108 protein-coding genes (2 of these 108 running past the window's edge) are annotated in these 113970 nt (G+C 63.5%); 41 read left to right on the top strand and 67 right to left on the bottom strand.

The window, feature by feature from the left end; translation table 11 throughout:
• The 11 genes from metK to pyrR all read right to left on the bottom strand — a co-directional run.
• Positions 1 to 459, bottom strand: the 5' end (the start) of a protein-coding gene (gene metK / locus H4V99_RS08080; protein ID WP_280677152.1) for a methionine adenosyltransferase. 735 nt of this gene lie to the left of the window's left edge; only the first 459 of its 1194 coding nucleotides appear in the window; its start codon is at positions 457 to 459; the stop codon falls past the left edge of the window.
• Positions 460 to 537: 78 nt separating this feature from the next.
• The gene (gene coaBC / locus H4V99_RS08075) at positions 538 to 1770 is read right to left on the bottom strand and encodes a bifunctional phosphopantothenoylcysteine decarboxylase/phosphopantothenate--cysteine ligase CoaBC (RefSeq protein WP_280677150.1); all 1233 of its coding nucleotides are present in this window, start codon (positions 1768 to 1770) and stop codon (positions 538 to 540) included.
• 24 nt (positions 1771 to 1794) lie between these two features.
• Positions 1795 to 2052 (bottom strand): DNA-directed RNA polymerase subunit omega, encoded by a 258-nt coding sequence (rpoZ, locus tag H4V99_RS08070; protein WP_280677148.1) that lies wholly within the window; start codon positions 2050 to 2052, stop codon positions 1795 to 1797.
• 111 nt (positions 2053 to 2163) lie between these two features.
• Entirely contained in the window at positions 2164 to 3084 is a 921-nt protein-coding gene (gene gmk / locus H4V99_RS08065) for a guanylate kinase (protein WP_280677147.1), read from the bottom strand.
• Positions 3077 to 3982 carry an orotidine-5'-phosphate decarboxylase gene (gene pyrF, locus H4V99_RS08060; protein ID WP_280677146.1) on the bottom strand — a complete coding sequence of 302 codons (906 nt, stop codon included), beginning with the start codon at positions 3980 to 3982 and terminating at the stop codon, positions 3077 to 3079. Before pyrF ends, gmk begins: the two co-directional genes overlap by 8 nt.
• Positions 3979 to 7266, bottom strand: coding sequence for a carbamoyl-phosphate synthase large subunit (carB, locus tag H4V99_RS08055; protein ID WP_280677145.1), 3288 nt, complete (start codon positions 7264 to 7266; stop codon positions 3979 to 3981). Before carB ends, pyrF begins: the two co-directional genes overlap by 4 nt.
• Positions 7266 to 8450, bottom strand: a complete 1185-nt coding sequence (gene carA, locus H4V99_RS08050) for a glutamine-hydrolyzing carbamoyl-phosphate synthase small subunit (RefSeq protein ID WP_280677143.1) — start codon at positions 8448 to 8450, stop codon at positions 7266 to 7268. Before carA ends, carB begins: the two co-directional genes overlap by 1 nt.
• 4 nt (positions 8451 to 8454) lie before the next feature.
• Complete coding sequence (locus H4V99_RS08045; protein ID WP_280677141.1) at positions 8455 to 9012, bottom strand: hypothetical protein; 558 nt, start codon at positions 9010 to 9012, stop codon at positions 8455 to 8457.
• Positions 9005 to 10366, bottom strand: coding sequence for a dihydroorotase (locus H4V99_RS08040; protein WP_280677140.1), 1362 nt, complete (start codon positions 10364 to 10366; stop codon positions 9005 to 9007). The genes H4V99_RS08045 and H4V99_RS08040 overlap by 8 nt, the downstream gene beginning before the upstream one ends.
• Positions 10363 to 11313, bottom strand: coding sequence for an aspartate carbamoyltransferase catalytic subunit (locus tag H4V99_RS08035; protein WP_280677139.1), 951 nt, complete (start codon positions 11311 to 11313; stop codon positions 10363 to 10365). The genes H4V99_RS08040 and H4V99_RS08035 overlap by 4 nt, the downstream gene beginning before the upstream one ends.
• On the bottom strand, positions 11310 to 11855 hold the full coding sequence (gene pyrR / locus H4V99_RS08030) for a bifunctional pyr operon transcriptional regulator/uracil phosphoribosyltransferase PyrR (RefSeq protein WP_280680033.1): 546 nt from the start codon (positions 11853 to 11855) through the stop codon (positions 11310 to 11312). Before pyrR ends, H4V99_RS08035 begins: the two co-directional genes overlap by 4 nt.
• Positions 11856 to 12017: 162 nt before the next feature.
• On the opposite strand from pyrR, the gene H4V99_RS08025 reads away from it, so the two are divergent.
• Together H4V99_RS08025 and H4V99_RS08020 are read left to right on the top strand one after the other, a co-directional pair.
• Positions 12018 to 12356, top strand: coding sequence for a helix-turn-helix transcriptional regulator (locus tag H4V99_RS08025; RefSeq protein WP_280677137.1), 339 nt, complete (start codon positions 12018 to 12020; stop codon positions 12354 to 12356).
• Positions 12338 to 13168 carry a permease prefix domain 1-containing protein gene (locus H4V99_RS08020; RefSeq protein ID WP_280677135.1) on the top strand — a complete coding sequence of 277 codons (831 nt, stop codon included), beginning with the start codon at positions 12338 to 12340 and terminating at the stop codon, positions 13166 to 13168. Before H4V99_RS08025 ends, H4V99_RS08020 begins: the two co-directional genes overlap by 19 nt.
• A gap of 25 nt (positions 13169 to 13193) precedes the next feature.
• On the opposite strand, the gene H4V99_RS08015 is transcribed toward H4V99_RS08020, so the two are convergent.
• The 6 genes from H4V99_RS08015 to H4V99_RS07990 all read right to left on the bottom strand — a co-directional run bounded on the left by H4V99_RS08015 (position 13194) and on the right by H4V99_RS07990 (position 17918).
• Entirely contained in the window at positions 13194 to 14165 is a 972-nt protein-coding gene (locus tag H4V99_RS08015) for a thioredoxin domain-containing protein (RefSeq protein WP_280677133.1), read from the bottom strand.
• A 39-nt stretch (positions 14166 to 14204) separates the two neighbouring features.
• The gene (gene nusB, locus H4V99_RS08010) at positions 14205 to 14624 is read right to left on the bottom strand and encodes a transcription antitermination factor NusB (RefSeq protein WP_280677131.1); all 420 of its coding nucleotides are present in this window, start codon (positions 14622 to 14624) and stop codon (positions 14205 to 14207) included.
• Positions 14624 to 15184, bottom strand: coding sequence for an elongation factor P (gene efp, locus H4V99_RS08005; protein ID WP_280677129.1), 561 nt, complete (start codon positions 15182 to 15184; stop codon positions 14624 to 14626). Before efp ends, nusB begins: the two co-directional genes overlap by 1 nt.
• Before the next feature lie 135 nt (positions 15185 to 15319).
• Positions 15320 to 15757: a type II 3-dehydroquinate dehydratase gene (locus tag H4V99_RS08000; RefSeq protein WP_280677127.1), complete on the bottom strand. Its 438-nt coding sequence runs from the start codon at positions 15755 to 15757 to the stop codon at positions 15320 to 15322.
• 9 nt (positions 15758 to 15766) lie between these two features.
• A complete protein-coding gene (locus H4V99_RS07995; protein WP_280677125.1) occupies positions 15767 to 16003 on the bottom strand; it encodes a PLDc N-terminal domain-containing protein in 237 nt (78 codons plus the stop codon).
• A 433-nt stretch (positions 16004 to 16436) separates the two neighbouring features.
• Positions 16437 to 17918 (bottom strand): HNH endonuclease signature motif containing protein, encoded by a 1482-nt coding sequence (locus H4V99_RS07990; RefSeq protein WP_280677123.1) that lies wholly within the window; start codon positions 17916 to 17918, stop codon positions 16437 to 16439.
• A gap of 756 nt (positions 17919 to 18674) precedes the next feature.
• Here H4V99_RS07990 and H4V99_RS07985 point away from each other — a divergent pair.
• Together H4V99_RS07985 and H4V99_RS07980 are read left to right on the top strand one after the other, a co-directional pair.
• Positions 18675 to 19037 (top strand): hypothetical protein, encoded by a 363-nt coding sequence (locus H4V99_RS07985; protein WP_280674508.1) that lies wholly within the window; start codon positions 18675 to 18677, stop codon positions 19035 to 19037.
• Positions 19010 to 20050: an IS3 family transposase gene (locus H4V99_RS07980; protein WP_280674510.1), complete on the top strand. Its 1041-nt coding sequence runs from the start codon at positions 19010 to 19012 to the stop codon at positions 20048 to 20050. The genes H4V99_RS07985 and H4V99_RS07980 overlap by 28 nt, the downstream gene beginning before the upstream one ends.
• Before the next feature lie 274 nt (positions 20051 to 20324).
• Here the strand turns inward: H4V99_RS07980 and sufU are convergent, their stop codons facing one another.
• On the bottom strand, positions 20325 to 20807 hold the full coding sequence (gene sufU, locus H4V99_RS07975; protein ID WP_280677121.1) for a Fe-S cluster assembly sulfur transfer protein SufU: 483 nt from the start codon (positions 20805 to 20807) through the stop codon (positions 20325 to 20327).
• On the bottom strand, positions 20804 to 22114 hold the full coding sequence (locus H4V99_RS07970; RefSeq protein ID WP_280677119.1) for a SufS family cysteine desulfurase: 1311 nt from the start codon (positions 22112 to 22114) through the stop codon (positions 20804 to 20806). Before H4V99_RS07970 ends, sufU begins: the two co-directional genes overlap by 4 nt.
• A gap of 106 nt (positions 22115 to 22220) precedes the next feature.
• Here H4V99_RS07970 and clpS point away from each other — a divergent pair, with 106 nt between their 5' ends.
• The 6 genes from clpS (at position 22221) to pucL (ending at position 29460) form a co-directional block, all read left to right on the top strand.
• Positions 22221 to 22505 carry an ATP-dependent Clp protease adapter ClpS gene (gene clpS / locus H4V99_RS07965; RefSeq protein WP_280677108.1) on the top strand — a complete coding sequence of 95 codons (285 nt, stop codon included), beginning with the start codon at positions 22221 to 22223 and terminating at the stop codon, positions 22503 to 22505.
• Positions 22502 to 23071, top strand: coding sequence for a DUF2017 family protein (locus H4V99_RS07960; RefSeq protein WP_280677106.1), 570 nt, complete (start codon positions 22502 to 22504; stop codon positions 23069 to 23071). The genes clpS and H4V99_RS07960 overlap by 4 nt, the downstream gene beginning before the upstream one ends.
• Before the next feature lie 250 nt (positions 23072 to 23321).
• On the top strand, positions 23322 to 24167 hold the full coding sequence (locus H4V99_RS07955; protein WP_280677104.1) for an FAD binding domain-containing protein: 846 nt from the start codon (positions 23322 to 23324) through the stop codon (positions 24165 to 24167).
• Positions 24164 to 26938 (top strand): molybdopterin cofactor-binding domain-containing protein, encoded by a 2775-nt coding sequence (locus H4V99_RS07950; protein ID WP_280677102.1) that lies wholly within the window; start codon positions 24164 to 24166, stop codon positions 26936 to 26938. The genes H4V99_RS07955 and H4V99_RS07950 overlap by 4 nt, the downstream gene beginning before the upstream one ends.
• A 188-nt stretch (positions 26939 to 27126) precedes the next feature.
• On the top strand, positions 27127 to 28515 hold the full coding sequence (allB, locus tag H4V99_RS07945; RefSeq protein WP_280677100.1) for an allantoinase AllB: 1389 nt from the start codon (positions 27127 to 27129) through the stop codon (positions 28513 to 28515).
• A 39-nt stretch (positions 28516 to 28554) separates the two neighbouring features.
• Entirely contained in the window at positions 28555 to 29460 is a 906-nt protein-coding gene (gene pucL / locus H4V99_RS07940; RefSeq protein ID WP_280677098.1) for a factor-independent urate hydroxylase, read from the top strand.
• Positions 29461 to 29487: 27 nt separating this feature from the next.
• Here pucL and uraH read toward each other — a convergent pair whose 3' ends face one another.
• Both uraH and uraD read right to left on the bottom strand, forming a co-directional pair.
• Complete coding sequence (gene uraH / locus H4V99_RS07935) at positions 29488 to 29847, bottom strand: hydroxyisourate hydrolase (protein ID WP_280677096.1); 360 nt, start codon at positions 29845 to 29847, stop codon at positions 29488 to 29490.
• A complete protein-coding gene (gene uraD, locus H4V99_RS07930) occupies positions 29844 to 30335 on the bottom strand; it encodes a 2-oxo-4-hydroxy-4-carboxy-5-ureidoimidazoline decarboxylase (RefSeq protein WP_280677094.1) in 492 nt (163 codons plus the stop codon). The genes uraH and uraD overlap by 4 nt, the downstream gene beginning before the upstream one ends.
• 82 nt (positions 30336 to 30417) lie before the next feature.
• Between uraD and H4V99_RS07925 the strand changes: the two genes are divergently transcribed.
• Positions 30418 to 31041: a nucleotidyltransferase family protein gene (locus tag H4V99_RS07925; RefSeq protein ID WP_280677092.1), complete on the top strand. Its 624-nt coding sequence runs from the start codon at positions 30418 to 30420 to the stop codon at positions 31039 to 31041.
• A gap of 15 nt (positions 31042 to 31056) precedes the next feature.
• On the opposite strand, the gene H4V99_RS07920 is transcribed toward H4V99_RS07925, so the two are convergent.
• The 3 genes from H4V99_RS07920 to H4V99_RS07910 form a co-directional block, all read right to left on the bottom strand.
• Entirely contained in the window at positions 31057 to 32370 is a 1314-nt protein-coding gene (locus H4V99_RS07920) for an allantoate amidohydrolase (protein ID WP_280677090.1), read from the bottom strand.
• The gene (locus H4V99_RS07915) at positions 32367 to 33626 is read right to left on the bottom strand and encodes an alanine--glyoxylate aminotransferase family protein (RefSeq protein WP_280680031.1); all 1260 of its coding nucleotides are present in this window, start codon (positions 33624 to 33626) and stop codon (positions 32367 to 32369) included. The genes H4V99_RS07920 and H4V99_RS07915 overlap by 4 nt, the downstream gene beginning before the upstream one ends.
• A 105-nt stretch (positions 33627 to 33731) precedes the next feature.
• Positions 33732 to 34115 carry a metalloregulator ArsR/SmtB family transcription factor gene (locus H4V99_RS07910; protein WP_280680029.1) on the bottom strand — a complete coding sequence of 128 codons (384 nt, stop codon included), beginning with the start codon at positions 34113 to 34115 and terminating at the stop codon, positions 33732 to 33734.
• A gap of 127 nt (positions 34116 to 34242) precedes the next feature.
• On the opposite strand from H4V99_RS07910, the gene arsB reads away from it, so the two are divergent.
• On the top strand, positions 34243 to 35364 hold the full coding sequence (gene arsB / locus H4V99_RS07905) for an ACR3 family arsenite efflux transporter (RefSeq protein WP_280677088.1): 1122 nt from the start codon (positions 34243 to 34245) through the stop codon (positions 35362 to 35364).
• A gap of 22 nt (positions 35365 to 35386) precedes the next feature.
• Here the strand turns inward: arsB and H4V99_RS07900 are convergent, their stop codons facing one another.
• The 4 genes from H4V99_RS07900 to H4V99_RS07885 form a co-directional block, all read right to left on the bottom strand.
• Positions 35387 to 36643, bottom strand: a complete 1257-nt coding sequence (locus H4V99_RS07900) for an amidase family protein (protein ID WP_280677086.1) — start codon at positions 36641 to 36643, stop codon at positions 35387 to 35389.
• 121 nt (positions 36644 to 36764) lie between these two features.
• Positions 36765 to 38081, bottom strand: a complete 1317-nt coding sequence (locus H4V99_RS07895; protein ID WP_280680027.1) for a glycosyltransferase — start codon at positions 38079 to 38081, stop codon at positions 36765 to 36767.
• Complete coding sequence (locus H4V99_RS07890; RefSeq protein WP_280677084.1) at positions 38078 to 40225, bottom strand: glycosyltransferase; 2148 nt, start codon at positions 40223 to 40225, stop codon at positions 38078 to 38080. The genes H4V99_RS07895 and H4V99_RS07890 overlap by 4 nt, the downstream gene beginning before the upstream one ends.
• Before the next feature lie 328 nt (positions 40226 to 40553).
• On the bottom strand, positions 40554 to 41948 hold the full coding sequence (locus H4V99_RS07885) for an OFA family MFS transporter (RefSeq protein WP_280677082.1): 1395 nt from the start codon (positions 41946 to 41948) through the stop codon (positions 40554 to 40556).
• Between the two features lie 140 nt (positions 41949 to 42088).
• Here H4V99_RS07885 and H4V99_RS07880 point away from each other — a divergent pair, with 140 nt between their 5' ends.
• Positions 42089 to 44401 (top strand): FdhF/YdeP family oxidoreductase, encoded by a 2313-nt coding sequence (locus tag H4V99_RS07880; protein WP_280677080.1) that lies wholly within the window; start codon positions 42089 to 42091, stop codon positions 44399 to 44401.
• Between the two features lie 87 nt (positions 44402 to 44488).
• On the opposite strand, the gene fdhD is transcribed toward H4V99_RS07880, so the two are convergent.
• From fdhD to H4V99_RS07855, 5 genes are all read right to left on the bottom strand, one after another.
• Complete coding sequence (gene fdhD / locus H4V99_RS07875; protein WP_280677078.1) at positions 44489 to 45364, bottom strand: formate dehydrogenase accessory sulfurtransferase FdhD; 876 nt, start codon at positions 45362 to 45364, stop codon at positions 44489 to 44491.
• A gap of 3 nt (positions 45365 to 45367) precedes the next feature.
• Positions 45368 to 46486 carry a GTP 3',8-cyclase MoaA gene (gene moaA, locus H4V99_RS07870; RefSeq protein WP_280677076.1) on the bottom strand — a complete coding sequence of 373 codons (1119 nt, stop codon included), beginning with the start codon at positions 46484 to 46486 and terminating at the stop codon, positions 45368 to 45370.
• 64 nt (positions 46487 to 46550) lie between these two features.
• A complete protein-coding gene (locus H4V99_RS07865; RefSeq protein ID WP_280677074.1) occupies positions 46551 to 47915 on the bottom strand; it encodes a GntP family permease in 1365 nt (454 codons plus the stop codon).
• Between the two features lie 88 nt (positions 47916 to 48003).
• Positions 48004 to 49164 (bottom strand): glycerate kinase, encoded by a 1161-nt coding sequence (locus H4V99_RS07860; protein ID WP_280677072.1) that lies wholly within the window; start codon positions 49162 to 49164, stop codon positions 48004 to 48006.
• A 63-nt stretch (positions 49165 to 49227) separates the two neighbouring features.
• Positions 49228 to 50364, bottom strand: coding sequence for a sugar diacid recognition domain-containing protein (locus H4V99_RS07855; RefSeq protein WP_280677070.1), 1137 nt, complete (start codon positions 50362 to 50364; stop codon positions 49228 to 49230).
• A gap of 169 nt (positions 50365 to 50533) precedes the next feature.
• Here H4V99_RS07855 and H4V99_RS07850 point away from each other — a divergent pair, with 169 nt between their 5' ends.
• Positions 50534 to 50806, top strand: a complete 273-nt coding sequence (locus H4V99_RS07850) for a hypothetical protein (RefSeq protein WP_280677068.1) — start codon at positions 50534 to 50536, stop codon at positions 50804 to 50806.
• Positions 50807 to 50809: 3 nt separating this feature from the next.
• Positions 50810 to 54304, top strand: a complete 3495-nt coding sequence (gene dnaE / locus H4V99_RS07845; RefSeq protein WP_280677067.1) for a DNA polymerase III subunit alpha — start codon at positions 50810 to 50812, stop codon at positions 54302 to 54304.
• A 9-nt stretch (positions 54305 to 54313) separates the two neighbouring features.
• Here the strand turns inward: dnaE and H4V99_RS07840 are convergent, their stop codons facing one another.
• Positions 54314 to 56512, bottom strand: a complete 2199-nt coding sequence (locus H4V99_RS07840) for a transglycosylase domain-containing protein (protein ID WP_280677065.1) — start codon at positions 56510 to 56512, stop codon at positions 54314 to 54316.
• Positions 56513 to 56646: 134 nt separating this feature from the next.
• Here H4V99_RS07840 and H4V99_RS07835 point away from each other — a divergent pair, with 134 nt between their 5' ends.
• Positions 56647 to 57783 carry a YbdK family carboxylate-amine ligase gene (locus H4V99_RS07835; protein WP_280680025.1) on the top strand — a complete coding sequence of 379 codons (1137 nt, stop codon included), beginning with the start codon at positions 56647 to 56649 and terminating at the stop codon, positions 57781 to 57783.
• A gap of 24 nt (positions 57784 to 57807) precedes the next feature.
• Here H4V99_RS07835 and H4V99_RS07830 read toward each other — a convergent pair whose 3' ends face one another.
• A complete protein-coding gene (locus H4V99_RS07830; protein WP_280677063.1) occupies positions 57808 to 59346 on the bottom strand; it encodes an SPFH domain-containing protein in 1539 nt (512 codons plus the stop codon).
• 253 nt (positions 59347 to 59599) lie between these two features.
• Here H4V99_RS07830 and H4V99_RS07825 point away from each other — a divergent pair, with 253 nt between their 5' ends.
• Together H4V99_RS07825 and H4V99_RS07820 are read left to right on the top strand one after the other, a co-directional pair.
• Positions 59600 to 60397, top strand: a complete 798-nt coding sequence (locus H4V99_RS07825; RefSeq protein WP_280677061.1) for a BTAD domain-containing putative transcriptional regulator — start codon at positions 59600 to 59602, stop codon at positions 60395 to 60397.
• A 161-nt stretch (positions 60398 to 60558) separates the two neighbouring features.
• The gene (locus H4V99_RS07820; RefSeq protein WP_280677059.1) at positions 60559 to 61335 is read left to right on the top strand and encodes an enoyl-CoA hydratase; all 777 of its coding nucleotides are present in this window, start codon (positions 60559 to 60561) and stop codon (positions 61333 to 61335) included.
• Positions 61336 to 61341: 6 nt separating this feature from the next.
• Here the strand turns inward: H4V99_RS07820 and H4V99_RS07815 are convergent, their stop codons facing one another.
• Positions 61342 to 61947, bottom strand: a complete 606-nt coding sequence (locus H4V99_RS07815; protein WP_280677057.1) for a hypothetical protein — start codon at positions 61945 to 61947, stop codon at positions 61342 to 61344.
• 76 nt (positions 61948 to 62023) lie between these two features.
• Between H4V99_RS07815 and H4V99_RS07810 the strand changes: the two genes are divergently transcribed.
• Complete coding sequence (locus H4V99_RS07810; RefSeq protein WP_280677055.1) at positions 62024 to 63271, top strand: acyl-CoA dehydrogenase family protein; 1248 nt, start codon at positions 62024 to 62026, stop codon at positions 63269 to 63271.
• 83 nt (positions 63272 to 63354) lie between these two features.
• Complete coding sequence (locus tag H4V99_RS07805; protein WP_280677053.1) at positions 63355 to 64911, top strand: phosphotransferase; 1557 nt, start codon at positions 63355 to 63357, stop codon at positions 64909 to 64911.
• Between the two features lie 22 nt (positions 64912 to 64933).
• Here the strand turns inward: H4V99_RS07805 and H4V99_RS07800 are convergent, their stop codons facing one another.
• The 3 genes from H4V99_RS07800 to H4V99_RS07790 form a co-directional block, all read right to left on the bottom strand.
• Positions 64934 to 65401, bottom strand: a complete 468-nt coding sequence (locus H4V99_RS07800; RefSeq protein ID WP_280677051.1) for a VOC family protein — start codon at positions 65399 to 65401, stop codon at positions 64934 to 64936.
• 107 nt (positions 65402 to 65508) lie between these two features.
• Positions 65509 to 67557 carry a hemopexin repeat-containing protein gene (locus H4V99_RS07795; RefSeq protein ID WP_280677049.1) on the bottom strand — a complete coding sequence of 683 codons (2049 nt, stop codon included), beginning with the start codon at positions 67555 to 67557 and terminating at the stop codon, positions 65509 to 65511.
• A complete protein-coding gene (locus H4V99_RS07790) occupies positions 67550 to 67948 on the bottom strand; it encodes a hypothetical protein (RefSeq protein WP_280677047.1) in 399 nt (132 codons plus the stop codon). The genes H4V99_RS07795 and H4V99_RS07790 overlap by 8 nt, the downstream gene beginning before the upstream one ends.
• A 101-nt stretch (positions 67949 to 68049) precedes the next feature.
• Between H4V99_RS07790 and H4V99_RS07785 the strand changes: the two genes are divergently transcribed.
• Complete coding sequence (locus H4V99_RS07785) at positions 68050 to 68829, top strand: hypothetical protein (protein ID WP_280677045.1); 780 nt, start codon at positions 68050 to 68052, stop codon at positions 68827 to 68829.
• On the opposite strand, the gene H4V99_RS07780 is transcribed toward H4V99_RS07785, so the two are convergent.
• Positions 68818 to 70217, bottom strand: a protein-coding gene (locus H4V99_RS07780) for an IS3 family transposase (RefSeq protein ID WP_280680013.1) whose coding sequence is annotated in 2 segments (ribosomal slippage) — positions 68818 to 69896 and positions 69896 to 70217 — 1401 coding nt in all. Because the reading frame shifts where the segments join, the coding sequence is not laid out codon by codon here. The two genes, H4V99_RS07785 and H4V99_RS07780, sit on opposite strands and share 12 nt — an antisense overlap.
• Before the next feature lie 196 nt (positions 70218 to 70413).
• Between H4V99_RS07780 and H4V99_RS07775 the strand changes: the two genes are divergently transcribed.
• From H4V99_RS07775 to H4V99_RS07750, 6 genes are all read left to right on the top strand, one after another.
• A complete protein-coding gene (locus H4V99_RS07775; protein ID WP_280677043.1) occupies positions 70414 to 71007 on the top strand; it encodes a hypothetical protein in 594 nt (197 codons plus the stop codon).
• Between the two features lie 17 nt (positions 71008 to 71024).
• Positions 71025 to 71375 carry a hypothetical protein gene (locus tag H4V99_RS07770; RefSeq protein ID WP_280677041.1) on the top strand — a complete coding sequence of 117 codons (351 nt, stop codon included), beginning with the start codon at positions 71025 to 71027 and terminating at the stop codon, positions 71373 to 71375.
• Positions 71376 to 71401: 26 nt separating this feature from the next.
• Positions 71402 to 72871, top strand: a complete 1470-nt coding sequence (locus H4V99_RS07765) for a glycosyltransferase family 2 protein (protein ID WP_280677039.1) — start codon at positions 71402 to 71404, stop codon at positions 72869 to 72871.
• Positions 72868 to 73125: a hypothetical protein gene (locus H4V99_RS07760; protein WP_280677038.1), complete on the top strand. Its 258-nt coding sequence runs from the start codon at positions 72868 to 72870 to the stop codon at positions 73123 to 73125. The genes H4V99_RS07765 and H4V99_RS07760 overlap by 4 nt, the downstream gene beginning before the upstream one ends.
• Positions 73126 to 73180: 55 nt before the next feature.
• Entirely contained in the window at positions 73181 to 74041 is an 861-nt protein-coding gene (locus H4V99_RS07755) for a LuxR C-terminal-related transcriptional regulator (RefSeq protein WP_280677037.1), read from the top strand.
• A 119-nt stretch (positions 74042 to 74160) separates the two neighbouring features.
• Positions 74161 to 75486, top strand: a complete 1326-nt coding sequence (locus tag H4V99_RS07750) for an MFS transporter (protein ID WP_280677035.1) — start codon at positions 74161 to 74163, stop codon at positions 75484 to 75486.
• 96 nt (positions 75487 to 75582) lie between these two features.
• Here H4V99_RS07750 and H4V99_RS07745 read toward each other — a convergent pair whose 3' ends face one another.
• The 8 genes from H4V99_RS07745 to H4V99_RS07710 all read right to left on the bottom strand — a co-directional run bounded on the left by H4V99_RS07745 (position 75583) and on the right by H4V99_RS07710 (position 87443).
• On the bottom strand, positions 75583 to 76431 hold the full coding sequence (locus tag H4V99_RS07745; protein ID WP_280677033.1) for an aldo/keto reductase: 849 nt from the start codon (positions 76429 to 76431) through the stop codon (positions 75583 to 75585).
• 35 nt (positions 76432 to 76466) lie between these two features.
• On the bottom strand, positions 76467 to 77393 hold the full coding sequence (locus H4V99_RS07740) for an NADP-dependent oxidoreductase (protein WP_280677031.1): 927 nt from the start codon (positions 77391 to 77393) through the stop codon (positions 76467 to 76469).
• Positions 77394 to 77467: 74 nt separating this feature from the next.
• On the bottom strand, positions 77468 to 79705 hold the full coding sequence (locus H4V99_RS07735) for a UvrD-helicase domain-containing protein (protein ID WP_280677029.1): 2238 nt from the start codon (positions 79703 to 79705) through the stop codon (positions 77468 to 77470).
• 62 nt (positions 79706 to 79767) lie between these two features.
• Positions 79768 to 80745, bottom strand: coding sequence for a magnesium transporter CorA family protein (locus tag H4V99_RS07730; protein WP_280677027.1), 978 nt, complete (start codon positions 80743 to 80745; stop codon positions 79768 to 79770).
• Between the two features lie 36 nt (positions 80746 to 80781).
• Complete coding sequence (locus tag H4V99_RS07725) at positions 80782 to 81789, bottom strand: 2-oxoglutarate and iron-dependent oxygenase domain-containing protein (RefSeq protein WP_280677025.1); 1008 nt, start codon at positions 81787 to 81789, stop codon at positions 80782 to 80784.
• Complete coding sequence (locus H4V99_RS07720; protein ID WP_280677023.1) at positions 81786 to 85196, bottom strand: SbcC/MukB-like Walker B domain-containing protein; 3411 nt, start codon at positions 85194 to 85196, stop codon at positions 81786 to 81788. The genes H4V99_RS07725 and H4V99_RS07720 overlap by 4 nt, the downstream gene beginning before the upstream one ends.
• Positions 85193 to 85936 (bottom strand): DUF4194 domain-containing protein, encoded by a 744-nt coding sequence (locus H4V99_RS07715; RefSeq protein WP_280677020.1) that lies wholly within the window; start codon positions 85934 to 85936, stop codon positions 85193 to 85195. Before H4V99_RS07715 ends, H4V99_RS07720 begins: the two co-directional genes overlap by 4 nt.
• Positions 85929 to 87443 (bottom strand): DUF3375 domain-containing protein, encoded by a 1515-nt coding sequence (locus H4V99_RS07710; RefSeq protein ID WP_280677018.1) that lies wholly within the window; start codon positions 87441 to 87443, stop codon positions 85929 to 85931. The genes H4V99_RS07715 and H4V99_RS07710 overlap by 8 nt, the downstream gene beginning before the upstream one ends.
• Positions 87444 to 87528: 85 nt before the next feature.
• Between H4V99_RS07710 and H4V99_RS07705 the strand changes: the two genes are divergently transcribed.
• Complete coding sequence (locus H4V99_RS07705) at positions 87529 to 88350, top strand: alpha/beta hydrolase (protein WP_280677016.1); 822 nt, start codon at positions 87529 to 87531, stop codon at positions 88348 to 88350.
• 11 nt (positions 88351 to 88361) lie between these two features.
• The gene (locus H4V99_RS07700) at positions 88362 to 88670 is read left to right on the top strand and encodes a hypothetical protein (protein ID WP_280677014.1); all 309 of its coding nucleotides are present in this window, start codon (positions 88362 to 88364) and stop codon (positions 88668 to 88670) included.
• A gap of 40 nt (positions 88671 to 88710) precedes the next feature.
• Here the strand turns inward: H4V99_RS07700 and H4V99_RS07695 are convergent, their stop codons facing one another.
• Positions 88711 to 89238 (bottom strand): hypothetical protein, encoded by a 528-nt coding sequence (locus H4V99_RS07695; RefSeq protein WP_280677012.1) that lies wholly within the window; start codon positions 89236 to 89238, stop codon positions 88711 to 88713.
• Positions 89239 to 89505: 267 nt separating this feature from the next.
• Positions 89506 to 89832, bottom strand: a complete 327-nt coding sequence (locus H4V99_RS07690; protein ID WP_280677010.1) for an antibiotic biosynthesis monooxygenase — start codon at positions 89830 to 89832, stop codon at positions 89506 to 89508.
• A 124-nt stretch (positions 89833 to 89956) separates the two neighbouring features.
• Here H4V99_RS07690 and H4V99_RS07685 point away from each other — a divergent pair, with 124 nt between their 5' ends.
• Positions 89957 to 90577, top strand: a complete 621-nt coding sequence (locus H4V99_RS07685; RefSeq protein WP_280677008.1) for a histidine phosphatase family protein — start codon at positions 89957 to 89959, stop codon at positions 90575 to 90577.
• A gap of 25 nt (positions 90578 to 90602) precedes the next feature.
• On the opposite strand, the gene H4V99_RS07680 is transcribed toward H4V99_RS07685, so the two are convergent.
• On the bottom strand, positions 90603 to 90956 hold the full coding sequence (locus H4V99_RS07680; protein ID WP_280677006.1) for an MmcQ/YjbR family DNA-binding protein: 354 nt from the start codon (positions 90954 to 90956) through the stop codon (positions 90603 to 90605).
• Between the two features lie 30 nt (positions 90957 to 90986).
• Complete coding sequence (locus tag H4V99_RS07675) at positions 90987 to 91985, bottom strand: LLM class flavin-dependent oxidoreductase (protein WP_280677004.1); 999 nt, start codon at positions 91983 to 91985, stop codon at positions 90987 to 90989.
• A gap of 131 nt (positions 91986 to 92116) precedes the next feature.
• Here H4V99_RS07675 and H4V99_RS07670 point away from each other — a divergent pair, with 131 nt between their 5' ends.
• The 5 genes from H4V99_RS07670 (at position 92117) to H4V99_RS07650 (ending at position 96486) form a co-directional block, all read left to right on the top strand.
• A complete protein-coding gene (locus H4V99_RS07670; RefSeq protein ID WP_280677003.1) occupies positions 92117 to 92443 on the top strand; it encodes a PLD nuclease N-terminal domain-containing protein in 327 nt (108 codons plus the stop codon).
• A gap of 99 nt (positions 92444 to 92542) precedes the next feature.
• Positions 92543 to 93040: a 2'-5' RNA ligase family protein gene (locus tag H4V99_RS07665; protein ID WP_280677002.1), complete on the top strand. Its 498-nt coding sequence runs from the start codon at positions 92543 to 92545 to the stop codon at positions 93038 to 93040.
• A 98-nt stretch (positions 93041 to 93138) separates the two neighbouring features.
• Positions 93139 to 94602 carry a cellulose binding domain-containing protein gene (locus tag H4V99_RS07660; protein WP_280677001.1) on the top strand — a complete coding sequence of 488 codons (1464 nt, stop codon included), beginning with the start codon at positions 93139 to 93141 and terminating at the stop codon, positions 94600 to 94602.
• Between the two features lie 100 nt (positions 94603 to 94702).
• Complete coding sequence (locus H4V99_RS07655; RefSeq protein ID WP_280676999.1) at positions 94703 to 95677, top strand: IS481 family transposase; 975 nt, start codon at positions 94703 to 94705, stop codon at positions 95675 to 95677.
• A gap of 146 nt (positions 95678 to 95823) precedes the next feature.
• The gene (locus H4V99_RS07650; protein WP_280676997.1) at positions 95824 to 96486 is read left to right on the top strand and encodes a nucleoside/nucleotide kinase family protein; all 663 of its coding nucleotides are present in this window, start codon (positions 95824 to 95826) and stop codon (positions 96484 to 96486) included.
• A 94-nt stretch (positions 96487 to 96580) separates the two neighbouring features.
• On the opposite strand, the gene H4V99_RS07645 is transcribed toward H4V99_RS07650, so the two are convergent.
• Together H4V99_RS07645 and H4V99_RS07640 are read right to left on the bottom strand one after the other, a co-directional pair.
• Positions 96581 to 96898, bottom strand: coding sequence for a 2TM domain-containing protein (locus H4V99_RS07645; protein ID WP_280676995.1), 318 nt, complete (start codon positions 96896 to 96898; stop codon positions 96581 to 96583).
• Between the two features lie 71 nt (positions 96899 to 96969).
• Entirely contained in the window at positions 96970 to 97500 is a 531-nt protein-coding gene (locus H4V99_RS07640) for a hypothetical protein (protein WP_280676993.1), read from the bottom strand.
• Between the two features lie 87 nt (positions 97501 to 97587).
• Between H4V99_RS07640 and H4V99_RS07635 the strand changes: the two genes are divergently transcribed.
• The gene (locus H4V99_RS07635; protein ID WP_280676991.1) at positions 97588 to 98082 is read left to right on the top strand and encodes a histidine phosphatase family protein; all 495 of its coding nucleotides are present in this window, start codon (positions 97588 to 97590) and stop codon (positions 98080 to 98082) included.
• A gap of 17 nt (positions 98083 to 98099) precedes the next feature.
• On the opposite strand, the gene H4V99_RS07630 is transcribed toward H4V99_RS07635, so the two are convergent.
• From H4V99_RS07630 to H4V99_RS07610, 5 genes are all read right to left on the bottom strand, one after another.
• Positions 98100 to 99788: a long-chain-fatty-acid--CoA ligase gene (locus tag H4V99_RS07630; RefSeq protein WP_280676989.1), complete on the bottom strand. Its 1689-nt coding sequence runs from the start codon at positions 99786 to 99788 to the stop codon at positions 98100 to 98102.
• A gap of 89 nt (positions 99789 to 99877) precedes the next feature.
• Entirely contained in the window at positions 99878 to 101230 is a 1353-nt protein-coding gene (locus tag H4V99_RS07625; protein WP_280676987.1) for an HNH endonuclease signature motif containing protein, read from the bottom strand.
• A gap of 41 nt (positions 101231 to 101271) precedes the next feature.
• Positions 101272 to 101763, bottom strand: a complete 492-nt coding sequence (locus H4V99_RS07620) for a hypothetical protein (protein ID WP_280676985.1) — start codon at positions 101761 to 101763, stop codon at positions 101272 to 101274.
• Positions 101764 to 102079: 316 nt separating this feature from the next.
• Entirely contained in the window at positions 102080 to 102964 is an 885-nt protein-coding gene (locus H4V99_RS07615; RefSeq protein WP_280676983.1) for a VOC family protein, read from the bottom strand.
• A 118-nt stretch (positions 102965 to 103082) separates the two neighbouring features.
• Entirely contained in the window at positions 103083 to 103688 is a 606-nt protein-coding gene (locus H4V99_RS07610) for a DUF1992 domain-containing protein (protein ID WP_280676981.1), read from the bottom strand.
• A gap of 51 nt (positions 103689 to 103739) precedes the next feature.
• Between H4V99_RS07610 and H4V99_RS07605 the strand changes: the two genes are divergently transcribed.
• Positions 103740 to 104222, top strand: a complete 483-nt coding sequence (locus H4V99_RS07605) for a YbaK/EbsC family protein (protein WP_280676979.1) — start codon at positions 103740 to 103742, stop codon at positions 104220 to 104222.
• A gap of 138 nt (positions 104223 to 104360) precedes the next feature.
• Positions 104361 to 106196, top strand: coding sequence for a DEAD/DEAH box helicase (locus H4V99_RS07600; RefSeq protein ID WP_280676977.1), 1836 nt, complete (start codon positions 104361 to 104363; stop codon positions 106194 to 106196).
• 80 nt (positions 106197 to 106276) lie between these two features.
• On the opposite strand, the gene H4V99_RS07595 is transcribed toward H4V99_RS07600, so the two are convergent.
• Both H4V99_RS07595 and H4V99_RS07590 read right to left on the bottom strand, forming a co-directional pair.
• The gene (locus tag H4V99_RS07595; RefSeq protein WP_280676975.1) at positions 106277 to 106750 is read right to left on the bottom strand and encodes a luciferase family protein; all 474 of its coding nucleotides are present in this window, start codon (positions 106748 to 106750) and stop codon (positions 106277 to 106279) included.
• 118 nt (positions 106751 to 106868) lie between these two features.
• Positions 106869 to 107543 (bottom strand): CoA pyrophosphatase, encoded by a 675-nt coding sequence (locus H4V99_RS07590; RefSeq protein WP_280676973.1) that lies wholly within the window; start codon positions 107541 to 107543, stop codon positions 106869 to 106871.
• A gap of 123 nt (positions 107544 to 107666) precedes the next feature.
• Between H4V99_RS07590 and H4V99_RS07585 the strand changes: the two genes are divergently transcribed.
• Positions 107667 to 108227 (top strand): hypothetical protein, encoded by a 561-nt coding sequence (locus H4V99_RS07585; protein ID WP_280676971.1) that lies wholly within the window; start codon positions 107667 to 107669, stop codon positions 108225 to 108227.
• 312 nt (positions 108228 to 108539) lie between these two features.
• Here the strand turns inward: H4V99_RS07585 and arfB are convergent, their stop codons facing one another.
• A complete protein-coding gene (arfB, locus tag H4V99_RS07580; protein ID WP_280676970.1) occupies positions 108540 to 108962 on the bottom strand; it encodes an alternative ribosome rescue aminoacyl-tRNA hydrolase ArfB in 423 nt (140 codons plus the stop codon).
• Between the two features lie 80 nt (positions 108963 to 109042).
• Between arfB and H4V99_RS07575 the strand changes: the two genes are divergently transcribed.
• A complete protein-coding gene (locus tag H4V99_RS07575; protein ID WP_280676969.1) occupies positions 109043 to 109666 on the top strand; it encodes a LysE family transporter in 624 nt (207 codons plus the stop codon).
• On the opposite strand, the gene H4V99_RS07570 is transcribed toward H4V99_RS07575, so the two are convergent.
• Together H4V99_RS07570 and H4V99_RS07565 are read right to left on the bottom strand one after the other, a co-directional pair.
• Positions 109663 to 110133 (bottom strand): GNAT family N-acetyltransferase, encoded by a 471-nt coding sequence (locus tag H4V99_RS07570; RefSeq protein ID WP_280676967.1) that lies wholly within the window; start codon positions 110131 to 110133, stop codon positions 109663 to 109665. The two genes, H4V99_RS07575 and H4V99_RS07570, sit on opposite strands and share 4 nt — an antisense overlap.
• 52 nt (positions 110134 to 110185) lie before the next feature.
• Entirely contained in the window at positions 110186 to 111355 is a 1170-nt protein-coding gene (locus H4V99_RS07565; RefSeq protein ID WP_280676965.1) for a cation:proton antiporter, read from the bottom strand.
• Positions 111356 to 111825: 470 nt separating this feature from the next.
• Here H4V99_RS07565 and msrA point away from each other — a divergent pair, with 470 nt between their 5' ends.
• Positions 111826 to 112347, top strand: coding sequence for a peptide-methionine (S)-S-oxide reductase MsrA (gene msrA / locus H4V99_RS07560; protein ID WP_280676963.1), 522 nt, complete (start codon positions 111826 to 111828; stop codon positions 112345 to 112347).
• Between the two features lie 87 nt (positions 112348 to 112434).
• Here the strand turns inward: msrA and H4V99_RS07555 are convergent, their stop codons facing one another.
• The 3 genes in view from H4V99_RS07555 to H4V99_RS07545 are tightly spaced (at most 39 nt apart) and all read right to left on the bottom strand, a layout consistent with a single transcriptional unit that may run on beyond the window.
• Entirely contained in the window at positions 112435 to 113355 is a 921-nt protein-coding gene (locus H4V99_RS07555) for a pseudouridine synthase (RefSeq protein WP_280676962.1), read from the bottom strand.
• Between the two features lie 38 nt (positions 113356 to 113393).
• Positions 113394 to 113714, bottom strand: a complete 321-nt coding sequence (locus H4V99_RS07550; RefSeq protein WP_280676960.1) for a nucleotide pyrophosphohydrolase — start codon at positions 113712 to 113714, stop codon at positions 113394 to 113396.
• 39 nt (positions 113715 to 113753) lie between these two features.
• Positions 113754 to 113970 carry the 3' end of a hemolysin family protein gene (locus H4V99_RS07545; RefSeq protein WP_280676958.1) on the bottom strand. Its footprint extends 815 nt past the window's final position, so the window shows 217 of its 1032 coding nt (coding positions 816-1032); the start codon falls outside the window, past its right edge; it ends in the stop codon at positions 113754 to 113756.

Below are 113970 nucleotides of genomic sequence, written 5' to 3'. Positions count from 1 at the left end.
TGCGATCCAGATGGGAATCGGCATCAACTCCGGCGTCTCCCGCGTGGCGTAGCCGAACATGATGCCCTGGTCACCCGCGCCCTGACGGTCGTAGTCGTCGAGGCTTGACTGTTCCCGTGTTTCAAAGGCATTGTCGACGCCCTGGGCAATGTCCGGAGACTGTCCCCCGATGGAGATTTCCACACCGCAGGAGCGACCGTCAAACCACACGTCGGAGGAGTCGTACCCGATGTCGGTGATGCATTTGCGCACGATCGAAGGGATCTCGACGTAGGCATCCGTGGTCACCTCGCCGGCAACGTGAACGAGGCCCGTTGTGACGAGTGTTTCGACGGCAACTCGGCTGTGCGGATCTTCGGCAAGAAGAGCATCGAGGATGCTGTCGGAGATCTGGTCACAGATCTTGTCGGGGTGGCCTTCGGTGACCGATTCGGAGGTGAAGAGGCGAAGATCGCTCATCTGGCCCGTCTCTGTAGATGTGTCTGTGGGAAAAGACTGTAAGGAAGTCGGAATTGACTCTGCGCAACCCGTTCGGGTCTAAACGACCACGTCGAGTATGCGGTGGGCCACGGACATCTTGCTGCCTGAGGCCTCACCCACTATATCTCCGAGCCGGTCGAGCAGCAGAACCGTATTACTGTCCGTGGCGAAGCCATCCGACCACCCCACGGTGTTCAGCACGAGATAATCACAGCCCTTGCGCGCAATCTTGTCACGGCCGAGGTTCAGCAACCGATCACGGTCGGCCTCGGTTTCGGCGGCGAAGCCCACGATCACCTGGCCGTCCCGGTTTGTGGCGCTGAGCTCGGCGAGAATGTCGGGGTTTTTGACGAGTTCGAGCGTGAAGGTCTCACCCGTCGACTCTTTTTTGATCTTGCCGGGCTGCACGTTCTGGGGGCGGTAGTCCGCAACAGCGGCGGCCATGATGATCACATCTGCGGTGTCAGCGGCAGCCCGGAGGGCGTCTCGAAGCTCGGCCGTGCTGCTGGCTGACACAACCTCCACGCCGGCTGGCGGGGCCACCTCCAGGTTGCAGGCCACCAGCGTGACCAGTGCACCCCGTGCTCGTGCTGCCTCGGCAAGGGCAACGCCCTGTTTACCACTTGATCTGTTGCCGATGAACCGAACCGGGTCCAGTGGTTCCCGGGTTCCCCCGGCGCTAATCAGGATGCGCCGGTTCAGCAGATCTTGTGTCGGCTCCCCGGACGGCTCCACACCATCGTGCGACTGTGACCGCGCGAGGGCAGCCTCGGCCGCCGCCACGATCGTGTCCGGTTCTTCCATCCGGCCGGCACCAACGTCTTGTCCGGTTAGTCGACCGTAACCAGGACCCACGATGGTGATGCCGCGGCTCCGGAGAGTCGCGATGTTGGCCACGGTGGCCGGATTGTTCCACATCTCCGTGTGCATCGCGGGCGCGATCACGAGCGGTGCCGTGCTGGCCAGAATCGTGTTTCCGAGCAGGTCGTCCGCAAGCCCCGCCGCGAGCTTGGCAATGGTGTTTGCAGTGGCGGGTGCCACCACGATGAGGTCGGCGGACTGGCCGATGGCCACGTGGCGCACCTCGTCCACTCCCTCGTACAGTTCGGAGTACACCGGATGCCGAGAAATGGCCTCGAGGGTGGGTTTACCGATAAACCGGAGCGCTGCTGGCGTGGCGACAACGTGAACGGAGTCGCCGTTTAACACAAAAGCGCGCACGATGTTAACGGCCTTGTAGGCAGCGATGCCGCCGGTGATACCGACGACGATCGTGCGGGCTGTGTTCATCGTGCGCGCGTGTCGCGAGAGTGACTACTCGACGATGGGACGAGAGGTGAGCTTGTCCTCGTTGATCTCGCGAAGAGCAACCGAGAGCGGCTTGTCTTCAACGGTGGAATCAACCAGCGGTCCCACGTTGTCGAAGAGGCTGCCTTCGTGGAGGTCAGCGTAGTAATCGTTGATCTGACGTGCACGCTTGGACGCGAAGATCACGAGGGCGTACTTGGAATCGACCTTGGACAGCAGGTCGTCAATGGGCGGGTCAATGATGCCAGTGGGCTTGTTTGCCATTGGTGTCACACTCCTTTAGAGCAGTTCGAGAACAGGGCTGTTCGAGATAAAACAGTGCGTCTTGACGAGCACGGCCGCATCAGGTGATGCGAAAAAAATATGCAGTGGGCGCTACGACGTTCCTGCCGCAGGGCGTACCTGCATCAAGTCTACGACCTCTCGGGCCGCTTGGGATGCGTCTGCGTTCACGATTCGGTAATCGAACTCGCCCTGAGCCGCCAATTCCAGCTTGGCGGTCTCCAACCGACGTGCCTGTTCTGCTGAATCTTCGGTGCCCCGACCGATGAGTCGACGCACCAGCTCGTCCCAGGTGGGAGGCAGCAGAAAGACCAGTCGTGCTTCCGGCATGGCCCGGCGCACGGCCCGGGCGCCCTGGATATCAATTTCCAGGAGCACGCTGTTACCGGCGGCAATGGCCGCCTCAACGGGTCCGCGCGGAGTTCCATAGCGGTACGCGTTATGCACGGTGGCCCACTCAAGAAGTTCGCCCGACTCGATCATGGTGTCGAAGGCGGCATCCGTTACGAAAAAGTAGCTGACACCCTCCACCTCGCCTGGGCGCGGAGCACGGGTCGTGGCCGACACGGAGAGGTGCACGTCGGGATAGTTTTCCCGAATATGGTTGGCAACTGTTCCCTTGCCCACCGCGGTGGGACCGGCCAGCACAATGAGTCGGGAGTCGGGTTCGCCGTGCCTGACGCTGGGACGGTCGGAGAGAAAGTCGCGCAGACGATCTCGCTGGTGCCGGCCGAGCCCACCGAGCCGTTTTGACGGAGAGATTTCGAGGCGGTGAATGATGCGCTGCATCTTGGTGACACCAATAGACGGAATGCTCACCAGCATTTCGGTCACGCGCAGTCGCCCCTCCACGCCGACGGGGTCTTTCAGAGCGGCCCCGAGAACCTCGAGTGCGGTGCGGTCCCCCGATGCGATCTGGGCCTTCACCTTGGCTCGGGCGCGTCTGGCGGCGACGGCAGCGCGTGACGCGGCGACCCGGTCAACTTCGGGTGGGGTGGGACGGTTTTCAGCCACGGACGGCTCCTACTTCAGTAGCACGGCGCTCGATCGCTGCGGCAAGCCGGTCGGGACCTTGTGAGAGAACACTTCGCGATTCACTTACGATAACCCCTTCGGCGTATTCACCATATATCGAGGTCAGATCCATAATATTCCCTCCCTGGTGTCCAAAACCGGGTGCGAGCACCGGAGTTTGGCGCGTGGGGGGTGCGAGCGCGATATTTATGCCGAAGTTCGCCAGCGTGAGGGTGGCTCCGAGCACGACCCCGATAGAGCCAAAGCCTGCCCCACCTCTCGGATCGTCGGCGTTCAGCTCAGCCACATCCTCTAAGACGGCTCTCGCAACAGTGAGCCCTGCACGCGGCCCGTTGGCCACAACCGCCTGTTGCACCGTTGCCGCCTCGGGGTTGGAGGTCGCCGCGAGCAGGAACAAACCCTTGCCGTGCTCTCGGGCAATGTCAATGGGGCGTTGCAGGGATGCCACGCCCATGTACGGTGCCAGGGTGATGGCATCCACCTCGAGTGGTGCGCCCGGCGTGAGCCAGGCATCCGCGTAGGCTTCGACACTGGTACCGAGGTCACCACGCTTCACGTCGCCGATAACCAGCAGGCCCGCAGCCCGCGCATCCGCCAGCACGCGCTCCAGGGCAACAAAACCCGCAGCGCCGAAGCGTTCGAAGAATGCCACCTGCGGTTTGACGATACCCACGCGGCCGACCGCAGCCGCAACCACCGAACGGCCAAACGTCTCGGCGCCTGCGGCAGAGTCTGTCAGACCCCACTCGGTGAGCAGCCAGCTGTGCGGGTCGATGCCCACGCAGAGCTGCCCACGCGACGCGAAGGCAGCAGCGAGACGCTCGCCGAACGTGGCTCCGGGAATACTGGCTCCGGGAATACTGGAGCCGTGCGTCACAGCAGTGCCGTTCTCGCCACGGAATACTCCTGAAGCGACGTCACCTCAAAGCCGCCGCGAATCGAGTCGATGGAGGCCACAGCGGCGCTCAGTTCCGCAATCGTGGTGAACAGGGGCAGATCACCGGCCACGGCGGCCGCACGGATCTCGTAGCCGTCCGCGCGTGCCGTGCGCCCACCGGGCGTGTTGATGACGATCTGGATCTCTTCCCGGCGAATGAGTTCCACGATCGACACATCATCGTCGGTGGTCTTGTCGCTGTACTTGGTGACCACGCGCGCGCGAATCCCGTTGCGCTGCAGCACTTCGGCGGTTCCCTCGGTCGCGGCGATCTCGTAGCCGAGCTGCTGGAGGCGCAGCATCGGCAAAATGATGGCGCGCTTGTCGCGGTCAGAGACCGACACAAACACTGTTCCGCTCAGCGGGATTCCGCCGTAGGCGGCCAGCTGGCTCTTGGCGAAGGCGCGCGGGAAGTCACGGTCAATTCCCATCACCTCACCGGTTGAGCGCATCTCCGGGCCGAGGATCGAGTCGACGACGTTACCCTCGGGCGTGCGAAAACGGTTGAACGGCAGCACCGCTTCCTTCACGGCAACGGGAGCTTCCATCGGTACGCGCGAGCCGTCAATTTCGGGCAGCTGACCGGAGGCCTTGAGCTCGGCAATTGTTGTTCCCACCATGATGAGCGCGGCAGCCTTTGCCAGGGTGATGCCGAGCGCCTTGGCGACAAAAGGAACGGTGCGGGAGGCCCGCGGGTTGGCCTCGAGCACGTAGAGCACTCCGGCTCCGATGGCGAACTGCACGTTCAGCAGCCCCCGAACGCCGATTCCCTTCGCAATTCCCAGCGTGGCTTCGCGAACCCGGTCAATTTCGGCCCGTCCCAGGGTCACGGGTGGCAGCGTGCAGCTCGAGTCGCCGGAATGAATTCCCGCCTCCTCGATGTGCTCCATCACGCCGCCAATGTAGAGCTCGTGACCGTCGTAGATGGCGTCCACGTCAATTTCGATGGCGTCGTCAAGAAAGCGGTCGACAAGGAGCGGATGCGACGGGCCAATGATTCCCTGACCCTCCATGCGGGCAAAGTAGTCGGCGAGGGACGCGGAGTCGTACACGATCTCCATGCCGCGGCCGCCGAGCACGTAGCTCGGGCGCACCAGAACGGGGTAGCCAATTTCTTCGGCGGCCTTGACCGCTCCGACAAAGTCGGTGGCCACGCCGTTGCGCGGCGCGAGCAGTCCGGCCGCATCGAGAATTCCGGAGAAGAGTCCGCGTTCCTCGGCGAGGTCGATCGCGTCCGGGGTCGTTCCGAGGATCGGAATTCCCTCGGCTTCGAGGCCCTTAGCCAGGCCCAGAGCGGTCTGGCCGCCGAGCTGAACGACAACGCCCACCAGTTCCCCGCTCTGGCTCTCGGCGTGAATGACCTCGAGAACGTCCTCCAGCGTGAGCGGTTCGAAGTACAGACGATCGGAGGTGTCGTAGTCGGTGGACACGGTTTCCGGGTTGCAGTTGATCATGATGGTCTCGTACCCGGCGGCAGAGAGCGCAAAGGATGCGTGCACGCAGGAGTAGTCGAATTCGACGCCCTGACCGATGCGGTTCGGTCCAGACCCCAGGATGACAACCTTTTTGCGGTCGCTCGGGATCACCTCGGTCTCCTGGTCGTAGCTCGAGTAGTGGTACGGCGTGAGGGCGGGGAACTCCCCCGCACAGGTATCCACGGTCTTGAATACCGGACGCAGGCCCAGGATGTGACGCACCTTGCGGACATCCGCTTCGCCAAAGCCGCGAAGCTCGCCTATCTGAGCGTCGGAGAAACCGTGGTCTTTGGCATAGACCAGCACGTCGCGGTCGAGCCGCTCGGCCCGGGCCACGGCGTCGGCCACCTCGTTGATGAGCACGATCTGGTCGAGGAACCACGGGTCGATCTTGGTGGCTTCGAACACCTGCACGATCGTGGCACCCTTACGGAGCGCCTGCTGCACCGTGACAATGCGGCCGTCGGTCGGGATCTCGGCGGCAATGAGCAGCTCCTCCACGGTGCGCGTCTCCACGCCCCAGTGGAACGAGGACCCACGCTTCTCGAGCGACCGCAGAGCCTTCTGCAGGGCGGACGAGAAGTTGCGGCCGATGGCCATTGCCTCACCGACCGACTTCATGGTGGTCGTCAGACGCGGGTCAGCGGCCGGGAACTTCTCGAACGCGAAGCGCGGCACCTTGACGACCACATAGTCGAGGGTGGGCTCGAAGCTCGCCGGGGTCACACCGGTGATGTCGTTCGGAATCTCATCGAGGCGGTAACCAAGGGCAAGTTTGGCCGCGATCTTGGCAATCGGGAATCCCGTGGCCTTACTGGCGAGGGCCGAGGACCGGGACACCCGCGGGTTCATTTCGATGACAATGATGCGGCCGTCGGCCGGGTTGATCGCGAACTGAATGTTGCAGCCACCGGTATCGACACCCACCGCACGGATGATGTCGATGCTGATGTCCCGCAGGTTCTGGTACTCGCGGTCGGTCAGGGTGAGCGCGGGAGCCACGGTGATCGAGTCGCCGGTGTGCACCCCCACCGGGTCCACGTTTTCGATGGAGCAGACCACGACCGTGTTGTCGGCGGTGTCCCGCATCATCTCGAGTTCGTATTCCTTCCACCCGAGAATGGACTCTTCCAGAAGAACCTCGGTGGTGGGGCTGTGGTGCAGGCCATCGCCCACGATGCGGCGCAGTTCCACCTCGGTGTAGGCAAAGCCGCTGCCGAGGCCACCCATGGTGAAGGAGGGTCGCACCACAAGCGGGTAGCCGAGGTCATCGGCGAAGCCCACAGCTTCCTCGACCGTGTGGGCAATGTGCGAGCGGGCAACGTCGGCGCCGGCATCCAGCACGAGCTGCTTGAAGATCTGGCGGTCTTCACCCTTTTGGATGGCCTCGAAGCTGGCACCAATGAGTTCAACGTTGTACTTCTCGAGGATTCCGCGTTCATGCAGCTGGATGGCCGCGTTGAGGGCTGTCTGTCCGCCGAGCGTGGGGAGGATCGCGTCGGGGCGTTCCTTCGCGATGATGGTTTCGAGGATCTCCGGGGTGATGGGCTCGATGTAGGTGGCGTCGGCGAAGTCGGGATCGGTCATGATCGTGGCCGGGTTGGAGTTGACCAGAATGACGCGCACCCCCTCGGCGCGCAGCACGCGGCAGGCCTGGGTGCCCGAGTAGTCGAATTCACAGGCCTGCCCGATGACAATCGGGCCGGATCCAATGACAAGGACGCTGTTGATATCGTCGCGCTTGGGCATTACTTGCCGTCTCCTGCTCCGGCGGCCGCGTTTCGTTCGACCACCACATCCCTGAACCGATCAAAAAGGTAGTTAGCGTCGTGCGGGCCGGCGGCCGCTTCCGGGTGGTACTGCACCGAGAATGCAGCCAGATCGAGGCAGCGGATGCCCTCCACGACCTGGTCATTCAGGCTGTAGTGGCTGACCTCCACGCGACCGAAACCGGTGCGGGACTCGTGCACGCCCTCGATGGGCATGTCCACCGCGAAGCCGTGGTTTTGCGAGGTGATTTCCACCCGGCCGGTGGCCTTGTCGAGCACCGGCTGGTTGATTCCCCGGTGCCCGAACGGCAGCTTGTAGGTGCGAAATCCGAGGGCGCGACCGAGCAGCTGGTTGCCGAAGCAGATGCCGAAGTAGGGCACCCCGGCACGCAGGATCTCCTGCAGCAGTGTGACGTGCGCGTCGGAGGCGGCCGGGTCTCCGGGGCCGTTGGAGAAGAACACCGCGGACGGGTTCAGCGACAGCACGTGCTCGGCGGTGACCGATTGTGGCAGCACCAAAACCTCAAAGCCACGCTCGGCAAGGTGGTTGAGGGTGGACTGCTTGACACCCAGGTCCAGCACCGCCACGGAACCGATCCGCTCGCCGACGGGCGGCACGGAGAAGGGTTCCACGGTGGAGACGGTGTCGGAGAGGTTGCGACCCTTCATGGCCGGGCCGGTGCGCACCCGGTCAAGCTGTTCACCGTCGGACAGCTCCAGCAGGTCGCCGGAGAAGATGCCGGAGCGCATGGCACCGGCGGATCGAATGTGGCGGGTGATCGCTCGGGTGTCGACGCCGGAGATGCCCACGATCCCACCCTCCTCGAGGTCAGCGTCGAGGGTGCGCGTGGCTCGATGGTTGGAGGCGATGCGGGCGGGGTCACGCACCACGAAGCCGGCAACCCAGATACGGCGGGACTCCATGTCCTCGTCGTTGGCGCCCGTGTTGCCGATGTGCGGTGCCGTCATGAGCACGATCTGGCCGGCGTAGGAGGGATCGGTGAGGGTCTCCTGATATCCGGTCATGCCGGTAGAGAAGACGATCTCACCCAGGGTCTGACCCTCGCTCCCGTAGGCACGGCCGGCAAAGCGCTTGCCATCTTCGAGTACGAGAACGGCCGGAGCGGTTCTGTTGATTGCCTTGTAGTCGGCGACTGAGAACACCTAGCTACACCTCACTTTCGTTGCGGTCAGCGGGCCCGGTGGCCTCGGCTGCAATGGAATGGATCGCGTCAACGAGACGGGCGCGATCACTCGGGTCAATAATGCGGAAGAAGCTGTCAACCGATCGGCCGGCTTCGGACGTGCCGTTGGCATTCTGCGTCGGGGCGAGTTGCCAGCCGAGCAGCAGGAGTCCGTCGGTCTCGACCGCACGGTCAATGGCCCACGTGGCCGGGGTCAGCAGCTCGATCGCGCCGGTGGGCACAAACATCGGGCGGGACCCGGTGAGATCAAGCGTGACACCGGCATCCGTCACCGTGATTTCGGCGCGGGCGCGAAAACCCAACCCCGGAATGAACAGACGCTCCAGCGGGGTGTCCCGGGGCGTTGTTGCCACGTAATACCCTCGCGCAACGGCCAGAACGGTCTCGGGACCGGTGGGTACCGGGTAGCCGGCCACAATCTGCGCATCGCGTCTGCTGCGCTTGCGCCAGCTGCGATACATCAGGGTGAACAGGCCGGCGAGAACGACGACGACGATGATGGTGGGAATGGCCCTATCCATGGTGGAGCTCCACATTCTGTGCATGGGCGGCAACCTCGGCGGGGTCGCGCAGTGCACCATCGAGGACCGTGGCACAGCCGCGGTGAAAGGTGGCCTGAATGATGCCGGGAAGCGTCATCGACACGTAGGGCGAGTTCACGCTCATGCCCGACAGGTTGGCACGGGTGAACACTCGGCTGGCCGAGGCGTCGTAGAGGGTGAGGTTGGCCGGGCCGCCCTCCGTGATCGACTGCCCCTGAGAAGCGAGACGACCGATGCGGGCCGGGGTCGCCGACAGCACCCGGGCGATATCGGTCCAGTCCAGCAGCCCGTTTGACACAACGGATGCGTGCACGACCGAGAGCGCAGACTCGAGGCCCACCATGCCGTTGGCTGCGGCGTCCCACTCGCAGTCCTTGGACTCGATCGGGTGTGGTGCGTGGTCGGTGGCAACAATGTCGATGGTGCCGTCGGCGAGGCCCGCACGCAGCGCCTCCACGTCTTCACGGCGGCGCAGCGGCGGGTTCACCTTGAACCGGGCGTCATAACCGACAACAAGGTCTTCGGTGAGCAGCAGGTGGTGCGGGGTCACCTCGGCGGTGACGTTGATGCCGCGGGCTTTGGCCCAGCGGATGACGTCGACGGAACCAGCGGTCGACACGTGACACACGTGCAGACGGGAACCCACGTGCTCGGCCAGGAGAACATCGCGGGCAATGATGGATTCTTCGGCGACGGCCGGCCAGCCGACAAGGCCGAGCTGCCCCGACAGCGCACCCTCGTTCATTTGCGCCTTCTCGGTGAGTCGCGGTTCCTGAGCGTGCTGGGCCACCACGCCATCGAAGGCCTTCACGTACTCGAGAGCGCGGCGCATGAGCAGCGGGTCTGACACGCAGAAGCCGTCGTCGGAGAACACGCGTACCCGGGCACGACTGGCGGCCATGGCGCCGATTTCGGCAAGCTGCGCACCCTTCAGGCCCACGGTGACAGCGCCAATCGGCTGCACCTCCACGTAGCCGGCACGTTCGCCGAGCGCGAGCACCTGCTCCACCACTCCGGCGGTGTCCTGGGCAGGAGACGTATTGGCCATGGCAAAGACGCTGGTGAAGCCACCGCGGGCTGCCGCCTGGCTTCCGGTCAGGACGGTCTCGCTGTGCTCGTAGCCGGGTTCCCGCAAATGAGCATGGAGGTCGACGAGTCCGGGAAGAGCGATCAACCCATCAGCGTCCACCAGGCTGGCTCCGGCGTGGGAGAGGCCTGTTCCGAGCTGCTGAACGCGACCATTCTCGAGAACGATATCGGTGCGCGTGCCGTCTGGAAGCGTCGCTCCCCGAATCAGGTACGTCTGGCTCTTGCTCGACTCAGCGGGCATCATGCATCCTCTCGTTCACCGGACAGCAGCAGGTAGAGCGCGGCCATCCGCACGGAAACGCCATTTGCGACCTGTTCGAGCACGGTGGAATTGACCGAGTCGGCTGCCGCAGATGATATTTCCAGCCCGCGATTCATCGGGCCAGGGTGCATCACAATGCTATCCGGGCCGAGACGATTAAATCGCGCGTTGTCAAGTCCCCAAGCGCGGGAATACTCCCGACTGTTGGGGAAAAAAGCCGCACTCATGCGTTCAGCCTGAATGCGGAGCATCATGACCACGTCGGGGCGGGCGTCGATGGCGGCATCAAGGTCGAAACCCACGGTGGCCGGCCAGCCGGTGGTGTCATTCGGGAGCAGGGTGGGCGGTGCCACGAAGGTAACCTCGGCTCCGAGTGTGGGGAGCAGCCACAGGTTGGAGCGGGCGACGCGTGAGTGCAGTACGTCCCCCACAATCGCGACGCGCACGCCATCGAGCCCCTTCCCCCGGCTTTTGGCACCGTGCAGGCGGCGGCGGATCGTGAACGCATCGAGGAGGGCCTGGGTCGGGTGCTCGTGGGTACCGTCGCCGGCATTGATGATGCCGGCGTCGATCCAACCGCTGGCAGCGAGCACGTGGGGTGCTCCGGATGCCGGGTGGCGAATGACCACGCCATCCGCTCCGATCGCAGCCAGGGTCTGAGCGGTGTCTTTGAGGCTCTCCCCCTTGGACACGCTGGAGCCCTTGGCGCTGAAGTTGATCACATCGGCGCTCAACCGTTTGGCGGCGGCTTCAAAGGAGATGCGGGTGCGGGTCGAGTCCTCAAAAAAGAGGTTGACGACGGTTTTGCCGCGCAGAGTGGGCAGCTTTTTTACTTCGCGCTGGGAGACATCCGCCATATCTTCGGCAATATCAAGGAGCGCGATGGCGCGGTCACGGCTCAGGTCGCGCGTGGAGAGCAGGTGTCTCACTGGTCTCGTCCTCCCTCGATGAACACGAATTCGTCGCCATCGGTTTCTTCGAGGTGCACGTTAATGCGTTCCTCGGTGGAACTCGGCAGGTTGCGACCCACGAAGTCGGCGCGAATGGGAAGCTCGCGGTGGCCACGGTCAACGAGCACGGCGAGGCGAACAATTTGGGGTCGACCGTGGTCCCCCAGCGCATCAAGTGCTGAGCGGATGGTGCGACCCGAGTAGAGCACGTCGTCAACGAGCACCACTGTGGCACCGTCGATGCGTCCAGGAACGAGGGTACGCGACGGGGTGCGCGTGCGCGTGTGGGCCAGGTCGTCACGGTAAAGGGTCACATCGAGGGAACCGGCCCGCACCGGGCCGGCCGCCGGTTCGATCCGGGCAATGATGTCGGCAATGCGTTGCGCGAGCACCACACCTCGGGTGGGGATGCCCAAGATGACGAGGTTGGCTGAACCCCGATTGGACTCCAGAATCTCGTGGGAGATTCGAGTCAACGCGCGGGTGATGTCAGCTTGAGTGAGCACAATGTGTTCCAACAGCCGACCTCCTTCCCCGTCTCACAGGACGGCTGTTAAAGGATGTCAAAATGTGGGGGTAAAACTTGTTCTTTTTTAGAGTAACCGATACTTCGGGCACAGGGCACCGCTTCCTGGACACCGCACCCTAGACACCTAGTAAGACTAGGCGTAGTATCCCTCAGTATGAACAGGGAAGCGCTCAAGGGTCACCTCGACCTGCTGGTCCTGTCCGTTCTGGCCGACGGACCCCTGCACGGCTACGCCGTCATTGAACAGCTGCGCACGCGCAGCGATGACGTGTTCGACCTGGCAGAGGGCACCGTCTATCCCGTCCTGCATCGACTCGAAGTAGCCGGTCTGCTCGAAAGCGAGTGGAGCACGGTCACGGGTCGCAGGCGCCGGTCGTACCGGCTCACCGCGGCCGGACACGCCATGCTCTCGGAGCAGAGCGCGCGCTGGCAGCTCTTTTCGTCAACCATCAATTCCGTTCTGCGGAGCAAGCCGTGGCCGACTACCCTTTGATTTCGAGCTATATCACCGCGTTTGACGCTGTTATCAGCAGTCGAACCGATGCCGCCGATCTGCGTGATGAGGTTCATGATCATCTCCTGACGGCGGTCGAGCGGTGGTGCGCTCGTGGTCTGGACACCGAAACGGCTGAGCGGCGCTCCCTGGATATTTTTGGTGATCCCGCGGTGATCGCGGGGATGATTTCTGCAGTTCCAGTGAAAGGTTCACCGATGAACACCTTCTTTACCCGCGCAGCCGCGTATTTCGGCTTCTCGGCTGCCGCACTCTGGATTGCGGCAGCCGCCGCGCTTCCCTTTGCGATGGATACGGACGGCTGGAGCGCCAGTCAGGGCGCGTATCTCACGGCTTCGGCGCTTGTCGCTGTCGCCATCGCTCTCTCGGGGCTCGTGCTTCTTGCGGTGCATGTGCGCTCTGCGGGCCGGTTCGATGCTTCGGCCACGGTCACGGCAGCGCTGCTCCTCGTGTCGTTCCTCGCCGCGCTCATTTTCGCGTGGTTCTGGGTGGCGTGGCTCGGTCTGCTCCTGGCCGCAACCCTCGTTACCTTCCTGCGACGGTCGAACTCTCACCTCACCCGAGGACTCCCGCGCGTGTTGCTCGTCGTGGTCTGGCCGATTCTCGCTGTGGGTACCCTGGTTCTCGCCAGCGTCGCGGCGCAATGGGACCCGAGAACGTCGGGAACCGTGCAGGCGGTGGCGCTCGCCACACTGTGCCTGACCTATGGACTGGGAATTGCAGCACTCGGCCTGCGCCAACGCGCAGCGTCATCGGCCGGTAGTAATCGGCATCCGCTGATGACCGCGTAGCGCTGTGTGTCTCAGGACTTGTATCTCAGGAGGTGAAGAAGCTTGACACGAACTGGGCGAACTCAACCGGGTCGGTCAGGCTGCCTTCATACAGGGCGCCGTCGACCAACACGGTCGGGGTGCCGGGAATTGACGGGATCTCGGCTCCGTCGATGGGGCCAATGATCGCGGCCTCCGTGTTCACCTGTGACCAGGTGTCATAGGCGCCGCTCGCTAGACAGTCGGCGATGCTCGTGCCGCCCGGCACGAGCGCGACAAGTTCGCTGTCGGAGAGTCCCACGGTGTTTTCCGCTGGTTGGTTGGCGAAGAGCGCCGCCAGGTAGTCCAGGGTGAGGTTCGGGTTGAGCGTGGCGTGGCAGGTGAGAGCTGATGATGCCCGGGTGGAGTAGTTCGTGCCCTGCGACAGGCGATCGAGGAAGGTGAGCGAGTGTAGGCGCAGGGTGATCGCATCATTGTTCGCTCCGAGGGCCAGGCTCGTTCCGTTGGTCTCCTCAAACTGCCGGCAGTACGGGCACATGACGTCAAAGTACACGTCGACCGTGACCGGGCCCGTGCCCACCGTGAGGTACCCCGCGTCAAAGTCCGCAGCGCCCACACGTCCCGTGGGCAGGTCGCTGGAGGGTGCGCTCTGTCCTGGAATATTCGTGGAGCTGGGGCTGGGAGTTGGTGAGCTGGTCGACGTGTCGCCGCCCGCGCCGCCGCCCGCACCGCCGTTCGTCACGGCGGAGAACGCCGCACTCCACGTGGCGGCGAACGCGAGCAGTAGAACGACGACCATCAGGGTGAACATCGTGGTGATAGACCCAATGATGATTCCCGCAAGGGCCAACACTCGCCCCGCTTCACCACGGGCCTTGATCTGAGCCAGGGCGATCAGGCCCGCGATGCCCACGAAAAACGACGACACGATCGAGACGATGGCCAACGTGTTGGTCGTGGGCATCGGACCGAAGGGCTGCTCCGGGTAGACGGGCTGCTCTGGTTCGATGCTGGTCATGAGCGTCCCCTGGTGGTCTCGGTCAGGCGGGTGAACAGGCTACGCGGATGGCGCCGTCTGGGCAATCTTGCCGAGGAGTCCGTTCACAAAGCCCGCCGAGTCATCCGTTGACAATATCTTGGCCGCTTCGACGGCTTCGTCAATGGCAACGGCGTGGGGAACAGCATCGTTGTACAGAATTTCCCAGATACCGATGCGCAGAATGGCGCGGTCAATATTGGGCATTCGGGCCAGCGACCAGCCCTGCGAGTAGGTCTCGATGAGTTCATCGATTTCTTCGCGGTGGTCTACGACACCGTCAACAAGTTCACGGGCGTAGAGCCACGACGCGAGTCGGGCCGGTTCGCTCGCGGCACGCTGAGCCTCGGTCGCGAGCGACTCGGGAATCGTGATCTGACGCACGTCGGCGGCGTAGAGAATATCGATGGCGCGCTTACGTGCCTTGGTGCGGGCGCTCACTAGTTGACGCGGCCCAGGTAATCGCCCGTGCGGGTGTCGACCTTAACCTTGGTGCCCTGCTCGAGGAAGAGGGGAACCTGAATCTGGAATCCGGTCTCAACGGTCGCCGGCTTGGTTCCACCGGTGGAACGGTCACCCTGCAGGCCAGGCTCCGTGTACGTGATTTCAAGCACAACGGATGCCGGCAGCTCCACATAGAGCGGGTTTCCGTTGTGCAGGGCCACGGTCACGGACTGGTTCTCGAGCATGAAGTTGCTGGCCTCACCGACGACGGCGGCGGAGACGTGCAGCTGGTCGTAGTCGGCCACGTCCATGAACACGTAGGACTCGCCATCCGCGTAGAGGTACTGGAAGTCGCGACGGTCAACGTTTTCGGTCTCGATCTTGGCGCCGGCGTTGAAGGTACGGTCAACGGTCTTGCCGGAGACGACGTTCTTGAGCTTGGTGCGAACGAACGCACCACCCTTGCCCGGCTTAACGTGCTGGAACTCGACAACGGCCCAGAGGTTACCGTCAATCTTGAGGACGACGCCGTTCTTAATGTCAGCGGTAGAAGCCATGGAGATGTGTTCCGTTCAATTGTTAAAGTGCATGGTCGATTCGACCTCACAGGAGTCTACGCGACCCGACCGCAGGAGCCAAAGGGAGCGCAGCGGCCGGTTCTGCCGATCGTGCTGCCGATTGTGCTGCCGGGCTCAGATTTTTCGCGTGACGAAGTCCAGTGCGAGCCGGTAGGAGTCGAATCCGAGACCGGCAATCACTCCGGTGGCAATGGCGCTCACGACACTCGTGTGCCGAAACGTTTCTCGGGCGTGCGGGTTGGAAATGTGCACCTCGATCAGTTCCAGACCGGCCTTGGTCACCAGGGCTGCTGCGTCGCGGAGCGCGTAGCTGTAGTGCGTGAACGCGGCCGGATTGATGATCACAGGGAGGCTGTTGTCGACGGCCTCGTAGAGCCAGTGGATGAGTTCGGCCTCGTCATCGGTCTGTCGCAGGTCGATCGTCACTCCGGCCGGGGCCGACGCTGTGAGCAGGGCGCGGAGGTCATCGAGGTTGGCGGAACCGTAGACATCCGGTTCACGACTGCCGAGGCGACCGAGGTTGGGCCCGTTCAAAACCAAAACTGTGCTCATGAGCACAGCCTAAAGGCGCGCGCGGCCTGTGTCCGGACCCCACGCAGAGCGACGCCCGATGACGAACCACGCGAGCACGCCGATAACAGGGGCGATCAGGATGCCGAGAACCCACAACGCACGAGCCGTGGTGGACAGGGTGGCTGCCCGAGAAATCTGCACGATGGTGATAACGAGAAGGACGACACCAATCACAACGACGCCGCTCCAGACGAGGTCAGACGCGGCTGGCAGCAGTGGATTCACGGTGGTTCTCCTTTGCGATAAGCCGGCAACAGCGCTGAGCCGGCTACGCCTCAGCCTACTGATGCCACGTCCGATGCGGCGGGGCTGGTCTGTTCGACCATCCGTTGTCTCGCCCGCTTCGCTGGTCGAGGAGCCGGCCCCCCGAAAGCCACCTCACCAGGTCACGCCCACTTCGCTGGTCGAGGAGCCGGCACGCTTTTCGCCGGCGTCTCGAGACCTCGTAAGCCGTCCCCTTGAGCTGGCCCCGTAAACCACCTCACCAGGTCCCGACCACTCGCAAGCTCGCGCTCAACCAGCAAAATGGGGCTTGCAAGTTCGCGCTCAACCAGCGACAGGGGGCTCGCAGGTTCGCTCCTCGCCTCACCCGCTTCGCTGGTCGAGGAGCCGGCACGCTTTTCGCCGGCGTCTCGAGACCCCGTGAGCCGTCTCGCCATTAGCTATCGGATGCCCACGGCGGATCGGTGCTGGGGGTGTTGGCCCGATGACTGGCGGCCGGTCGCCACGTCTGACCAGGGTCAAAGAGCACCGGTCCCCGGATCCACGGCCTCCCACCCACCATCTTGATCTGCCACCCGGACGTATCAATGGTGTGGTGGTGGTACCAGCAGAGCAAACACCCGTTATCGATGTTGGTGGGGCCGTTGAACTTCCACGGGAAGACGTGATGCACCTCGCACCACGCAGCGGCAATGGTGCAGCCGGGGATAACGCAGCCCCCATCGCGGGCGGCAATGGCCCGGCGCTGTGCCGGGCTGAAGAACCGCTCCTTCTCCCCAAGATGGAGGACTTGTCCGTGGTCGCCGATGATCACTTGCTGATACCCGCCCGCGCACAGTCGCTCCTGCACGGCCTTGAGGCTGATCGGTGCGTCGACGCCGTCGATCCAGCCGACGCCGCGCCCGTTTTTCAGGTCTCGGGCATTCACGTGCACCATCACCGTCGGGGCCGCGCCGCCCATCCGGGGTGTTTTCGGGTCCCGCGCTGTCTTGTCGAAGACGGCACGGAGGATGTCGGCGCATTTCTCCCCGCCGGTGCGGTCATCACAGATGTCTTCGGCACCGGGGATCAGTTCCCCGGCCTCCATCCGGGCCTGATCCTCCGCCGACGGGAACGCCGGTGTCGCATGCGCGCTGATGAACGTCGCAAAGACACCGTTCATCACTCCGCGCAGTTCCGGTGTCACCCCACCCCGCAGCGGATACAACCCGTTCTTGAGTAGTCCGAACCCCACAGTGCTGGTCGCCGCGGTCTGCTCATCACTCGGCGCGGCGCCGTCGGGGTCGAGGATCGCGCCCCACTCGTGCGCCTGTGCGCGAATCAAATCGGCCGAGAAGGCAATTCCTGCTCCGGGGAGTCCCTCGGTCTCGGGGGTGATGGCGCCGGTTGCTGAGGCGACGAGCGCGCGCTCGGCGCGGTCGAGCTCGTCCGGGGCAACCCGTGTTGCAATTTGTTCGAGGGCGGAGACGATCACGTCGGCGGCATCCACGCCGAGGTTCCCTGAGGTGAGTCCTTCAGCGACGGCCGGGTGTCGCACCGGAACCGACTGGCCAAGCAGGCCACTCGTTGCCGCGGCAGTACCGGTGACGATGCCGCCGAGGCGCATCCGCCGTTTCGCTTCGGAGGCGGACACCCGAGTGATGCCGGTGATCAGTTCGTACTTGGTGCGGCATCCGCTCTTCCAGGCGAGGGAGTCGTGGCCGCGGCTGGTTTCGGCACGCATACCCACGTCGGCGGCGGACCAGATCCGGCCGCCATCCACCCGGCGCCCCACCGCCTCCAATGCGCCCATCACACTGAGGGCCGCGTCATCGTCGAGGAGGGTGAAGTGCACTCCATCAAGAGCGTCACCGATCAGGTCACTGGCCTGCTGCAGCAGAGCGACCACCTCGGGACCGGACTTCATCGTCGTGAACATATCCCCATTTTACCCTGAATAGAACAAGAAAGCGAGACTTACTCACGTTTGATCTTGTCGAGTCTCGTAACTATTTCCACGCACAGCATCGGCTCCGACAGCGCCCATGAGCGTCCCCACGCGCCCAGCTGACGCCTGTTCTCACCGCCCACAGACCCTGCCTACCGCCACAATCAGGCCCCCCCACGCTGCCGCCAACGCCCGCACCGCCACCTGGCTCCCCCTCTCGCTGGTCGAGGAGCCGGCACGCTCTTCGCCGGCGTCTCGAGACCCCGTGACCCAGTCCTGCAAACCAGCTCACCAGGTTTCGACTGCTCGCAAGCTCGCGCTCAACCAGCGAAATGGGGCTTGCAAGCTCGCGCTCGACCAGCGAAAGGGTCCGCGCACGAGGTGCGACACCCCACCACCCCGCCGGTCGAGGAGCCGCGCGCCCTTCGCCGGCGTCTCGAGACCTGGTGAGCTAGTACCGCAGGCCAGCTCACCAGATCTCGACCACTCGCAAGCTCGCGCTCGACCAGCGAAAGGGTGGCTGCGCGGGTTTTCGCTGGGCGCTACGGATATGACGGATGGCCGCGCCCCGTATCGGTGGGCGCTACGCCGATTCGTTAGTTGCCATGATGGTCGTGAGACATCGTGGTGACGGACGCTGAATCGGAGCAGGACATGAATGATATGGCGATAGGTCGAACGAGAAATGGTGGGCGGTCGTTTCCGTTGGCGTTTCGGATTGAGTACATACGCCGCTGGGATGAGTGCGTGGAACGAGGCGCGAAGGTGCGGTTACTGCGCGAGTTCGACTTGGCAAAGGGCACGGTGAATCGTTGGCTGAGGGCTCGCGACGATGGAGAATGGACGGCATCGATGGTCGCAACGTCAGAGAGGTCACCACAAAGAATGGACAATCGCGATCGTGCGGAGTTGGCGCGGCTGCGGATGGAAAACGAGGCTTTGAAGAAGAAGGTCGCGCAGTCCGAAGCAGCACAACAAATCTTGGGAAAAGCATTCGAGCTCTTGGACGGGATCACCACCCGCTCGAACGAGGAACAAACACCGATCCCACCAGCGTTGATGAGCGCGGGCGAGTACGCGGCGTGGCTGAAACGAAGCAAGCTGTCCTGACCTTGACGGTCACGGCACTGGCCCAAGAAATGGCGATGCCGATCGTGGACGCATGTCGTCTGGTCGGGATGCCACGGTCAACGTATTACCGGCTCAGCCGTGGCTACCAGCACTACCGCCCCGTGGCTGAGGCGATCCCGCACCGCGAACGCCGGCAACCCGCAGCCTTGGACACGCACGAGCGCGCCACGATACTCTCCGTGCTCTGCGAGCCGAAATATGAAGACAAATCGGTGGTGCAAACGTACTGGCACGCCTTCGACGCCGGGACTCTCGCGTGTTCGCAGCGCACGTTCTACCGGGTCGCCAACGCTCACCGCCTGGTCGGGGATCGTCGACGCACCCGAACCCCGCGCTCCCCGTCACCGCGCACTCCGGCCGTCGCGACGCTCAAGCCCGGGGATTTGTGGTCGTGGGACATCACCGAATTGAACGGACCCAGCTACCACGATCGGTACTACCTTTACCTGATCATTGACGTGTTCTCGCGTTACCCCATTGGCTGGTGCATCGAGACTTACATCTCGAAGAAACGCGCTGTGACACTGTTCACCGACGCGATCGCCACCCACGGCGCCCCCACAGTCGTGCACTCCGACAACGGGTCCTCCATGCGCTCCACAGACCTCATCAACGCCCTCGAGAGCAACGGCATCATCACCTCGTACTCTCGCCCCCGGGTCAGCGACGACAACCCCTTCTCAGAATCACTGTTCAAGACCATCAAGTACGACCCCAGCTCCCCGGACCGATTCGATCACCGCGATCACGCCCGCCAATGGACCAAGGACTTCTTGGACCTGTATGCCACCCAACACCGCCACAGCGGTCTCGGCCGGCACACCCCAGCATCCGTCTTTGACGGCACCGCCCACCTCATCCACGCGCAACGACAACGGGCACTGGACGCCTACTACGCCCAGCACCCCACACGCTTCCGCCAACCACCCACAGCACCACCACTACCCCAACCCACAGGCATCAACACCCACCTACTGTCTCAAGCAGGTTGACAACTACCGGATTACCGTAGCCCCACCCGATATTCGTAGCGGCGACGAGGGAAGCGCGCCCGACCCCGCTGGTCGAGGAGCAGGCACGCCTTTTGCCAGCGTCTCGAACCCGTGAGCCAACTCTGAAAATCGGCTCACCGGGTTTCGACTACTCGCAAGCTCGCGCTCAACCAGCGATAGGGGCTCGCAAGCTCGCGCTCAACCAACGGGGAACTCGTAATCTCGCGCTCAACCAGCGAGAGGGTGTGTGCGCTCTACCAGCGCTCACGCGGAGTCAGGGCCGCGACTCGGCCTCCGCCAGAGCGGCCTCGAAGGCAACCCAGGGCAACATGGCGCACTTGACCCGCGCCGGATAACGCGAGACGCCAGCAAAGGCCGCGGCATCGCCGAGCACCTCTTCGTCGGGTTCGATCTTTCCGCGCGAGCGCAGCATGTCACGGAACGTCTCCAGCAGGGAGCGAGCCTCCATAACGCGAAGACCCCGCAGCGTGTCCGTGAGCACCGAAGCGGATGCGACAGAAATCGAGCACCCCTCGCCTCGCCACACCAGCTCCTCCACTCGTTGCTCGGTACCCACCGCGCCGAGGGTGACGCGCATGGTCACCTCGTCGCCGCAGGACGTGTTCACCTGGTGCGACTCGGCTACCCGCGCAGCTGCCGACGAATCCAGCGGCACGAGCGGCTCCACCGACGAACCGTGCTTCGCCTTCGCATGGTCGAGAATAATGGTCTGGTACAGCTGCTGCAGGTCGCTCACGCAGTCACTCCGAAAAATGGTGCCACTTCACGAAGTGTCGCGAGGAACTCATCCACCTCGTCGGTTGTCGTGTACAGATACGTGCTTGCCCGGGTCGACGCGGTCACGCCCAGACGGCGATGCAGCGGCTGCGTGCAGTGGTGCCCCACGCGCACGGCAATACCCGCGTCGTCGAGGTACTGACCCACATCGTGGGCGTGCACACCGGCCAGGTCGAAACTGGCCAGTCCGAGTCGCTCCACACCGACTCCGGGACCCAGCACACGCACACCCGGAATCTCCCCCAGACCGGCAACGAGACGCTGACCGAGCTCCTTGTCCCAGCCCCCAATTTTGTCCATACCCGTTTCCCGCAGGTAGTCCACAGCCGCGGCGAGCGCGATTGCCTGGGAAATGCGCTGGGTTCCCGCCTCAAAGCGCTGCGGCGGCGCGAGGAATTCGGCTTTCTCCATGCTCACCGTGGTGATCATGGAGCCACCCGTTAGAAACGGCGGCATATCGGCCAGCACGTCGGCCTTGCCGTAGAGCGCCCCGATTCCGGTGGGACCGAGCATCTTGTGGCCGGAGAAGACGACAAAGTCCACGTCGAGGTCAACGACGTTCATGGCAAAGTGCGGCGCGGATTGGCAGGCGTCCAGAAGCACCAGCGCACCCACCCGCCGAGCGAGACGCACGAGTTCGGCCACGGGGTTGATGATCCCCGTCACGTTGGACGCATGGCTGAAGGCCAGCACCCGGGTGTGGGTGCCCACAATCTCCGCCGCCGCAATTAGGTCAAGGGTGCCGTCGTCGAGAATGGGAATGAACCGAAGCGTGGCCCCGGTCCGCAGGGCCAGTTGCTGCCAGGGGATGAGGTTGGCGTGGTGCTCCATCTCGGTAACCACGATCTCGTCGCCGGCGCCGAGCGCGAACCGTTTCGCGGCCCCTCCCCCCAGCCCCAGCGATGCGTTGGAGAACGAGTAGGTCACGAGGTTGATGGCTTCGGTAGCGTTTGATGTCCACACCAGCTCGTCGCTCGATGCGCCAATGAACGCGGCGACCGTCTCGCGGGCGGCTTCAAACACCTCCGTCGCTCCGACAGCGAGGGTGTGCGCCCCCCGGTGCACGGCGGCGTTGCGCTGCTCGTAGTATTCCTGCTCGGCTTCCATCACGCTGATCGGATTCTGCGACGTGGCGCCCGAATCCAGGTAGTTGAGTGGATGCCCATTCACCCGCTGTCCCAGAATGGGGAAGTCGTTACGGATGCGTTCAACCTCGACGGCGGTCAGCGTGGGAGCCGTCACGGTTGGGGAAACGAGAGAGGTCATTCCTCAAGGATATTCCCTTCCGCGGTTTGTGTTTTGCGCCGCGCAGACAGTGACCGCCCCGGTGTGTGGGGTGGAAATCAACCAGAAGCCGTGACACCCTTAGAGCGTGACTGTCACAGACCCACTCCTCGATGTGCGCCCCAACGCGGTCCTCGATCGCCCCTGGGTGACGCTGGTGTGGAACGACCCGGTCAACCTCATGTCCTATGTGTCGTATGTATTCCGCAGCTACTTTGGCGTCACCCCGGAGGAGGCCGAGCGGCTCATGCTGCAGGTTCATCACAACGGCAAGTCCGTCGTCGCCACGGGTAACCGGGAGGCAATGGAACGCCACGTCGAAGCCATGCACGGGTATGGGCTCTGGGCCACGCTCGCCAAGGCAGACTCGTGACGCGCTTCGGCCTCGCGGACTCCGGAGACCTCCTGGGCCGATTCGAGCCGATCGAGGTCGACCTGCTCAAACTGGCGGTGGAACAGCTGGTGGAGATGCTCGAGCGCGCCGGCGAAGACGTGACCGTGGCATCCGCTGACCCCGCGTTACGGCGAATGTTGCCGGATGCCTACCCCGGCGATGACGAGGCAACCCAGGAATTTCGCCGCTTCACGGCGGGCGATCTGATCGAGGCGAAGGTCTTCAACGCCCGCGTCGTGCTCGCCACACTGCGTGCGGCTCTCGTTGATACCCCGGCGGCCCTGGTCGAGGAGACCGCGAAGACCCCGCGAACCCGCCGACAGAAGCCCGTGCCCCGCACGGCGGTCACCCTGGACATCGATCCGGCAGCAGTGCAATCGTGGCTGCGCACCCTGAACGACCTGCGACTCACTCTCGCGGAGCGCCTGATCATGTCCCCCGATGGCCGCATTCAGCTGGAGGGCGAGGAGGAGCCGTTCCTGCGTGAACTGTACGAGTGGCTCGGCATGGTTCAGGAATCCCTCATTTACACCATCGACATTTAGCGGCGACAGACACCCCGCGAGCATATTCACACGGTGTGTGCGCCTCACCCGCACGGGGGACGCCGAGCGTTACGTGAACGCCACACTGTCGCTTAGCATTGAAGGCACAAGTCTGATGTGACCGGAGACTGTTGCCGGGATGGACTTGGTGTCTACCCCGGTGCCCATCGGCGCTCACCGGGTCCGTTCACCGCACCGCGTTCCGGGGGCCGAGCCGTCAGCCGACGGGTCAGCTTCCGTCGGAGGAAACATGGACCTCAACACCGTGACGAGCGTCATCCCCGCCCGACACCGCGACGACCTGCGCGCCCTGGGTGGCGGCGTGGTGCCGCTGGCTGGCGGCTCGGAACTCTATGCCGACCCTCGCATCCACTTGACCGGTCTCGTCGATTTGGCCACCTTCGACTGGCCGGCGCTCACCGTCACGGACGCGGGGCTGGAGATCGCGGCAACGTGCACGTTTGCCGAATTGTCCCGACTGCCCGCCGAAGCGGGGTGGACCGCGCATCCGCTTTTCTACCAGTGCTGCGCCGCCCTGTTCGGGTCCTTCAAGGTGTGGAATGTGGCAACGGTCGGCGGAAACCTCGCCACCGCACTGCCCGCCGGCCCCATGATCACCCTGGCGGTTGCGCTCGATGCCGAGGTGCTCATCTGGCGTGCCGACGGCAGCGACGAGCGGATGCCGGCGGTCGCCTTCGTCACCGGAAACATGTCCACCGTGCTGAACGAGGGCGATGTGCTGCGGTCCATCCACCTGCGGTCCGCGCAGCTCGGGGCGCGCACCGCGTTTCGCAAGATCGCCCTGTCTCCGCTCGGGCGGTCCGGGGCCGTTCTGGCCGGCCGGTTGGATGTCGACGGGACCTTCGTGATCACCGTGACGGGGGGCACGATTCGTCCCGTGCAACTGCGGTACGCGGGCATCCCCCCACAGACACGCCTGCGCAGCGACATTGACGCCATCACCGACTGGTTCACCGACGCCCACGGGGCGGCCGACTGGCGCCAGGCCGTAAGCGGTGTGCTTGCCGAGGAAATCCGTCAGGAACTGAACGAAGACGAAAACCAGAACGAGAACGAGGACGAGGACAACCGATGATCACGGTCAATGGTGAACCCCTGGAGGTCTCCCCCGCGGCAGGCCAGAGCCTCCGTACCCTGCTGCGCGACGCGGGCCATCAGGACGTCAAGAAGGGCTGCGACACGGGCGACTGTGGCGCGTGCTCCGTACTCGTGGACGGCACCCCCATTCATTCCTGCATCTACCCGGCCTTCCGTGCCGAGGGTACGGCCATCACCACGGTGGCGGGCCTCGGCCAGCCGGGCAATCTCGCACCGGTGCAGCAGAAGTTCGTCGACGCCGCGGGGTTCCAGTGCGGTTTCTGCACGGCGGGCATGATCGTGACCGCCTCCACACTCACCGAGCACGACCTGCACGACCTGCCGCGTCTCCTGAAGGGCAACCTGTGCCGCTGCACCGGCTACCGCTCCATCGACGATGCCATCCGCGGCACGCACACACCGAGTGATGGCTCGCCAGCTGTGCGCCCGTCGACCCTCGGCCCCATTGTGCGCACCCGTCCGGCGGCCGACAAACCGGCCGACCCGAGCGGGCGCGTCGGCACGTCACTTCGAGCACCGGCAGCCGAGCGCATCGTCACCGGCCAGGAGTCCTACACGCTGGATGTGCAGGTACCTGGCCTCCTCCACCTGGCCATTCTGGCGAGCCCGCACGCCAGTGCGCGCATTGCAGCTCTGGACACGAGCGCGGCGCTGGCGCTTCCGGGCGTGCACGCGGTGTTGACGCACCTGGATTCTCCCGATGTGCTGTTTTCCACCGCCCGGCACGAGGACCGCCTCGACGATCCCGACGACACGCGAGTCTTCGACACCGTACTGCGCTTTCGCGGGCAGCGCGTGGCCGCCGTCGTGGCCGACTCCATTGCCATTGCCGAGGCCGCCTGCCGTCTCATCACGGTGGAATATGACCACCTTCGTGCCGTCTTCGACCCTGAGGAAGCGCTCGAAGCCGGAGCGGCGCTCGTGCACGGCGACAAGAATGCCCTGATCTCCCGCGTGGCCGATCCGCAGCGCAACCTGGTTGCCGAGATGCACGGTGAGCACGGTGATGTAACGGCCGGCCTCACGGACGCCACCACCGTCGTCTCCGGCCGCTGGCAGACCCAACGCATCGCCCATGTCGCGCTCGAAACGCACGGGACGATCGGCTGGATGGAAAACGACCGTCTGGTGCTCCGCACGAGTTCGCAGGTACCCTTTTTGGTGCGCACCGAGATTTGTCGCCTCTTCGACCTGAGCATCGACGACGTGCGCGTTTTCACCGCCCGCGTGGGAGGCGGCTTCGGTGGAAAGCAGGAGATCCTGACCGAAGACGTCGTGGCCCTGGCCGTTCTGACCACCGGTCGCCCGGTGCAGTACGAATTCACGCGCACCGATGAGTTCACCATCGCACCGGTGCGTCACCCCATCCGTGTGGACGTAACGCTCGGCGCGACCGCCTCCGGTGCACTTACGGCCCTCACCCTGGGCGTCCTGTCCGACACCGGTGCCTACGGCAATCATGGACCCGGCGTCATGTATCACGGCAGCTCCGAGTCGGTTGCGCTGTACCGTGTTCCCAACAAGCGAGTGGATGCCCAGTGCGTCTACACAAATAACCCCCCGTCGGGCGCCTTCCGCGGCTATGGCCTCGGTCAGATGATCTTTGCCGTGGAGAGTGCACTCGACGACCTCGCCCGCGAACTGAAGATCAATCCCTTCGATCTGCGACGCATCAACTCGGTGCTCCCGGGCGATCCGCTGGTGGTCACCCACACCGAGGGACCAGACCTCATTTTTGGCAGCTACGGGCTGGACCAGTGCCTCGATCTCGCCCAGTCAGCGTTGGCCCGAGGCAACAACACCCCGGAGCCACGAGGCGACGAGTGGCGGGTCGGCGAGGGTATGGCCTCGTCCATGATCGCCACGACTCCCCCGCGCGGCCACCGCTGCGAGGCATCCGTCACGCTGGAGAGCACGGGACGCTACACCGTGCGGGTGGGAACCACGGAATTCGGCAACGGCACCACGACGGTGCACACCCAGATCGCCGCCACGGCCCTCGGCACCACACCGGACCAGATCGATGTTCTGCACTCGGACACGGACACCTCCGCCTACGACACCGGTGCCTTTGGCTCGGCCGGAGTGGTGATTGCCGGCAAGGCCATTCTTGGTGCCGCCACCACTCTCGCGCAGCGCCTTACCAGCACGGCCGAGCGGATGCGCGGACGCACCGACACCTGGACGCTCCACAGCGATGGGCTCGCCTCCGGAGACGAGTTCCTGCCCCTGTCCGAGGTTATTGCTGCCGCGGACACTGCTGATCTGACCGCACGCGGGGTCGAAGACGGCAGCCGCCGCTCACTGGCCTTCAACGTGCACGCCTTTCGGGTGGCCGTGAACACCCTCACGGGCGAGATTCGAATTTTGCAGTCCATTCAGGCCGCGGACGCCGGTTTCGTCATCAATCCGGAGCAGACCCGGGGCCAGGTTGAGGGTGGGGTGGCCCAGGCCATCGGCACGGCACTGTTCGAGGAGGTCACCCTCGATGGTGCAGGCACCGTCACCACGCGGGTGCTGCGCAATTACCACATTCCCCAGCTTGTCGACCTTCCCGTGACCGAGGTGTATTTCGCCGAGACCACCGACGACCTCGGCCCCTACGGTGCCAAGTCCATGAGCGAATCGACCTACAACCCGGTTGCGCCGGCGCTGGCGAACGCGGTGCGGGATGCCATCGGTGTGCGGCCCTACGAGCTGCCCATGTCGCGCGACCGAATTTGGCGTCTGCTGCAGCAGCCCCGCTGAGTTCGCGCCGGAGACCAGCGAAAAAGGCGCTGCGTTTCCGGCTCATTTCCCCATTCGCCGCTCGGGTGCTGCCCGATCCGCGCGTGTTTCACACACGTTTCCGCAGGCCCCCATGCGGAGTCCTGCACGTCACTAGTGTGATGACACCGACGCGCTCCCGCGATGTCGCGGGCTGAGGGGAACCCACCATGCGCGATCAACACCTGGTGATTCGCGCCGACGCCGTGCTCACTCCGGAGGGATTCGCCCCCCTCACCGTGCATGTGCACAACGGAGTCATCACGCATCTGGGTCCCCGTGACGCGCCACTGAGTGAGGCGCCGACAGGTACTGCGCCGACAGGTTCCACCCGGGAGATCATCCTCCCGCCGGGCCACGTGCTCCTGCCCGGCATCGTCGACACGCACGTGCATGTGAACGAACCCGGGCGCACCGAGTGGGAGGGCTTTGCGAGTGCCACCGCGGCGGCCGCCGCCGGCGGTGTCACAACCCTGATCGACATGCCGCTCAACAGCATTCCACCGACGGTGACCGTGGCGGCCCTGGAGCTCAAGCGTGCGGCCGCGCAGCCGCAGGCAACCGTGAATGTGGGATTCTGGGGCGGCGTCATACCCGGCACCCTCGGCACCCTCCGCTCGCTGCACGATGCGGGAGTATTCGGCTTCAAGGCTTTTCTCTCCGACTCCGGAGTTGACGAGTTTCCGGCCCTGAGCACCGCCCAGCTGCACGCTGCCGGCGCCGAAATCGCCGAGTTTGACGGCCTCCTGCTCGTGCACGCCGAAGACCCGGCCGTGCTGCTGGCTGCACCCCACGTGAGCGGACCCCGGTACCAGGACTTCGTGGCCGGTCGCCCCGACGCCGCCGAGCACGCAGCCATCGCAACCGTGATCGACGTGGTGCAGCGCACCGGCGTGCGCGCGCACATTCTGCACCTGTCTTCGGCCGCCGCGCTCCCGCAGCTTCGGGAGGCGAAAGCCTGCGGGCTGCCGATCACGGTGGAGACCTGCCCGCACTACCTGAGCTTCACGGCCGAGGAGATTGCTGACGGGCTCACGGCCTTCACCTGCTGCCCACCCATCCGGTCGCGCGCCAACCAGCATCTGCTCTGGCAGGGGCTGGAAGACGGTGTGATCGATTTCATCGCCTCCGACCACTCGCCGGCCACGCTCGACCTCAAACTCGGCCACGGCGGGGACTTTGCCCGCGCCTGGGGCGGAATCTCGGGCCTCCAGGTGAGTCTGCCGGCCGTGTGGACCCGGGCTCGCGAACGCGGCATCGGTCTCGACCAAGTGGTGGAGTGGATGAGTGGAGCCACCGCCCGATTCGCCGGCCTCCCCACCAAGGGGCGCATCCAGGTGGGAGCGGATGCCGACCTCGTCGCCTTTGCGCCGCACGACACGTTTCGGGTTCAGGCAACCGAGCTGCTGCATCGGAACCCCGTCACCGCCTTTGACGGGGTGCTCCTGACCGGGGTGGTGCATGCCACCTGGGTAGCCGGGCGGTCCGTGTTCGAGAGCACCGGCATCCACTCACCCCGGTCAGGAGTACCCCGGTCAGGAGCGCTGCTCACCCGCTAAGCATTCCCCCATCGGCACGGCTCAGGCAAGGAGAACACCATGGCGATCATTCTCGGTTCCAACCGCTACGGCAAGGCGGAGAACCGCATCGTGCGCATCTACCGGGACACTCCCCGGCACGAGATTCATGATGTGAGCGTGTCCACGGCGCTGCGGGGAGACTTTGCCGCCGCTCACCTCGCGGGCGATCAGTCGCAGGTGTTACCCACCGACACGCAAAAGCAGACGGCCTATTCGTTTGCCAAAGAAAAGGGTCTGCTGTCGATTGAGAGCTACGCCCTCACTCTCGCCACCCACTTTGTCGACCACATTGAGCCCGTGCACAGTGCGCGCGTGGAGGTGGAGGAATTCGCCTGGGAGCGCGTGGACCTCGACGGTTCCCCGCACGACCACACGTGGGTGCGTCGGGGGCAGGAAACCCGCACGGCCGCCGTCACCGTGGACGGTATAGGCGATCACCAACGGTGCTGGGTGATTGGCGGACTCAAGGATCTCACCATTTTGAAGTCAACCGGTTCGGAATTCACCGGGTTTATGCAGGACCCCTACACTCTGCTCCAGCCCACGAATGACCGGGTGATGGCCACCTCACTTACCGCCGCCTGGCGTTTCACGGTCACCGACCTGGATTGGGAGGCCACGTACGCCCAGATCACCGGCATTCTCATTTCCCAGTTCGCCCGGGTGCATTCCCTCGCCCTGCAGCAGACGCTCTACGAGATGGGCAAAGCCGTTCTCGAAGAGTGTTCCTTCATCGCGGAGGTGCGGCTCTCCGCACCGAACAAGCACCACTTCCTCTATGACCTCTCACCGTTCGGGGTGGAAAACACGAACGAGGTGTTCCACGCGTCCGACCGTCCCTACGGTCTGATTCAGACGACGGTGCTGCACGACGATGCACCGGATGCCGGCCCCGCGTGGGACTCGTACACCGGCCTCGTGTGAGCCCGGCGCTGGGCCGGGGCTGGGCCCTCAGCTCCCGCGGTAGGTGCTGTACGCGAACGGGCTCAGCAGCAGGGGCACGTGATAATGGGCCTCGGCGTCACGAATCTCGAAGGTGATCTGCACCTGGGGGTAAAAGGTGCTCTCTCCGGCCGCAGCGAACCAGGCACCCGTGTCAAAGCTCAGCCGGAAGCGACCCGGGGCAAGATCGGCGGGGCCGAGGTCGGTGACCCGGCCGTCGGCATCCGTGCGTCCCGTGGCCAGGAGGAGCCAGCCCTCCATCGTGTGCTGCTCGAGCGTGACGGCGAGCCCGGCGGCGGCAGCGCCCCGCACCGTGTCGAGCACGTGGGTTGTGACGCGACTCGGCGACGTGTGAGCGGACGGAGTCACTCCGACGCCCGGGCGGCAAGCCGCGCAAGGCGAAGCAGCGCAATATCACGCAGTTCATTGGCCACGGTGGTGAGTTCGGCGTCGTCGTCCAGCTGCAGTCGCCGATCAAGTTCGTTCAGAATCTCGGTATGGGAGCGTCCCGCGGCACGAATGAGAAAGATCCGGCCAAATCGTTGTTCGTAGGCGCGATTGCCTTCCGCAATGGCCTCGGCGAGCGCCTGATCGTGCGCGCCCAGCGCCTTCTGCTCACCGCGGGAGAACTCGCTGGCCTGCGATGAGCCGGCCGCCTTCTCACCGATGCGGGGATGCCCGGCGAGCGCCTGATCGATTTCGTGCGGGCTGAGCGGCGTCGCCTCCTCCCGGGCGGCGAGCAGCAGGTCGGCGGCGCTCGTGAAGGGCCCACGGGCAATAACACCGTCGATCCACCGCGGAACAGCGAGGCACGATTCGAGCCACTGGCGCAGTTTCTGAGTTTCTACGTTCTTCATACTCTCCCTACAGATCGATCAGTACGGGTCGTGTGCTCGATCAGCCTAGAGCCTCCGCCACGAGGAGACCATACGATGAGGTATGTCCTTCCTGATCGCACCTGTCGCCGGCCTCATTCTCGCTGCCGGTGCGGGCACGCGTTATGGGCAACCCAAAGCTCTCGTCGAGACCGACGGGGTGGGCTGGCTGGCCCACGCCATCGACACGCTCGAGGCCAGCGGATGCTCACCGATCATCGTTGTACTCGGTGCCCACGGACTGGAGGCGGCCGACTCCCTGCCGCCCCGGATACACCAGACGCCCCTGGTGGTGGTTCAGGCCGCCGAGTGGGCCGCCGGGCTCTCGGCGTCTCTTCGGGCCGGGCTGGAGGCGGCAGCCGACCTCACACCCACGCCGGTGGCGCTCGCCGTGGTGCCCGTGGACGTTCCCGACTTGAACTCCGCAACCGTGCGGCGCCTGCTGGGGGCCGACACGGGTGTGACCCCCTGCCCGCCCGCGCACGCCGCCACTCTGCGGCAGGCGCGTTTCGGTGGCCGCCCGGGCCACCCGGTCGTACTCGGCCGGGTGCACTGGGCCCACCTCGCTGCCACCCTCACGGGCGACACCGGTGCCCGCGCCTATCTGAGCGCTCACCGCGCGGAGTCAGTCGAGTGCGGGGACCTCAGCACGGGTGAGGACGTCGACACACCACCCCCACCGCGCTGATCGCGCTCGTGCCGCTCATGCGTGCTGGACGTACTCGGCGGCCAGGGCCAGCACGGCCCCCTCGAGAGCGTCGATGGCTGCGGCCACATCCGCCTCCGTCACCGCCTCGTCGGGATGATGACTCACCCCGTTCGTGCACCGTACAAAGAGCATGCCGATCTCGGTGATGGCCGCCACCGCCATGGCGTCGTGACCGGCCATGGATAGCAGTTCCGGAGCATCCGCTCCCTGGGCTGTACAGCGGATGCCGGCCGCCATCGCCGCCCGCAGTCGCGGGCTACAGTGGGCCGCGGCCGCGGTGTGCGTCTGCACGGTCGTGAACGTGAGCCCTCGGCGCTCGCACGCCGTCCCCAGCGCGGCGGTGATGCGCGCCCAACCCGCGTCCCGCTGCGCGTCGTGCTCGCCGCGAAGGTCGAGGCTGAACTCCACCCGACCGGGGATGACGTTGACCGCGTCAGGAAAGACCTGCAGGTGACCCACGGTGGCGATGAGTCCCGTGGATCGGGCGACGGTTTCGATGGCGAGAATGGCCTCGCTCGCCCCGGCAAGCGCATCACGGCGTGCGTGCCACGGGGTACCTGCGTGACCAGCGTGGCCCTCAATGGTGATCTGGCGTCGAACGGCACCCGCAATTGACGTGACGATGCCGAGAGCGCGGTGGGAGTCGAAGAGAACGGGAGCCTGCTCAATGTGCACCTCCAGATAGCCGAGCAGCTCCGCGGGGCGTCGTGCGGCCGTGTCGAGTGCCGCCGGATCGAGCCCGAAAGCGGTGAACGCCTCCGCCAGGCTCACGCCCTGCGCATCCCGTAGCTTCAGCCACTCCGGTTGCCAGGTACCGTCCAGGGCGCGACTTCCGAGCAGCGTCGTGCCGAAGCGGGTGCCCTCCTCGTCGCCAAAAGCCACCACTTCCAGGGCGAAGGGCAGCTCAGTACCGGAGGCGCCGATGCGCTCGGCGACGGCAATAGCCACCAGCACGCCCAGAATTCCGTCGTACCGGCCAGCCGCGGGAACCGTATCAAGATGAGACCCGAGCAGGAGCGCCGGCAACCCGGCAGTAACACCCTCTCGGCGTGCACACTGGTTACCGGCGGCGTCCTGCCAGGTGTCGAGGCCCGCCTCGGTCATCCACCCAGCGGTGAGGGTATTCACGGCCGTGTGCTCCGGCGACAGGTAGACGCGCTCAATGAGACCGTCGCTGCGTGACGTATGGGTGGCGAGCACATCACAGCGTTCCAGGATGCGGGCCGCCGCGACGGTGCTGCTCGGTGCGCCGGTGCTGCTCGGTGCGCCGGTGCTGCTCGGTGCGCCGGCCTGATGCTCGGTCGTCATGAGGCTGCGAGGCGTGGGCCGGCCACGGCGCTCGCCGCTGACATCGAACCGGTCTCCGGGCTTACTCCGGGCCGGGCGGCATCGTCGTAGCGGTCCAGGGCTGCTCCAACTCCCCCGCCACCGGCAACCCGGGCACCCGAGCGACGCAGCACCTGTTCCAGCACGGCCAGTGTGGTGAGCACCGCGTCTTTCCGGGCGTTGTAGCCCATGGTGCCAATTCGCCACACCTGTCCGTGCAGGGGCCCAAACGACGTTCCAATTTCAATTCCAAAGTCGTTCAGCATCACCCCGCGCACCTCGTCACCATTCACCCCGTCCGGAATCCACACCGCCACAACATTATTCATGCGATGTTCGAGGTCACCGAATACGCTCAGCCCGAGGCCCTGAACGCCCGCCAGCATGGCCGAGCCGTGGAGCCGATGCCGCTCAATCGCGGCCGACATTCCCTCGTCCACGAGGAGGCGGGCACATTCCCGTGCGCCATACAGCGCGGTTGTCGCCTCGGTGTGGTGGTTGAGTCGCCGGGCACCCCCGTAGTCGAAGAGCATCGACAGGTCAAAGTAGTTGGAGCGGATGGGGCGGTGCGCCAGCACATCGCCGGTTTCGCGAATCCCGGCCTCCACGTGGGAGCGAGAGCGGATGACCGCTGCCGCACGGGGCGAGAATGTGGCGGGCGCTGTTCCCGAGGGACCGGCGAGGCATTTTTGGAGGCCGGCCGTCACGGCGTCGAGGCCCCAGGCATCCGCCTGAAAGGCATTACCGCCGAGCGACGCCGTGACGTCGGTGTAAAAGAGAACACCGTGTCGGGAGCAGATATCCCCCAGCTCGGCCAGCGGCTGCATCATGGTGGTGGAGGTGTCGCCGTGCACGACAGCCAGGAGTTGCGGCCGGGTTTCTACGATCGCCTGCTCGATAGCCTCCGCCGTGAACACCTGCCCCCACTCCACGTGACGCACATGCACCTCGGCACCCGCTCGTTCGGCAATCTCGGCCAGCAGAAGCCCGAACCGACCGAAGACGGGAACGAGCACCCGATCGCCGGGCTCGATGAGCGACACCAGCGCGGCCTCGATCCCGGCACGCGAGGTGCCGTCCACGAGAAGTGTGTGCTCATTGCTGGTGTCGAACACGTCACGGTAGAGCGCCTGGGTCTCGTTCATATACTCGGTCATGACCGGGTCGAACTGGCCGAGCAGTTGGGCAGACATGGCCCGCAGAACCCGAGGGTCAGCGTTGATCGGGCCGGGGCCCATCAACAGTCGCGGCGGCGGATTGATCGGAAGAGTGGACACGGTAACGCTCCCTTGGCTCGCAGACACGGTCCCGGTGCGGTGGATTCCGGTGGTCTACGGGTGAGCTTACGGATTGGGCGTTTCAGTCGTGTTTCCGCCAGCTATCGGAGAGGCCGACTCAAGGGAGACGAGCAGCTGCGCAAGGGAATCCAGCGCGCCGTGTACCAGCGTGTAGTACGCCCAGGTGCCACGCTGCTCTCTCTTGAGGATGCCGGCCTCAACAAGAATCTTCAGGTGATGGGACACGGTCGGCTGTCCGAGATCGAGGGGCGCGGTGAGATCGCACACACAGGCCTCGGCGTTCTGATGCCCGGCGATCATGGTGATGAGGCGCAAGCGCGTGGGGTCGGAGATGGCCTTGAACGTGCGCGCCATCTCGCTGGCCCGCTCCGGGGTCAGCACCCGGGTTGCGGCCACTCGGTGAGCGCTCACGTCGATCAGGGGCAGCATCGCGGTTGACGGCACGAGAACATCCTCTCCACAGGTAACGACAGGGTCAGATTGACAAGCATCGATATATTCGTCAGACTTTCAACATCGATGCAATTCGATCTTACCGTGGAGGCGACCGCGCCCAATGATTTCTCCCGCACCATTTCCCGCCGCCACCCGGTCCTCACCGGTCTCCGCGCCCCGACTCGGTCTCACCGACCGTTACCTTCCGGTGTGGATCCTCGCCGCCATGGGCGTCGGCCTCCTCCTCGCCGCATACGTACCCGCTGTGGGCAACGCCCTACACGCGTTCTCGATCGGAACGGTGAGTATTCCCATCGCTCTGGGCCTGCTGGTCATGATGTATCCGGTCCTCGCGAAAGTACGATATTCCGATGCCCGGGCCGTTGCCGGCGACAGGCGCCTGCTGGTGTCCTCTCTGCTGCTCAACTGGATCCTCGGGCCGGCACTCATGTTCGTCCTCGCCTGGATCTTCCTCCCGGATCTGCCGGAGTACCGCACCGGACTCATCATTGTGGGCCTCGCCCGCTGCATCGCCATGGTGCTCATCTGGAATGATCTGGCCTGTGGTGACCGAGAGGCAGCCGCGTTCCTCGTGGCCGTGAACTCCGTTTTTCAGGTCATTGCCTTTGGAGCCCTCGGCTGGTTCTATCTGCAGATCCTGCCCGGCTGGTTGGGACTTCCCACCACGAGCGCAGACTTTTCTTTCTGGGCCATCACCGTGAGCGTTCTTGTCTTTCTGGGGATTCCGCTGGTTGCGGGCTACCTGTCGCGTCGAATTGGAGAAGCACGCCGCGGCCGCGACTGGTACGAGGCGAAATTTCTCCCCCGCGTGGGACCGTTCGCTCTCTACGGGCTGCTCTTCACCATCGTGCTGCTCTTTGCCCTGCAGGGTGAGCAGGTCTTAGCCGCCCCACTCGACGTGCTCCGCATTGCGCTCCCCATGCTCGTCTACTTCGCCGTGATGTTTCTTCTCGGGTTTGGTGTGGGCAAGCTGGCGGGTCTGCCCTATGAGCGAACGACCACGCTGGCGTTCACGGCCACCGGCAACAACTTTGAACTGGCCATCGCCGTGGCGATCGGTACGTTTGGGGCCACGAGCGGGCAGGCACTGGCCGGAATCGTGGGACCACTCATCGAAGTGCCCGCCCTCATTGCCCTTGTCTATGTGGCCCTGTGGCTGCGTCCCCGCCTCTTTCCCGCCCAGCCGGTGGCTGCACCGGAACCAACCAGAATCCCGTCCTGACCGGGCTCAGTCGCGACCGGGCTCAGTCGCGACTAGCCAGCCGGGCGGCCAGATCCACGAGGGCCAGGTCACTGAATCGAGGCCCGACGAGGGAGAGCCCAACGGCTCGCCCGTCTGCGGCCAGAAGCGGCGCGGAGACGGCCGGATAGCCGCCGATGGCCGCAAGGCAGGTGAGCAGCAGCGTCGCCTCCCGCGCTGCGTTGATCACCGACGGGTGAGCATCGCGGTTGGGGGCTCCCGACGATGCGCTCGGCAGGAGCAGAACGCGGTTGTCCAGAACGGCATCCAGGTGCTCGCGGGCCTCGTGCAGGATCCCCCGGGCATCCGCTTCTTCGCTCTCGCTCACCCGACGGGCAGCCTCGAAGCGCGTGGCAACGGCAGCGCCCAGCGCCCCGGGGTGCTCATCGATCCAGGAACCGTGGGAACGCCAGGCCTCTGCGCCCTGAACCGTGCGGAACGCGCTCAGCAGGGGGTCGAGCGCTCCCAGATCCACAATGGCCGGCTCGGACAGCAGACCGTCACCGTGCACACGGTCGAGCAGACTCACGAACGAGGCCTGCACCGCCTCCGTGGCGGCGAAAACAAGCGAGACCGCCACGACACACGGCGACTCCGGTTCCATCTGAGCTGACAGGTCGAGCGAGGCAGCCGCAGCGAGACGCAGTACCTCGGGTGTGCGTGTGATCCAGCCCACGGCATCAAAACTCGGAGCAAGCGGCAGCAGTCCTTCCCGGCTCACCGCGTCGTGCGTGCTGCGCAATCCCCAGAGACCCTGATACGACGCCGGAACCCGGGTGGAACCGGCCGTGTCGGTGGCGAGGCCGATGCTCGCGTGCCCCAGAGCCACGGCAGCGGCCGGACCGCTGGAGGACCCGCCCGGTAACGCACCCGGTGCGCGGGCGTTGGGCGGTGTTCCGTAGTGCTCATTGTCACCGGCCAAACTGTAGGCGAACTCGTCGGTTTGGGCAATGCCGCGAACGGATGCCCCCGCCGCGAGCAGAGCGCGCACGGCTGCCGCCGACGTCACGGCGGCCTTTCCGCCGCGCAGGTAGTCCGGCACCCCGGCACCCACCGCAAACCCGGCCACCTCGAAGAGGTCCTTGACGGCGATCGTCTCGCCGAGGAGCGAGCCCGCGGCGTCACCCTCGGCGTCGCCCGACACCAGCGGACTGCCGAGTACTCGCCAAATACTCTCATCACAGGCCGGTACCGGTGCCGGCAACTCCCCCACGCGCACCGTCGTAACCCGGGGGGCTGTTATCTCTGCTGCGTCAACCACGTCGTCCACCTTTCGGGTCCGGGCGTGCACACCACCAACGGTGACCCCGGTGTGACCGAGGCTAGCGTGCTCACGCGAGTTCGCGGTACCGGTTCGCGCAACCTACCGCGCGAGAAAACCCTCAGACCGAACCGGCACGCACTCCCGTGAGCGCATCGAAGGCGCGTCGTGGTCCGGTGCCGCCCGAAAGCGACTCGCCGAGGCTGGTCAGGCGCTCTCTCGCGTGTCCGTCGAGTGCCAGCAGCCGCACGATCGCGGCTCGCAACTGCGCAACAGACGTCCGGTTCGGGTCGAGCGTCTCACCGAAACCTGCGGTGTCGAGGGCGGCCGCTCCAGCGAACTGATCGGTGGAGAAGGGCAGCAGGAGCAGCGGAACGCCAGCGGTCATCGCCTCGGTCACACTGTTATTTCCTCCGTGACTCACCGCCAGCACCGAGTGATCGAGGAGCCGCACCTGCGGAAGAAAACCACGTACCAGCCAGTTCTCGGGAATCGGTCCGAGCGAGGCCGGATCCGTAGACCCGGAGGCGAGGGCCACCCGCACGTCGAGTCCCTGCAGTGCCGCCACGACCTTCTCCAGCACATCTCCGCGCACGGAGAGGAAGCTCCCGAAGCTCACGTACACCACCGGTTCACTCCCGGCGTCCAGCCACGCCTCGACCTCGGCATCTGTTGCCTCCACGCGCACCGCCGACCCGAGAAAGGCATGCTCGGGGAGGAGAAGACCGCGCTCGGGACGGTGCAGTTCTGCAGGATAGTTGAGCAGCAGCACATCGCCGGTCTCCTGGAACGCATCTCTGCTGGGCACAGCCTGCGGGTCAAGCTCGGCCAGGGCCGCGTTCCACTGTGCGGTGAACGTGTCACGCACGGCCTCGCACAGCAGGAGTAGCTCGGCCAAATCATTGGCGTCGGGATGAAAGATGTCCGGCCATTCCGGCGGGTAACCGTACACCTCGCCGGCAACGGGCAGCGCAGACGGGTGTCCGAGAACAACATCGGCATGGTGAATGCCCGCCGTCATCAGACCGAGCCGCGCTGAGAACGCCAGGTGGTCCACGATCACCTGATCGGGACGCACCTTCTCGACCAGCCGCTGAACGTTCCGAGCAATCTCTACCGGGTTCCACAACAGATCGTTGCTGCGGGCCTCCGCCTGAAATGTGAGGGTCTCCACCATGCCCAGCCGGGTGGCCGCGAAGAAGCCGCGCAGGGCATCATCTTCCCCCGTCGGCTGCGCCTCCGCACGAATAACACCCGGGTTGGAACCGCGTCCCAGCTGCAGGTTTTCACGCTCAAATCCGAACCCGCGCACGATGTCGGCTGTGGCGGGACCGCTGGCCACCACGACGCGCTCCCCGGCCTGCTGCCAGGCGGTGCCGAGGGTGGCCAGAGGAAACAGGTGGGACGCGTAGTCGGGGCTGATGATCAGGAGCGTCACGAGGCGTTCAACGCCCACGTGGCGGTTTCCGCGGCGTCCGCGACATCACGGTAGACGTTGGTGAGAGAACGGGCCATGGCTTGAATCGTAAACGATCGGGCCACCATGTTGCGACCACGTTCGGCGTACTCGGGGCCGAACGGTCCGATCGCCACCTCCAGTGCCTCCGAGACCGCGCCGGCCAGAGCCGAGCTGCTCCCGGTATCCACGAGGAACCCCGTGACGCCCTGCTCCACGTAGGTGGCCGGGCCCCCGGCATCCGGGGCAACAACAGGCAGACCGGTGGCCATGGCTTCGAGGAGGGCCAAACCAAATTCCTCCTTCACGCTGGCGCACACATACACGCCGTGCGGGGCGCTCAACCCGGGCCGGCCAAACCGTGCGGCAACGAGCCACCGGGCCACGGTGTCGTTGGCGCGATGCCCAGCCAGGATCAGCCCGTGATTCACTGCGCCTGACAGGGGGATCACGGCATCCATGCGTCGGAGCTGCTCCTGCTCGTCCGACGACGGATGCTCCAGGTCACCACCCACAATGATCAGGTTGCTTCGTCCGTGCAGGGTGGGGTCGGCTGCCCACGCTTCCACGAGGCTCGCCATCCCCTTCACCCGGTGCAACCGACCCACCGAGATCAACAGCGGGAGATCGCGGCGTTCTTCCGGGAGACGCCGGAGGAGATCATCAAGTTCGGTCAGGGCTGGCGAGGTGGGAGCGCCCTGGCGGGGCGTGAGCACCTCGGCGAGGGAACGTTCGATCACCGTCAGGTCAATGCCCTCCGCCACGACCGTGTGCCGCTCGGGGTGAGCGTTGACGTCGATGCCCACGAGATCGCGCATGTCCTTCTCCAGATCGGGGCGGGGAAAGAACACGGTGTGGGCGGCATCGGCGGCCAGTCGTTGCACCAGTCGCGCCCGAAACCAGAAGTGCTCGACTTCGTCAACCTTGCCGAACTGGGCGCGGGTCAATGCCCCGGATCGCTCCATGGAGTCGATGACCGCATGCGGGTCGGGTGCCACGGTGAAGACGATGGGAATGTCCAGTTCTCGAGCCACGGTTGCCGCCGCGAGGCTGCCGACATCGGCCATGCGCAGGTGAATGGCATCAACGGTTCCGGCAGCGCGCAGTACCCGGCGAATACCGCGCTCGGTGGCGATACGCCGTGGCCAGGCCTCCGCGGCCGGGACAACGTCACCGAGAAAGGGAATGGCAGCAAAAGCGTGGCCAGAAAGAGTGGATGCCACCTCCGGCAGTGCCGCAAACGCCGTGGCGTGCGTGCCGCGGGAGAGCGTAATGACCCGCTCGACCTGCTCCGTGGCGTTGAGGTCCGAGCGGCTGTTGAAGTCGACACCGGATGCCCGGTGGCCAGCAACAAGAGCATCACCGAGGCGCACGAGCAGGGTGGCGATTCCGCCGTTGTCGCCGGAACCGACACGGGAGAGTTCACCGTCAATATCGGCGTGCAAGAAAAGCTGAGCGATGGTCGTGCCATGACTCCACGGCGGTCGGGGGTGACGGGCCGCGGTGAGGTCATACAGCGCGAGCCGAGCCACGCTGGCCAGCTCGCCCTCCTCAAAGGACAGGTCCGTGACGAGTCGAATATTGGTCTCGTCTGCATCGCGGTCACCGAGAGCGGCCACAGCTGCCGCGCGCGCCTCGAGCGGTTCGGCGAAATCCACGGCCACCTGGCGCAGCATCCGCTCCGGAATGCGACCGGGCACGAGCCCGATGGTTTCCACGAGGCGTGCGCGGGCACCGGACTCTCGAATTCCGAGCAGCGCAGCTTCCAAGGCAAGCGCCACAGAGTCGGCGGTTGACGCCGACCACTGTTCGAGCGTGCGCTGGGCCACCATGCCGGCAAAACCGCCGTCAATGACCATTCGAACCAGTCCGGCCACGGCGTCAAGGCGCGGCAGACGCACGCCGAAAGCCCAGGCGGCGTGCTCCCGCAGAAAACCGGACTCGTGTGTCAGAAGCGGCACCAGAACATCGTCGGCCGCGTCATCGAAGATGCGGGCCAGGGCGTGCACGGCGGCAATCGCGGTGAGCTGATCAGTGGGATCCAGAGCGGCGGAAGCCAGAAGCCTGACGGCACGTGCGCCACCGTCGCGGCTTGAGGACACGGTGAGTTCATCTGCGCACCTCATTCCGGTCAGAATTGATCCGGATTGGCGCATGACATCGAGAGCGGTGTGCGGTCCCACGGTGGTTCTCCCGTCGACAGGTAGATGTGGCAGAGGAAGACGGGTTGGCACTAAGCGATGGCAATGCCGTTACCGCCCCCTAAATCCTGCCATAACACGAAGAGCCGCGCGCAGGTCTGCGCGCGGCTCTCAGCAAGCCGTCAGTTAGCCCGGAGGCGCTGAACGGTGTCAGGCAAACAGTGCCGTCACTTTAATGACGGTCTGTGAGATGCCATACACGAGGGGCACTCCCACGAGCGCCCACCCCAGGAAGAGTTTTACGCTTTTCATATCAGGACTCCAGTGCAGGTTCGCGAACGGCCGGCGGGGTTACCACTGGCTCGTGGAAGGTCGACGCGACGGGGCGCACCATGAGGTTGGCGAGGAAGCCGATCACGAGCAGGCCCACCATGGTCAGCAGTGCCGGCTGGTAGTCAGCGGCAGTGAGCTGACCGGGCGTGCCCTGAGCGTCGAGAATCGAGTTGACGATCAGCGGACCAGCAATGCCGGCCGCAGACCACGCCGTGAGCAGACGACCGTGAATGGCGCCAACCTGGAAGGTACCAAACAGGTCCCGCAGGTAAGCGGGCACCGTGGCGAAACCGCCGCCGTAGAAGGAAATGATCACGAACGCGAGCACCACGTACAGCGCTGTCGTTGAGGACCCAAACAGGGCGAGCACGAAGTAGAGCACCATACCCACACCAAGGTAGATCATGTAGATGTTCTTACGTCCGGTGAAGTCAGACGTGGACGACCACACAAAGCGGCCACCCATGTTGGCAATCGACAGCAGTCCGACGAATCCGCCGGCCACAACCACGCTGACGAGCGAGGTGCCATCCGGCTGGCGGAAGAAGTCCTGAATCATCGGAGCAGCCTGCTCCAGGATTCCGATTCCGGCCGTCACGTTACAGAACAGCACGATCCAGATCAGCCAGAACTGACGGGTCTTAATGGCGTTCTTCGCCGAAACGTGGTTGCTGCTGACCAGCGCCTTGACCTTAACCTTCGAGGCGTCGTAACCGTCGGGCTGCCAACCGGCGGCCGGTACCTTGATCGTGAACGCACCGAACATCATGTACACGAGGTACAGAACGGCAAACGTCAGGAAGAGCTTTCCCACCGCGTCGCCGCTGGCGATCCATCCGGTTGTCCCGGAGTTGGGGTCGTAGGCGGTGAGGAGTGCGATGGACAGGGGGCTGGCAATGAGCGCTCCGCCACCAAAGCCCATGATCGCCATACCTGTTGCCAGTCCGGGACGGTCCGGGAACCACTTAATAAGTGTGGAGACCGGGGAAATATATCCGATTCCGAGGCCGATCCCGCCGATGAAGCCGTAACCGAGGTAGACGAGCCACAGCTGATTGGTGAAGATTCCAAGCGAGCCAATGAGGAATCCACCGGTCCAGAACAACGCGGAGACAAACATGGCCTTGCGTGGTCCGTTGGTGTCTACCCACGTCCCCATGATTGCGGCCGACAGACCCAGCATCACGATGGCGATCGAGAAGATCACACCGATCTGCGTGAGGCTGGCGTCGAAGTGTTCGACAAGGGCCGTCTTGTACACGCTGGTTGCGTAGACCTGGCCGATGCTGAGATGTACGGCCAAAGCCGCTGGCGGTATGAGCCAACGGTTGAATCCGGGTGGGGCGATGGTGCGGTCTCGATCGAGCCAGCTCATGTCTTACTTTCCTTGCCGCTCGCAGCTGCCGTAGCCACGATGCTGTCTCGTTGAGACTATACGAACGTATTAGATAACTTTTCTCCCCCAGAAGGGTCGGAATGACTTTTCCGGTCCAGATTAAAGGGAGGATAGAAGACATGACACGTGGCGCACCGATCGAAGACATCAACGAAGACAACCTGATCGTGAAGGAGCCCAAGACTCACGCAGCCGGTGTGAAAGCCGTGATGGTGGCTCTCGACCGCGGATTTGCCCAGGCCGGGATCGCACGCACGGCAAAGTCGCTGCTGCGACTCAACCAGCGCGACGGTACCGACTGCCCCGGCTGCGCCTGGCCGGAATCTCAGGGCCACCGCAAGACTGCGGAGTTCTGCGAGAACGGTGCCAAGGCCGTCGCCGAGGAGAGCACCCTGCGTACGGTGACGCCCGATTTCTGGGCCGAGCACTCGATCGCCGAGCTCGAGACCAAAACCGAGTACTGGCTTGGCAACCAGGGGCGCATCACGCATCCGGTTGTTATTCGCCCCGGCGACACCCACTACTCGCAGATCAGCTGGGACGACGCGTTCGAGCTCATTGGTGAGCAGATTCGCGCCACCGTTCCCGACCGCACGGTGTTCTACACCTCTGGCCGCACGGCGAACGAGTCGGCCTTTCTCTACCAGCTGTTTGCCCGCTCAATCGGCACAAACAACCTTCCCGACTGCTCGAACATGTGCCACGAGTCCTCAGGTTCAGCCCTGAACCCCACGATTGGCATCGGCAAGGGAACGGTCTCGCTCGAAGACATTCACCGCGCCGAGTTGATCTTCGTTGTGGGTCAGAACCCCGGCACGAACCACCCCCGCATGCTCTCTGCCCTGGCGGAATGCAAGGATAACGGCGGCAAGATCGTGGCCGTCAACCCGCTGCCTGAGGCCGGCCTGTTCAACTTCCGCGACCCGCAGACCCCTGCCGGCGTCATCGGCAAGGGTGTTGACCTCGCCGATGAGTTCCTGCAGATCAAGGTCGGTGCCGACCTCGCACTGTTCCAGGCTCTGGGCCACCTCCTGCTCGAGGCGGAAGAGCGCGTTCCCGGATCTGTTCTTGATCTCGCCTTCATCGCGGAGAACACCGACGGAATCGACGCGTACCGTGCCGCCCGCAAGACCATCGACTGGGCCGAGACGGAAGCTGCAACCGGCCTCGATCGCGCGCAGATTTCCACCGTCGCCGACATGATGATCAAGTCCAAGGCCACCATCATCTGCTGGGCACTCGGTCTCACGCAGCAGCCGCACTCGGTCAACACCCTCAAGGAGATCATCAACCTGCTCCTGCTGCAGGGAAACTTCGGCAAGCCCGGTGCCGGCGCGTGCCCCGTGCGTGGCCACTCCAACGTGCAGGGTGACCGCACCATGGGTGTGTGGGAGAAGCCGAAAGAGTGGATGCTCGCCGCGCTCGACAAGGAATTCGGCATCGAAAGTCCCCGCGTGCACGGTCTCGACTCGGTTGACACCGTGACGGCGTTCGAAAATAACGACGTCGATGTCTTCGTCTCCATGGGTGGCAACTTCGCCCTGGCCTGTTCAGACACCGTGCTACTCGAAGCGGCCATGAAGCGCGTGGGCCTCACGGTTCACGTCTCCACCAAGCCCAACCGGTCCCACGTCTGCCACGGTCAGATCTCGCTCATTTTGCCCACACTCGGCCGCACAGACACCGACGACAAGCACCCGTCTGGCCGTCAGGTTCTCTCGGTCGAAGACTCCATGTCGGTCGTTCGCACCACCCAGGGCCGTCTGGATCCGGTCTCGGAGCACATGCTCGCCGAGCCCGTGATCATTGCCCGCATGGCCAGTGCCACGCTCGGCGAGGACCACCCCGTGGATTGGCGCGAAATGGCCGAGGATTACGACCTGATCCGCGACCACATCTCGCGAGTGCTGCCCGGTTTCGAGGACTTCAACGCGCGTCTGAAGACCAAGAACGGCTTCGTGCTGCCCAACCCGCCCCGCGATACCCGCAGCTTCAAGACCGACATTGGTCTGGCCCGCTTCACCGTGAGCCCGCTCGAGTACCTCACGCCTCCGGCCGGTCACCTCATCCTTCAGACCATGCGTAGCCACGACCAGTACAACACCACGTTCTACGGTCTCGACGACCGCTACCGTGGTATCTCAGGTGGTCGTCGCGTGATCCTCATCAACGCCGAGGACGTTGTGGAGCTGGGCTTCCAGGACCGCGACCAGGTCGACGTGATCAGCACGTTCCAGGGCGAAGAACGACGCGCTGACAACTTCCGCCTGGTGGTCTACCCGACGCCGCGCGGATGTGCCGCCGCGTACTTCCCGGAAGCCAATGCCCTGATGCACCGCGAGCTCGTCGCACGCGAGTCGAACACCCCCGGCTACAAGGCCATGGCGGTTCGGTTCGTGGCCCGTGCCGAAGAGGCCGTGCCGGTCGGCTAATCTGCTCAGCACTCACAGAACAGCCCGGCACCGCATGCAGCGGTGCCGGGCTGTTTTGTTTTGTTCAGTTCAGTGCGAGCTGATGTTCTAGACGGTGACCGCGTTCTCCACCGGCAGGGTCTCTGCTGGCAGGGTCTCCGTGATGCGCTGATCGCCCGCGTAGATCACCATGGACGAGCCGCGGAGGAACCCGACGAGAGTCATGCCCACCTCGGCCGCAAACTCGGCGGCGAGGGACGACGGCGCTGACACGGCCGCGAGCACGGGAATGCCGGCCATCAGTGCCTTCTGCGCGAGTTCGAAGCTCGCGCGGCTGGAAACCATGAGCACGGTTCCGGTCAGCGGGAGGCGCTCTTCCTTCACGGCCCAGCCGATCACCTTGTCGACGGCGTTGTGCCGGCCCACGTCTTCACGCAGCACAAGCATCTCGCCGGTCGTTCCGTCGAACAGGGCAGCGGCATGCAGGCCACCCGTCTTCTGGAAGACGTCCTGCCCGGCACGCAGCAGGTTCGGGAAGGTGGTGAGCATTTCCGCGTCGACGCGGAGGGCATCCGCTGCCACGTCGTAGAGGGATTTGGTGCGTACGGCGTCAATGCTCGCCTTGCCGCACAGCCCACACGAGCTGGTCGTGATGAAGGACCTCTCGAGGCTCGGGTCGGGCGGGTTGACGCCGTCCGCCAGAGTGACGTCCATGACGTTGTAGGTGTTCTCACCGTCGACGGTTGCGCCGGCGCAGTACCGGGCACTGCTGAAGTGGGCACCGCGCGTAATGATGCCCTCGGACACCAGGAAACCGGCCGCAAGGTCGAAATCGTTGCCGGGAGTGCGCATCGTGACGGCAAGCGAGCGGCCGTTCACCCGCATCTCGAGCGGTTCCTCGACCGCGAGAAAATCTTCCCCGGCTATCGGGTGCGCGCCTACCGTCATGCGAACAATTTTGCGTCGAGCTGTAATTCTGCCCATTATCTAACCACCAATGTATGACATTTCGATTTTCTTCTTACCGGATGCCCGCAGCTCACGGGTCTTAGAACTGCGCAGCTCGGAGTAGCGGTCCGTGCGCTCACGCCAAATGTGCGCCATCACGGTGGAGAGCTGCTCGTCAGTGCAACCGTTGCGCATCAGCGCGCGCAGGTCGTGGCCCTCGGTGGCGAACAGGCAGGTGAACAGCTTGCCGTCCGTGGATATCCGCGCTCGAGAGCAGGAGTGACAGAAGGACTGTGTGACGCTGGAGATCACGCCGATCTCGCCGCCACCGTCACGGTAACGCCAGCGCTGACTGGTTTCACCGTTGTAATTGGGCGCAACCTCTTCGAGCGGCAGCTCGGCATGAATGCGAGCCACAACGTCGGCCGAGGGCACCACAGCGCCCATTTCCCAGCCGTTGCTCGTGCCCACGTCCATGAACTCGATGAAGCGCAAAATGTAGGGTGTGTCCTTGAAATGGCGCGCCATCGCCACAATGTCCTGGTCGTTCTTGCCGCGTTGCATCACCATGTTGATCTTGATCGGCCCGAGTCCCACCTCGTGGGCCACATCGATTCCGTGCAGCACCTTCGAAACCGGAAACTTGACGTCATTCATGGCTTGGAAGGTGGCGTTATCCAGCGAGTCCAAGGACACCGTCACGCGCTTGAGACCGGCATCCTTGAGCGCCTGGGCCTTCGTGGCCAGGGCCGAGCCGTTCGTGGTGAGGGCAATATCAATCTCACGCCCGTCGGGGGTGCGAAGCGCGGCGAGCATCCCCACCAGTTCTTCCAGCCCCCGGCGCAGCAGGGGCTCGCCACCCGTGAGGCGAATCTTCTCCACGCCGTGCGCGATGGAAATCCGCGCCAGACGGGTCATCTCTTCGAAGGTCATGAGTTCGTCGCGCTCCATGAACGCAAAGTCCTTGCCGAAGATTTCCTTGGGCATACAGTACACACAGCGGAAATTACACCGGTCCGTGACCGAGAGCCGCAGATCCTGCAGCGGTCGATCACGGTGGTCCGTCAGTAATCCGGTGGGTGCCTCCCCTACGGGGGGTATGTCAGAAAGAAGGTTGTAGAAGCGCTGCGGGACTGCGGGGATTTCGGCACCAGTCATTGTTTAACACTATGCCTGTCTGCCCTAAATCAGAAATGCGGAACGGCCCTCCTGGCGCGCCGCGCTACAGGACAATGAGTCCCATTACCCAGACCGCGGCGAACCCGGCAACGCCCTGAATGGCGGTGGCCGGGGTGAGTGTGCGATAGGCCGTGGCGACGGGAATGCGACTGAGCTGCGATACCACCCAGAAGAAACTGTCATTGGCGTGCGAGACAACCATGGCACCGGCTCCGATGGCCAGAACGGAGAGCACCCGGCCCATGTCCGAATCAAGCCCCAGCGCCGGGAGTAGCGGGAGCAGCAGCACCGAGGTCGTGACCATGGCCACGGTGGAGGATCCCTGCGCGGTCTTGAGAGCGGCGGAGATAACGAACGGCACCACGAGTCCGAGACCGAGAGTCGACAACGTGCTACCGAGGTAGTCGGTGAGGTCGGATGCGGCCAGGATCGACCCGAACGCCGCTCCCGACGCCGTGATCAGGAGGATCGGTGCCGAGATACGGATGCCTTCGTTCACGTTGTCCCCAAACGTGGTGAGTTTGTTCGCACCGCGGAGCAAAAACAGAGCGGCCACAAGGCCGACCATCAGGGCGATGACGGGCGTGCCCAGGAAGACAATGGCGATGAAGAGTCCCGAGTCACCGAATGGAGCGGCGGGAAGCTTTGCAATGGACGCGATACAGATCAGAACGATCGGGGCCAAAATGGGGAGAAAGGCTAGGAAGGCGTTGGGAAGTGTGCCGTAGCCGGAACGTAACTGGTCGTATTCCCGGCTGAGGTCGTTCTCCTCCCCCGCAGGCTCGGGCAGCAGCTGGATGTCTTTCTTCAGAAAGCGATTGGCCCACAGCAGTCCGGCCGCGGCCGACACCAGGGCAGCGATCAACCCGAACCCGATGATGAGCCCCAGCTGGTCGATGATATTCAGGTTGCCAGCCGCCGCGAGCGGTCCGGGTGTCGGCGGGACGAACACGTGGGTGGCATACAGGCCGGTCATCAGTGCGATGGTCATGGCCACCAGCGACACCTGGGTGCGCGCGGCAATGGCCTTCTTGAGGGAGTTGAGAATGACGAAACCCGAGTCACAGAACACCGGGATGGACACAATGAACCCGATGATGCTCATGGTCAGGGTCGGAAACCGGGTGCCCAACAGCCGAATCAACGCTTCGGCCATGGCGATGGCAGAACCGGTGCGTTCCAGAATGACACCGATGATCGTGCCGAACAGAATAATGAGCCCGATGTTACCGAGGGTGGCGCCGAACGCCGTGGTCATGGTGGGTGCGATCGTGTCAACCGGCAGCCGGAAGGCAAACCCGCCCACGAGTGCCGCACCCAGCAGAGCCAGGAACGGATTGATCTTGAGTTTCGCCGTGGCGAAGACGATGGCGGCCACGAGGGTCACCAGGATGGCAATGCTCAGCATTGAGAGAGCCTTTCAGTTGCAGACGGAACGGTGTGGCAAAAACGGCGGTGCGGGTCAGTGTTGGTTAGAGGTGAGTGTTGGTTAAAGGTCAGTGTTGGGGACAGATCAGGGCGACGGCGTGGGCGGTGGTGTCGCGCACCCGTTCGCTCGCGTGTCGTTGGAGTTCAGCAAGGGTGGCGGGGCCACCGGCAATCGACAGGGCAGCGGTGATACCGGCTGCCCGGGTCTCGGCAGCCGAGAGCGCGACCCGACCGGCAATGACCACCACCGGGCAGCCCTCCGGGGCGCGGTGGGCAACGGCAACGGCAACCTTGCCGCCGAGGGATTGGCTGTCGAAACTGCCCTCTCCGGTCAGGACGAGGTCGGCGGTTGCCAGCAGGGCGTCCAGACCCACGGCATCCGCTACCAGTGTTGACCCGGGCACCATCTCGGCGCCGAGGAGCGGTACGAGGGTGACGGGCATACCGCCCGCGGCTCCGGCCCCAGCCCGGTCACGCATGTCTTCGCCGGTGGCGGAGCGCACGACCGCGGCCAAATTGGCGAGGCCGGCATCGAGCGCCTCGATGTCGTGTGGGTCGGCACCTTTCTGCGGGCCGAACACCGCGGCGGCCCCGCGGGGACCGCAGGGCGGGTTGTTCACGTCGACCGCCACGCGCCAGCGGACGGCTCGGGCACGGGGGTGAAGCTCGGACACATCGATCGAAACGATGGCAGCAAGTCCGCCTCCGCCGGGTGGCACCGGTTCCCCGGTGGCATCACAAAATCTCACCCCGAGGGCGCTGAGCAGGCCGGTTCCCCCGTCGGTGCTCGCCGAGCCACCGACGCACAGCAGAATTTCTTCCACGTTCTGCTCAAGCAACTCTCGGGCGAGCAGTCCCACCCCAAACGTGTCGGCCCGCTGTGGTTGCAGCAACACATCGGTGACGAGGGGAAGCCCGTTTGACTCGGCAGCTTCGATCAGGCCCATGCGGGCATCAGCGGACACACCGTACCGGGCGGTGCGCACACGCCCGAGCGCGTCAACGGTGCGGAGGCTGCGCGGTTCCACCCCCCAGGCAGCTGCAATGGTCTCGAGGGTGCCCTCACCGCCATCGGCCATGGGGCACAGCACGACGCGAGCCGCCGCCCCCAGCACATCCTGCACGCCGTGCGCCATTGCTGCCGCGGCTTCGGCCGCCGTCAGGCTGCCTTTGAACGAATCGGGCGCGATCACTATGGTGAGCGGCGTCAGCGCCGTACGATCGTTCATGTGAACAGGCTAGTGTGCGTCACGTCGAACTCTTAGGTGCATTGAACCCATAATTATGGGTGGTTATTCGGCCTCACCCTGTGCAGCGTGCACATTTCCTGCCGTGTCGGCCAGGAGGGCCACGTTCATGGTCATGGCCGCGTTGAACTGGCGAATATCGAGCCCGGTCAGCAGCTGCAAGCGATCCAGCCGCTGCACAACCGTGTTGCGATGCACGTGCAGCTCCCGGGCGGCACGGGTGATCGATAGCCCTTCGGCAAGAAAGGTCCTCGCCGTCTCACGGAGGGTGACACCTACACGAACGAGCACCGTTCGCGCGGTGTCGTCAACGAGGGTGGGGGGCAGTGAGGCAACCGCAACCTCAAGACTCAGCGCCGCAAGGCGAGTCTCTGTCTGAGCGGGAATCAGTGCGGGCGTCGTCAGGATCAGCTGGAGGCGCTGGGCATCACTGACCAAGTCACTCATCGAGGCGGCCACTCGGCCGGACAGAAATCGCACCGTGGATGAGGACTGCTGTAAGCGTTTTTTCACCAGGGCGAGGGTGAGGGAACTCGACGACCCCGTCAGCACCCAGACGGCACCGTTGATCTCGGCGGTCGCGATACCGGAGACGTCACGCAGGGTTCGAAGTACCCGCACCGGTCCACTCCGACGTTCCCCACTGACCGGAATGACGGCGGTCAGATTCCAGGGCGGCTGCAGGGGGGCATCGATGCGGTGCAGCTGGGCGACGAGCTGGCTCTCCGTCAGGTGACCGAGCGTGAGGCTCTCCAGAATGTCGCGGGTGGCCGACTCACGCCACGACGAGATGTCACGGACCTGATCTTGCGCCAGCAGCATCTGAATGGCCAGAACAAGCACCTGAGCAACGGGCAGGACGAGCACAGGGTCACCGGTCACGCCGACCACGGCCACCACCTGGCCGTCGAGAAGAAGCGGGATATTCACTCCCGGTCGGGTTCCACCCGCTTCGTCGCCGGGGTTGATCTGCACCGTGTCGCGGCGATGTGCAGCCTCCCGGGCACCTGCGTGCAGTTCACCCACCCGAACAGCATCCATGGACCCGATAATCACGCCCGCGGCATCCATGATGTTGACGTTGTAGGTCAGACTCGGCGCCACCTGGTCAACGACGCGCTGGGCCAGATCTCGACCGATCCGTGGTGCGGGGACGCCGAAGCCGAGGGGGTTTTCCGTCATGGCGTCATCGTAGGGTGCGCAAGCTGCAACCACTACCTGAAGGTTGGATCTGGCGAGTGTCGGTGGGGTGACATACACTTTCCACATAGAACATGCGTTCTAACGGTTGGGTGAATTTGCCTGATGTGGCGCATCGTTTTTCTGAGATGAGAAGGCGAGGAATCCTGACATGCCGCAGATTATTGACGCACCGGTTGATGTGGAGCTCACGAGTGATGGAGACCCACGCGCATTCGTGTGGAATCGATTTGAGCACACCGTGATCGGACAACCACAAGCGGTTTTCAAGCGCACCCGCTGGTGGGAAGACGCCGGCACACCCACGCGCATCGACACCGAGCTGTGGCGTCTTGATGCCTCTCGCGGTGGAGAGGAACAGCACCGCTATGACCTGCGTCGTGGCGCCGATGGAGCGTGGGTGCTTGCCCTCGATTGGGGATGACTGATGACCTTCTCACACCTTCACGTGGCGAGTGCGTATTCCACTCACTACGGGGTCACCCTTCCCGAGACGCTTGTTGACCAGGCCCGCGAACAGGGCGCCAGCTTTCTCGCCCTCACCGACCGTGATGGCCTCTACGGCGCGGTCAAACATGTGCGTGCGTGCGTGGCTGCCGGCATCCGTCCGGGGCTCGGTGCCGAGCTGGCGGTGCATGACGACGAGTATCGTTCCCTCGGCCGGGTCACCGTGCTCGCGCACGGTAATAACGCCGGACACGGTTATGCGGCGCTCTGCCGCGCCATTTCTGCCGCTCACGCGAATACGGTGGCCCCCACGGAGCAGACGACTCTTCTGACCTCGTCTGAATCCGCGTCTCCCCCTTCCGCACCCATCATGACCTCGTCGCGGGCCACGGCCAGCCAGCTGCCGAGCATTTCACGAGCCCACCTCGCCGACCTCGCGGCGCTGCGCTGCCTGAGCGTGTTACTGGGTCCCACCTCAGACGTGGGCCTGGCCACCCAGCAGCGCAACAGCCCCGAGGCCGAGGCCCGTCTCACCGCCTGGCTGCGCATCATGCCGGAGCGCTCGGTGTACCTCGAGATCGTCTGCCACCTCGCCGAATCAGGAACGATCGGTAGCGTCACACCGGCCACTCGGCTACTGTCCCTCGCCGAGCAATCCGGAGTGCCCGCCGTGCTGTCCAACTCCGTGCGCTACGGAACCACCGAGGAAGCCGTTACCGCCGACCTTGCCGATGCCGCCCGTGCCCTGACCCCGCTCGCCGAACTGCAGACCCTGCAGACCAATGGCCAGGCCTGGCTCAAACCCCTGGGAGCCATGCGTCAGGTGGCCCGAATGGTCGTTGACGCCGGCCTGCACGATAATGGCGCACTCGAACGACTGTTCCAGACTACGGAGAGTCTTGCCGAGCAGTGCAGTCTCGACCCGGATACCGATATTGGCCTCGGTCGACCCCGTATGCCGGAGGCCCGGATCATCGGTGTCACCGGCGATCCGGTTGCCGAATTATGGCGCCGGGCACAGCACGGAATTGATGATCTGTACGCCGCCGCGGGTGACACCGCCAGAGCCGACGCCCACGCCCAACTCGCCCGGGAAATGACAACGGTCGAGCATCTGGGTTTTTCCGGCTACTTCCTCACCGTGGCCCGAGTCGCCGACATCATCCGCGGCATGGGAATCCGCATTCAGGCGCGCGGCTCCGGAGTGGGCTCCGTGCTCAACTATGCGCTGCGCACCTCGTCCGTCGAACCCCTCTCCAATGGCCTGCTGTTTGAACGGTTCCTCTCCCCCGAACGTCAGACATTGCCCGATATCGACCTTGATGTGGAGTCCTCTCGGCGCCACGATATTTACCGCAAGATTTTCGAGACCTTCGGCAGCGACCGGGTCTCACTCATGTCGATGACCAACGCGTACCGCGGACGCGGTGCGGTGCGTGATGCGGGTCTCGCTCTGGGGATGCCCGATGAACAGATTGCATCCATTGCCAAGCAGATGTGGCGGTTCAACGCCCGAGACTTTCGCCGCGCCCTCGAGGAGAAACCCGAACTCGAGGCGCTGGCCGCCGAGGTACGCCAATCGCAGCAACTTGATCTTCTCGTGGATCTCACCGCCCGACTCGACCGACTGCCCCGACACATCTCGGTGCATCCGTGCGGCGTCATCCTCTCCGATTCGAGCCTGCTTGACCGTACGCCCGTGCAGGCGTCCGGTATGGGGCTGCCCATGTCACAGTTCGATAAGCACGACATGGACCCCATGGGACTCATCAAACTCGACATTCTCGGCGTGCGCATGCAATCGGCAATGTCCCACGCCGTCGAAGAACATCATCGACTCACCGGGGAGAGTATCGACCTTGATCGCATCCCCCTCGATGACCCCGCCACCTTCGAGCTCATCCGGTCCACCCGCACGCTCGGAATTTTTCAAATCGAGTCGCCGGGGCAAATGGAGCTTGTGGGAAAGTTGCAACCCGAGGTCTTCAACGATCTCACGGTAGAAATATCGCTCTTTCGTCCGGGGCCTATGAAGAACAACATGCCGCTCACGTATCTGCGGGCCAGACACGGAGAGGTGGCACCCGACTACCTGCACCCGCGGTTTCGACCCATTCTTGAGGAGACGTACGGGGTCGTCATCTTCCATGAGCAGGTCATGCGCCTGTTTGACGAGCTGACCGGGTGTGGTCTGGGCAAAGCGGATGTCTTTCGGCGTCACCTGGGCAAACCGGAACAGCTCCCACAGATCGAAGCCTTCGTGCGGGAACGTGCGCTTCTACGCGGGTTCCCCTCGGAGGTGATCGACCGCATCTGGACCGTGCTCGCGGGATTCGGAAGTTTCGGTTTTGCGAAGGCACACGGTGCCGCGTTTGCCTTGCCCACTTACCAGTCCGCCTGGCTCAAGACCCATCACCCCGCAGAATTCCTGTCCGGCCTGCTCACGCATGACCCGGGCATGTGGCCCAAGGACCTCATCGTGGCCGAGGCGCGCACGCTCGGCGTTCCCGTTCTGAGCCTCGATGTGCAGCGCAGCGCGCTCGACTATCGGGTGGAGGAGCTCGCCGACGGAACCCAGGGCATCCGTCTTGCCCTCCCTGAGCTGACCGGAAGCACAGAGACCGAACGCGCCCGGATTGTGCGGCACCAACCCTTCAGTTCCCTGCAGGACTTTCGGGACCGGGTGCGTCCGCGTCGACGCACCTTCGAGGCGCTGGCCCGTGTCGGCGCACTTGATTGCTTCATTGACTATGACCGCACACGGCGCCATGAGCTTCTGGCACACATCCAGTCGCTACGCGGCACCGCCGTTGCGATCACCGAGCAGCAACTGGCCTTTGACGTGGAGCTTCCGGTGCACAGCTACGTGGGTGAGGGGGCCGGAGCGGTCACCTCGCTGGAGCTGCGCGGTCGCACCCAGACCGACCTTGAACTGATGAATCTGAACCTGGCCATTTCCCACCACCAAATGACTCGGTTTCACCCGCTCTTTGCGGAGCTGGGGGTGACACCGGCATCCGAACTGGGAAACCTACCTGGTGGCACCGAGGTGTTACTGGCCGGTGTGCGCCGGGCCACAAACACTCCGCCCATGCGAGGCGGGCGCCGAGTGGTGTTCATCAGCCTCGACGATGGCACCGGACCGGTGTCAAACGTGGTCTTCTTCCATGATGCTCAGGAGCGCGTGGGTGCACACGTATTCCAGACGAAGTACATGCTCGTGCGCGGCAGAACCCGTCGGTCGGGCGCGAGGGGTGTCTCGGTCACCGGCGAAAACCTGTGGGACCTCTTTGATGTTGCACGGGAGGTCCGGGAACGGCACCAGCGGGAACTCGCTGCCGCGCAGCTGGCCGCGCTAGCCGCCGCCGACGCGGACCGTGTCGCCGCTGACCAGGCGGCCGAACGTCTGATGTCGGCAGCTGACCACGACTTTCCCCGCGGTCTGCGCCATCTCCCATCCGCCCGACGGGCCTGAACCCACCCGCTAGCGTTGCGGGGACGGGGTGGGGGTTGCCGGGGTTGCTGACGGCACCCCTGCGGACTCGATCAGGTCGTCACCGCCGTACTTCGCGTTTGCAGCCGACATGACCACCGGCCACATCCGGTGACGTGCGGTGGCCACCGGACCGCTCGCAAACTTCAGGCGGCGTTGGTTGACGGCGCCGCTGAGACTGACAACCGCAACGACGGTGGCCACCTTGGAGCTTGAGCCACTCATCCAGGTGTCTTTGGCACCATCCGTCGTCCCGGTCTTCCCGATCATGGGCACCCACGGGCTGGTGCCCACATTGGATTGCCGAGCCGTTCCGTTCGTCATCACCCGGCGCATTCCATAGACCATTCCCTCGGCAACACGTGGGTCAACCGACTGAGCGCACTGCGTCTGCGGCACTGGAATGGCGACACCATTCCGATCCACGATGCTGTCGATCGCAATCGGGCTGCATGTGACGCCTTTATTGGCAATGCCGGCGAACGCCACGGCCATGGTGAGCGGCGCCACTTCGTTCGTGCCAATGACCGTGGCCGCGGTCTGTTGCAGCGGCTGCCCGTCGGCCCGGTGCACCTGAAAGCTCTCTGCGGTCTTGCGAATTCCACAGAGGTCGAGACGCTTGGCCATTCCGATGAACCCCGTATTGATCGATCGGACTGTGGACTCCAGCGCACTGTAGTTGCCGCCCGCTTCATTCTGGTCATTTCGGGGGCTCCAGCGCTGCTGGTCGTAGTTCTGCGGCCCGAGACAGCTGTCTTGAAACGTTCCCCAATTGGCCTTGCGTCGCGAGTCGACCCGCTCGGTGAGCTTGTGACCTTCTTTCAGCCACTCGGCCAGGGTGAAGACCTTGTAGGAGGACCCTGGTTGAAAGCCGCTCGAGCCGCCATAGGCATAGTCGGTGTTGTAGTTGATGCCCGTGTAGTTGGCTCCGGTGGCTTGCACCGCCGGATCCTGGCTGTAGTCCTTGTTCTGCGTCATGACCAGTACTCGCCCGGTTCCCACCTGAACACTGGTGATGACCGAACCCAGATCACCCACGGGATAGGTTGTGGGCACCTGAGCCGTCATGGTCGCCACGGCCACCTGTTGAAGATCAAGGTCAAGAGTCGTGTACACGTTGTACCCTCCGCGCCGAAAGTTCAGCATGCGAGCGCTCGCGTCCTCACCGAACGTGGGATCGTTCTGCAAAATCTTCGTGACGTAGTCGCAGAAGAAGGCGTTGGCCACCGCCGTCTGGCACCCGGTACTGGGCTCCGTGATCACCGGTTCCACCGGTGTTGCCCGAGCCGCCTCGTACTCCGCCGTGGAAATCTTCTGATGCTTGAGCATCGCAGCGAGGAGGTAATCGCGGCGCTGCTTGTTGGCCGCATATCCGTTTGCAGCACCGTTGGTGGCGCTGGCGGGACGGTCAATCTGAAACTTGACCGGATTGTTGACGATGGCCACCAGACTGGTCGCCTGGGGCAGAGTGAGGTTCGCCGCGGTGGTGTTGAAATAGTAGTTCGCGGCGGCCTCGATCCCGTACACCGTGCCGCCGAATCCGGCAATGTTGAAGTATTGCCGCAAAATATCGTCCTTGGTCACGAACTTTTCAACACCAATTGCAAGGCGCATTTCCCGAAGTTTGCGTTCCGGTGTGGTCTCCGTTGCGTTCGAGTAGCAGGCATCGTGCGCGGTCGTGTCGGCGATCAGTTCACATTTTTGAATCAACACATTTTTCACGTATTGCTGAGTGATGGACGAACCGCCCTGCGTGGCGCCACCGGACAGGGTCGAGGCTGTCGCTCGCAGCGTGCCCTGCAGATCAATCCCACCGTGCTCGTAGAACCGTGGGTCTTCCCCGGCGATCGCGGCATCCTTCGCGTACGGGCTGATGGCATCCGATTCCACTTCAATGCGATTCTGGTCATAAAACGATGCGAGCAGCACCGGGGTGCCATCGGTCTGCGTGGCGTAAATGTTGCTCTTCTCTGACAGCGCGTCCAGGGAGACGAAGCCGGGGAGACCCTCAAAGACGTTGATGGTGCTGGACGCCGCCAACCCGGTAATGGCCAATACCGGAGTGACCCCCACGCTCACCAGCACACCCACGGTGACGCTCATGGCGACGAACCCCACGAGAGCGGTCGCTGCGCCTCGAAGTGTTCGGCGCGACGATGAGGCCATCCCGGACGGTGGATTGCTGATCATGATTGCTCCCTCGTCCCCTACGTGCGGTCTATAAAACATCATTCATCGCATCCTCGCTAGGGGGTCGCCGCGCCAATACGGCCACAAGCAGGTCAGGACCGGGCTACCATCCCAGCAACAGGGCAGGGGAAGTGATGCGAACGTTCGGCGTCGAAGAGGAATTCATGTTTGTGGACAGCGCTACGCTGCACCCGCTCCCGGTGAGCACCCAGGTTCAGTCTCTGCTGCGTTCTCGGTCATCCACTGCCGCCCCGGCTCCGACCCCACCCACCGCGCACGTTGATCACGCGCCGTTCGTTCATTCGGAGTTTCTCGCTTCTCAGATCGAGCATTCCAGCCCCGTCTTCGACCGCCTTGATCAGGCCGAAGCCAGCCTCCTGGGTTTTCGCTCACGGTTGGCCGAGGCTGCCACGGCGCTCAACTCCGTGGCGGTCGGTGTCGGTGCACCCTTCCAGACCGATGGGTGGCCTGAGGTCACGATCAGCGCCCGCTACCGCCGGGTGGAAGAGGAGTTTCGCGGTCTCATTCCCGATCATCTGATCAACGGACTTCATCTGCACGTGGGAATCCCCAGCCAGGAAGCCGGTGTCGAGGCACTCAATCGCCTGCGCGTGTGGCTGCCGGTTCTTCTGGCAATGAGCAGTAATTCACCGTTCTGGAACGGTCGCGACACTGGTTTTTCCAGTTGGCGCAGCATCCATGCACGGCGGTGGTCAACCGGCGGATGCCCGCCGTACTTTGCTGATGTGGCCGACTACCATCGCCGCACCCAGCGCCTCGTCGGGGTTGCCGGCACGTTTGACCTGCACACGATCTGGTGGGGTGCCCGCCTGGCAGAGAAATATCCGACGGTTGAGGTGCGGGTGTGTGACGCTCAGCTCGACACACCCAGCACCCTCCTTCTCGCCGCTCTCACCCGGGCCCTCGTCTCCACTGCACTGATAGCTGCGGAACGGGGACGGTGTCCCGTATTTCTCGAGCCGGAACTCCTCGACGCTTCGCTCTGGCATGCTGCGCGGGAGGGCGTGCAGGCGCGGCTCATCAACCCGTTGTCCGGAGAACTTGCGCCGGCGCGCGCGGTCGTCAGGGCGTTGGTCACATCCGTCACAGACGCCCTGGAGGAGTCCGGTGATGCCGAGCAGGTTTCCCACCTGCTCGACCGTTTCTGGCGGTTGGGTACCGGCGCCGACCGACAGCGTTACGCCCTCTCTTCCGGCGGCACCGACAGCCTCGGCACTCTGCTCCGCACTACCCTCAACGCCTGTGACTAGGTCCTGGTAGCTAGGCCCTCGGTGCTACTGCCGCGCACCGTTCACGAATCCGTTTGCGGCGTGCCGCGCAGCATCCGCGGCAGAGGCCCCGGCAGCAGCAGCGACGGCATCGATATCCACGGTCGGCGCGGCGGGACGTGCAGATTCCCCGTCAAACGGCTCCACCACATCTGCAATCGTGGTGGGCTCCTGACGCATGGTCCGTGCAAGAGCCGCACCCGCCGCCGTCCCTCCGGCAAGGCCAGCGAGCAGGTCTTTGATCCCCACCCCCATCGTAGACGTCAGCACGGCGTCAACCTCGGAGAAACCGGACGCCACATTCTTACTCAGCTGACTGGCACCGTCAGTGGAGATCACCGTGAGCTGGTCAATATTGCTCATCGGGGCGGCGAGTTCATGAGCGATCTTCGGAAGCATCTCCACCAGACGCAACTGGATCAACGCTTCAGACTGCTGCGCTACGGCCTCCGCGGACAGCCGCGTGGCCGTGGCCTCGGCCGTACCCTTTGCCAGAATTGCATCGGCTTCCGCCTGACCTTCCGCTCGTGTGGCTTCCGCGTTAGCCACCCGGCTATCGCGGTCTGCGGTTGCTTTCGCCACGGATGCCTCGGCGGCGGCTACGGCCGTCACGCGAATTCTGTAGGCATCCGCGTCGGCAATCGCGTGCACCTCGGATTCCAGTTCGGCCTTGCGCAGGCTGGCACGGCGTTGCGCGGTGAGTTCCTGTTCCTGAACGATCGCCTGTTGCGCCTTGGCCTCGGCAAGCGGCCGGGAAGCGGCTGCCTCGGCGGCCGCCTTGTCGGTATCCAGTTGGAGGGCCGCCTTGCGCAGCGCCAGCGTATTCTGCGCCTCGGCTACGGCCTGCTCCGCGGCAATGGACGCCTCCTGCGATTCCCGATTGGCGAGGTGCTCGGCCACCTCCGCCTGTCGGCGTACCTTGGCCTGCTCCGCGCGCCCGATATCGCGAATGTAATCGTTTTCGTCGGTGATGCCCTTGATCTCAAAGGAGTCCACGTCGAGCCCCTGATTGGCCAGCGACTCACGTGCGGTGGCCAGCACGGCAGTTCCGAGCTCGTCTCGTTTCTGAATGACGGTCATCACGTCGGTGGCACCGATTGATGAGCGCAGGGAGCCGGACAGCACCTCCTGAGCGAACCCGTCGATATTTTTGTCCTGCCCGAGGAATCGCTGGGCGGCGGCCCGGATGTTGGCCGGGTCGTCCCCAACCTTGACGATGGCCACGGCTTCCACGGTGAGGGTGATCCCATTTCGGTCCTGGGCAACGGCGGTTATCTCGATGGCGCGGCTGCGCAGGCTGATCTTGAAGGCCTTCTGAAAGAAGGGGGTGATGAACACACCCTGGCCGTGAACGACCCGCTGCCCTGATTCTTCGAGCGTTGCACCATCAACAATGGTCTTACGCGACTTTTTTCCCGTAATGATCAGGGCTTCGTCAGGTCCGGCATTTTTGTAAATGGTGCGTGCATAAATCAGTGCGATCACCAGAATGACCGTGATGGTGAGTATGATTCCCAGAATTGGGCCGAACGAAAAATCGAGCATTGGGTCCTTCCGGCGCCGGAGCGCGAACCTGACATTTCCCCCCGAGCTGGTCGCCGCGGGCACCTCGTGCCCATTCAGTCTCGCAGAGATTGCCCTCCACGTGCCCCAAAGGGAAGTCACAGAAATCCATCGCGCCAGCGCATTGACAACACACGCCGGACTGGCCATTCTGGCCGTAATGCACAGAGTGCCGTTGGGTTCAACCGTCGAAGCCGGACCCTTCTTCACGGCAGGTCACGCAAGGAGGGCGACAATGCCAGCTCTTGTTCCCCGTTATGACCTCACCCTGCTCGATTACTGGCAATTGAAACGGGACGGCGAACCGGTCGACGTGGGAGCCAGGCAACAGCGGGTGATCACGGTGCTTGCCCTCCTGGGAGTGCGGCCCCGGCATTTCATTGCCACGTTGCTCTGGCCCGATGGGTCTGAAGAGCGAGCCGCGGGAAATCTGCGTGCAAGCATCTTTCGCATCTCCCACCAGCTTCCACTTCTCATCTGCGGGTCGGAACCGCTGAAGCTGCACGATCACGTCCGCGTAGACGTTCGGCAGCTCCGAGAAAAGATCGGCATCGTGATAGATTCACGGGATTCCGGGGTTCCCGTCGCAACGATCGAGCACCTGCGAACCTCAGACCTCCTGTGCACATCAGAACTCCTCCCTGGTTGGTACGAGGACTGGGTCGTGGCCGAGCAAGAGCTCCTCCAGCACGAGCGCGTGGACGCCTTGGAGATCCTCGCCCGTCGTTACCTCGCTCAGGGGAATACCGAGCGAGCACTGGTCGCTGCCCGTGCAGCGTCGACCATAGAACCGCTGCGGGAAAGTGTTCAGCTCCTTCTCGTGCGCGGGCATCTCGCATCCGATAATCGAGCCACGGCGATAGCAACGTACCGGAACTTCTGCGTCACCCTGCGCCGCGAGCTGGGGGTTCCTCCCTCACCGCGTTTTGCCGAGCTCCTGCAACCGGGCCGCGCTGTCACTTCGCCCGGAATGCGGAATGAGAACCATCGTCGTGTCGACACCACGACCTCGCTCAGAGCTTCGTCGCGCTAGCGATCCGTCCCACCCAGAGGGTGGCGGCCGAGTACGGGGGTACTGAGTCCGCCAGCTGAGTCCGGTGCGCTCGGCTCGAAATGCTCCGTCATTGCTAGTACGTTGGGCACGAAGCCCGCACCGTCGCGCGCACGAGAACCACTCGAGGGGATACACACCAGATGAGCAACTACGAGAATATTCTGCTGGAGCGCCGCGACCGGGTGGGCCTGATCACGCTGAACCGTCCCGAAGCGCTCAATGCGCTGAACGATGCCCTCATGCGTGACGTGGTTGCCGCAGCAACGGAACTCGATCGAGATCCCGAGATCGGGGCGATTGTGATCACCGGCTCGGAGCGCGCCTTCGCGGCCGGGGCCGACATCAAGGAGATGGCGCCGCAGACCTATATGGAGATGTATGCGGCCGACTGGTTCGCCGGCTGGAGCGCTCTCGCCGCGGTGCGCACCCCCGTCATTGCCGCCGTTGCCGGACACGCCCTCGGTGGCGGCTGCGAACTGGCCATGATCTGCGACTTCATCATCGCGGCGGACACGGCCAAATTCGGCCAGCCGGAAATAAAACTCGGTGTCATCCCCGGAATCGGCGGATCACAGCGACTCACCCGCGCCGTGGGCAAAGCCAAGGCCATGGAACTGATCCTGACCGGTCGCACGATGGGTGCCGAGGAGGCCGAGCGCTGCGGCCTCGTCGCTCGAGTCGTTCCCGCTGCCGACCTTCTCACCGATGCGCTTGCCACGGCGACGACGATTGCATCGCGTTCCACCCCCATCACGATGCTCGCGAAAGAAGCCGTCAACGCGGCCTTCGAGACGACGCTGGCGGAGGGCATCCGTTTCGAGCGTCGTCTCTTTCACTCCACGTTTGCGACCGAGGATCAGAAAGAAGGAATGGCCGCCTTCGTAGAGAAGCGGAGCCCGGTCTTCACGAACCGGTAGGGCCCGTCAGGTCGTCGGGGCGCGAATTCCATTGACGACGAGGTCGGCCAGCTCGTCATACGCCTGGGCTGGCGTGAGGCCCGTGCTCTCGGTGATGTGCTGTTGCTGAATCCGCACCATAACTGCGGACACGGCCTCGGCGATAAAGGCCGCCGGCACCTCCCGAAACGCCCCTGCTTCCACACCGTCGCGAATAAGTGCGCCGACACGCACCGCAGCGAAAGCAGTGTTGCGCTCGTAAACAGCATTCGCGGGGTCGAAAGCGGCCACGTCGTCCATGAAGGCAGCGGATGCCGGGCGCAGTTCAGCACCGACGGCCCGCAGATACGCGGCGATGCGATCGGTCGGGTCGAGCGTGCCGTGCAACTTCTGTTCCACGTGTTCGGCGGCAGCACGAAAGAAATGTACGACCACCTTCTGCACCAGCTGCTCCCGACTGCGCGCCAGAGAGTAGATGGTCGACTTGGAGCAGTGCAGCCGTGTCGCGGCGTCGGCCAGCGTCATGTCTGCAAAGCCTTCGCGCAGAAACAGATCCACGAGTTGGCCAAACAGCTCGTCCTGACGGGCCGACCAGCGTTCGCGAGGACGACGGGCCAGAGTCGGAATGGTCATATTCGATCCTTTCTGCCGATACTTGTGGTGTACGATCGTACTCGAAATCGTACCAATAATTTGCGCGAGGTAAACAATGACGTTCGACTCCCCTGCCGCCACAGATCTGCTCCGTGACCGTCCCACTGCCCCGGTCCCCGTGACCGCTGATGCCGAGCATGACGAGGTTCCCTACCCGACCGCCGATCTGCTCTTCATCACCGATCTCCTCTCCGAGCCAGAACGTGAACGTCTCGCACAGGCCCGCGAATTCTTCCAAACGGAAGTGCGTCCGCTGGCGGTGGATTTCTGGAATCGGGCCGAGTTCCCGTTTGCCCTGCTTCCCAAGCTGGCGGCGCAGAACCTCAGCAGCAGTAGCGGTTCGGACACGAGCCATCTGCTTACGGGGCTGCTGCAGATGGAGCTCACCCGCGCCGATACCTCCATCTCCACGTTCTTCGGTGTGCACCACGAGCTCTTTGCCGCCGCGATCGAACAGTTGGGCTCGGACGAGCAGCGCGAGCGTCTGCTGCCGGACCTGCTGGCCCTTCGCAAGATCGGTGCGTTTGCGTTGACGGAACCGGATCACGGCTCCGACATCTCTCGGGCCATGCAGACCACCGCTACTGCCGTGGGTGATGAGTGGGTGATCAACGGCCACAAGCGCTGGATTGGGAACGCGGGCATGGCCGACTACGTTCTGGTGTGGGCCCGGGACACCGCGGACAAACAGATCAAGGGCTTTATCGTCGAGAAGGAACGACAGGGCTTCTCCACGAGCACCATCGAGAATAAAATCTCCGTGCGGATTGTGCAGAACGCCAACATCACTCTGGACAACGTGCGTATCCCCAGCACCAACCGGCTGCCGGGCACCAACAGCTTTCGGGACACCAATGTGCTCCTGCGTAATTCGCGGGTGTGGGTCTCGTGGCAGGCTGTGGGACAACAGTTCGCCGCCTTCGACGTGGCTCGCGCGTATGCCCTCGACAGGCGGCAGTTCGGGCAGCCGATCGCTGCCTTCCAACTCATTCAGGAACAGTTGTCGCGCATGATCGGCAATGCCACCCTGTGCCTCACTCTGCTGGTTCAACTCGCCCGCCTGCAGCAATCTGACCGGCTAACGATGGATCAGGCAGCACTCGCGAAAGCCACCTGTACCACGCGTATGCGCGAGACGGTGGCTCTCGGACGGGGAATCCTCGGGGGGAATGGCATCAGTACGGAATTTGAAATGGCGAAGATTTTTGCCGACGCGGAGGCCATCTACTCGTATGAGGGGAGCTATGAAATCAACGCTCTGCTCGTGGGGCGCGCCGTGACCGGGATCTCCGCGATCGTCTGAGGTCTCAGAAGGTTCGCGCGCCCGATCAGAATCGGTGAGGTGTGGCCCTGTGCTTCGGCCGAGAGCGCGCGTACGCTGGCCGCATGACGGACCAGCAGACTCCCACTAACACCGGTCATGGAGCGGATGACGGCAGGCACCTCCCTGATTTTCTCTCTCGCTGGGTGGCCGAGCAACGCTGGTTTCCGTCCCACGCTGCCCTGCCAACTCTGGTGATCGTGGCGGAGTGGCCCCTCCCGTCGGCGGACCTTGACGTGCGGCTGCGCACACTCCTGGTTCGTGACACGTTCAGCAGTCAGGCTGTGCTCTTTCACATACCCCTCACCGAGTATCGACAACGCCAGCCTCACCTCGCACCCGCTCTGATCGCCGTGGACCAGAATACGGCGACCGATCACCCGTTCGTGTACGACGGCACCCACGACAGCGCGTGGGTCTCGGCACTTCTTCGGTTCATTGTCGAGGGCGAGACCTACCCGGCAGCAAATGACCTGTCGGCAGACATGGTTGCCCGGGGAGAACCCTGTGTCACGGTGTCCCCCGCGCGGTCGCTGGCAAATCGGGTACGCACAGCGAGCGTGCTCTCCAGCCACGTCCTCAACGGGGAACAGTCCAACACATCGATCATTTGCGAGCTGGCCGCAGGGAATCGAGTGGTGTCGCCCGTCATCTGCAAACTGTTTCGTGCCGTGTACCCGGGCCAGAACCCCGACGTCGTCGTGCAGTCGGCTCTCGCCACTGCCGGTTCGGTGTTCATTCCCGAACCTGTCGGCGCCGTGACGGGCCAGTGGCGTGACCCCCACCAACCCAACGAACGCGTGTCTGGTCACCTTGTCTTTGTGCAGGAGTTCCTTCCGAACGTGGCGGATGCCTGGCGCACGGCACTTGAGGCCGCCACCGCTGGGCAGGATTTCAGTGAACCGGCTCGTCGACTCGGTGAAGCGACAGCCGGGATCCACGCCGACCTCGCGGCCGTACTGCCCACCCGCGTCGCGACACCGCGACTGATGGTGAGTATGGTCACCCTGATGCTGGACCGGTTTCGCGCGGCCATGATTGAGGTACCGCCGCTGCGGGCTATGCGCACCGAGGTCGAGAGCATGTTCGCCCGAGCGCTCACCGTCTCGTGGCCTCGCCTGCAGCGTATCCACGGAGACTTTCACCTCGGTCAGGTACTCGATGTTCCGGAGCGCGGGTGGATTCTTCTCGATTTTGAGGGCGAACCGCTCCGTCCCGTGGCCGAACGGAATGAGCCGGACGTGCCGCTCCGTGACGTTGCCGGAATACTGCGGTCTTTTGACTATGTGGCGGGCACCGTGACGCAGGCAGACCCGCATCGGGATCCCAACGACATCCTCGAGTGGTCAGCAACATGCCGACGTGCGTTTCTCGCCGGGTATCTGGCCGGGATCAGCACGGGGGAATCGTCCGCGTCGTCTGCACCGCGCTCTTCCACGCTCTTCGTGTACCCGGGAGATTACCTCGAACACAACCCGCTCCTCGAAGCCCTCGAACTCGACAAAGCGATCTATGAGACGGTGTATGAAACGCGCAACCGCCCCACCTGGCTCCCGTTGCCGCTGGCTGCCGTGCGACGAATGACGAGTGCCCACGCCCGGAGCCTGGACGATCAGGACTAGTACGAGCAGGCTCGACGGGGCTTTAGTAATCGTCGGCAGTGGAACGGGGCACGGCGTCGTCCGAGATATTCTCGGCCGATACCGGTGCGGCGATGTTCACCAGCCAGGTCACTCCGAATCTGTCGCGAACCATACCAAACTGGTCATTCCACGGTGACGGGCTCAGATCCATCGTCACCGTCCCCTCAACAGCGAGTCCGTCCCAGAACCTGTGCAGCTCGACGTCGTCCTCACCGCTGAGGGAGACGGAAAAATTGTCCCCGGGCGTATACGGCATCGTGTTGGGAGTGTCGGCTGCCATCAGGGTGAGACCCGCATCGGTAACGAGCACGGAGTGCATGATCTTGTCCGCTTCGGCAGGGTCCTCGCTCACGTGAAACTCCGCAAAAGTACTTCGGGTGAGCGTGCCTCCAAAAACGCTCTGGTAAAAGTCCATGGCCTCCCGGGCGGTCTCGCCAAAGCCGAGATAGGGGTTCAAGATTGTGCTCATCGTTATCTCCAATGACTGGTGCTTCTGTGCCTCTGTGGTGATTGCTGGTGATTGCTGGTGCAGACAGGGTGGCGGCGTGAAACGTCACCACCCTGTCCGTCGGTCCGTCAGTCGGTGTCCTCGCTCTGCGTCGTCGGCTCCGTCACCGCCGCTGCCTGATCGTCCGCCCTCTCGCGCAGCAGCGCGGCCGTCGGGAACGGCATCCAATTGATGTTGATCTGCTTGGGATAGCCCGCCTCCACCGCCCAGCCGCCATTCGGATCGACGCGAACATAACCCGTGGCCTTGAAGAAGTAGATCTTCGAGTTGGGGTCACCCCACACCGCGGCATCCACTCCGGTGGCGTAGGACGCCGGAAACCCGGGCCAGTTGCCCGCAATAGGCTTCGGATACCCCGCTTCGACGGCCCAGCCGGCAGCCGGGTCGACCCGAACATACTGCCCACCTTTGAAGAAGTAGATCTTCTGCGTGGTCTTGCTCCACAGTGCTGCATCCACTCCCGCGGCAAACGACGCCGGGAACCCGGGCCAATTACCCGCAATCGGTTTGGGGTACCCCGCCTCAACCGCCCAACCGTTTGCCGGATCAACGCGAATGTATTCACTCCCCTTGAAGAAATAGACCTTTTGCGTGGGGCCGCTCCAGAGCGATGCATCCACTCCCGCGGCGAAAGACGCCGGGAACCCGGGCCAGTTGCCGGCAATGAGCTTCGGGTAGCCGGGATCCAGTGTGTACCCGGTGTACCGCACGTAGTATTCGCCAGAGAACAGATACAGCTTGTTATTGACGAAGGTGTGCACACCGGTATCGATCCGGTCAAGGAACGCTTTCCAGCCAATGGATGCCTGGGTGAAGGGGCAGATGGCGGTGACGTTGTTGTTCATGAGGCAGGCGGTGGGATTGACCGCGCACAGCTGACAATTACCGTTCACCTCGGTGAAGAAGCCCGTGTGGGAGTCCGTGCACACGCACTTCGACGCGGTGTACTCGTCGAAGGCTCCGAAGATATGCCCTGTTTCGTGTGCATAGACGCGGTCGATGGATGTCCAGTTCAGAAAGGATGTCCCGGTTTCTCGCATGACCACTTTGAGAGAGTTCATACCATTGGCGTAGGCGAACCAGGCAGTGGGCATTTTAGTGAAGAAGCCCACGTAACCGTACTGAGAACCTGTTGATGCCTGCACGGACTGCACGAGCTGCGTGAAACCGGGATCGCCAGCAGGAAACCCGAGCTGGACGAGAGCAGGATCACGCCACGCGTCCTCGGCTTCCCACCCGAGACCGACCGGTTTCGGATAGCCCGCTTCCACGTTCCAGCCGGCGGCCGGATCCACCCGAATGTAGTCGTTGTAGAAGCGATTGGCCTTGAAGAAGTAGATCTTCGCCGTGGTGCCACTCCACAACGCCCCGTCGACACCCGTGGCGAAGCTATCCGGAAAACCGGGCCAGTTTCCGGTGATGGGCTTCGGATACCCGGCATCGACGTTCCACCCGTTACTAGGGTCAACGCGAATGTACTGGTCGCCCTTGAAGAAGTAGATCATCGATGTGGTGCCACTCCACAGCGCTGCGTCCACTCCCTGCGCAAAATCGGCGGGGAACCCGGGCCAGTTACCGGCAATCGGTTTGGGATACCCGGCATCCACATTCCAGCCGTTGGCCGGATCCACCCGAATGTATTCGCTGCCTTTGAAGAAGTAAATCTGTTGAGTGGTCCCGCTCCAGAGCGCTGCGTCGATCCCCGCTGCAAAATTGGCGGGGAAACCGGGCCAGTTACCGGCGATGGGTTTGGGGTATCCCGGATCGGCGTTCCAGCCGTTATTCGGATCGACGCGACTGTATTCACTCCCGTTGAAGAAGTAGATCTTCTGCGTTGTCCCACTCCACAGGGCATCGTCGATATGCCGGTAAAAGGGTTCGCTGAGTCCCGGCCAGTTGGCCCCCTGCCAGGCCGTGAAGGTTGGCAGGTCAACGTCGAGGGACGTGTACACCCAGTTGAGTCGAGCTCGCGGTTCGCTGCCTGACAGAGCACCGTGCCCGCTCTGCACTTCGGCCAGGACATGCGCCTTCTCCGCTGCGGAGATCGCATACTGGCCTGGTCCCGAAACGAAGACGATAGCGGACGACACGCGATTGATCATTCTTTCGTTAACCATTGGACTCGCCTCCTGGAATGCATGGTGCGGTGAACATGAGCTGCTCCTCGGGTGAGTCACCGGGTGTCTGGCCGGCCTTCTCCTGCTGGTACGTTGCCGAGTTTCTGATGCGCACGGCTTCGAGGAACAGGAGTTCACTCGTGTCGAGGTCGGGAACCAGCGCCGAAACATCGGTGTCAAAGGGCACCAGACGGGCGCCCGGTATCTCCTCTGTGAGGCGCTCCGCCTGAGCGTCTGAGGCTTCGACAACGACAATTCGACCGCTGCTGTGTCGAAACGTCGCTCCCGAGGACACAACGGTATCCAGAGCTCGCGCCACCGCGGTGCGCTCCCCCGGCCTCGGCTTGTCGCGCCCCACGTCCAGCACGAGAAATTTTGCGTTGCTTTCCATATCACCTACTCCTTTTCACTTGTCGACTGAGTAAACATCGACCGGCGTTACCGGCGCGTTATCGCGGGTCGCGGACCGGTAGATCGTGGCTACGATGAACCATGGCTTCCACCGGATCCAGAGTGCAGGACGACGTAAGGCATCTGGGAACAATCGTGGGAGACCCTCGTCAGGGACTGATCGTGGCCCTCAGTACTTCCAGCGTGTTCGACGACACGTCCCTGGTGCGCTCGTATTGGGAGCGCGATTCAGCCGATATCGACTCCGGCTTTCAGGGACATCTGTACACCGGCCCCGACGATATTTTCGCCGTGAACATGTCCCGGAACGACGATGGTGCCATTGACATGGTCGAAACCGCGCTGGATGCAAATGCGGAGATCTGGGCGGCGACCACGGGCATCCGCCTGTGCACGTCCGGGAGTCGTCTGATTCTGGCCTGCGCCCGCGAGCGTTCCGGGTGCGCGCCGCATCCCCGGCTCAGCTGGCACGTTGCCCCCCTGACCGAGACCGCGGCCGCGGAGTACCGCCTCGGCACGGGTGCATTTCTTGCCTTCGTTCTCGACCTCACCACGCTCTCGCTACTCACACGCGACGACAGGCAGGCCCAGACTTTCTCCGATCAGGCCCGACTGACGTCGCTCCTGATGGATAAAACTAGGGCTATGGCCCTGCTTCAGAATCACGATGTTCCCCGAGCGCAGTCGTGGGGATTCACCTCGGAGTCCTGGCGTTCCTCAGGCCAGATGATCCCCAGCGCTGGGCGCTACGTCTTCAAGCCCGCGGGGGGTGCTGCCGGAATCGGAGTGCACTACGAGCACGGTGATGGCTCCACGGAATTTGTCAAGGCGAATGAGGCCAGTGGGAGTTTAGGCGGCTAGTTCGAGCCCTTCGTTCTCGGTGGGTTTGTCGGCTGGTTTGTTGATCCAAGCCGTCGCGGGAATGGACAGGATCTTTGGTGCGTGGCTGGTGCTGAATCGCTCGGGGAAGCGTGCGCGGGCCGCCTCCAACGTCGCTGTTCGTTCGATGGCCTTCGCCTCGGCGAGGCCGTAGTGCACGTCGGCGGGCGTGTTCAGGCCGATTCCGGAGTGGCGATGCTCGTGGTTGTAGCCATCGACGAACGAGGCCAGGAACGTCTTCGCGTCGGCGAGGGAGCCGAATCGTTCGGGGAACGTCGGAGCGAATTTCAGGGTCTTGAACCACGCCTCGCTATAGGGATTATCGTTACTCACCCGCGGCCTCGAATGCGACTTGGTGACCTCCAGATCCGACAGCAACGCCGCGACGGTCTTGGACGTCATCGACGTGCCGCGGTCGGCGTGCACGACCTGCGGGAGGCCGTGAATGCCGAAGATTTCTTTCATCATGTCCACCGCTAGCTCTCCCGATTCTGAGGCGTGAACATACGCGCCGACGATGTAGCGCGAGTAAATATCGATCATCACGTAAGCATCGAAGTACTTCCCCTTGACCGGGCCAGCAAGCTTCGTAATATCCCAGCTGAGTACCTGGCCCGGTCCCGTGGCGATCAATTCGGGGATCGCCCGTGCCGGGTGGCGGGCCAGGCGGCGACGGTCCTTGACCTGCTGATTCTCGTTCAACACCCGATACATCGTTGAAATGGAGCACAAGTAGGTGCCCGCATCGAGCAGCTGCGCGTAGATCTGGATCGGCGGCAGGTCAACGAACGAGTCCGAATTGACGACGTCGAGAATCTGCCGGCGGTCGACATCATCGATCTTGTTCGCCGGGATCGGCGCCGGCCCGGCCACCGGGATGCGTGGTTTCCGGGTGGCGGTCGCGCGAGGGATCCCGACCAAGTCGGCCGCGACGCGAGTCGAGATCCCTCGGCTGGCCAGTTCGCGATACGCGGTCATTACGGCTTCGTGTGCGGTGTTTCGTCCCGCGAGCTCTTCGAAAGACTTTCGAGTAGCTCGTGCATTTTTGACATGATTTCAAGCGCCACCCCCGTCGTTTCGAGGCGTTGCTCGGTCTTGCTCAGCTGGCGGCGCAGCCGGGCGATTTCCGCTTGTTCCGGCGTTAACCGACCAATCTTCTCGCCGGGTTTCTTCCCCGCAAGAACACCGGCGTCACGCAGCTTTCGCCACTCCGTGATCTGCGAGGAGTAGAGCCCTTCGGCGCGCAGATACGCACCGCCCTCATGGGCTTTGATGGCCGCGTCATACGCAGCCAGATAGGCAAGCTTCTGTGCTGGGCTGAACGACCTTCTCGAGGTCGGACCACCAGCTCGGGGTCCGGGACTACTCATATGACTATCGTCGCGCACGGCGATCAAAGACGGGCTGGACATGGTTATGATTCCTGATTCTCGCCCTACGTCAAACGGCGGACTTGCTCTTAGCTACTGGCCTCACCCAACCCTGACACGTAGGGCCACGGCCGCCGATATCGCTCGTCACATTGAGGTCCTTCGGTTACGCACACAACTCCCGACGCGATTTCAGGTGCAACGGTTTCTCCCCGGAACACTTTATGGACTCTCCGCCCACATCACGGCCGCGGGTGACGTCGAGATTTTCGAAGCTCACCGTCAGGTCGTCGATGAGGCCGGACACTGCACGGGGGCGCGCTGGACGGCCGAGATTGAAGCGACCCAGATCACGGCAGCGCGAGCCATTTATTGCCGCTTGGCCCGTGTCCCGTCCCTCACGGGACTCGTCTGCCTGGATGTCATCGACGGCCGGGTGATTGAAGTGAATCCGCGAGTGACGGCCTCCGCCCCGATTGCCCACCTGCTCAGTCTGGAAAGCCAGCTTCGTGACCATCGCGGACAATCGTTTCATATTCGCCAGCTCGACGTGAACACCGCGCTGCCGATACCATTTGACAGCATTGAAGACGGTCGGGTGTGGCGGCTCATTCAGACGGTGGAAAGTACGTTCGGAGTGATCGCTCTGCCACAGGGTCTCAACCCTTTTGGGGCGTCCCGAATGGTTTTCGTCAACGACGATGACAGTGGAACCGCCCAGAATTTCTTTTCGCGGCAGCTCGGGCAGTGGCCGGCTACGCCGTCTGACCCTGACGCCACCCAGCCATAGTGGCTACAGTGAGAAACATGACGCTGAAAGCAATCGACCCTCCCGACCGGACGTTCAGCTGGTGGCTGACGAACGAGGAGGTTGGTCAAATGCTGGCACATCACCGCGGCTGGCGGCTCTCTGCGAGCGGCGGCGTGGTGGGGGGCAAGGTGCTGCACAAGAACATTGCCCCGTCCCTGGAGGTTCTCGGAACAGCGGCGCTCATCTCGGGCTGGACAATGCGCGCATCCGTTCCCCATAGCGACGGACGGGGGCCAACCCACTTCATGTGGGGGGTTTTCGATGCCCGCTCCGAGGGTGAGATCGCTGCGCGAGTCAAACTCGTCCTCGCTGGTGAAGCCCCGGATTGGAACAGTACGGCGCATTAACATGTACCCCGACGTAGGGTCAAGATATGCGGTCCTACAGGCAACGAACGAGACTGTTCAACCGTGCCGTCGGGCTTGTTGTCGGAGCGGTGGTCGCAGCTGCGGCGCTCCTGTTGTGGACCGCTGTTTCGTCGAGTGCACCGGTTCAGGGCGATGCCCCCAGCGAGGGGCTAATCTTTGGAATCTGGCGCCTGTTCTACGACCTTGATGCACCCGCGCCACGCGTGCTCCTGGCCGCCGTTGCCTTGGCTTTCCTCTTTGCGGCCGGTGTCGCCATCATTGAAATTCGGGTCTCCAACAAGTCCCGCCGCTCATTTGATCTGCACGGCTCACCCCTCGCACCTAAGGTCATCATGGCAGCCACACGCGGAGCCTACGACGGCCCGGTGACCGTGACGGTACTCATTCCGGCCCACAATGAGGAAGCATCCCTGCAGATCACGCTGACGTCGATACTGGCACAGTCTCACCGCCCCGCTCGGGTGATCGTCGTGGCAGATAATTGCACCGACGGAACGGTCGCCGTCGCGCGTCAACACGGGGTCGAGGTAGTCACTACCATCAACAACACCGCGAAAAAGGCGGGTGCGCTGAATCAGGTGTTGGCCAGGATCCTGCCCGATCAGGGTCCCAACAACATCATCATGGTGCTCGATGCCGACACCGCCGTCGATGATGGTTTTCTCGCCGCAGCAGTATCTCGATTCGAGAATGATCGGGGCCTGATGGCTGTCGGTGGACTGTTTTATGGAGAGCCGGGATCGGGACTCTTAGGGCAGTTGCAGCGCAACGAATACGTGCGCTACTCCACCCAGATCGGTCGCCGTCGCGGTCGGGTCTTCGTCCTCACCGGTACGGCGTCGCTCTTTCGAAGCACCGCCCTGCGCACAGTGGCGGCAAACCGTGGTGTCACGATTCCGGGGATAACCGGTGACGTCTATGACACGGCTGCGCTCACCGAGGATAACGAACTGACGCTCGCGCTGAAATCTCTCGGTGCACTCATCATCTCCCCGGCCCAGTGCACGGTCGTGACCGAGGTCATGCCGACTGCGCGAGCCCTCTGGGTACAACGACTGCGGTGGCAGCGCGGTGCCCTCGAGAACCTCGGTGCGTATGGAATCACCCCCTCAACGTTTCGATACTGGGCACAGCAGCTGGGTATTGGCTACAGTGTGATTGCTCTGAGCGCCTTCGTGCTGCTGATCGTGATTACCGTGTTGGCTGTGGATGCGTGGGTCTGGTTCCCGTTCTGGTTGGGGTTGGGAATCGTCTTCACTCTCGAACGTGTTGTCAGCGTCTGGGCGGGGGGCTGGCGCGCTCGTCTGCTGGCCGCCGCTTTGGTTCCTGAACTTATCTTCGACATGTTCCTCGACCTGGTCTACGTTCAGGGAATCATCGACATCACCCGTGGACGCACGGGCACCTGGGGCCACGTGAATCATGGGTCCACACGGGCGCCCACCCCCATCCTGGGCAGCGGGGTCGGATCATGACCTGGTCTCTCGCCGTTGTTCCCGCGGGACTGCTGTTGCCTGAGTCCGTGCTTCAGTCAGAATCCTTCGCCATTCTGGCGGCATTCGTGGCGGTGAATACCGTGATGTATGCCGCCCTGGCCATCGGTAAAATCGTGCCGATGGTGCACCTGGCCGATTATCTTCCGGGACGGCGACGCCGCGGAGAGACCCGCAGTATTTACCCGGATGCCGTCACCCCCGAACACCCGAATGCGGTGTCGGAACAGGTGTGAGGGCTCACCAGACTGGTATTATTCCCCCTGATTGATGGTGCGCGGGAGGAACCGATTGAACAGTGACAGTGACGATGAGATCTATCGCCCCAGTGATCGGGAGCTTCTCAAAGGCGCCATCCGTGAGCTTGTCGGGCAATCGGGCATTGGTGTGATTTTCGCTGGCCTGGTCGACAAGTCTCAACTCACCATCACCGAATTTGTGGGTACCACCACCCACGGCCTGCGCAATCTTGTGGTGCGAACGGGCGAAGGAATCGGCGGTCGCGCACTGGTGCAGGCCCGCCCGGTCGGAGTGTCTGACTACATTCAGTCTGACCGGATCACCCACCACCACGACATGGCCGTCCGCATCGAGGGGCTGCGCACCATGGTCGCGCTGCCAATCCTCGTCGGAGGACAGGCCCGAAGCATCCTCTATGCCGCCACGCGGGACAGTACCTCGATTGGCGAGCGAGCCATCGACCGCCTGAGCGCGAGTGCCACGCTCATTTCCCGTGAACTCTCCATCCGCGACGAAGTGGATAATCGCCTCTCCATCCTCCGCGTCGTGAAGGGGGCAGCGATGGAGCCGCTCGACCGCGACCTGCTCGACATTGTGCGAATCGCACACGCCGAACTGCTCTCGGTTGCCCGGCTCACCACCGACCCCGTGCTTTCCGAGCGCCTGCTGGCCGTCACCCGCCAGCTGATTGGAACTCCCGCCCCGCACTCCGATCTTCCGCACCTGACACCCCGGGAATCGGACGTGCTGGCCCAGGTAGCTCTCGGCTGCTCGTATGCCGAGGTGGGGCAGCGCCTGGCGCTCCGACCCGTCACGGTGAAGGGATACATGCAGGCGATCATGTCCAAACTCCACGCACACAGCCGCGCCGAAGCGGTTGCTGCCGCCCGTCGTCTACGTCTGCTGCCCTGACGGGAATTCGGCCCGGAGGAACCACCTCCCTCGGGAGGTAGCGCCGCCCTCACCACCCTGCCAGTCTGAGCATCTGCCGGGGTATCCGATCCCAGCCACGATGTCATTGGAGATATCGCATGCTCGAACAGACCGTTATCCGTGAGGCGCCACGGCGCACGTCACTGGCCCGGGTAGCCGTGGCCAGCTCCATGGGAAGCATCATTGAGTTCTACGACTTCCTGATCTACGGCACGGCAGCAGCCCTCGTCTTCCCACAGGTATTCTTTCCTGCGCTGGGCACGGCGGCCGGAACATTGGCGTCCTTCGGCACGTTTGCCGTCGCCTTCGTCGCCCGGCCAGTCGGCGCGATTCTGTTTGGACACTTCGGTGATCGTCTCGGCCGCAAGAAGACGCTCGTGAGCACACTTCTGATCATGGGTATGGCCACCGTGATGATTGGGCTTCTTCCCGATGCCAGCATGATCGGAATCGCCGCACCCATCATTCTGGTCCTGCTGCGTTTTCTTCAGGGCTTCGCCGTTGGCGGTGAGTGGGCGGGTGCCGCACTGCTCGCCTCGGAGTATGCGCCGCCCAAAAAACGTGGTCTGTATGCTGCGTTCCCCCAGCTGGGCCCGTCAATTGCCTTCGCCCTGGCCAGCGGAACCTTCCTGATCATCAACCTGACGCTGGGCGATAAATCCGACGCGTTTCTCACCTACGGCTGGCGAATCCCCTTCATCCTGAGCGCGGTGCTCGTGGTGATCGGACTGTACATCCGGCTGAAAATCGAAGAAACACCGGTCTTCGCTGCAGAAACGGCGGCCCGAGGTGCGGCACCGGCTCCCCGCAAACTTCCGGTCTGGGACGCTGTGCGCAACCAGCCACGACAGATCCTCCTGGGTGGGGCGTCGACGATGATGCTGTTCGCATTTTTCTACACGGGCACCGCGTTCCTGAGCGCCTACGGAACCAATCCCGAGGGGTTGGCGCACACCCGGCCGACTATTCTCTCCCTCGGCATTCTCGGCGCTGTCGTCTTCGCAATCGGTACCATGGCCAGCGCCATCATTTCCGACCGCGTGGGGCGTCGCGCCGTCATTGTGACCTCCTGCATCATCGCCGTGCCGTGGGCACTGGTGCTGTTCCCGATTCTCGACATTGGCTCGACGTGGTCGTTTGGACTCGGACTGGCCGGCACGCTACTCATCGTCGGTGGCATCTACGGCCCGGTGGGCGCCTATCTTCCCGAGCTGTTTGCCACGCGGTACCGCTATACGGGTGCCGGAATGGCGTACAACCTGGGCGCCCTCGTGGGAGGCGGCATCACCCCGCTGGTGGCGGCATCCATTGGAGCGAGCCTCGGAAGCTACTCCATCGGCCTGCTGCTGGCCGGCGTCAGCGTGATCAGCCTGCTCGCGACGTTTGGCCTCCCGGAGACCAAGGGCATCAGCCTGAAGGACTAGTCGCTAGCGTCGAAGCGCTGGAACCGAGACAGAACACAACAGCCCGCCGAACCCTCGCATGAGGGCCCGGCGGGCTGTGTGACTGTGCTGTTCGGACTACGGGATGTAGTTGAACTCGTCCGGGTTCGGGCCGGTACGCTCGTCACGGTTGAGCGCGGCAATGGCCAGCTGGTCGGCATCCGTCAACTCGAAGTCGAACAGGGCAAAGTTCTCAGCCACTCGCGCCGGGGTGACGGACTTCGGGAACACGACGTCGCCGCGCTGCAGGTGCCAGCGCAGGGTGACCTGAGCGGTCGTGCGCCCGACGCGGGCAGCAATAGCTGCGATCACGGGGTCGCTGAGCACGTTTCCCTGGGCGAGAGGCGACCAGGCCTCGGTCACAATGCCGTGCTCGGTGTTGAAGGCGCGCAGCGTCTCCTGGGTGAGGTAGGGATGCACCTCGATCTGGTTGACGGCCGGAACGGTGTCCGTCTCGTCGAAGAGTCGCTGCAGATGTGCCTGCTGAAAGTTGGAGACACCGATCGTGGCTACCCGACCCGTTCGCTGCATCTCTTCCATGGCTTTCCAGGTCTCCACGTAGTCGCCCACGGCAGGAAGCGGCCAGTGAATCAGGAACAGATCAAAGGACTCCATACCCAGGTCATCCAGCGTGCGATCGAACGCGGCCAGCGCATCCGCTCGGGCGTGGAAGCCGTTGTTCAGCTTGCTGGTGACATAGACATCGGCGCGAGCAAGACCGGACTCGGCAATAGCCTGGCCCACCTCCTTCTCGTTGCCGTACATTTCAGCGGTGTCAATGTGACGGTAGCCGGCCTCGAGGGCGGCCAGGGTAGCTGCCTTCGCGTCGGCCGGAGCGATCTGGTAGGTACCAAAACCGAGTTGCGGAATCTGAGTACCGTTGTTGAGTGTGACGGTGGGAACGTTGATTAGTGCCTCTGCAGTCATGCGTATATCTCCTTGTCTGAGCGAAAAAGTGTGGGTTACGGCTGATCGACGCGAACGATGATCTTTCCGCGGGTGTGGCCGAGCATGTTGAGCCGGAACGCATCCGCTGCCTCGGCGAGGGGGAAGACGCGGGCTACCTCGAGGGTGAGGCCGCGCTCGTCAACGAGGTCAGCCAGGCGTTGCAGGTCGGATCCGTCGGGGTCAACCCACATCCACGTTCCGCCGTGTTCCTCGACCTCGGCATCGGCAACGGATGCGTGCCGACCGTCGGCAGTGAGGACCGCGAGAGTGACCGGAAGGACGCCTCCGACAAAGTCAGCGACGACCTCAACACCGTCGGGCACGAGGGCGCGCACCCGATCGGTCAGCCCCTCGCCGTACTCAATGGGCTCGGCGCCCAGGCTGCGCAGGTAATCGTGGTTGCCGGCCGAGGCCGTGGCGAGAACGCGTGCGCCGCGGGCGGCTGCGATCTGAATCGCCAGCGACCCGACTCCCCCGGCACCGCCGTGAATCAGCACGGTGTCGGTTGGTAATACGCCGAGTCGGTCAATGACCTGAAAAGCGGTGAGTCCGGCCAGGGGCAGTCCCGCGGACTGTTCCCAGTTCAGGGACGCCGGCTTGCGGGCCACGAGGCGCTCGGGCAATGCCATGAATTGCGCAAAGCTTCCACCCTGCACGAAGTCTTTTCGACCGTTGGAGATGACCTCGTCACCTACGGCGAACTGGGGGGAATCGACACCCACGGCCTCGACCACACCGGCGACGTCCCAGCCTGGGGTCGCTGGAAAGCTGATGTCGAGCATCGTGTCGAGGTATCCCGCCATGACCTTCCAGTCCACGGGGTTCACGGCCGCCGCCTTCACCCGAATGAGCACCATTCCGGGACCCACCTTCGGACGAGGCTGCTCTGTGAGTTCAAGAACGTCCGGGCTGCCGTACTGACTGTAGGTAATTGCTTGCATAAAGGGGTAGAACCCAAGTCTGCGGCGAATTATTCCTGGTATCAGCGTGCGCTCAGCGCACGCTGAGTTGGCGATCAGCTGACAAACCCGCGCGGCACGGGTCCATCCGTCACGATGTACAGCCGCTGAGTTGCTCGGGTCATGGCAACGTACAGCGCACCCACCCCACGCTCGGAGGCAGCAATCACGGCCATCGGGTCCACGATGATGACCGCATCAAATTCCAGTCCCTTCACGTCCTGTGGGGTGAGCAGAGCAATCTCCCGGGTGAGACCGAGCGCACCACGTCCGAGCAGGGTGCCGAACTCTGCGGTGAGGTCGACCTCCACGGCCGCGATCTGCTCCTCGACCACAATGATGGCCAGCGTCCCCTCGCGCTCCAGCAGACGGTCCCGGCGCACAGCATCGGATAGATCGGTGACGGTTTCCACCGGCCACTCGCTCGCCCGGACCGTGCGCGACGGCGTGATGTGCAGACCATTGGCCAGCGCCACGCGCTCGGCAAGCTGTGCAATTTGGCTCGGCGTGCGGTAGTTGACGGTGAGTTCTTCGAGGCGCCAACGCCCCTCTTCGAGAGATCCCTGCAACACGGGTGTGAGCGCCTGCTTCCAGCTCGTGGATGCGGCGGCAGACGCCGCCTGGGCAATATCACCAACGATGGTGAACGAGCGTCGCGGCCCGCGACGCAGCAGGAGTCGCCACTGCATGGGCGACAGTTCCTGCGCCTCGTCTACGACCACGTGCCCGTAGGTCCAGGTGCGGTCCCGCCCAGCCCGTTCGGCGGTTGTGGCATGGTCGCCCAACTCGGCGAAACTATCGGCGAGGGCGGTGGCGTTCACCAGACCCTTGACCTGCATGTTTTCAATGGCCGATTCCGCGTTTTCAATGTCGCGCTGGCGCTGCTCTGTGGCGGCGCGTTTCGCGGCCTGATCCACCACGTTGTATTCGCCCAGGAGCTCGGCCGCCTCGTCGAGCAGGGGAACGTCGGCAATGGTGAAATCCGCATCGCGCGAACGACGGAGAAGCGCCCGCTGCTCATCGGACCAGGTCGGGGTGAGCTCGGCCAGCCACTGCGGACGTGCGAACAGGTCCTGCACGAGTTTTTGCGGGGTGAGCGGCAGCCAGGCTGTGTTCAGGGCCACCCGCACGTCATCCGCCAGACGCAGGTCCTCACGCAACATGGGGAGGTCGGTGTCATCCATCGACCGACCCTGGCGCACCAGCTGAGCCAGCCACTCGCGGGCCAGGGCTCCGAGGGCGGACTTGGCAAAGGTGACTCGAGCTTCGTTGTGTGGTTTGCCGCCGGACTGTGCCCGGGCAATTGCGTTCGCGATGAGTTGCGGGTGCAGGGTGAGGCGATCCCCGTTAACCGTGAGGGTGTGAGGTTGGGCCGGCACGCGCTGGCGTGAGCGCACGGCGCGCGCCACAACATCCGCCATGAAGGTTTGGCCCTTCAACTCGGCGACCGCCGGGATGTCTTCACGGGTGGCCTCGACGCCCGAGAAGAGTTGACCCACCGACGCGAGCACGACACCGGTCTCGCCGAGGGACGGAAGAACGGCTTCGATGTACTGCAGGAACGAGCGGGAGGGACCCACGATGAGAACACCGGAGTCTCGCAACCGGTCGCGATGGGTATAGAGCAGGTAGGCGGCACGGTGGAGGGCGACGGCGGTCTTGCCCGTCCCCGGTCCACCCTGCACGACCAGCACTCCGGGCAGTGGCGCGCGAATGATGGCATCCTGCTCGGCCTGGATGGTCGAGACGATGTCGGTCATCTTGCCGGTGCGCTGTGCGGTGAGGGCGGCGAGGAGAGCGCCCTCACCCTGGTGCAGATGTTCGCCGCCTTCCTGCAGGAGGCTGGCATCGAGAACGTCGTCTTCGATGCGGATGATGGTACGGCCTCGTGACAGCAGGTGACGGCGGGAGCGGGCGCCGAGCGGGGTGGCGGCCGTGGCTTGATAAAACGCACTCGCCTGGGGCACGCGCCAGTCGAGAAGGAGCGGATGCTGGTTCTCGTCCCGAAGACCCACACGTCCGATATAGCGGAACACCGGCTCACCGGTCACCTCGTCGGGTGCCGTTTCCAGTCGTCCAAAGGCCAGTCGATCATCAACCTCGCGGAGCTGCCCAATTCTGTCCTCGTACAGTCGAGCGAAGTTGTCGCGCTCGGACCGTGCCTGGTGGTTACCACCGACATCGAGTCGTCTAACCGCGATCAGTTGCTGCTCGGCCTCACGCGCCAGGGCATCCAACCGAGCGTAGAGCGTTGTGACATAGTCCTGTTCACGCGCAAGCTCGTGGTCGATCACTCAAACTCCCCTAAACCGAAAGCTCTAGTTTAGTCGCGTCACACGAAGCCCGTCCTGCAGGGTCAGATCCAGTCGTTGCGCCGGAAGAGAACGTAGAGCAGGCCCGAGAGACCGACGATCAGGGCAACCGACATGACAAAACCAGATGCTGCACCGAAACCCGGATAGGGGATGTTCTGGCCGTAAAACCCGGTGACGGCGGTGGGGACAGCGATGATCGCCGCGTATCCGGTGACCTTTTTCGTGATCACGTTCAGTCGGTTCCCCTGAATCGCGAGGTTCGCTTCCAGGATGCTCGTGGCCAGGTCCCGCAGGCTGTCCGTCCACTCCATCACGCGCAGCACATGGTCGTACACGTCTTGAAAGTACGGGCCCATGTCATCAAGTTGCAGGTGCAGGTCCCGCCGCAGCAGGGTGTTGACAACCTCGCGCATGGGCAGAATCACCCGTCGCAACACCACCAGGCTCTTGCGCAACTCGAAGGAGCGGCGTTGCACGGTATCCTGCTTCGCTTTCGGTTCGAAGAGAAGGTTCTCGAGTTCCTCGATCTCCTGATCGAGCGCTTCGACGGCCTCAAAATATCCATCCACCAGAACGTCCAGCAGACCGTGCAGCAAAAACGCGACGCCGTTCTTGGCAAGGTCAGGAGAGGCATCCCACCGCTCCACGATCGAGTCCGGGTCGAAGGCTTCGTCCTTGTGCACGGTCACGAGGGCGTGTTCCGTGACAAAGGCCGCAATCTCCGACGTTGTCACGCGGGCAGATGCTGGTTCGAAGGTCACGGCATAGGCGGACAGAAAAAGATGGTCGGGATACCGATCCAACTTGGGTCGCTGCTTCAGTGTGATGGCGTCTTCGACCGCCAGCTCGTGCAACCCGAGCTCCCGCGTAAGGAGATCCAGATCCTCTCGACTGGGTTCGCAGAGGTCAACCCAGACCACAGAGCCGGCGACAGCGAGATGCTCCGAGACATCAGCTAGAGAAAAATTCTCGGCTTCGAGGACACCGTTACGGTAACAGCGGGTTAGTGGAGTGCGCACACTTCAGTAAACCAGCACTGACCCGTCACACTGCGTTTAGAGGTCGGAGTGGTGAATGGCGGCCACATCGGGGTGAGCCCGCAGCCGGCTCTTCAAGGCGTTCTCCCCGTAGGTGGTGAAGATGGGGTTCTCGGGATCAACCGTGATACCGGGTGCGTGCAGGGTGTCCGGCAGCTCGAGCAGGGGAATCGTGGCGTCCAGTGCGGGGCCGAAGAAGAAGGGAATGGAGATGCGGTCCTCGCCGATCAGCGGGGAAATGACCCGGTGCACGGTAGCCTTCAGGTAGCCGTCGGTAGCGACCTCGAGCAACTCGCCAATGTTCACCACGAACGCACCGTCGAGCGGCGGAGCGTCGATCCAGTCGCCGTCCTTCTCCACCTGCAGGCCATCCTTGCCCGGCTCAACAAACAGCAGCGTGAGCACGCCGGAGTCCTTGTGTGCGCCGACACCCTGCTGCGGTTCGGGGTCGGACTTACCGGGGTAGCGCACAATCTTGATCAGGGTGAAGGGCTTGTCGGCGAAAGCCTCATCAAAAATGTGCTCATCCGCACCGAGGGACAGCGCCCAGGCCTGCATCAGTCGCAGGGCAACCGAGTTGAGCTCGTCACGCCACTGGGTCATGACCTCCTGCAGCTCGGGCAGAGCGGAGGGCCACTGGTTGGGGCCTTCGAGACGCATGAAGTCGGGGGTACTGGCATCGCGCGGCACCGCGTCGCGCTCCGGACCGATGTCGATCTGTTCGCGCCAATCGACGACGCCCTTCGTGAGCTCACCGCCCACCCGGGTGTATCCGCGAAAATGCGGGCTCTGCAGGTTCTCGATTGCCATCTTGTCAGCCTCGGGAAGGGCGAAGAACGCCCGGGAGGTGGCCATGACCCGCTCGATGAGGTGGGCCGGGACCCCGTGTCCGGTCAGGTAGAAGAAACCGTAGTTGTGGGTGGCTTCACGCAGGTCAACCCGAAACGCTTCCGCGTCCGAGTCACTCCCCGCCAAACGGGAGAGGTCAAGCACAGGCAGGGACACGGTTGTTGCGGCGCTGGTCATATATCCATCATTGCACTCTCGGTCGGGGCCGGACTCCCCACCGGCTGAGCGTTGACCAGGGGCGTAATGTACGAGAACCCAGTGGCAGTGTTCTTTGTCATCGACAGCACCAGATCCATGTGCGGCTCAAGAGCGGTCACCTTGTCGAGTGGTGCACCCACAATCAGCTGAAAACCGAGGCCTTTCCAGGCCGCAACGGCTCGACCAGCGAACTCCGAATCCGACTTCACGAAGCCCTCATCCAGGAAGACCGGCGCAAAGCGCGGCCGGGTTCGGCTCTCATCGCCCAGCTGAAAACGCAGCGCCGCCCCGACGACGAACGCGACCAGTTCCTGAGACTCACCACCGCTCTTCCCGCCGAGCGACGAGTAGGTGCTCACTTCCTGACCATCGGGCGTGATGCGAACGGCGGTGATGTCCACATGCCTGCGAACATCGAGCAGCAGATCCCGGGAAGAGTCCTGACGACTCTCCCCTTCGGCCCGGCGGATACGGTGCATGAACGCCTGAAGCCGTGTGAACCGGGTTTCGGTCTGCTCCTCACTGAACTCCTCCGTGGCGCCCGAGGACAGCGCGGTGAGCTCCTGACGGAACGACACCACGTCATTCGGATGCAGGCGGCGCAGCGAAATCTTCAGGCGGTCCCGGCCGGCTCCAAACGGCAGAGTGGTCAGGATGTCGTTGATGGGTCGAAGCCGATCTTCGATCTCCTCGATGGCGCTCGAGAACGCACCGGCCAGCGGTACCAGGTCCTGACCGCTCCACGCCGCGAGTCGTCTTTTCCACTCTTGACGCCGTTCATGAAGACCCAGGGTATAGACGGCATCGAGAATGTCTCGATAGCCCGTGAACGATTCCATCGACACACCGATATTCGGGTCTGGCCACCGGCTTTGGAACGTCTCAAAGATACGCACGAGGGAATCCTGCGCGCGCATGGCGTTGGCACGATCAAGAGCTGACTGGGCGATCAGTCCGTCCCGCAGGCGCTTCACCCCGGCCGGGTACCCGGTCAGGTCGGACTGGTCGCAGACGAGTGCAAACTGCGCATCCAGGTGTTCTGAATGTTCCGTGAGCAGGGTGACGGAGTCCTCGCGTTCGATCCGGTCGAGAGCATCGCTCACCCGGTCCTGCGCGTCCACGAGGCTCGCCTGCTCGGCCGCCAACAGGTCAGTCCGAAGCTGCGTTGCGTACTTCACCGCCTGCACGTCATCAAGCTCGGTCGTGAGGGTGTCCTCATCGTCTTTCAGGGCACGGAGCACGTCGCTGGCTGCGAGCATCCGCTCATATTCCAGTGTTTTCGCCGTGATCCGAGCCTCGGCAGCCTCGACGTCGATCGATTCCCAGACGGTATCCAGAACGATCTGCTGGGCGGCGGTGTCGTGGCGGAGGTCGGTGATGCGGCGTCCAATGTCCGCTGCTTCCTGGGCGATCCGATCCGCCGTCACGCGCTGGCTGGCAAGTTCCCTGGTGATGTCGTCCAGCCGCGTGCGGTTGGAGAACCCGATGATCGATTTCTGATCGGCATTCCAGCCGTGGGCGCCGCGGGCACCGTTTCGAGTCTGACCGGTCTGTGTCACACGCGCGCCGTCACCCGCAAGTTCTGCGGCCGTCAGCACGCACAGGGCGTCGAGGGATGAGCTCTGCACCCGTGAGCGGACCCAACCGCTGAATGGTGAATCCTTGAACACCAGCTTGCCGGACACGAAACGGGGATCCCCCGGCACAACGGTGAACTCCTCACGGGCCACACCTTCAAAGTGGATGCGCATGGGCAGGTGCAGCGGATCGATCGCTTCGCTCAACGCCGTAAGCTGCGTCTCATCCACGAGCAGCACGCGAATCACGGGGGCGAGGGTGACCTCGGCGGCATGCCGCCAGTCATTTTCACCCGGTGCGAGGTCGATGAGCTCCGCTATGAACGGAAGCTCCTCAACCGGGATTCCACTGGCCTCGGCGATCATGACCCGGGCATTGTGGAGGTGTTGCGGCACCAGGCTGGCTCGCCCGGTGAGGAACGCACGCTCCTGCGTGAGCGCCCGCAGGTGTTCCTCCACGGGATAGGCCGTCTTGTGGAGTGCGTCTCGCTGCTGATCGAGGGTGTGCTCCACCTGCGCGCTCTCGCTCACAAAACGTTGCGCCTCGCTCTGCGCCTGTTCCAGCTCCGACAGCGAGCGGATGCCAGTGGCCAGGCCCGGCACACGCTCGTCGAACCGGGCACGCTCACCGACAACATCGTCGCGCTTGTCGCTGAGTCTCGTGCGGTCGTTCTCAAGTCCCACGAGGGCGTCACCACCGTTGTCCCGTTGCCGGTGCTGAATCTGACCGACTCGGGTCCTCAGCTCGGTCTCGGTGTCCCGGGTGCGCGTGAACACGGCCAGGTTCTCGCGGCGCTCCACACGGTTCGCGTCGGCTGCGGCTTCCAGGAGGACACGTTCGGTCTGCAGCATCCACAGCACGAACGGGGTGTCACCCGTGCGCTGTACGCCAAACGTGTCAATAAGGTTCGCTGTGGCCGCGGCCGTTTCGTAGTCACGATAGAGGTCGGGGAGCCGTTCCAGAACCTTGGCCTTCTGCGCCTCGGTGACCATGGCACCGTAGGAACGCTCCAGGTCTTCGAAGTGGTCAACAGCTTTGTCGGCCGCGGCGAAGGTCGTCGGCTGCTCGAGCACCATCGACTTGTAGAGGCCGTCGACGGTCTTCACCTGCTGGCCGGCCTGAATCCGGGCGAGCAGTCGCAGCGCCTTGCCGCCCTCGCCGTTCGCGCCGATGCCCAGTCGGGTATAGAGGGTTTGTGCGAAAGCCGCGTAGGTGTCAGACACGTCGAGGGTGGGGAACCGTGATTTCAGGGCGCGCTTGTCAAAGCGAGATTCGGTGACGTCGGCCAGATCGCGCAGGTCAAGGTGTCCGTCGAGTGTGGCCATTTTCATGGAGATGTCGGCAAACCGGCTTGACCCCCGTGGCAGAAAATAGGTGCGTAGTACCGTGAAGCGTCGCGCGTTGTCGTCGATGAACGTCATGGCCACGGCGCCCCACGTGGACGAATCTGCACCGCGCAACACCTGATCGTGCAGCGCTCCCGTGGCCGCTTCACGGGTGGAGTCGGTTTTTCCTTTGAGGTAGGTCATGAGGTTGCGTTGGTCCACGCTTCTGGCCCGACCGGATCCAGCGTCGTTCGATGCACCGTTGAAGGGAGTATCGGAGGGCATCATGAGAGCCAGGTAAGCGTCGAGCAGACTGCTCTTGCCGGTGCCCGAGGCACCGGAGACCAGCGTCGCCGTGGGCGCGAAGGTGATCTCGTGGTGGCCGTGGAAGCCGCCCCAGTTCACCATTTGAAAGGAATCGGCACGCCACTGCGTGGTGCCCTCGGTTGATCCGTCGATGTAGAACAGTGCGGAATCGCTCACGAGATACTTTCCAGTTCCAGTTCGTCGGCGTCTCTGTGCACATCGGGGCTGTCTCCGTCGCTCGGCACTTCCGCGGCGTTGCTCGTCACGAGCCAGTCGAGAAGTTCCGCGAGGCGTTCCAAGGGCAAAAGAACCTCGATCACCGCCGAAATTCGAAAGCGGTCCGGGTCGCTGGTTTTCAGGAGCACTCGCGCTTTGGCCAGGCTGTCGACGGCCGCCGTCGCCTTCCGGGCATCGCCCGACAGGTCAGTGGCGTTTTCCGGTCGAAACCGTGCCACATTTTGCACCAGGTTGTCCCGGTCCACAATCACCAGGTCCTGACCGTTCGCTCGCTCGCTGCGAAAACGCTGGCGCAGCAGTACGAGGAGAACCGTCTCTTCCCGCGAATACGCCACGTCATGCAAAAGGGTGGGAAAACGATCTCCACCCTCGGAAACGGCTTGGCGCTTGAACGCGACCTCGTAGTGCAGGTCAATATGCAGGTCAAGGAATACATCATTCAATCGTGACTTGAGCAGGGTCTGCGACGCGAGCAGGGTGCGCCACTCCACCGGCTGCAGGGCCGCGGAGATATACCGGTGCTTCATCAGGAGCACCAGCGTCTTGCGCTGCTGAATGGTGAGGCCGCCCTCGTCTCCTTCAAAGAGGGAAAAGTTCTCCGCTGCGCTCGGCGCAGAGTCGTTGGGAGCTACATCGTCGGTAGCTACGCCGTCGGCGTCATCGGTCCAGGTGTCAGTCATGATCAGGTCCAGAGTTCAGGGCTGCCAATGCAGCCGTGTCGTGCGCGTTCAAAACTATGCGGGGAACGAGGAAGGAGCGCACGGTACCGTCGGGGCGTACGGTCTCGAAGGTTTCAACATCCGCTATCGGCTGTACGGCGCCAATCTGCGTGGCCATTTGCAGCAGTCCCATGATTTCCACGGGGCGGCGGAGTGCGGTGGAGAGAGCGTTGAAGGTCTCCCCCACGGATGCTCCGGTGCCGGCTCCGAGAGCAACGGTCGAGGCCGCGACGAGTGCCAGTCGCAGTTCCTCGAGCAGGGGGCCACCCTGGGTGCGCATCTCATCCAGACTGGCCGGCTGCGGTGCATCGTGGGACACGTCCTCCAGCGCGGGCGGTGCGAGGTGGGCTCCGGGGTCGAAGAAGCGTTCCCGGAGATACTCAACATTCAGAGTTCCCGGCATCAGTTCAGCGGTCACCGTGGACCGAGACCCGGCCGTCTCCATCCAGGTGGCGAGTTCCTTATTGATCTCCCGCAGCACACGTTCGAGCTCCCGGTCCTTGACAACGTCATGGTTCACAATGTGTTCGCGCAGGGTGGTCGTGAGGCCGTTTCTTTGGGTGAGGACGTCGTCCACTCCCTTGCGGATGAGGCTCACGGTGCCCATAAAGCTCCGCCGTTCGTCGCTGCTCAGCTCGAGAGCGAAGGGGTGGAGCAGGATCGTTTCGAGGTCGCTCTTCAGTTCCTGAAGCAGGGCATCGTTGCGCAGCAGAGTAAACGCACCCTCAAAGGCGCGACCCTCTGCCGTGGACGACATGAGGGCATCCGTTTTCGATAAATAGTCGTCGAGGACCTCGCTGATGGGGCGTTCTTCGGCACGAAAATCATTCACAATCTGGCGGTGCATTCCCGCCACGGACTCTTCCACACGCTTGAAATCACTGGGAAGCTGGCTGATGAGGTCCACGAGGTTGGCGTACCCCTCGTGCATCTGCTCCGCGGAGGTGTCGGCAATGTCGCCGCCGTTCGCAATGCGGTTGCGTTCGCTCTGTTTTTCGGCAATTTCCTGGTCGAGGCGCTGCAGGCGTTGCTGGCGATCGGGGTTGGCCTGCGTGGCACGGTGGCGCACGGTGTCGACGATGGTGGTGAGTCGGGACTCACTGATGAGGGCTCGGTCTCGGGACAGGCTGGCGACGAGCAGGAGCGCTTCCAGGGCGTGGGAGGTCAGGGAGTATTGCTCCTCACCGTTCTCTCCGGTTTCGCGGTAGAGCCACTGGTCGTTCATCCACTGCACGCAGAGGGCGCGCCCGTTCTTGCCGGGTACTTCGCTTCCCACGGAGCGGAGGTCCGCGAGATAGGCATCGACCTGCACATGGAGAAGGTCGGTCTGGACACTGCGTCTGTCACGGCTGAACGATGACGTGAAGACGGCGAGAACGAATGGCGCCCATTTGCGGTCGAGAAGTTGGAGGGTCGGTTTATCAAAGGCTTCACGCACTCGCGCGAGTTCGCTCGCAATATCGTTCACTCCATCATTCCCTTCAGGACCTCATCAACCGTAGTCCAGCGCACACGGTTGGTCTGTGCCGGTGGCCGTGGTCAAATAGATTCTGATGCACACGCCCGCCGCTCCCCCGCCCCAGTTCGTTCACGCCGCCGATGGTACCCAACTGGCCACCTATGAATTCGGTGACTCGAACAACCCATCCGTTTTTCTCCTACACGGCTTCGCGTCCAGTGCGATGGCCAACTGGCACAAGACCGGTTGGGTGCGCGATCTCGTTCGCGCCGGTTACCATCTGATCGCTCTCGATCAGCGCGGTCACGGGGCCAGTGACAAGCCGTTGACAGCGGCGAGCTTCGCCATGAGCACGCTCGTCGATGACGTGTTGAGGGTATTGGACGCGCACCTCATCAGTGAGGTCTCCTTCGTGGGCTATTCCCTCGGCGCCCGGGTGGGCTGGCTGGCGGCCCATGACCATCCCGATCGCATCAGCCGAGCCGTTCTCGGTGGAATTCCCGATGGCGATCCGCTGAAACGCTTTGACATAGCGGATGCTCGCGCTCACATTGAGCATGGAGTCACCGTGACTGACCGGTTGACCGGGTTCTTCCTCAGCATGGCGAAGGCACTGCCCGAGAACAATCTCACCTCACTCGTGGCACTTGTTGAGGGGCTCCGTAACGGCGAGCAACCCAGCGCTGCGAACGCTCCGATCCAGCCGGTCATGTTTGCGACGGGCAGTGACGACCCTATTCTGGACGCCTCGCGGGCTCTCGCCGCCGTCACTCCACAGGGAACATTCTTCGAAATCCCGGGTCGAAATCATTTCAATGCACCGACATCCCGTGACTTTCGAGATGCCGCTCGAACGTTTCTCGCCGCGGACCTGTCGCACAGCTCACCGTGTGAGACTGAGACAGACGATTCATGAGGGAGAAACACGTGAACGACCCCCGAGCAAATATGGATGGCAATAACCTGTTCAACATGGGTTCACCCCGCGCAGACTGGTCCAAGACTCCGGGGAGGCTTCCGGGGTTCTGGTTGTCGCTGGCTGGCTTTGTGCTTGCTGTCGTTTTCCCGCTGCCCTCCCTCATCGTCGCGGTCATTGGACTGGCCTATTCGACCCAGGCTCTTCGGGCAATTCCCGCTCGGGCCCGTGGGCGCGGTCTCGTGCTCGCCTCGATCGCACTGGTGGCGGTGTCGATCGCCCTGGTTCTGGGTCGCACCATTCTGTCCGTCTTCCTCTAGCGGGTAACCGCGCGCAGGAGACAGCGGTCGGGCGCATGTCCTACGCTCCGCCGGGTCTTTCGGTCAGCGTCCAGCCGGTTTCAAAGTGGGCACAGTCGCCGTCCTGCAGGGGGCTCACGTCTGAGAGGGCACAGGCCTGGAGGACTTCGGCCTCTACTGCCCGAACGCCGTCCACGCTGAAGAGCCAGACGCGGGTCGTTGTCGGCAGCGCTGGCGCATCAGTCGTCGACGGGTCCGTAGCGCTCTCATCAGCCGCAGCATCGGTTGTGCACACCTGCACGACAACGGTCAGGCCCGCCTGCAGGGCATCGACTGCATGCTTCGCGGCTGTGTGATCGGCGATCCTGAGCTGTCCCGCTGCATCGAGAGAGACCTCGATACTGATCGGGGACCCACCCCAGCTATCGAAACTCAGAACGGCTCGACCCGTGAATCCGGCGGGAAGAAGGCACCGGACCCAGTGCTGAATGTCCTGCGGAGCTCGGTCACCGCTATCGCCACTGTCGCCGAACGGGGACGGGGACGGCGTTGCAGTGGAACCGTGAAAAGCGGCCTGAGCCCGGCTCATGAGCCGGCCCACACCACAGCTGTGTGAACTCTCCTGCCCGTGCCACCCAACCGGACTCACGATGTGCGGCCGTCAGACTCGGCACATGTACAGATTGCAGCCATCTGTGTTTCCTCCCCCAAGGTGAACTGCGAACACTTTGAGCGTAGGCCCCACGACCTGCTGAGGGAAGTATCCGGTCAGATGGGGCGTTCGCCGCGGGGGTGTTCCGGCATCGTTGCCCACCAGTATCGGCGGTCACCCGACACCGCTCACGTGGAATGTGGGTCAGACGGTGCTGCCACCAGCGATCTCGTAGGACCACAGCTCACTACTCACACCCGCTGGGCGAGCGGCAGGTTCACCATCAACCGGCTTCTCGCTGCGGTGACCGTGGCTGAAAGCGGGCGATGACAGCCAGGTCTGGAAGGATTCTTCGTCGGCCCACCGGGTGAGGACCAGCCAGGTGCTGCGGTCGTCGGTGGGCTTGAGCAGCTCAAAACCTTCAAAGCCGGGTTGATCGTCCACGGCGCCGGCTCGAGCAGCGAAGCGGTGCGCCAGTTCATCGCCGCTACCGTCAGCAACGGTGATCGCGTTGATTTTGATGATCGTCATAGGAATTCTGCTCTCTGTCGGAGGTCTCGTCTGATCCATCGTTGCAGCCCGGGCTGCGAATCCGGCCTGTGCCGCCACGTAATCCCCTGATCTTCCCAGCGTTGGTCTCTAGGCTGGGGCCACCATGCGACTCATTCTCATTCGACACGGCCAGACTCCCGCAAATGTGCTCGGACTGCTCGACACTGCACATCCGGGTCCCGGACTTACCGCGCTGGGCATAACGCAGGCGCAAGCTATTCCAGATATCCTGCGTGGCCAGTCGATTGACGCCATCTTCGCGTCGACGCTCGTGCGTACCCAGCTGACTGCCGAGCCACTGGCGACGGAGCGTGGTTTGACCGTGCAGACGATGCTCGGAGTGCATGAGATTGAAGCGGGCAATCTTGAGGGACTCAGCGATCGCGCATCCGTTCACACATACCTCGAGACCATGTTTGCCTGGGTTCAGGGCGATCGCACAACGGCAATGCCGGGTGCGGCTGATGGCCACGCCTTCGTGGATCGCTTCGACGCGGACATTGCTCACATTGCAACGACGGCGCAGACGGCTGTCGTCGTCAGTCACGGTGCAGCGATTCGCGTGTGGACGGGCATGCGTGCCGGCAATATCGAGCCTCGGTTTACCGAGCACAACCCTCTCGACAACACGGGGGTTGTCGAGCTGACCGGTTCACCGGAGCAGGGCTGGACTCTGGTGTCGTGGGCCGGAACGCCGGTGAGTGACGCACTCAACAGCCTGTAGTTCCGCCCGGGGTTACCGACTGGAATTACCGACTGGCCGGGGCCCGCGGGATTTTGGGCCGGACCAGGGCGTGGCTGTCCCGGAGGAGCTGTTCAATCAGGGAAACCTCGATGTCGCTGTCCAACACAATGGTGATCCAGTGCTTTTTGTTGAGGTGGTATCCCGGAGTGATCTGACCGGGAAATTCATCCCGGAGGGCACGGCCCTCCTCGGGGTCACACTTCAGTGACACCGTAAACGGCTCGCCCGCGAGTGCGGACAGGGCAAAAATCTTTCCGTTGGCGGTGGTCTTGAAGACGCTCGTTTCCGGGCCAAAGGGGAACGTCTCGTCGGTTTGCGGCAAGCTCAGACAGAACTCGACCAGGTCATCGGGGGTCATGTTACGACGCGTCGTCCGGGGGTCACGAGATCACACGAGGGAACCGGACATCGCCTCAGCGGTGAGGGCAACCGAGCGGAGACGGTCCTCGATCTCGGTGGACTGGTGAGCCAGGATGAGCTCGTCTGCCTGGGTCGATGCCGCGAAGTCCTGCAGGAACATGCGCACGTCGGAGGGGGTGCCCACGGCGGAATAGCGCATCATGTTTGCGGTCTGGGCACCCTGCGCTGTGGTCAGGAAGGTGTCGATTTGGTCGTCCGTGTACTCCGGGGATGCCGGTCCGCGGGCGATCATGCCGCGCACGCGAGCGCGACGAATTGTCACGAACTGCTGTGCGGCATCCGCTGCATCGTCGGCGGCGATCACATTGGCCGCCACCATCACATAGGGGGCGGAAAGCTGTGTCGAGGGGGTGAAATCCCGACGATAAATGGCAATGGCTTCGTAGAGCGAGTCCGGTGCGAAGTGGGACGCGAACGTGAACGGAAGACCCAGGGCGGCTGCCAGCTGAGCTCCAAACAGTGAGGATCCCAGAATATGCAGCGGAACGTTGGTGCCGGCGCCCGGTATCGCTCGAACGCCGGGGATGATCGACTCATTACCGAGGTAGGCCTGCAGTTCCATGACGTCCTGCGGGAACTGGTCGCTCGCCCGGGGATCACGTCGCATGGCGCGAGCCGTGGTCTGGTCGCTGCCGGGTGCGCGGCCAAGTCCGAGGTCGATGCGGTTGGGGTAGAGCTCGGCGAGCGTGCCAAACTGTTCCGCAATGGCGAGTGGCGAGTGGTTGGGAAGCATGATGCCGCCAGCTCCCAAGCGGATGCTCGTGGTCTGTTCCGCAACATGGCCGATCAGGACCGCCGGGGCCGAGGACGCAATCGTGGGCATATTGTGGTGTTCCGCGTACCACACACGCAGATAACCGTGCTTTTCGGCTGTCTGCGCGAGGGCGACGCTCGCTGCAAAGCTCTGCCCGATGGTGTGTCCAGGCGTAATCGGTGCAAGGTCGTGGATAGACAGCGGGATCATCATGCAGAGTGCAACCACCTCACTCGCAAATCGTTACCCGAATCAGCAGAAGAGTTCCCGTCATTGATGTCCGGGAGTATCGTTCGTGTCAGCAATACCACCGGTTCACGCCACTTCGGAAGGAACGCAGGCGCATGCCACCACAAGAAAGCGGCACATCTCAGGGCAAGATGACTCACAGCGCTCTCGCACCGGTAGAACACGTAACGGCGATCGTGGCACCTGGCGGCACGGGTCACACCCGGAGAAAGCACGGAACGTCCTGGAGCGATCTCACTTCCCAGCAGCAGATGCGCATCAGAATTGGAGCTGCCGTGCAGTTCCTTCTGGCCAGTGCTGCGTGGTTCGATCTTGCCCGACGCCCGGCACGACTGGTTCGGGGAAAGAAATCGGTGTGGGCTCTGATCATCGGTGTGAATTTCGTGGGGCCGATCGCTTACTTTGTGCGCGGTCGTCGGTAGCGTCGGGGTCGTCGGTGCGCAGCAGCAGGCGGTGCCGTCGGTGACAGTAGGGATCACGATCATCCGCTCTGCTCGCCACTGCCCGTCTACACTCATCAGGTGCAGCGTCTGGTAATTGTTCTCCCCCTGGTACCCATTCGGGTCGGTGACCGCTGGCCCGTGACAGAGTGGCCGCTGCACATCACAGTGCTGGCACCGTTTGACACGGACGCCGATAGTGCGCGCATTGCGGAGCAGATCGGGGCGGCGATAACAGGGTGCACCGCTCTTCATGCCACGGTCGGTGACAGTCATCTGTTTGGGCGACGTCAAGACGTACCGGTGTCGGTCATCGTGCCTAATGAACCGTTAGCGCTGCTCCATGAGCAGGTCGTCGCGGCAGTCCGGCCGTTGGGGTGCAACCCCGGGGAACCGGCCTTCACGGCATCCGAATTCACACCTCATATTACGTTCAAGAACCATGGGCGTAGATACCCCGGCGATACTGTCGTCCTCACTCAGCTTGCCGTGGTGGATATGGTGCCGCGTTCTTCGCCTCTGGGGCGCACGGTTCTGGCGACGGTCTCACTCACGGGCAACCACCGGGTCGCGACCTGACCCTGTTGCGGTTTGTGTGACAGAGACAGAGAATGACAGAGACGACCAGGTCGGTTGACCTCACAACCTCACCCTCCAGCCAAGGACACAGAGTGCACATGCCAAGAATTCCTGGCGGTTGCCCGCTCACGATAACCGTGATCGCGTCGGTTCTTTTTGCGCTCGGGCTGGGCACGGTGAGTGGACTGCCTGCTGCTGCGGTCACGACCCCAGCGGGGGTTGCTGTCACGTGGACAAACACCAACGTGTGGACAACGGGCTTCCAATCAGATGTGGCACTGCGAAACACCTCAACCAGCACTCTGAACCCGTGGCAGGTGGCTTTCACTTACGCTCACACCGTGAACACTCTGTGGAATGGGGTGTTGATACCGTCGGTGGGCGGCTTCGCTGTGCGGGCACCCACCTGGTCACGGTCTCTAGCTCCGGGGGCTTCCACGTCCTTCGGGCTGACATCACGCAAAGGTGTGTCCACCTCCTTAGTCCCCATCTCCTGTCGCGTCATCGGTCTTCCCGCCGGCAGTGCTCCCATCCCCTGCTCCGTGAACGGTGTCGCTGCGCCGCTTCCCACCGCAACACCAACACCCACACCCACACCCACACCTGTTCCGAGTCCGTCTTGGACGCCACTTCCGCCCGCCAGCGGGCTTCTCGTAGCCCCCTACGTTGATCTGGGTCTCTGGCCCACTGCTGATTTGTCGGCTTTTGCAGCCACCACGGGTGTGAAGGCTCTGACGGGTTCGTTTATTGTGGCCGACCGGTCCAGTTCGTGCAGTCCCACCTGGGCCGGATACACGGAATACGCTGTGGGCACGTCGAGTGATTTCCGTCCCAACATCACTGCTTTCCAGAGTGGTGGAGGACAGTTCATCGCTTCGTTCGGCGGTTCCCTCAATAATGAACTCGCTCGGGTCTGCACAAACCCCTCCACACTGCTCAGTGCCTACACAAAAGTGGTGACGAGGTTCAATCTCAGCCGGATTGACTTCGACATTGAGGGAACGGATGTCTCTGACTCGGTTTCTAACCAGCGGCGTGCCGCTGCTGTGGCTGCGCTTCAAGTGCAGCGGGCGGCGGCGGGGCATCCGCTTCAGGTGTCGTTGACCCTACCCGTGATGCCGTCCGGTCTGGTGGCGAGTGGTGTGCGCACGGTGAGCGAGTTTGCTGCTGCTGGTGTGCGGCTCTCTGCTGTCAATGTGATGGCCATGGACTATGGCGATGGAACGCGAATGATGGGCACTGCGGCGATCGCTGCTGCTCAGGCGACGGCCACGCAGCTCGGCACGATTCCAACTTATGCGGGTCTCACCAGTGCGCAGCGTCTGTCGCTGGTGGGTCTCACACCAATGATCGGTCAGAATGATGTGCCGGGAGAAATCTTTACGCCAACCGATGCCACTCTGGTGGGACAGTTCGCCACAACACATTCCCTTGCGAGTCTCGGTTGGTGGGAGATGACTCGCGACCAACCGTGTACGTCAGCTACGCCGAGTTACATGTGCTCGGGTGTGACGAGTGCGCAGTGGACCTTCTCCCGTGCTTTTGTGGCCACTACTCGCTAGGTGTACTGAGCCGAGAGGTTGGTGACAGTTCGGGGTTGAAAAAAGGAGAACCTCCGGTTTCAGTGGTGATGTCAAAGTCGCCACGAAAACGGAGGTTCTCATGCCCCACATTAATACCCGTTTGACCCTTCATGGGAGGGCCTTACTGATTGACAGAGTGATCAATGACGGGCGCCCTGTCTCGCACGTCGCTAAAGAGCTCGGCATCTCGCGTCAATGCGCTCACCGCTGGATTAACCGGCACCACGCTGAGGGCACCGCGGGGCTCCTGAACCGCTCGTCCCGGCCACACCATTGCCCGACGAAGACCAGTGCTCCGCAAGAAGCGAAAGTTGTTGTTGCCCGTCTCCTGGGGCGGAATGGGCCCCTGCGCATCGCGGCGGTGACGGGAGTGCCAGCACGGACCGTGTCGCGAATACTGACTCGCTACGACCTCCCACCCCTGTCGTGGCTGGACCCCGTCACCGGCGCGGTCATCCGATCTTCACGCGCCACCGCAGAACGCTACGAACGCGACCGGCCAGGCGAACTGGTACACATCGACGTGAAGAAACTCGGCTGCATCCCGAACGGTGGCGGGTGGCGCGCTGACCCCACCCAAAGTCCCAGCAATCATCGAAAGGGGTCTCGGCGCGTGGGATTTGACTACGTCCACGCGGTCATCGACGATCACTCCCGCCTCGCCTACGCCGAAATCCAGCCCGACGAGAAGGGCATCACCGCTGCTGGTGTCCTCGAACGTGCCGCAGCCTTCTTCGCGGCAAACGGCATCCCCCAGATTGAACGCGTCATCTCTGACAACGCCTTCGCTTACCGAAACTCGACCGCATTCAAAGAAGCCGTCGCGAAGATCGGGGCCGTGCAACGCTTCATCAAACCGCACTGCCCCTGGACGAACGGGAAAGTCGAACGACTGAACCGCACCCTCGCCACCGAATGGGCCTACGCCCGCAAATACACCAGCAACCACGAACGCGCCCAAGCCCTTGCGCCCTGGCTCAACTTCTACAACACTGAACGCATCCACACTGGAATCGGACAGACACCGCTCAGCCGAGTGTCACCAACCTCATGACTCAGTACAGCTAGGGTCCTGTTCTCAGCGCTCGTGCGCTGGCGCTAGGGTAACGGGTATTGCCCACCCTGTTTGGGGTTGTGCAGATGATCCGAGCTGGAGCGATGCCATGCTCGGAATAGGTCATCAACAGAGGAGGTCTGGCTATGACTGACAGCACAGCGCGTCCGTTCTCCCTCGACGAGCTTGTGGCGCGGGCCAGCACACTGGCGGTAGCGGGTCAACGACGCATTCTCGGTATCACGGGGGCACCGGGGGCTGGCAAGTCCACGGTGGCTGCCCTGGTGGTTGCGGCTCTCGGACCGAATGTCGCGACCCTCGTGCCGATGGACGGATTCCACCTCTCGAACACCGAGTTAGCTCGTTTGGGACGTCAGAATCGCAAGGGTGCCCATGACACCTTTGACGATGTCGGTTTCGCGATGCTGCTGAAACTTCTGCGAAGCCAGGATGCCACATCGGGTGGGCGTGCGAGTCTCACGGTCTACGCTCCCGAATTCCGTCGTGATCTCGAGGAGTCGGTCGGGTCGGCTCTTCCCGTGTGGGCCACAACGCCTCTGGTCGTGACCGAAGGAAACTATCTTCTTCTGGATCGTGATTCCTGGCCTGATGCACGTGCGTCCATTGACGAGGTCTGGTATCTCGACCTTGCTGACGAGGTGCGACGGGAGCGGCTGGTCACACGGCATGAGTCGTTTGGAAAAACTCATTCCGAGGCAGAACTCTGGGCCTGGGGATCTGATCAGCGAAATGCACTCCTCGTCGAATCCACTCGTGATCGTGCAGATCTCCTGGTGCGCCTCACCTGACGTGTTGGTCTTTCTGCAGATTCGCTGGCGGAGAGGTGGACGCTGCAGCTGACACTGACACAGGCACAGGCACAGCACCGCTGGGGTCCGGTGGCTAGAGCGTGGGGTCGTCGCGATGCGGGGGATTTTGCGAAATCGGGTGTCCCGTCATCCGTTCAATCTCCGCATCCACGTCTGCTTCGGTGTGGTATCGACGGCCGGGTCCGTAAGCGTCGAGGCCCACGAAGAGGGCGGCAACTCCCATGCCAAAGATGGCCCAGACGGGCCAGAAGTACTCTCCGGGCGTTGCAATAAACCAGATGGCTGTCAACAGAAGCGAAACGGCACCCCACACTCCGATATAGCTCCAGAAACCTGAGCGTGCTTTCAGCCGTTTGCGAGCTTCTCGTCTGAGTTCCTCGTTGTCGTTCATGCCGCTCAGGTTACGCGCGTGAGGCGCTTCTGCCAACGGCTGAACGGCTCTCGTGCGCTGACGGGATACCGCTACCGCGCGGGCACGAGCAGTGTCTGGCGTGATCTCTCGGAGCTCGAGCTTGAGTCTGGGCCTGGGCCTGGGTCGACGTCGGGTTCGTCGGTGAAGGTGACGATCACGTTCACGGGTCCGCGGAGTGTGAAGCGTGACCGCACCTGAAACGGGACCGCTTCCTCGGGTGCAACGCTGTCACGGGGTGTGTCCATGCCGAAGATGCGGCGCTGGTCCAGGTCTGTGTAACCAGCCACCTGCACGTTGTAGGCCGGTTTCGATCCGGAATTGATCAGCATCCACTGGTTGCCACCGCCGGTACGGATCTGCCACGACACGGCTGCGGGTGTTGCCACGCCTCGGCGCAGCGAATGTGCTGGCTCAGCCGATACGGCGGCCAGTGTGGCGCGCTGCTGGGCATCAAGGGCTCGTCGATTGTTCAGAAGGGTGAGGTACCCAAATGTGGCGGCGACGGCCACGGTGAGGAATGCTGCAGCGACACCCCACCACTGTGCTTGGAGGTTGCTCAGTGCGATTTGCTCCGGAGTCATGATGGCATCGTAGTGGAGCTGTTGATCTCGGGTCGGGGGTTTGTCAGACTGTAAAGGAATGTGAATAAGAGAAAGGTGGGGTGTGCCATGCCGGTCAGCACATTGATTCTGGTGCGGCACGCCAAGTCGGACTGGTCAGGTACTGAGGCTGACATCGATCGGCCGCTGAATGATCGTGGTCGACAGCAGGCACCGCTCGTTGGGAAGTGGCTGAATCACCATCTGCCCGTCATTGATCGTGCTGTCGTCTCCCCCGCTGTCCGGGCTCAGACCACGTGGTCTCTGGCTGCCGAGGAACTGGCGATGCACCCGCCTGCGGTGACCGATGCTCGAATGTATGCTGCGTCGAGTATGCAACTTCTGGCTGTGATGCGCGGTTTGCCGAGCGATGCCTCGACTGTGGTTCTGATCGGGCATAACCCAGGAATCGAGGACGTCGTGGCGCTGCTCACGGGTCACTCGGTGCACATGAACACGTCGGCGTTGGCGGTCATTACGTTCGATGGTGGGTGGGACACTGTGTCAGAGGACGCGGGGAGGCTCGCCTTTTTTGGTCGACCTCCCCGCTCTGTGGGTCCCTGAATGGGTGCATCCGCTCGTTAGAGGGTGGGCAGGACCTGTTCCCGAACCTGTTTACGGAGGATTTTGCCGAGCATCGAGCGTGGGGTGTCGGTGATCTGGACGATGCGGCGTGGAATCTTGTAGGCGGCCAGATGTTCGCGGCAATGATCTCGAAGCTCAGCTTCGTTCAGCTTGGTGCGCGGGGCGAGTTCGACGGCGGCGATGACCATTTCACCTCCGCGTTCCAGCGGCTTACCGAAGACAGCAGCGTCGACGACGGAAGGATGGAGACGCAGCACGGCTTCCACTTCGGAGGGGGAAATGTTGAAACCACCGGTGATGATCAGTTCCTTGGCTCGGTCCACGATGGTGGTGAAGCCATCGGTGTCGACGGTCACGATGTCTCCGGTGCGAAGCCACCCCCCGGGTAGCAGGGTCTTCTGGGTCTCTTCGGGATTGTTCCAGTAGCCCTCGAATACCTGCGGGCCTTTGAGGAGTAACTCCCCCGGCTGTCCCGGTTGCACCTCAATGCTGGGGTCGTGAAGGTCGACCACGCGCATCAGGGTGGAGGGGAACGGCACACCGATGGTGCCGTTTCGACGTGTGGGGTGAAATGGGTTGCCGAGGGCGACCGGTGATGATTCGGTCATGCCGTAACCCTCCACGAGGAGCCCACCCGCGACCGATTCCCAGAGTTCCACCACGTGGTCGGGCAGGTTCATGGCGCCGGAAATGCAGTATTTGCATGAACGGAGGGAGATGCCTCGTTCCTGGGCTGCTCGCGCCGTGCGTTCGTAGATGGGTGGGACGGCGCAATACACCGTGGCTGGTGATTTCTTCATCGCATCCAGTACCAAATTCGGGTCAAATTTGGGAAAAAGCACCAGCAGACCCTGTTTGCGAATACCGAAGGTGAGGTAGAGGGTCATTCCAAAAGCATGGAACATGGGCAGGATGGCGTAGAAAATCTCTTTGCGGTATTCCGCTCCCTGCATCCACGCCTCACCCTGGAGGGCATTGGAATACAGGTTGAAGTGGGTGAGCATGGCGCCTTTGGGGCGTCCCGTTGTGCCGGAGGTGTATTGAATGGCGGCCAGGTCCACGACGGATGGACGTGGGTGCTCCGGATCAATGGAACCGTGGCTCAAGAGGGTCTTCCATGAAATGGTTCCTGTTGCGGGTCCGGTGAGTGCTTCTCGCGATTGACGCAGTTTCTTTACCGGCAGATGCAGGGCCAGACGCTTGAGTGTGGGGAATGCGTCGAGGAGGTTGACGGAGACGATGTGGTCGATCTCAATGTCGGCGGGGAATGCTTGCAGAGATGCGACGGACTTGTCCCAGGCGATAACGATACGGGCTTGATGGTCTTCGAACTGATGGCGCAGCTCTCGCGATGTGTACAGCGGGTTATGTTCGACAACTACGGCGCCAAGGCGAAGTACGGCGTAGAAAGCGACGACATGTTGTGGACAGTTCGGAAGGAGCACGGCTACGCGGTCGCCGGCTCGCACACCGAGTCCTCGGAGTCCTTCGGCTGCACGATCGATCTGGTCACCCAGCTCGGTATAGGTGGTGCGACGTCCAAAGAATTCCAGCGCTGGATGGTCGCCCGCCTCGGCAACGGAACGTTCCAGCATCGAGACGAGGGATTCGGTGGGCAGTTCAATTTCGGCAGGTACTCCCGGCTGATAGTTCGTGACCCAGGGTTGCTGATTCGTATGTACCATGGTTCTATCCTGCCTTGAACTGGGACCGAGCACGGCCCGACCGCGTGTCCAGAGAGGAACAATCGAACTGGTCACTATCTATCTATCGGTCAGTCCGTGCGGAAGGGTCCGGTTGGCGGGGATGCTGCGCGCTCTCCGCCGTAATCATTCAGGATGAGGGTGTTCTTGCTCGGCATTGCGATCAGACGTTGCTGGCTATCGAGGTCTGCGGGAGGTCGGAGCCAGTACTGACCGTCATGACAGAAGATCTGCCAGAGGTTGTTGTGCAGCAACAGGTGGTGAAATTTGCACAGACTGATCCCCTCGGCGAGGTCAGTTTTTCCGTTGTGTGCTTTCCAATGCTTGATGTGGTGCGCTTCCGTCCACGAGGGTGGGCGTGTGCATCCGGGCCAGCGACAGCCGCCGTCTCTCACGGCGAGGCCGACCCGTTGGCGAAGAGTGAAGAGGCGCAGATCGCGGCCTACGTTCACGCACTGCCCATTGTCCGAGAACATGATTCCCACGGTTCCGGTGTCACAGAGGTTGCGGTCAATCGTTTCCCACGAAACTGGTGCAGGGTTTCCCTCCAGGTGTCCGAAGCCGCTGCCAGTGGTGATGGTTTTGGCGGTGACCATTACGCGCACGGCTGGACGTCGGCCACCGAAGACACGGGCTGCCAGGCGTCCTTTCGGGTGGTCGTGGCCCAGTTCGTAATCGCGCGGGTCAGCACTTTCGGCTTCCCCAGCGAGGCGCAGCATCTGCACGAGGGCGTCGGCGGCAATCTGGTCGAGGGTGCGCGGGTCTTTGAGCAGGGTATCCGCCCAGGATGCCTGCTGCGGATCGACAAACCGCACTCCGGTGCGACGCGGACTGGTCGCGGTTTCGTAGGCCGACAGCACAAGTTCTCCGTCTTCGGGAGCAAGCAGAGCGCTGCTGCGGACCATGCCGTCTCGTTGACGCCAGACCTTCCAGTACCGCTGGTCACGGGCGACCTTTTCGCCCGCCGCGATACCTGCCTCGTTTAAGCGGTCGCGAAGGCGTCGTGCTCGCTTGAACAGCTGGTCTGCATTGAGTGCTGCCGCTTCCTGCAGGAGGAGCGTCAGCGTTTCACCGAGTCTGTTCGCTGTCACGAAGGAATCAATGCTCCCGAGGCCCGAGCGGATAGCCTCCGCCTTCGCAATGGAGAGCACCCCGGTGTTAACGGCATAACCGATGGGTGCTTGCCACGGAACGGTGACGAATGCTCGCCCGATATCGGGGTTGTCGATGGCTTCTTGCATAAGTTTTTCAGCGGCCTCTGTGTCGGCGAGCAGTGTGCCGACCGCGATGAGAGTGTTGGCCTCGCCGCGGGTAGAGCCGGTTACGTGCTGAACCATATCCTCGGGGTTCAGGAAGCCCTGCTTCGCTGCCAACCCGGAATGTCCGAGTTCCGGACGGGATCGGCGGGCAATCGTGGCGGCCATCCAGGCGGCACGCGTATCAATCAGGCGACGGGCATCCGCGATCAGCCGTTGCCCGCAATCGCAGCGGCGTCAGATAGCGCCTCAAAGTGCGCACTCGACGTGCCCAGAGCATTGACCTCGGCTACGACGCGGGCGAGTTCGTCGGCAACCGGTTCGCTGACCGTGCCGGCGGCTCCAGTGGAGGTGAGAGACGGAAGTGATCTCGGAGCCTGAGCCTGCGCCTGCGCCTGCGCCTGAGCCTGACTCTGTGCCTGAGTCGCAGGGCGGACACGACCCCCGCTCGATCCCGCGCCACCACGATTCGTGGCTCCCGGCCGCCGGCCGACCCGGGGCTGGTTCCATCCGAGTGACAGGTCCATGAGCCGGAGCAACATGAACAGCTGCGCCGGCGACGGTGCTCGCGCGGTTGCCCAGTGGCTGCACCCCGGTGTTCCACACCGGTCTCCGCCCATCGCGCCGACCGGTACGGTTACGCTCTGTGCCGCAACGCCCTGTGCCGCAACGCCCTGTGCCGCAACGCTCTGTAGGCTCATGCTCCGTTCACCTCCGTTCCGTGCACCGGCGTTCCTGCTCGACATCTCTGAGGGCACGTCCGTAACGGCGCTGGCAACATCCGCTACCTAAGCCGTTCTGGTGGCGTCTCTGAGATTGTTCATGGAACCATTTTACCCAGAAAAGAAGAAATATGTGAATAAACCTCAGAGAATGAATATGTTTTTTAGCAAACATATTCGCAGCATGATCACTCGCCGAACGTCACGGTCAGGCCCCGGTCTCGAGGCTGGCTGCAGGCTCGAAGCATGACTTCACTCTACAAACAGGCACCGACACCAGGGCCGCACTCACTCCTCACAAGGATGTCCCACCCACGCTCAGCGTGACGCGTGTGCCCCACGGGTCGTCAACACGGAGACTGCTCCCGTCATCCTGCACCGGAATGAACCGGTGCCGAAGTCGCTCGCTCACCGCATCGAGATCAGCGCGCTCAGGCACGGTGATGGCCACCTCAGCGAGACCGAGGCTGGCTGCACGAGGGCCGGCGCCACGGCTGTTCCACACGTTCATCGCCATGTGGTGGTGATATCCCCCGGCGCTCACAAACAGTGCGCCGGGCACCTCCAGAGTGGTCTCGAATCCCAGTGCATCCACGTAAAAAGCCGATGCCAGAGAAATATCGCCCACCTGCAGGTGAACATGGCCCACCGTCGCCGCATCGTGCAGTTCGGACTCGCCATTCGCCGGCAGGTTCCGGAGCAGGTAATCAGTCGCATCCAGGGCGAGCGTGGCCATCTCCACACTGCCGTTCCGATATGACCACTCCGATCGATCGCGGTCCACGTACAGTTCGATCCCATTACCTTCCGGGTCGGTGAAGTAAAAGGCCTCGCTCACGAGGTGGTCAGCACTTCCGACAAAAGCGGAACGCTGATCCCGCGCCGCCCGGTACACCGTGGCGGCCAGCGCGGCGGGAGTGTCAAAGAGCAGAGCGGTGTGAAAAAGGCCAGCCTGTGAGCGTGCAGCAACCGGAAGCCCGGGAGCGTGCTCCAAGGCCACCAGAGGGGTGAGCCCGCGACCGAGCACAACTGAGCCGGCGTCCTCCCCCACGACCTCCAGCCCGAGCGCCTCGCGGTAGTAGGACGACATGACCGCCAGGTCACCCACCCGCAGGCTGACGGCATCCATGCCGGTGTCAGCGGCCAGCAGATCGCCAGCGGCAGATCGGGTGTCGGTCATTGTCTTCTCCTGAACTCTGCGCCCCCGCACTTGGTTGTAGCTTCAAGTAAAGCAGAAGAAAGTTGAAGCGTCAACTAAAAAACCGACCTCGCCCGCATCAGGAAAGCGGATGTCCAGCTCACTGACCGCGTCGCGCTCGGCGTCGCTCCCGCCAGGTCAAAGCGGCCAGAGCGGCGGCTTCACGTTCCCGCAGCTCCGCCAGCACGCGCGACCGTGCGTCCCGACGCTCCCGCCACGCCGACACCTCCGCGGCAACATCACGGGTCGGCGTCACCACGGGTGGCCCGCCCTGCAGCTGCCGACGCGCCGCAATGACACGCCGATTGAAGTCTTCGAGAATCTCACGAACCGTCTCCGCACTGGTCGTGGCGTCCAGGCGAGCATCCAGAGCCGCGTGTTCGGTGCGCAGGGTGAGCGCGGGAGGCCCCAGACCGGTGATCTTCTCGCTCTCGATCTTCTGGCGAATCCACCAGTCCGGATCATACGCATTCTGCAGGTTGGGTAGCGGCTTCCCCGCACCCGGCAGGTTGTCGAAATCGCCCCGACGAATCGCCTGCTGAATCGCCATCTCCACGTACTGAGCGCGGGCTTCTATCATGGACTGCCCCGCCGCATTCGCGTCAGACTTGTCAGGTTCTGCGGCATCCGCTGTCGGCGTGAGCTTGTCCACCTGATACCGCGCAACGTTCAACCGCGAGTCGCGGGGATCCTTCGTACCGGCCATGGGCCCAGCCTAGGTCGACTCGCCCCCAGCCAGCTGTGATTGACTCAGGTCATGACGAAGACAGGCCGAGACCGTGTGAGAGCGGATGCCCTCTCCCGCGGACTCGACATAGACATCACCGAACGTGCGCCCGCCGACAGCCTAGAAGGTGCGGCGGCAGCTCTCGGAATCCAGCCCTCGAGCATCGTCAAGTCTCTCGTCGTGAAGCGACACGACGGCGACTATCTCTTCGCCCTGATTCCGGGCGACCGACAGATCAGCTGGGCGAAGCTTCGCGCACTGGTCGGCGTCAACAAGCTCTCCATGCCGCATCAGGATGTGGCCCTGGCCGTCACCGGCTACCCGCGCGGCGCCATCACCCCGCTTGGTAGCAGCACCGCCTGGCCGGTTTTCGCCGATGAGCGGATGCGGGGCGGCCGCGTCGCCCTCGGCGCCGGGGAACACGGTTTCTCGGCCTTCCTCGACGCCGACGCCCTCCTCACGGCCTACGACGCCACGGTGGCCGACATCACCGAGGCCCTCTCCTCGCGCTAACACCACTGGCTGTCGCCGCAATCGGCGGGCACCTTGCGGAGCTGGCGCCGAGACGGAAAACTCGCACGGAGGCATCCGCTGTCAAAGCAGCAGACGATACCTCACTTATAGGGGGCACGCATCGAGTACCGTTAGAGTATGACGCCTCCTGAAACAACCACCCGGAGCGATGCAGACGCTGCACCCGCAACGAAAACTTTCGCCGATCTCGGACTCAACGACGCAATGCTAAAGGCGCTCAAGGTCGTCGGGTACGAGACTCCCTCCGCCATTCAGGCCGCTACCATTCCCCCGCTGCTGGAAGGCCGCGACGTCGTGGGCCTCGCCCAGACGGGAACCGGCAAGACGGCCGCATTCGCCCTCCCCATTCTCTCCCGCCTCGACTTGGCGCAGAAAAACCCGCAGGCCCTCGTCCTGGCCCCCACCCGTGAGCTCGCACTGCAGGTGTGTGAAGCGTTTGAGAAGTACGCCTCCCACATGCGCGGCGTGCACGTGCTCCCCGTGTACGGCGGACAGGGCTACGGCGTTCAGCTCTCCGCTCTGCGTCGCGGCGTGCACATTGTTGTCGGTACTCCCGGTCGCATCATGGACCACCTGGAAAAGGGCACGCTGAACCTGAGCGAACTCAAGTACCTCGTGCTCGATGAGGCCGACGAGATGCTCAAAATGGGCTTCGCTGAAGACGTTGAGACGATTCTTGCCGACACCCCCGACACCAAGCAGGTGGCCCTGTTCTCGGCCACGATGCCGGCGTCGATTCGCCGCATCTCGCAGAAATACCTGAACGACCCGAAAGAGATCACGGTCAAGAACAAGACCACGACCTCCGCAAACACCACGCAGCGCTACCTGGTGGTGTCGTACGGCCAGAAGGTCGACGCCCTCACCCGCATCCTCGAGGTTGAAAACTTCGAGGGCATGATCGTGTTCGCTCGCACCAAGAACGAGACCGAAACCCTCGCTGAGAAGCTGCGCGCGCGTGGCTACTCCGCCATGGCCATCAACGGTGACGTTCCTCAGGTGCAGCGTGAGCGCACGGTTGAGCAGCTGAAGAGTGGCAAGCTCGACATTCTCGTTGCAACGGATGTCGCCGCTCGCGGCCTCGACGTGGAGCGCATCAGCCACGTGGTCAACTTCGATATCCCCATTGACACCGAGTCCTACGTGCACCGCATTGGTCGTACCGGACGCGCTGGCCGCAGCGGTGCCGCCATCAGCTTCGTCACCCCGCGTGAACGTCGCCTGCTCACCGCCATTGAGCGCGCCACACGCCAGCCGCTCACGCAAATGCAGCTGCCCAGCCCGGACGACGTCAACGTCACCCGTCTGGCCCGCTTCGATGACGCGATCACCGCCGCCCTCGGCGAGTCCGACCGCATCAGCAAGTTCCGCGACATCATCGCGCACTACGTGCAGCACCACGATGTGCCGGAGGCCGACGTGGCTGCCGCGCTCGCCGTGGTCGCGCAGGGTGAGACCCCGCTGCTGCTCACGGAGAAGGATGCCCGTGTGCAGCGCTTCGACCGCGACCGTGACGATCGCCCCGCACGCAGCGACCGCGATGACCGCTCACCGCGCTACGACCGCAATGATCGCAGCGACCGTCGCGACGACCGCGGAACCCGCGGTGACCGTCCGGAGCAGGGCGACCGTGTCGAGCGTCACCCGCGCAACGCCGACCGCGCCCTCGCCTCGTACCGCATCGAGGTGGGCAAGCGTCACAAGGTGGAGCCGCGCCAGATTGTGGGAGCCCTTGCCAACGAGGGTGGCCTGAGCCGGGAAGATTTCGGTCACATTCAGATCAACCCGGAGTACTCGCTTGTTGAGCTTCCGGCCGATCTGTCCCCGGACATTCTTGACAAGCTCTCGGGCACCCGGATCAGCGGAAAGCTGATCGAGTTGCACGCCGATGGCGGCGGTGGTGTGCGCCGCGAGGACCGCGACCGCAGCGAGCGTCCGCCGCGCCGCTACTAGAACCGCACGAAAGAAGGCCCTCGAGATTTCTCGGGGGCCTTCCTTCGTCACCTCGGCACGTGCCGGGGTCAGCCGATGCGCTAGTGAGACATCCGCTCAGTGTTTCCGCGGGCGAAGTCGAGACTCTCGGCCACAATTGTCAGCACCACTTCGAGTTCCGCCGTGGTTCGTGGGCCGTAGATCAAAAATTCACACCCCGTGTCGCCATACTGGTGCGGTTCGGCCCAGCCCAGTTCGGTGAGCCGATGTCCGCGCTCGGCCGGGAGACACACGTGAATGCTGGTGTCATCCACGCCGTGCACGTGAACGGGTTCCAGGCGCTGACCGGGGGCCAGGGACGTCTCTGCCGAACGCTCACTGGCCAGATCGGTGAGGAACACACCGCGGGATGTGGGCGGTGACACCTGACTGTGGCGCTCCTGCACGCCGGGAAGGCTGAAGATCCCCGCCACGAGCTGACCCCACAGTTCGGGTCTGGACTTCTCGGACAGCTGCCGCTGTGGCCCCTCGGTCGAGACACGAGGGCGAAAACCAAGGCGGGGTTTCGTGAGCATGCCCTCAGGTTAGCGGAGCGGTCTGGCTGCCCCGTGTGCGCGAAACCTGGGCCGTGGCGGATTTTCACAGTGCTGTCGGGCATCCGCATGCCGCCGCCAGCGTTCGCCGCACCGACCCTCAGACCTCGGGAACCACGATCTGCTCACTATCCCACGGCACCGACCAGCTGAGTTCCTCGAACATGCGTGAGAGCACAATCGCCGTGAAGCCCCAGATCAGCTTGCCATCCACGTCGAAAGCCGGGGCCCGAAACGTTCGATCGCCCACAACGTGCTCCGTGGCAACACGGTTGACCGGGTCGAGCAGGTCAGCCACAGGTATCCGAAACACATCCACGGTCTCACGGTGATCGACCGCGGCCACCTCCGACGGATGCGTCCACCACGCCGGAACCGGAGTGACCAGGTGGTTGCTGGCTGGCAGCGGCAGATCGGGCAGCGTGCCAAGCGGCTCGAGCCCGTCTGGATTGAGTCCGGTCTCCTCCACGGCCTCGCGCAGGGCGGCAGCGATCGGGCCGGCATCGGTGGCGTCCAGACGTCCACCCGGAAAAGCGATCTGTCCCGGATGGCTGCCCAACGTGGAGGCCCGACGCAACAGCAGCACGTCCAGGTCGCGCGACACCGGGAGCGCGCCGGAACAGTGGGCAGGCTCAGAGTCCAGCACTCCGAAGAGCACGAGCACCGCCGCGCGCCGCACCGCGGAGCCGTTCATCAGCACGCGAGACAGGTCGGTTTCCCAGTCGAGGCCCCGCTCACACAGCGCACGAAGGGCTGATCTCGGATCCTCGGTCATGATTCCAGCGTAGGGAGTCGGACCACTTTTCGGCGACAACGCACCGGTGCCGGTCCGAGAAGAACAGGATTCGTTCAGATTGAACTGGGATTCTGAGGCCATACCTCACAGAAAGGGAATCACATGGGCTTCCTTGATCGACTCTTTGGCCGTCCCGAGCAGTCCCCTCCTCGCGCCACCGGCGCGGGAAACTCGCAGCGGAGTGCGGACGACATCGCCGTCGAGCGTTACCAGTACCTGCTGCGAACCGCTCCTCCCGAAACCATTGAGCAGGTGCACACCGAGGCCTTCGCCAAGCTCACCGAGGAGCAGCGCGATCTGCTCTTTCGCCAGCTCAGCGAGAGCCTCGACGAGAGCGAACGCCCGGCGAATGCCACGCCCGCCACGCTGGCCCAGGCGGCCACTCGTGCCGAGTTGCAGAATCCGGGAACACTGGCCGGCAGCTTTGGTCGTCAGGGTGGTCAGGGTGGTCCGGGATTCGGGAGCATGTTCGGCGGTTCACTCCTCGGAACCGTCGCCGGTTTCGTGATCGGCTCCGCGCTGGTGAGCGCCTTCCTACCGATGGATGGCGGCGGTTCTGACGCGGACGCATCCGCTGCTGACGCGGGCGATCCCCAAGCGGATGCCGGCGGCGACGCGGGCGGAGACTTCGGCGGCGACTTTGGTGGCGATTTCGGCTTCTGAGCAGCAGCGCGGCGTCGCGGCACTCATCTGCCTGCGCGGCACTCGTCCAAACGAGTGCCGCACGGGCACACGAGTGCCGCGCCGCTTCCCCGGGTCTCGAGACGCGCGCCAAGTACATGCGCGCTCCTCGACCAGCGCGTCCGCCCGCGCTCCGCGCCCCCCTCTCGCTGGTCGAGCGCGAGCTTGCGAGCAGTCGAGACCTCGTGAGCTGGCCTTCGGGACTGACTCACCGGGTCTCGAGACGCGCGCCAAGTACATGCGCGCTCCTCGACCAGCGCGTCCGCCGCGGCAACCACGCCGGCCCAGGACTCGCTAATCGTCGGCAGGGCGGCGGCGCTGCTGCTTCGTAGCGGAGCGCTGCTCCTTGACAGCCAGCCACCGCCGCCCGGAACCACGCGTGGGCTTGGTTGCCCGACGCCGCGGTCCGTCGGGCGCCAGCGCGTCCGCGAGAAGTTCGGCCAGCTTGCGCAGCGCGATCTCCCGGTTGCGCAGCTGCGACCGCTGCTCCGATGCGGCTACGGTGACCACTCCAGAAACGAGTCGCCGATCGAGGCGCTCGAGGAGGCGCATCCGCTGCTCATCGGTGAGCGCGAGGGAGCCGGAAATGTGCCACGACAACTCCACCCGGCTGTCCGATGTGTTCACGTGCTGCCCGCCCGGGCCTCGGGATCGCGAGAATCGCCAGCCCAGTTCCTGCGCGGGAATGGTGAGCTCCGGTGATACCTCTAAATCCATGCTCTCAGCTTGCCACGGCCAGCACCGGTGTGCGCAAACGCCGTGACATCCCGCGCCCCGCGCACCAGTAAACTTGGCCGGTGCAGTTCTCCTTGTGGTTGGCCCTGTTAGGCGCCGGTACCCTCATCAGTTTCACGCCCGGCGCGGGTGCGATCAACACCATGAGCAACTCCCTCAACGCGGGCTTTCGTCGTTCCATCTGGGGTATTTTCGGTCAACAGGCCGCGCTGCTCATCCACATCACGATCGTGGCCCTCGGCGTCGGAATCCTCGTGGCGAGCTCGCCGGTGGCGTTCAACGTTATCCGTTACGCCGGCGCCGCCTACCTGGTGTACCTCGGCATCCGGCAATTCCTCGCTCAGCCGGCCCTCGACAACGAGAGCGTGCATGCCCGGCGCAATGAGCCTCGCTGGTCCATGTTTCGACGCGGACTGTGGGTGAACCTGCTCAATCCCAAGGCAATCGTGTTCTTCCTGGCATTCCTGCCGCAGTTCATTCAGGTCGGCCAACCACTGCTGCCCCAGTACCTCATCGCTGCCGCCACGGTCGTCGTCATCGACGTTCTCGTGATGTGGTTCTTTTTCGCCGGCACCGCGCGGTCATTCCAGCGCTTCACCCGCGACGCTCACGGTCAGCGTGTCCTGAACCGCGTCTTCGGCGTGCTTTTCGTTCTGGTGGGAATCCTGCTCGCCACCATCCACTAGGCCCCGGTCAGGTCCTTACGCATCTGCACCGCAGTGGTCACGTAACCCAGCGATTCATAGAGCGCACGGGCATTCGCGTTATACCCAAAGACATTGAGCCCAACGGATGCTGCGCCCAACCTCCGCGCCTCCACCTCACCGAGCAGCATGGCCTGGCGTCCAAACCCGCGTCGTCGAAACGCGGGTTCGATTTCAATGTCGAAGATCCACCACGCATCGGTCAGACCGGGCTGGGGTCCGATCCAGATGTAGCCCACGGCAGCGTCATCGTCGAGCACCTCCCACACGCGGTGCGTGGCCAGAGGTTGTCGGTTCGGGAAGTTGTCCGCGAATGACCTCTCCGCCTTCTCCCGTGCGACGGTCTCCGATTCCCCGGCGGCGATCCGTGAAGCCAGATACTGCTCCTGCGAGGTCGTGAGCCACCTGTCGAATCGCTCCTGCGGCATTGCCTGTAATCGAATGTTCATTCCCCCATGCTCCCACCCTCGCGGAGCCGCATGCCACCCGACGGCGCAGCCGTCACGACGACGGCGGCGCGACAGGCTTGCCCTCCCCCACCGGCCGGGTGAATCTCTCGGCCGCCCGGGCCCCGGCCAGCGCGCTAGCCGCGATCGTGATCAGCGCTCCAAGAATGAGCGCGGCGGCTTCGCCGGGTTGCAGCAGGTTCAGCTGGGTTCCGATCGTTGCCGCCGCCACGGGCACACCCAGCAGCGCGGCAGACAGCGCCCCCAGCGACAGGGGCAGCCCGATAACGCGCAGCACCATGTGCACGAGCAGTGCTCCCACACCGAGGCTCACGCCGAGAAGAATCATCGGGGGGCGGCTGGCAAGGTCCCCAAAGCTGAGGGAGGCACCCAGCCAGACAAAGAACAGGGGGCCGAGGAATCCGTCCGTGACGGCGAAAAGTTGATGCGCAAGACGCCGCGGTTCGCCAATCGCGGCCACGACGAGTCCGAACGCAAATCCGGCCAGCATGATGGACACCTGGCTGTAGACCGCCAATCCGGCCAGTGCGAAGAGAATCGCCAACTGAATGCGCAGTTCGAGGGCAAACTTGCGCCGGGCCGAGACGCGGTGCAGGCGCACGCGGCTTCCCCGGCGCTCCAACCAGCGCAACAGCATGAAGACCACGCCCGCGCACACCCCCACCGCGAGGGTTCCGAGTGCCGCCCGGCCCGCGTTCGGCGGATCCACAGCGAGTGGCAGGGCCACGATGCACGCGATGTCGGCGATGGCGACCTGGGTCGTCATCGCTAGAACCTGCGGACCCCCCAGACGCAGCGAGCCGATGATCGGCAACACCAGGGCCGCCGACGAGGAGGCCAGGAGAACCACGTAGAGCGGCGCATGTCCGGTCGCGAACACCACCGCGATCGCTGTCCCCACTCCACCGGCCACGACTGCGGCAACAGCGGCTCGGAGGGCTCCCTGCCCGACTGCCGAGCGAATCATCGCGTCCCGCACCGGCACATGCGACCCGGCCACAAACATGATGAGCGCGAAGCCGATATTCGCAAGGAACGTGAAGATCGGATCTGAGGCATCCACGAGGGCGAGCCCGGTCTGCCCGATCGCGATGCCGGCTACCAACTCACCCAGCACCACGGGCAGATGCCATGTGCGCGGCAGTGCGAGCAGAGGTCCAAGCAGCGCCACCACAGCAATCAGTGCGAGCGTCAGGAACGTCATGCCCTGCTCCCTTGCAGTCCTGTTACACAGTGAACTGACTAGAGACTATTCCTGCCGTGGCCCCAAGCCGAGCTTTCGCGCATCATAAGATTCGCGTTCACCGCCCGGAAAACAGCCGCGAGAACCACCCGCCCCCGCTGGAGGCAGGTTCGTTCTCGTGCCCGCGGCAGCGGTCGGAACTGGGCACACCGCGCATCACCTGATCAACGTGCTGACCACAGCCCGCCCAGGTGGTCTTTCCACACTTCTTACAGGCAACGGCACGGCACATAACAACTCCTTTTTCAGTGAACTTGTCACTTCACTATACCCCATGGGGTATGTAACAATTCCTGAACACTGCACGAGCATTTCGTGACAGTGCCCTCCATTGAGGGCTGCGGAACAATTTAGCGACCTAGAGTGTTTCAACGAGCGGAACCGCACTCGGCCGCATGCCGAGAGCACGTGCCATCACCACGAGGAGAATCATGAACACTGAACAAGCAATCCTGGCTGGCGGCTGTTTCTGGGGAGCTCAGCAGCTGCTGCGTCGCCGCCCCGGAATTCTCGCTACCCGCGTGGGCTACTCCGGCGGCGATACCCCCGACGCCACTTACCGCAATCACGGCGACCACGCCGAGGCGGTAGAGATTGAGTTCGATCCCGCTGTCATCAGCTACCGCGAGGTGCTGGAATTCTTCTTCCAGATTCACGACCCGTCCACGAAGAACCGTCAGGGCAATGACGTGGGCCGCGGCTACCGCTCCGCCATTTATTACACATCGGCCGAGCAGAAGCGTGTCGCCGAGGAGACCATAGCGGATGTCGATGCCTCCGGCATCTGGCCGGGCCCGGTTGTCACCGAGGTCGAGCCGGCTGGCGATTTCTGGCAGGCCGAGGAAGACCACCAGGACTACCTAGAGAAGTCCCCGAACGGCTACACCTGCCACTACATCCGTGCAGGGTGGCGTCTGCCCACCCGCGCGGACACCGCGGCTGCCGCCAGCTAACGTCGAACACGACACACAACATCGCCCCTGAGTTTTTCAGGGGCGATGTTGTGTGTACGGGGACGTGAACCCCTGGCGCCGCAACGCTCAGTCGGTCTCGGCCCGCAGTGGGAGTTTGCGCACGCTGTCGAATCGGCGCTCACGGCCGTCGATCGGGTCGGTGAAGCTCACAGCGCTGGCCAGGAGTTGCAGCGGGTGGGTGAAGTCGTGCACCGGGACATCCGCTACAACGGGATAGAGCGGGTCGTCGCAGATCGGAATTCCCAGACCCAGCATGTGCAGGCGCAGCTGGTGAGTGCGCCCCGTCCGCGGGCTGAGCCGGTACGTGGCCTGATTGCCACGTTCGGTCTCGAGTTCAATGAGCGATTCGGCGTTCACCGGAGCATCGGGCACCACGTAGCCCTGCCACTGCCCACGACGCATGGTGAGATGATTGCGCACGGTGACGGGCAGTTCGAGGCCCGGTCGGAGCGGCGCGAGTGCGTGGTAGGTCTTGCTGATCTCCCCGCGCTGAAACAGGGACTGATAGTCACCTCGCCACCGGCGCTCGGTGGCCAGCACCAACACACCCGAGGTCACCCGGTCGAGACGGTGCAGCGGCGAGAGTTCGGGCAGCCCCAGTTCGACGCGCAGACGCACCACTACGCTCTGCAGAACGTGCCGTCCGCGCGGAATGGAGGAGAGAAACGGTGGCTTGTCGATCACCACGAGGCGATCATCGCGGTGGATCACATGAATCTCCCCCGGGACGAACACCTCCTCCGCGAGGTCGCGGTGAAACCACACAAAAGTGTGTGGTTGGTACGGGTCCCGGGCCAGTACCGGCGCACCCGTCTGATAGACGAAGCGTCCGTCGGCCAGAAACCCGGCCACGTTCACAAACTCGGCTAACCGCTCCGCGAGAAAGTCGCCCATGTCGTCCCACGGGTAGCTCGCAGCGCGTTCCGGCGTCGATACCCACGCAGCATCGAGCCCGTGGCGCTGAGGAAGGGGAGAACGCGGAGGCACCCCTCGATCGTACGTGTCAATGCGCCACTTGACAGCGCCTACAGGGCGTCGTACTTCGTGCTTCGCCCCCGCGCTGTATCGACCGGATACTTTCCCCGGGTGACCGCCAACTTGTCGAGAATGATCTGGTTCGGGTCCATCCCGAGCCGGTCGGCCAGAAGAAGGCAGTAGGTGAGAACATCGGCTAGTTCCCCGCGAACCCGGTCGGGATCAGCGTCGGCATTCCACTGAAAACACTCCAACAGCTCCCCCGCTTCAATAGCAATGCTCTTGGCCAGGTTTTCCGGGGTGTGGAACTGTGACCAGTCACGCTCAGCGACCATGGCCGCGATCTCGTCGCTGACGGAAAATTCATTCATCCCGCCAACGTATCAGCGTCACAGTCCACCCCCGTCTCGTTAGCGGATGCCTGACGAAAGGTTATCGTCGGCGTGCGGAAGCACTCTCGGCAAAACGTCGGAGAGTGTCACAACTCCGTAGAAACAGTCATCGTCGACAACAATCGCAAACTGCTCACTGGTGGTGCGCATGCGAGCGAGAGCCTCGTAAACCGGGGTCGACCCTGCAAGCACCAGTGCGGGTCGTGCGAGGGGCGCCGCCGGGGCGTCCAGCTCC

Origin of the sequence: Cryobacterium sp. CG_9.6 (assembly GCF_029893365.1) — a bacterium.
Lineage (GTDB): Bacteria > Actinomycetota > Actinomycetes > Actinomycetales > Microbacteriaceae > Cryobacterium.
Note: the sequence above shows the minus strand (reverse complement) of the source record. Positions and strands in the feature narration are given on the sequence as shown.

Excerpts from the sequence above, each read along its gene's own strand:
- coaBC (WP_280677150.1), bottom strand. The coding sequence starts at position 1,770 with ATGAACACAGCCCGCACGATCGTCGTCGGTATCACCGGCGGCATCGCT.
- rpoZ (WP_280677148.1), bottom strand. The coding sequence starts at position 2,052 with ATGGCAAACAAGCCCACTGGCATCATTGACCCGCCCATTGACGACCTG.
- carB (WP_280677145.1), bottom strand. The coding sequence starts at position 7,266 with ATGCCCAAGCGCGACGATATCAACAGCGTCCTTGTCATTGGATCCGGC.
- H4V99_RS08045 (WP_280677141.1), bottom strand. The coding sequence starts at position 9,012 with ATGGATAGGGCCATTCCCACCATCATCGTCGTCGTCGTTCTCGCCGGC.
- H4V99_RS08040 (WP_280677140.1), bottom strand. The coding sequence starts at position 10,366 with ATGATGCCCGCTGAGTCGAGCAAGAGCCAGACGTACCTGATTCGGGGA.
- H4V99_RS08025 (WP_280677137.1), top strand. The coding sequence starts at position 12,018 with ATGAACAGGGAAGCGCTCAAGGGTCACCTCGACCTGCTGGTCCTGTCC.
- H4V99_RS08015 (WP_280677133.1), bottom strand. The coding sequence starts at position 14,165 with ATGACCAGCATCGAACCAGAGCAGCCCGTCTACCCGGAGCAGCCCTTC.
- efp (WP_280677129.1), bottom strand. The coding sequence starts at position 15,184 with ATGGCTTCTACCGCTGACATTAAGAACGGCGTCGTCCTCAAGATTGAC.
- H4V99_RS08000 (WP_280677127.1), bottom strand. The coding sequence starts at position 15,757 with ATGAGCACAGTTTTGGTTTTGAACGGGCCCAACCTCGGTCGCCTCGGC.
- H4V99_RS07990 (WP_280677123.1), bottom strand. The coding sequence starts at position 17,918 with ATGTTCACGACGATGAAGTCCGGTCCCGAGGTGGTCGCTCTGCTGCAG.
- H4V99_RS07970 (WP_280677119.1), bottom strand. The coding sequence starts at position 22,114 with ATGACCTCTCTCGTTTCCCCAACCGTGACGGCTCCCACGCTGACCGCC.
- H4V99_RS07955 (WP_280677104.1), top strand. The coding sequence starts at position 23,322 with ATGGACCTCAACACCGTGACGAGCGTCATCCCCGCCCGACACCGCGAC.
- H4V99_RS07950 (WP_280677102.1), top strand. The coding sequence starts at position 24,164 with ATGATCACGGTCAATGGTGAACCCCTGGAGGTCTCCCCCGCGGCAGGC.
- allB (WP_280677100.1), top strand. The coding sequence starts at position 27,127 with ATGCGCGATCAACACCTGGTGATTCGCGCCGACGCCGTGCTCACTCCG.
- pucL (WP_280677098.1), top strand. The coding sequence starts at position 28,555 with ATGGCGATCATTCTCGGTTCCAACCGCTACGGCAAGGCGGAGAACCGC.
- uraD (WP_280677094.1), bottom strand. The coding sequence starts at position 30,335 with ATGAAGAACGTAGAAACTCAGAAACTGCGCCAGTGGCTCGAATCGTGC.
- H4V99_RS07925 (WP_280677092.1), top strand. The coding sequence starts at position 30,418 with ATGTCCTTCCTGATCGCACCTGTCGCCGGCCTCATTCTCGCTGCCGGT.
- H4V99_RS07920 (WP_280677090.1), bottom strand. The coding sequence starts at position 32,370 with ATGACGACCGAGCATCAGGCCGGCGCACCGAGCAGCACCGGCGCACCG.
- H4V99_RS07915 (WP_280680031.1), bottom strand. The coding sequence starts at position 33,626 with ATGGGCCCCGGCCCGATCAACGCTGACCCTCGGGTTCTGCGGGCCATG.
- H4V99_RS07910 (WP_280680029.1), bottom strand. The coding sequence starts at position 34,115 with ATGCTGCCCCTGATCGACGTGAGCGCTCACCGAGTGGCCGCAACCCGG.
- arsB (WP_280677088.1), top strand. The coding sequence starts at position 34,243 with ATGATTTCTCCCGCACCATTTCCCGCCGCCACCCGGTCCTCACCGGTC.
- H4V99_RS07890 (WP_280677084.1), bottom strand. The coding sequence starts at position 40,225 with ATGAGGTGCGCAGATGAACTCACCGTGTCCTCAAGCCGCGACGGTGGC.
- H4V99_RS07885 (WP_280677082.1), bottom strand. The coding sequence starts at position 41,948 with ATGAGCTGGCTCGATCGAGACCGCACCATCGCCCCACCCGGATTCAAC.
- H4V99_RS07880 (WP_280677080.1), top strand. The coding sequence starts at position 42,089 with ATGACACGTGGCGCACCGATCGAAGACATCAACGAAGACAACCTGATC.
- fdhD (WP_280677078.1), bottom strand. The coding sequence starts at position 45,364 with ATGGGCAGAATTACAGCTCGACGCAAAATTGTTCGCATGACGGTAGGC.
- moaA (WP_280677076.1), bottom strand. The coding sequence starts at position 46,486 with ATGACTGGTGCCGAAATCCCCGCAGTCCCGCAGCGCTTCTACAACCTT.
- H4V99_RS07865 (WP_280677074.1), bottom strand. The coding sequence starts at position 47,915 with ATGCTGAGCATTGCCATCCTGGTGACCCTCGTGGCCGCCATCGTCTTC.
- H4V99_RS07860 (WP_280677072.1), bottom strand. The coding sequence starts at position 49,164 with ATGAACGATCGTACGGCGCTGACGCCGCTCACCATAGTGATCGCGCCC.
- H4V99_RS07855 (WP_280677070.1), bottom strand. The coding sequence starts at position 50,364 with ATGACGGAAAACCCCCTCGGCTTCGGCGTCCCCGCACCACGGATCGGT.
- H4V99_RS07850 (WP_280677068.1), top strand. The coding sequence starts at position 50,534 with ATGCCGCAGATTATTGACGCACCGGTTGATGTGGAGCTCACGAGTGAT.
- dnaE (WP_280677067.1), top strand. The coding sequence starts at position 50,810 with ATGACCTTCTCACACCTTCACGTGGCGAGTGCGTATTCCACTCACTAC.
- H4V99_RS07840 (WP_280677065.1), bottom strand. The coding sequence starts at position 56,512 with ATGATCAGCAATCCACCGTCCGGGATGGCCTCATCGTCGCGCCGAACA.
- H4V99_RS07835 (WP_280680025.1), top strand. The coding sequence starts at position 56,647 with ATGCGAACGTTCGGCGTCGAAGAGGAATTCATGTTTGTGGACAGCGCT.
- H4V99_RS07830 (WP_280677063.1), bottom strand. The coding sequence starts at position 59,346 with ATGCTCGATTTTTCGTTCGGCCCAATTCTGGGAATCATACTCACCATC.
- H4V99_RS07825 (WP_280677061.1), top strand. The coding sequence starts at position 59,600 with ATGCCAGCTCTTGTTCCCCGTTATGACCTCACCCTGCTCGATTACTGG.
- H4V99_RS07820 (WP_280677059.1), top strand. The coding sequence starts at position 60,559 with ATGAGCAACTACGAGAATATTCTGCTGGAGCGCCGCGACCGGGTGGGC.
- H4V99_RS07815 (WP_280677057.1), bottom strand. The coding sequence starts at position 61,947 with ATGACCATTCCGACTCTGGCCCGTCGTCCTCGCGAACGCTGGTCGGCC.
- H4V99_RS07810 (WP_280677055.1), top strand. The coding sequence starts at position 62,024 with ATGACGTTCGACTCCCCTGCCGCCACAGATCTGCTCCGTGACCGTCCC.
- H4V99_RS07805 (WP_280677053.1), top strand. The coding sequence starts at position 63,355 with ATGACGGACCAGCAGACTCCCACTAACACCGGTCATGGAGCGGATGAC.
- H4V99_RS07800 (WP_280677051.1), bottom strand. The coding sequence starts at position 65,401 with ATGAGCACAATCTTGAACCCCTATCTCGGCTTTGGCGAGACCGCCCGG.
- H4V99_RS07795 (WP_280677049.1), bottom strand. The coding sequence starts at position 67,557 with ATGGTTAACGAAAGAATGATCAATCGCGTGTCGTCCGCTATCGTCTTC.
- H4V99_RS07790 (WP_280677047.1), bottom strand. The coding sequence starts at position 67,948 with ATGGAAAGCAACGCAAAATTTCTCGTGCTGGACGTGGGGCGCGACAAG.
- H4V99_RS07785 (WP_280677045.1), top strand. The coding sequence starts at position 68,050 with ATGGCTTCCACCGGATCCAGAGTGCAGGACGACGTAAGGCATCTGGGA.
- H4V99_RS07770 (WP_280677041.1), top strand. The coding sequence starts at position 71,025 with ATGACGCTGAAAGCAATCGACCCTCCCGACCGGACGTTCAGCTGGTGG.
- H4V99_RS07765 (WP_280677039.1), top strand. The coding sequence starts at position 71,402 with ATGCGGTCCTACAGGCAACGAACGAGACTGTTCAACCGTGCCGTCGGG.
- H4V99_RS07760 (WP_280677038.1), top strand. The coding sequence starts at position 72,868 with ATGACCTGGTCTCTCGCCGTTGTTCCCGCGGGACTGCTGTTGCCTGAG.
- H4V99_RS07750 (WP_280677035.1), top strand. The coding sequence starts at position 74,161 with ATGCTCGAACAGACCGTTATCCGTGAGGCGCCACGGCGCACGTCACTG.
- H4V99_RS07745 (WP_280677033.1), bottom strand. The coding sequence starts at position 76,431 with ATGACTGCAGAGGCACTAATCAACGTTCCCACCGTCACACTCAACAAC.
- H4V99_RS07740 (WP_280677031.1), bottom strand. The coding sequence starts at position 77,393 with ATGCAAGCAATTACCTACAGTCAGTACGGCAGCCCGGACGTTCTTGAA.
- H4V99_RS07725 (WP_280677025.1), bottom strand. The coding sequence starts at position 81,789 with ATGACCAGCGCCGCAACAACCGTGTCCCTGCCTGTGCTTGACCTCTCC.
- H4V99_RS07715 (WP_280677020.1), bottom strand. The coding sequence starts at position 85,936 with ATGACTGACACCTGGACCGATGACGCCGACGGCGTAGCTACCGACGAT.
- H4V99_RS07705 (WP_280677016.1), top strand. The coding sequence starts at position 87,529 with ATGCACACGCCCGCCGCTCCCCCGCCCCAGTTCGTTCACGCCGCCGAT.
- H4V99_RS07695 (WP_280677012.1), bottom strand. The coding sequence starts at position 89,238 with ATGAGCCGGGCTCAGGCCGCTTTTCACGGTTCCACTGCAACGCCGTCC.
- H4V99_RS07690 (WP_280677010.1), bottom strand. The coding sequence starts at position 89,832 with ATGACGATCATCAAAATCAACGCGATCACCGTTGCTGACGGTAGCGGC.
- H4V99_RS07685 (WP_280677008.1), top strand. The coding sequence starts at position 89,957 with ATGCGACTCATTCTCATTCGACACGGCCAGACTCCCGCAAATGTGCTC.
- H4V99_RS07680 (WP_280677006.1), bottom strand. The coding sequence starts at position 90,956 with ATGACCCCCGATGACCTGGTCGAGTTCTGTCTGAGCTTGCCGCAAACC.
- H4V99_RS07675 (WP_280677004.1), bottom strand. The coding sequence starts at position 91,985 with ATGATGATCCCGCTGTCTATCCACGACCTTGCACCGATTACGCCTGGA.
- H4V99_RS07670 (WP_280677003.1), top strand. The coding sequence starts at position 92,117 with ATGCCACCACAAGAAAGCGGCACATCTCAGGGCAAGATGACTCACAGC.
- H4V99_RS07660 (WP_280677001.1), top strand. The coding sequence starts at position 93,139 with ATGCCAAGAATTCCTGGCGGTTGCCCGCTCACGATAACCGTGATCGCG.
- H4V99_RS07655 (WP_280676999.1), top strand. The coding sequence starts at position 94,703 with ATGCCCCACATTAATACCCGTTTGACCCTTCATGGGAGGGCCTTACTG.
- H4V99_RS07650 (WP_280676997.1), top strand. The coding sequence starts at position 95,824 with ATGACTGACAGCACAGCGCGTCCGTTCTCCCTCGACGAGCTTGTGGCG.
- H4V99_RS07645 (WP_280676995.1), bottom strand. The coding sequence starts at position 96,898 with ATGAACGACAACGAGGAACTCAGACGAGAAGCTCGCAAACGGCTGAAA.
- H4V99_RS07640 (WP_280676993.1), bottom strand. The coding sequence starts at position 97,500 with ATGACTCCGGAGCAAATCGCACTGAGCAACCTCCAAGCACAGTGGTGG.
- H4V99_RS07635 (WP_280676991.1), top strand. The coding sequence starts at position 97,588 with ATGCCGGTCAGCACATTGATTCTGGTGCGGCACGCCAAGTCGGACTGG.
- H4V99_RS07630 (WP_280676989.1), bottom strand. The coding sequence starts at position 99,788 with ATGGTACATACGAATCAGCAACCCTGGGTCACGAACTATCAGCCGGGA.
- H4V99_RS07625 (WP_280676987.1), bottom strand. The coding sequence starts at position 101,230 with ATGGCCGCCACGATTGCCCGCCGATCCCGTCCGGAACTCGGACATTCC.
- H4V99_RS07620 (WP_280676985.1), bottom strand. The coding sequence starts at position 101,763 with ATGAGCCTACAGAGCGTTGCGGCACAGGGCGTTGCGGCACAGGGCGTT.
- H4V99_RS07615 (WP_280676983.1), bottom strand. The coding sequence starts at position 102,964 with ATGACCGACACCCGATCTGCCGCTGGCGATCTGCTGGCCGCTGACACC.
- H4V99_RS07610 (WP_280676981.1), bottom strand. The coding sequence starts at position 103,688 with ATGGCCGGTACGAAGGATCCCCGCGACTCGCGGTTGAACGTTGCGCGG.
- H4V99_RS07605 (WP_280676979.1), top strand. The coding sequence starts at position 103,740 with ATGACGAAGACAGGCCGAGACCGTGTGAGAGCGGATGCCCTCTCCCGC.
- H4V99_RS07600 (WP_280676977.1), top strand. The coding sequence starts at position 104,361 with ATGACGCCTCCTGAAACAACCACCCGGAGCGATGCAGACGCTGCACCC.
- H4V99_RS07595 (WP_280676975.1), bottom strand. The coding sequence starts at position 106,750 with ATGCTCACGAAACCCCGCCTTGGTTTTCGCCCTCGTGTCTCGACCGAG.
- H4V99_RS07590 (WP_280676973.1), bottom strand. The coding sequence starts at position 107,543 with ATGACCGAGGATCCGAGATCAGCCCTTCGTGCGCTGTGTGAGCGGGGC.
- H4V99_RS07585 (WP_280676971.1), top strand. The coding sequence starts at position 107,667 with ATGGGCTTCCTTGATCGACTCTTTGGCCGTCCCGAGCAGTCCCCTCCT.
- arfB (WP_280676970.1), bottom strand. The coding sequence starts at position 108,962 with ATGGATTTAGAGGTATCACCGGAGCTCACCATTCCCGCGCAGGAACTG.
- H4V99_RS07570 (WP_280676967.1), bottom strand. The coding sequence starts at position 110,133 with ATGAACATTCGATTACAGGCAATGCCGCAGGAGCGATTCGACAGGTGG.
- H4V99_RS07565 (WP_280676965.1), bottom strand. The coding sequence starts at position 111,355 with ATGACGTTCCTGACGCTCGCACTGATTGCTGTGGTGGCGCTGCTTGGA.
- msrA (WP_280676963.1), top strand. The coding sequence starts at position 111,826 with ATGAACACTGAACAAGCAATCCTGGCTGGCGGCTGTTTCTGGGGAGCT.
- H4V99_RS07550 (WP_280676960.1), bottom strand. The coding sequence starts at position 113,714 with ATGAATGAATTTTCCGTCAGCGACGAGATCGCGGCCATGGTCGCTGAG.